This is a genomic window from Nocardia sp. NPDC058519, from assembly GCF_042719755.1.
Taxonomy (GTDB): domain Bacteria; phylum Actinomycetota; class Actinomycetes; order Mycobacteriales; family Mycobacteriaceae; genus Nocardia.
The window spans coordinates 66,598-157,133 of the sequence record NZ_JBHXNK010000016.1; the positions used below are offsets into that span (position 1 = coordinate 66,598).

90 protein-coding genes, 1 rRNA gene, 1 pseudogene and 1 riboswitch (1 of these 93 running past the window's edge) are annotated in these 90,536 nt (G+C 67.5%); of the genes and pseudogenes, 56 read left to right on the plus strand and 36 right to left on the minus strand.

Annotated features, from left to right (window positions below; genetic code table 11):
* Positions 1–333, plus strand: partial view of a TrmH family RNA methyltransferase gene (locus ACFWPK_RS18965; RefSeq protein ID WP_378917431.1) — the end only. It extends 465 nt beyond the left edge of the window; 333 of the gene's 798 nt are visible here — the last part of the coding sequence; its start codon lies beyond the left edge, outside the window; its stop codon occupies positions 331–333.
* A 3-nt stretch (positions 334–336) separates the two neighbouring features.
* On the opposite strand, the gene ACFWPK_RS18970 is transcribed toward ACFWPK_RS18965, so the two are convergent.
* Complete coding sequence (locus tag ACFWPK_RS18970) at positions 337–816, minus strand: MarR family winged helix-turn-helix transcriptional regulator (RefSeq protein ID WP_378917433.1); 480 nt, start codon at positions 814–816, stop codon at positions 337–339.
* A 104-nt stretch (positions 817–920) separates the two neighbouring features.
* Between ACFWPK_RS18970 and ACFWPK_RS18975 the strand changes: the two genes are divergently transcribed.
* Positions 921–1,787 (plus strand): NmrA/HSCARG family protein, encoded by an 867-nt coding sequence (locus ACFWPK_RS18975; protein ID WP_378917435.1) that lies wholly within the window; start codon positions 921–923, stop codon positions 1,785–1,787.
* Between the two features lie 6 nt (positions 1,788–1,793).
* On the opposite strand, the gene ACFWPK_RS18980 is transcribed toward ACFWPK_RS18975, so the two are convergent.
* On the minus strand, positions 1,794–2,351 hold the full coding sequence (locus ACFWPK_RS18980) for a TetR/AcrR family transcriptional regulator (RefSeq protein ID WP_378917437.1): 558 nt from the start codon (positions 2,349–2,351) through the stop codon (positions 1,794–1,796).
* A 117-nt stretch (positions 2,352–2,468) separates the two neighbouring features.
* On the opposite strand from ACFWPK_RS18980, the gene ACFWPK_RS18985 reads away from it, so the two are divergent.
* The gene (locus ACFWPK_RS18985; RefSeq protein WP_378917438.1) at positions 2,469–3,902 is read left to right on the plus strand and encodes a DHA2 family efflux MFS transporter permease subunit; all 1,434 of its coding nucleotides are present in this window, start codon (positions 2,469–2,471) and stop codon (positions 3,900–3,902) included.
* On the opposite strand, the gene ACFWPK_RS18990 is transcribed toward ACFWPK_RS18985, so the two are convergent.
* Positions 3,881–4,213 (minus strand): hypothetical protein, encoded by a 333-nt coding sequence (locus ACFWPK_RS18990; RefSeq protein WP_378917440.1) that lies wholly within the window; start codon positions 4,211–4,213, stop codon positions 3,881–3,883. The two genes, ACFWPK_RS18985 and ACFWPK_RS18990, sit on opposite strands and share 22 nt — an antisense overlap.
* Positions 4,214–4,840: 627 nt before the next feature.
* Here ACFWPK_RS18990 and pheS point away from each other — a divergent pair.
* Positions 4,841–5,902, plus strand: a complete 1,062-nt coding sequence (gene pheS, locus ACFWPK_RS18995) for a phenylalanine--tRNA ligase subunit alpha (protein WP_378917607.1) — start codon at positions 4,841–4,843, stop codon at positions 5,900–5,902.
* A gap of 19 nt (positions 5,903–5,921) precedes the next feature.
* The gene (gene pheT / locus ACFWPK_RS19000; protein WP_378917442.1) at positions 5,922–8,423 is read left to right on the plus strand and encodes a phenylalanine--tRNA ligase subunit beta; all 2,502 of its coding nucleotides are present in this window, start codon (positions 5,922–5,924) and stop codon (positions 8,421–8,423) included.
* A 65-nt stretch (positions 8,424–8,488) separates the two neighbouring features.
* On the opposite strand, the gene ACFWPK_RS19005 is transcribed toward pheT, so the two are convergent.
* The gene (locus tag ACFWPK_RS19005) at positions 8,489–9,070 is read right to left on the minus strand and encodes a hypothetical protein (protein WP_378917443.1); all 582 of its coding nucleotides are present in this window, start codon (positions 9,068–9,070) and stop codon (positions 8,489–8,491) included.
* Positions 9,071–9,150: 80 nt separating this feature from the next.
* Here ACFWPK_RS19005 and ACFWPK_RS19010 point away from each other — a divergent pair, with 80 nt between their 5' ends.
* From ACFWPK_RS19010 to ACFWPK_RS19050, 9 genes are all read left to right on the plus strand, one after another.
* On the plus strand, positions 9,151–9,627 hold the full coding sequence (locus tag ACFWPK_RS19010) for a MarR family winged helix-turn-helix transcriptional regulator (protein WP_378917445.1): 477 nt from the start codon (positions 9,151–9,153) through the stop codon (positions 9,625–9,627).
* Positions 9,628–9,679: 52 nt separating this feature from the next.
* On the plus strand, positions 9,680–11,011 hold the full coding sequence (locus ACFWPK_RS19015) for a TerD family protein (RefSeq protein ID WP_378917447.1): 1,332 nt from the start codon (positions 9,680–9,682) through the stop codon (positions 11,009–11,011).
* Positions 11,008–11,766: an alpha/beta hydrolase gene (locus tag ACFWPK_RS19020; RefSeq protein WP_378917449.1), complete on the plus strand. Its 759-nt coding sequence runs from the start codon at positions 11,008–11,010 to the stop codon at positions 11,764–11,766. The genes ACFWPK_RS19015 and ACFWPK_RS19020 overlap by 4 nt, the downstream gene beginning before the upstream one ends.
* A 40-nt stretch (positions 11,767–11,806) precedes the next feature.
* The gene (locus tag ACFWPK_RS19025; protein WP_378917451.1) at positions 11,807–12,307 is read left to right on the plus strand and encodes a PspA/IM30 family protein; all 501 of its coding nucleotides are present in this window, start codon (positions 11,807–11,809) and stop codon (positions 12,305–12,307) included.
* Positions 12,308–12,356: 49 nt separating this feature from the next.
* On the plus strand, positions 12,357–13,382 hold the full coding sequence (locus ACFWPK_RS19030) for a hypothetical protein (RefSeq protein ID WP_378917453.1): 1,026 nt from the start codon (positions 12,357–12,359) through the stop codon (positions 13,380–13,382).
* Between the two features lie 379 nt (positions 13,383–13,761).
* Complete coding sequence (locus ACFWPK_RS19035; protein WP_378917455.1) at positions 13,762–16,437, plus strand: nitrate- and nitrite sensing domain-containing protein; 2,676 nt, start codon at positions 13,762–13,764, stop codon at positions 16,435–16,437.
* A gap of 28 nt (positions 16,438–16,465) precedes the next feature.
* Positions 16,466–16,894 (plus strand): roadblock/LC7 domain-containing protein, encoded by a 429-nt coding sequence (locus ACFWPK_RS19040; RefSeq protein ID WP_378917457.1) that lies wholly within the window; start codon positions 16,466–16,468, stop codon positions 16,892–16,894.
* Complete coding sequence (locus ACFWPK_RS19045; RefSeq protein WP_378917459.1) at positions 16,891–17,331, plus strand: DUF742 domain-containing protein; 441 nt, start codon at positions 16,891–16,893, stop codon at positions 17,329–17,331. The genes ACFWPK_RS19040 and ACFWPK_RS19045 overlap by 4 nt, the downstream gene beginning before the upstream one ends.
* Positions 17,332–17,389: 58 nt before the next feature.
* A complete protein-coding gene (locus ACFWPK_RS19050) occupies positions 17,390–17,935 on the plus strand; it encodes an ATP/GTP-binding protein (protein ID WP_378917609.1) in 546 nt (181 codons plus the stop codon).
* A gap of 19 nt (positions 17,936–17,954) precedes the next feature.
* Here ACFWPK_RS19050 and ACFWPK_RS19055 read toward each other — a convergent pair whose 3' ends face one another.
* From ACFWPK_RS19055 to ACFWPK_RS19090, 8 genes are all read right to left on the minus strand, one after another.
* Complete coding sequence (locus ACFWPK_RS19055) at positions 17,955–18,359, minus strand: hypothetical protein (protein WP_378917461.1); 405 nt, start codon at positions 18,357–18,359, stop codon at positions 17,955–17,957.
* Positions 18,356–19,495 carry a hypothetical protein gene (locus ACFWPK_RS19060; protein WP_378917463.1) on the minus strand — a complete coding sequence of 380 codons (1,140 nt, stop codon included), beginning with the start codon at positions 19,493–19,495 and terminating at the stop codon, positions 18,356–18,358. Before ACFWPK_RS19060 ends, ACFWPK_RS19055 begins: the two co-directional genes overlap by 4 nt.
* Positions 19,486–20,112, minus strand: coding sequence for a hypothetical protein (locus ACFWPK_RS19065; RefSeq protein WP_378917465.1), 627 nt, complete (start codon positions 20,110–20,112; stop codon positions 19,486–19,488). Before ACFWPK_RS19065 ends, ACFWPK_RS19060 begins: the two co-directional genes overlap by 10 nt.
* 80 nt (positions 20,113–20,192) lie before the next feature.
* Positions 20,193–21,575, minus strand: coding sequence for a lipase family protein (locus ACFWPK_RS19070; protein ID WP_378917467.1), 1,383 nt, complete (start codon positions 21,573–21,575; stop codon positions 20,193–20,195).
* A gap of 79 nt (positions 21,576–21,654) precedes the next feature.
* Positions 21,655–22,296 carry a TetR/AcrR family transcriptional regulator gene (locus ACFWPK_RS19075; RefSeq protein WP_378917469.1) on the minus strand — a complete coding sequence of 214 codons (642 nt, stop codon included), beginning with the start codon at positions 22,294–22,296 and terminating at the stop codon, positions 21,655–21,657.
* A gap of 16 nt (positions 22,297–22,312) precedes the next feature.
* A complete protein-coding gene (locus ACFWPK_RS19080) occupies positions 22,313–23,122 on the minus strand; it encodes an ABC transporter ATP-binding protein (protein ID WP_378917471.1) in 810 nt (269 codons plus the stop codon).
* Positions 23,122–24,204: a FecCD family ABC transporter permease gene (locus ACFWPK_RS19085; RefSeq protein WP_378917473.1), complete on the minus strand. Its 1,083-nt coding sequence runs from the start codon at positions 24,202–24,204 to the stop codon at positions 23,122–23,124. Before ACFWPK_RS19085 ends, ACFWPK_RS19080 begins: the two co-directional genes overlap by 1 nt.
* Complete coding sequence (locus ACFWPK_RS19090; protein ID WP_378917475.1) at positions 24,201–25,232, minus strand: FecCD family ABC transporter permease; 1,032 nt, start codon at positions 25,230–25,232, stop codon at positions 24,201–24,203. The genes ACFWPK_RS19085 and ACFWPK_RS19090 overlap by 4 nt, the downstream gene beginning before the upstream one ends.
* A gap of 83 nt (positions 25,233–25,315) precedes the next feature.
* Between ACFWPK_RS19090 and ACFWPK_RS19095 the strand changes: the two genes are divergently transcribed.
* From ACFWPK_RS19095 to ppc, 3 genes are all read left to right on the plus strand, one after another.
* Positions 25,316–26,383 (plus strand): ABC transporter substrate-binding protein, encoded by a 1,068-nt coding sequence (locus ACFWPK_RS19095; RefSeq protein ID WP_378917477.1) that lies wholly within the window; start codon positions 25,316–25,318, stop codon positions 26,381–26,383.
* A gap of 70 nt (positions 26,384–26,453) precedes the next feature.
* Complete coding sequence (locus tag ACFWPK_RS19100; RefSeq protein ID WP_378917611.1) at positions 26,454–26,990, plus strand: sugar O-acetyltransferase; 537 nt, start codon at positions 26,454–26,456, stop codon at positions 26,988–26,990.
* Between the two features lie 90 nt (positions 26,991–27,080).
* Complete coding sequence (ppc, locus tag ACFWPK_RS19105) at positions 27,081–29,852, plus strand: phosphoenolpyruvate carboxylase (protein WP_378917479.1); 2,772 nt, start codon at positions 27,081–27,083, stop codon at positions 29,850–29,852.
* Between the two features lie 3 nt (positions 29,853–29,855).
* Here the strand turns inward: ppc and ACFWPK_RS19110 are convergent, their stop codons facing one another.
* The 4 genes from ACFWPK_RS19110 to ACFWPK_RS19125 form a co-directional block, all read right to left on the minus strand.
* Positions 29,856–30,023 carry a hypothetical protein gene (locus tag ACFWPK_RS19110; protein ID WP_378869122.1) on the minus strand — a complete coding sequence of 56 codons (168 nt, stop codon included), beginning with the start codon at positions 30,021–30,023 and terminating at the stop codon, positions 29,856–29,858.
* A 102-nt stretch (positions 30,024–30,125) separates the two neighbouring features.
* Complete coding sequence (locus ACFWPK_RS19115) at positions 30,126–30,533, minus strand: RidA family protein (RefSeq protein WP_378917481.1); 408 nt, start codon at positions 30,531–30,533, stop codon at positions 30,126–30,128.
* A 5-nt stretch (positions 30,534–30,538) separates the two neighbouring features.
* Complete coding sequence (locus ACFWPK_RS19120; RefSeq protein WP_378917483.1) at positions 30,539–31,309, minus strand: IclR family transcriptional regulator; 771 nt, start codon at positions 31,307–31,309, stop codon at positions 30,539–30,541.
* Positions 31,306–32,340 carry a sugar kinase gene (locus ACFWPK_RS19125; protein WP_378917485.1) on the minus strand — a complete coding sequence of 345 codons (1,035 nt, stop codon included), beginning with the start codon at positions 32,338–32,340 and terminating at the stop codon, positions 31,306–31,308. The genes ACFWPK_RS19120 and ACFWPK_RS19125 overlap by 4 nt, the downstream gene beginning before the upstream one ends.
* Before the next feature lie 155 nt (positions 32,341–32,495).
* On the opposite strand from ACFWPK_RS19125, the gene ACFWPK_RS19130 reads away from it, so the two are divergent.
* The 5 genes from ACFWPK_RS19130 (at position 32,496) to ACFWPK_RS19150 (ending at position 38,729) form a co-directional block, all read left to right on the plus strand.
* A complete protein-coding gene (locus tag ACFWPK_RS19130) occupies positions 32,496–33,791 on the plus strand; it encodes an amino acid deaminase (protein WP_378917487.1) in 1,296 nt (431 codons plus the stop codon).
* A 9-nt stretch (positions 33,792–33,800) separates the two neighbouring features.
* Positions 33,801–35,414, plus strand: coding sequence for an amidohydrolase family protein (locus tag ACFWPK_RS19135; RefSeq protein ID WP_378917489.1), 1,614 nt, complete (start codon positions 33,801–33,803; stop codon positions 35,412–35,414).
* Positions 35,411–36,052 (plus strand): bifunctional 4-hydroxy-2-oxoglutarate aldolase/2-dehydro-3-deoxy-phosphogluconate aldolase, encoded by a 642-nt coding sequence (locus ACFWPK_RS19140; protein ID WP_378917491.1) that lies wholly within the window; start codon positions 35,411–35,413, stop codon positions 36,050–36,052. Before ACFWPK_RS19135 ends, ACFWPK_RS19140 begins: the two co-directional genes overlap by 4 nt.
* A 10-nt stretch (positions 36,053–36,062) precedes the next feature.
* Positions 36,063–37,493 (plus strand): GntP family permease, encoded by a 1,431-nt coding sequence (locus tag ACFWPK_RS19145; RefSeq protein WP_378917493.1) that lies wholly within the window; start codon positions 36,063–36,065, stop codon positions 37,491–37,493.
* Between the two features lie 132 nt (positions 37,494–37,625).
* The gene (locus ACFWPK_RS19150; RefSeq protein ID WP_378917495.1) at positions 37,626–38,729 is read left to right on the plus strand and encodes an FAD-dependent monooxygenase; all 1,104 of its coding nucleotides are present in this window, start codon (positions 37,626–37,628) and stop codon (positions 38,727–38,729) included.
* Positions 38,730–38,738: 9 nt separating this feature from the next.
* Here the strand turns inward: ACFWPK_RS19150 and ACFWPK_RS19155 are convergent, their stop codons facing one another.
* Complete coding sequence (locus ACFWPK_RS19155) at positions 38,739–39,725, minus strand: MBL fold metallo-hydrolase (protein WP_378917497.1); 987 nt, start codon at positions 39,723–39,725, stop codon at positions 38,739–38,741.
* Between the two features lie 47 nt (positions 39,726–39,772).
* On the opposite strand from ACFWPK_RS19155, the gene ACFWPK_RS19160 reads away from it, so the two are divergent.
* Positions 39,773–40,171: a MerR family transcriptional regulator gene (locus ACFWPK_RS19160; RefSeq protein ID WP_378917499.1), complete on the plus strand. Its 399-nt coding sequence runs from the start codon at positions 39,773–39,775 to the stop codon at positions 40,169–40,171.
* Between the two features lie 42 nt (positions 40,172–40,213).
* On the opposite strand, the gene ACFWPK_RS19165 is transcribed toward ACFWPK_RS19160, so the two are convergent.
* Positions 40,214–41,194: a helix-turn-helix transcriptional regulator gene (locus ACFWPK_RS19165; protein ID WP_378917502.1), complete on the minus strand. Its 981-nt coding sequence runs from the start codon at positions 41,192–41,194 to the stop codon at positions 40,214–40,216.
* Positions 41,195–41,256: 62 nt separating this feature from the next.
* Here ACFWPK_RS19165 and ACFWPK_RS19170 point away from each other — a divergent pair, with 62 nt between their 5' ends.
* The 11 genes from ACFWPK_RS19170 (at position 41,257) to ACFWPK_RS19220 (ending at position 51,460) form a co-directional block, all read left to right on the plus strand.
* The gene (locus tag ACFWPK_RS19170) at positions 41,257–41,748 is read left to right on the plus strand and encodes a pyridoxamine 5'-phosphate oxidase family protein (protein WP_378917504.1); all 492 of its coding nucleotides are present in this window, start codon (positions 41,257–41,259) and stop codon (positions 41,746–41,748) included.
* Between the two features lie 86 nt (positions 41,749–41,834).
* Positions 41,835–42,404, plus strand: coding sequence for a TetR/AcrR family transcriptional regulator (locus ACFWPK_RS19175; RefSeq protein ID WP_378917506.1), 570 nt, complete (start codon positions 41,835–41,837; stop codon positions 42,402–42,404).
* Positions 42,401–42,967 carry a hypothetical protein gene (locus ACFWPK_RS19180; RefSeq protein ID WP_378917508.1) on the plus strand — a complete coding sequence of 189 codons (567 nt, stop codon included), beginning with the start codon at positions 42,401–42,403 and terminating at the stop codon, positions 42,965–42,967. The genes ACFWPK_RS19175 and ACFWPK_RS19180 overlap by 4 nt, the downstream gene beginning before the upstream one ends.
* A gap of 58 nt (positions 42,968–43,025) precedes the next feature.
* Positions 43,026–44,249: a cation:proton antiporter gene (locus ACFWPK_RS19185; RefSeq protein ID WP_378917510.1), complete on the plus strand. Its 1,224-nt coding sequence runs from the start codon at positions 43,026–43,028 to the stop codon at positions 44,247–44,249.
* Between the two features lie 27 nt (positions 44,250–44,276).
* Positions 44,277–45,335: an N-acetyl-gamma-glutamyl-phosphate reductase gene (gene argC / locus ACFWPK_RS19190; protein ID WP_378917513.1), complete on the plus strand. Its 1,059-nt coding sequence runs from the start codon at positions 44,277–44,279 to the stop codon at positions 45,333–45,335.
* Positions 45,332–46,558 (plus strand): bifunctional glutamate N-acetyltransferase/amino-acid acetyltransferase ArgJ, encoded by a 1,227-nt coding sequence (gene argJ / locus ACFWPK_RS19195; RefSeq protein ID WP_378917515.1) that lies wholly within the window; start codon positions 45,332–45,334, stop codon positions 46,556–46,558. The genes argC and argJ overlap by 4 nt, the downstream gene beginning before the upstream one ends.
* The gene (argB, locus tag ACFWPK_RS19200) at positions 46,555–47,469 is read left to right on the plus strand and encodes an acetylglutamate kinase (RefSeq protein WP_378917517.1); all 915 of its coding nucleotides are present in this window, start codon (positions 46,555–46,557) and stop codon (positions 47,467–47,469) included. Before argJ ends, argB begins: the two co-directional genes overlap by 4 nt.
* Positions 47,466–48,668, plus strand: a complete 1,203-nt coding sequence (locus ACFWPK_RS19205; protein WP_378917519.1) for an acetylornithine transaminase — start codon at positions 47,466–47,468, stop codon at positions 48,666–48,668. Before argB ends, ACFWPK_RS19205 begins: the two co-directional genes overlap by 4 nt.
* Entirely contained in the window at positions 48,665–49,597 is a 933-nt protein-coding gene (gene argF, locus ACFWPK_RS19210) for an ornithine carbamoyltransferase (protein WP_378917521.1), read from the plus strand. Before ACFWPK_RS19205 ends, argF begins: the two co-directional genes overlap by 4 nt.
* Before the next feature lie 37 nt (positions 49,598–49,634).
* Complete coding sequence (locus tag ACFWPK_RS19215) at positions 49,635–50,138, plus strand: arginine repressor (protein ID WP_056824335.1); 504 nt, start codon at positions 49,635–49,637, stop codon at positions 50,136–50,138.
* 110 nt (positions 50,139–50,248) lie between these two features.
* Positions 50,249–51,460: a Fic family protein gene (locus ACFWPK_RS19220; protein WP_378917523.1), complete on the plus strand. Its 1,212-nt coding sequence runs from the start codon at positions 50,249–50,251 to the stop codon at positions 51,458–51,460.
* A 95-nt stretch (positions 51,461–51,555) separates the two neighbouring features.
* Here ACFWPK_RS19220 and ACFWPK_RS19225 read toward each other — a convergent pair whose 3' ends face one another.
* The 5 genes from ACFWPK_RS19225 to ACFWPK_RS19245 all read right to left on the minus strand — a co-directional run bounded on the left by ACFWPK_RS19225 (position 51,556) and on the right by ACFWPK_RS19245 (position 53,821).
* Positions 51,556–52,374 carry a DUF4184 family protein gene (locus tag ACFWPK_RS19225; RefSeq protein ID WP_378917525.1) on the minus strand — a complete coding sequence of 273 codons (819 nt, stop codon included), beginning with the start codon at positions 52,372–52,374 and terminating at the stop codon, positions 51,556–51,558.
* Between the two features lie 100 nt (positions 52,375–52,474).
* Positions 52,475–53,275: an aldose 1-epimerase gene (locus ACFWPK_RS19230; RefSeq protein ID WP_378917527.1), complete on the minus strand. Its 801-nt coding sequence runs from the start codon at positions 53,273–53,275 to the stop codon at positions 52,475–52,477.
* A 28-nt stretch (positions 53,276–53,303) separates the two neighbouring features.
* Positions 53,304–53,459, minus strand: a complete 156-nt coding sequence (locus ACFWPK_RS19235) for a hypothetical protein (RefSeq protein WP_378917529.1) — start codon at positions 53,457–53,459, stop codon at positions 53,304–53,306.
* A 60-nt stretch (positions 53,460–53,519) separates the two neighbouring features.
* Positions 53,520–53,651 carry a hypothetical protein gene (locus ACFWPK_RS19240; protein WP_281258043.1) on the minus strand — a complete coding sequence of 44 codons (132 nt, stop codon included), beginning with the start codon at positions 53,649–53,651 and terminating at the stop codon, positions 53,520–53,522.
* 29 nt (positions 53,652–53,680) lie between these two features.
* The gene (locus ACFWPK_RS19245; protein WP_378908816.1) at positions 53,681–53,821 is read right to left on the minus strand and encodes a hypothetical protein; all 141 of its coding nucleotides are present in this window, start codon (positions 53,819–53,821) and stop codon (positions 53,681–53,683) included.
* Between the two features lie 273 nt (positions 53,822–54,094).
* On the opposite strand from ACFWPK_RS19245, the gene ACFWPK_RS19250 reads away from it, so the two are divergent.
* The 5 genes and pseudogenes from ACFWPK_RS19250 (at position 54,095) to ACFWPK_RS19270 (ending at position 58,078) form a co-directional block, all read left to right on the plus strand.
* A complete protein-coding gene (locus ACFWPK_RS19250) occupies positions 54,095–55,297 on the plus strand; it encodes an argininosuccinate synthase (protein WP_378917531.1) in 1,203 nt (400 codons plus the stop codon).
* A 105-nt stretch (positions 55,298–55,402) separates the two neighbouring features.
* Positions 55,403–56,821 (plus strand): argininosuccinate lyase, encoded by a 1,419-nt coding sequence (argH, locus tag ACFWPK_RS19255; RefSeq protein ID WP_378917533.1) that lies wholly within the window; start codon positions 55,403–55,405, stop codon positions 56,819–56,821.
* 109 nt (positions 56,822–56,930) lie between these two features.
* Entirely contained in the window at positions 56,931–57,464 is a 534-nt protein-coding gene (locus ACFWPK_RS19260) for a hypothetical protein (protein WP_378917535.1), read from the plus strand.
* A gap of 9 nt (positions 57,465–57,473) precedes the next feature.
* Positions 57,474–57,599: pseudogene (locus ACFWPK_RS19265) on the plus strand (SMR family transporter); the annotation flags it as partial.
* Positions 57,600–57,688: 89 nt separating this feature from the next.
* A riboswitch (guanidine-III (ykkC-III) riboswitch) is annotated at positions 57,689–57,753 on the plus strand.
* 10 nt (positions 57,754–57,763) lie between these two features.
* Positions 57,764–58,078, plus strand: a complete 315-nt coding sequence (locus tag ACFWPK_RS19270) for a DMT family transporter (protein ID WP_378917537.1) — start codon at positions 57,764–57,766, stop codon at positions 58,076–58,078.
* Between the two features lie 22 nt (positions 58,079–58,100).
* Here ACFWPK_RS19270 and ilvA read toward each other — a convergent pair whose 3' ends face one another.
* Positions 58,101–59,324 carry a threonine ammonia-lyase gene (gene ilvA, locus ACFWPK_RS19275; protein WP_378917538.1) on the minus strand — a complete coding sequence of 408 codons (1,224 nt, stop codon included), beginning with the start codon at positions 59,322–59,324 and terminating at the stop codon, positions 58,101–58,103.
* 81 nt (positions 59,325–59,405) lie between these two features.
* The gene (locus ACFWPK_RS19280; RefSeq protein ID WP_378917540.1) at positions 59,406–60,584 is read right to left on the minus strand and encodes a serine hydrolase domain-containing protein; all 1,179 of its coding nucleotides are present in this window, start codon (positions 60,582–60,584) and stop codon (positions 59,406–59,408) included.
* A 106-nt stretch (positions 60,585–60,690) separates the two neighbouring features.
* Here ACFWPK_RS19280 and ACFWPK_RS19285 point away from each other — a divergent pair, with 106 nt between their 5' ends.
* The 3 genes from ACFWPK_RS19285 to ACFWPK_RS19295 all read left to right on the plus strand — a co-directional run bounded on the left by ACFWPK_RS19285 (position 60,691) and on the right by ACFWPK_RS19295 (position 63,714).
* On the plus strand, positions 60,691–61,413 hold the full coding sequence (locus tag ACFWPK_RS19285) for a GntR family transcriptional regulator (RefSeq protein ID WP_378917542.1): 723 nt from the start codon (positions 60,691–60,693) through the stop codon (positions 61,411–61,413).
* Between the two features lie 85 nt (positions 61,414–61,498).
* Entirely contained in the window at positions 61,499–62,986 is a 1,488-nt protein-coding gene (locus tag ACFWPK_RS19290) for an NCS1 family nucleobase:cation symporter-1 (RefSeq protein WP_378917544.1), read from the plus strand.
* Complete coding sequence (locus ACFWPK_RS19295) at positions 62,986–63,714, plus strand: aspartate/glutamate racemase family protein (RefSeq protein ID WP_378917546.1); 729 nt, start codon at positions 62,986–62,988, stop codon at positions 63,712–63,714. Before ACFWPK_RS19290 ends, ACFWPK_RS19295 begins: the two co-directional genes overlap by 1 nt.
* Before the next feature lie 7 nt (positions 63,715–63,721).
* Here ACFWPK_RS19295 and ACFWPK_RS19300 read toward each other — a convergent pair whose 3' ends face one another.
* The 5 genes from ACFWPK_RS19300 to ACFWPK_RS19320 all read right to left on the minus strand — a co-directional run bounded on the left by ACFWPK_RS19300 (position 63,722) and on the right by ACFWPK_RS19320 (position 68,466).
* Positions 63,722–64,075 carry a hypothetical protein gene (locus ACFWPK_RS19300; RefSeq protein ID WP_378917548.1) on the minus strand — a complete coding sequence of 118 codons (354 nt, stop codon included), beginning with the start codon at positions 64,073–64,075 and terminating at the stop codon, positions 63,722–63,724.
* Positions 64,076–64,265: 190 nt separating this feature from the next.
* Positions 64,266–64,826 (minus strand): isopentenyl-diphosphate Delta-isomerase, encoded by a 561-nt coding sequence (gene idi / locus ACFWPK_RS19305; RefSeq protein WP_378917550.1) that lies wholly within the window; start codon positions 64,824–64,826, stop codon positions 64,266–64,268.
* Positions 64,823–65,695 carry a geranyl diphosphate 2-C-methyltransferase gene (locus ACFWPK_RS19310; protein ID WP_378917552.1) on the minus strand — a complete coding sequence of 291 codons (873 nt, stop codon included), beginning with the start codon at positions 65,693–65,695 and terminating at the stop codon, positions 64,823–64,825. Before ACFWPK_RS19310 ends, idi begins: the two co-directional genes overlap by 4 nt.
* A complete protein-coding gene (locus ACFWPK_RS19315) occupies positions 65,692–67,047 on the minus strand; it encodes a family 2 encapsulin nanocompartment cargo protein terpene cyclase (RefSeq protein ID WP_378917553.1) in 1,356 nt (451 codons plus the stop codon). The genes ACFWPK_RS19310 and ACFWPK_RS19315 overlap by 4 nt, the downstream gene beginning before the upstream one ends.
* 12 nt (positions 67,048–67,059) lie before the next feature.
* The gene (locus ACFWPK_RS19320) at positions 67,060–68,466 is read right to left on the minus strand and encodes a family 2B encapsulin nanocompartment shell protein (RefSeq protein ID WP_378917554.1); all 1,407 of its coding nucleotides are present in this window, start codon (positions 68,464–68,466) and stop codon (positions 67,060–67,062) included.
* A gap of 528 nt (positions 68,467–68,994) precedes the next feature.
* On the opposite strand from ACFWPK_RS19320, the gene ACFWPK_RS19325 reads away from it, so the two are divergent.
* Positions 68,995–71,946 carry an AMP-binding protein gene (locus ACFWPK_RS19325; RefSeq protein WP_378917559.1) on the plus strand — a complete coding sequence of 984 codons (2,952 nt, stop codon included), beginning with the start codon at positions 68,995–68,997 and terminating at the stop codon, positions 71,944–71,946.
* Positions 71,947–72,047: 101 nt separating this feature from the next.
* On the plus strand, positions 72,048–72,647 hold the full coding sequence (locus ACFWPK_RS19330; protein ID WP_378917561.1) for a class I SAM-dependent methyltransferase: 600 nt from the start codon (positions 72,048–72,050) through the stop codon (positions 72,645–72,647).
* A 1-nt stretch (position 72,648) separates the two neighbouring features.
* On the opposite strand, the gene rffA is transcribed toward ACFWPK_RS19330, so the two are convergent.
* Positions 72,649–73,788, minus strand: a complete 1,140-nt coding sequence (gene rffA, locus ACFWPK_RS19335) for a dTDP-4-amino-4,6-dideoxygalactose transaminase (protein ID WP_378917563.1) — start codon at positions 73,786–73,788, stop codon at positions 72,649–72,651.
* The gene (locus tag ACFWPK_RS19340; protein ID WP_378917565.1) at positions 73,778–74,866 is read right to left on the minus strand and encodes a glycosyltransferase; all 1,089 of its coding nucleotides are present in this window, start codon (positions 74,864–74,866) and stop codon (positions 73,778–73,780) included. The genes rffA and ACFWPK_RS19340 overlap by 11 nt, the downstream gene beginning before the upstream one ends.
* A gap of 170 nt (positions 74,867–75,036) precedes the next feature.
* Between ACFWPK_RS19340 and ACFWPK_RS19345 the strand changes: the two genes are divergently transcribed.
* The 4 genes from ACFWPK_RS19345 (at position 75,037) to ACFWPK_RS19360 (ending at position 78,903) form a co-directional block, all read left to right on the plus strand.
* A complete protein-coding gene (locus tag ACFWPK_RS19345) occupies positions 75,037–77,295 on the plus strand; it encodes a hypothetical protein (protein WP_378917567.1) in 2,259 nt (752 codons plus the stop codon).
* Complete coding sequence (locus ACFWPK_RS19350; protein WP_378917569.1) at positions 77,292–77,759, plus strand: GtrA family protein; 468 nt, start codon at positions 77,292–77,294, stop codon at positions 77,757–77,759. The genes ACFWPK_RS19345 and ACFWPK_RS19350 overlap by 4 nt, the downstream gene beginning before the upstream one ends.
* Before the next feature lie 10 nt (positions 77,760–77,769).
* Positions 77,770–77,994: a Trm112 family protein gene (locus ACFWPK_RS19355; protein WP_378917571.1), complete on the plus strand. Its 225-nt coding sequence runs from the start codon at positions 77,770–77,772 to the stop codon at positions 77,992–77,994.
* A gap of 102 nt (positions 77,995–78,096) precedes the next feature.
* The gene (locus ACFWPK_RS19360) at positions 78,097–78,903 is read left to right on the plus strand and encodes a class I SAM-dependent methyltransferase (RefSeq protein ID WP_378917573.1); all 807 of its coding nucleotides are present in this window, start codon (positions 78,097–78,099) and stop codon (positions 78,901–78,903) included.
* Between the two features lies 1 nt (position 78,904).
* On the opposite strand, the gene ACFWPK_RS19365 is transcribed toward ACFWPK_RS19360, so the two are convergent.
* From ACFWPK_RS19365 to ACFWPK_RS19380, 4 genes are all read right to left on the minus strand, one after another.
* Complete coding sequence (locus tag ACFWPK_RS19365) at positions 78,905–79,540, minus strand: TetR family transcriptional regulator (protein ID WP_378917575.1); 636 nt, start codon at positions 79,538–79,540, stop codon at positions 78,905–78,907.
* A gap of 33 nt (positions 79,541–79,573) precedes the next feature.
* On the minus strand, positions 79,574–80,335 hold the full coding sequence (locus ACFWPK_RS19370; RefSeq protein WP_378917577.1) for an ABC transporter permease: 762 nt from the start codon (positions 80,333–80,335) through the stop codon (positions 79,574–79,576).
* Complete coding sequence (locus ACFWPK_RS19375) at positions 80,332–81,066, minus strand: ABC transporter ATP-binding protein (protein WP_378917579.1); 735 nt, start codon at positions 81,064–81,066, stop codon at positions 80,332–80,334. The genes ACFWPK_RS19370 and ACFWPK_RS19375 overlap by 4 nt, the downstream gene beginning before the upstream one ends.
* A gap of 73 nt (positions 81,067–81,139) precedes the next feature.
* On the minus strand, positions 81,140–82,654 hold the full coding sequence (locus ACFWPK_RS19380) for a multicopper oxidase family protein (RefSeq protein ID WP_378917581.1): 1,515 nt from the start codon (positions 82,652–82,654) through the stop codon (positions 81,140–81,142).
* Between the two features lie 187 nt (positions 82,655–82,841).
* Here ACFWPK_RS19380 and ACFWPK_RS19385 point away from each other — a divergent pair, with 187 nt between their 5' ends.
* From ACFWPK_RS19385 to ACFWPK_RS19420, 8 genes are all read left to right on the plus strand, one after another.
* The gene (locus ACFWPK_RS19385) at positions 82,842–84,023 is read left to right on the plus strand and encodes an NAD(P)/FAD-dependent oxidoreductase (RefSeq protein ID WP_378917583.1); all 1,182 of its coding nucleotides are present in this window, start codon (positions 82,842–82,844) and stop codon (positions 84,021–84,023) included.
* 90 nt (positions 84,024–84,113) lie between these two features.
* Positions 84,114–84,992 carry an RNA polymerase sigma-70 factor gene (locus ACFWPK_RS19390; protein ID WP_378917585.1) on the plus strand — a complete coding sequence of 293 codons (879 nt, stop codon included), beginning with the start codon at positions 84,114–84,116 and terminating at the stop codon, positions 84,990–84,992.
* Between the two features lie 72 nt (positions 84,993–85,064).
* Positions 85,065–85,421 (plus strand): DUF4377 domain-containing protein, encoded by a 357-nt coding sequence (locus ACFWPK_RS19395; RefSeq protein ID WP_378917587.1) that lies wholly within the window; start codon positions 85,065–85,067, stop codon positions 85,419–85,421.
* Between the two features lie 65 nt (positions 85,422–85,486).
* On the plus strand, positions 85,487–86,137 hold the full coding sequence (locus tag ACFWPK_RS19400) for a DNA-3-methyladenine glycosylase (protein WP_378917589.1): 651 nt from the start codon (positions 85,487–85,489) through the stop codon (positions 86,135–86,137).
* Between the two features lie 74 nt (positions 86,138–86,211).
* Entirely contained in the window at positions 86,212–86,637 is a 426-nt protein-coding gene (locus ACFWPK_RS19405; protein ID WP_378917591.1) for a DoxX family protein, read from the plus strand.
* Positions 86,638–86,835: 198 nt separating this feature from the next.
* Positions 86,836–87,693, plus strand: coding sequence for an alpha/beta fold hydrolase (locus ACFWPK_RS19410; RefSeq protein ID WP_378917593.1), 858 nt, complete (start codon positions 86,836–86,838; stop codon positions 87,691–87,693).
* Between the two features lie 28 nt (positions 87,694–87,721).
* Positions 87,722–89,008, plus strand: a complete 1,287-nt coding sequence (tyrS, locus tag ACFWPK_RS19415) for a tyrosine--tRNA ligase (protein ID WP_378917595.1) — start codon at positions 87,722–87,724, stop codon at positions 89,006–89,008.
* Between the two features lie 542 nt (positions 89,009–89,550).
* Positions 89,551–90,536: ribosomal RNA gene (locus tag ACFWPK_RS19420) — 16S ribosomal RNA — on the plus strand; the annotation flags it as partial.

A 90,536-nucleotide genomic window follows, 5' to 3' on the forward strand; every position in this document is an offset into this window, starting at 1 on the left:
TGCGTGCGCGCCAGCGCGGGCAGCCTGTTCCATGTTCCGGTAGCCCGCAGTCGCGATATCACCGCGACGCTCGACGCGATCTCCGCCGCGGGCGTGACGATCCTCGCGACCGCCGCCAACGGCGAAGTCGACCTCGACGCCGCCGATGACATCCTCAGCGGACCGGTCGCCTGGCTCTTCGGCAACGAGGCCCACGGCCTCGACCCCGCCGTCGCTGCCCGCGCCGACCACCGCATCCGCATCCCCATCCACGGCCGCGCCGAAAGCCTGAATCTGGCTGCGGCAGCGGCGATCTGCCTCTACGCGAGCGCGCGCGTCCAGCACGCGAAGTAGTTCTCACGACGGCGCGCTACGGCCCCGGAGGTGTTCGATCTGGGTGTGGCTGAGCTGCTCGGCCCTGCGCATGTGCTCGGTGATCACCGCGAGCTCGTCCTCGGTATGGGTGTCGAGTAGCGCCTCCCAGCCTTCCCCGAGGTCGTCCCACACGGCGGTGACGCGGGCGACGCGATCTGGCACGGGAGAGACCAGGACCCGACGACGATCCTCGGCATCGGGCTCGCGCACCACATAGCCGTCGCGTTCGAGCCGGTCGACCAAGCGGGTGGCCGAGCCGGTGGTGAGTCCGGTCATGTCGGCGATCTGTTTGACGGTGAGTGGCCGCGGCTCGGCGGTGAGCAGGCTCAGGCATTGCAGATCGGTGGGGTGCAAGCCCAGATGGTCGGCGACAGCCTGGTTGAACAGGACATACGAGGCCATGTACTGCCGCGAGACGCGCGACAACTCCGCGTAGCGGGCACTTCGACTCCGCTCTGTCATCCGGATCACACTCCTAATCAGCTGCGCGGCGCAGTTAAAACGGTTAAATTGCTGCGTGGTGCAGTTAATGTGCCACACAGCGAAATCATACCGGAGGAAACATCGTGCTCACCATCGCAGTCACCGGCGCCACCGGCGCGCAGGGCGGCGCCACCGCTCGTGCCCTGCTCACCATGGGTCATCGCGTCCGCGCGCTCACCCGATCTCCCCAAAGCCCGGCCGCTGTCGCGCTCGGCGATCTCGGTGCCGAGGTCCGTTATGCGGACTTCGGCGACCGCGATTCTCTCGACGCCGCCCTGGCGGGCGCTGATTCCCTGTTCGCCGTGACCACGCCCTTCGGCACCGACACGACCGTCGAGACCCGCCATGGCATCACCTTGGTCGACGCCGCTGTCGCCGCGCGCATCGGCCACATCGTCTTCACCTCGGCGGCGCACGCCGACCGCTCCACCGGAATCCCGCACTACGACAGCAAATTCGCGATCGAAGAGCACCTACGTGCGAGCGGTGTCCCATGGACCGTCATCGCACCCGCCGCCTTCATGGACAACTACGCCACCGGCTGGACCCTCGACGCCCTCCGGGACGGCACCTTCGCCTGGCCGATGCCCGCCGACCGGCCGCTCACCCTCATCTGCGCCGAGGACATCGGTGCCTTCGCCGCGCTCACCTTCGATCGCCGTGCCGAATTCGCGGACCGCCGCATCGACCTGGCCGCCGACGAACTCACCCCGGCCCGACTCGCTGCCACACTGGCCGTCGCCATCGACCGACCGATCGCGCACCACGAAGTCCCGCTGTTCGTCGTCCGCCGCCACTCCGAAGATCTGGCCGCCATGTTCGAATACTTCGGCACCGTCGGACTCGATGTCGACGTCACCGGCCTGCGCCGCGACTACCCGGACGTCGCCTGGCACTCGTTCGCCGACTGGGCCCGCGGGCAGAACTGGCCCGCGCTGCTCGCGCGCTGACCGGTCTCAGCACTCGGGCGTGGTGGCGCTGTGCAGGTCGTTGAGAATTTCGGTGGCCCAGGGGAGTGGGATCGCGTCGCTGCCCGCGACTTGCATCGCGGTCATGATCGTCAGCAGCATCCCGGTGGCGACGAAGCGGCGTGATTGCAGGGTGTCGGCGCCGGTGAGTTCGCCGATCAGGCGATACATCCGCCCGAAGCGCTCCCGCATGTGGTCGCCGATCGCCGGATCCGCACTGGCGGCGGCGCCGTGCAGCAGGACGAGGGGGAGTTCGCGTTCGGCCAGGAAGACATCGAAGCCGTGGCCGAGGGAGCGCAATGCCTCCGCGGTGTCGGCATCGGGGGCGATCTCGGCATCGCGGAACACCTGCTCGATGCGGGTGCACACCTCGAGCAGGCAGGCGATGAACAGCTGCTGCTTGGTTCCGAACAGGCGGATCACGTAGGGCTGCGACACGCCGGCCAGCCTGGCGATCTCATCGGTTTTCGTTGCGGCATAACCCGTTTCGGCAAACGCTTGGATCGCGGCCTCGAGCACCTGGGCGCTGCGCTCGGTCGCTGTCATCCGGGTTCTCGTCATGGGCGCCACGGCCTCCTCGTTCGTTTGCCTCTTGACATGTTATCAGCCGATGCATAACCATGGACAGGGAAGTTATCAGTCAATAACAACTAAAGGCTTAACATGACGCAGACACTCGAATCCGGCGACGCGCGAGCCGCCGTTGCGCCCGCGAACCCCGGGGTGAAGAACAAGCCGCTCGGTGCGGTCATCGCCGCCGTCGGCATTCCGATGTTCATGGTCACGTTGGACAACCTCGTCGTGACGAACGCGCTGCCGGTGATCAAAACCGAACTGGGAGCGTCGCTTTCGGACCTGCAGTGGTTCATCAACGCCTACACGCTGTCCTTCGCCGCGCTGCTGCTGTCGGCGTCGGCCCTGGGTGACCGGATCGGCCGTCGCCGCGTGTTCCTGGCCGGTATCGGGATCTTCGTCGTCGCCTCGGCGGCGTGCGCGCTGGCCACCGAGCCGTGGATGCTCATCGCCGCCCGCGCGGTGCAGGGCGTCGGTGGTGCGGCCGTCATGCCGCTGTCGCTCACCCTGCTCGCCGCCGCGGTGCCCGCGAAGATGCGCAGCGCCGCGATCGGCATCTGGGGTGGCATCGCGGGCCTTGGTGTCGCGGTCGGGCCGGTCGTCGGTGGTGCGGTGGTCGACGGCCTGAACTGGCAGTGGATCTTCTGGCTCAATGTCCCGATCGGTCTGCTGGCGCTGCCCTTCGCCGCCCGCATGCTCGCCGAATCACGGGGCGTGGCGAGGAAACTCGACTACCTGGGCGTGCTGCTCTCCGCCGGTGGCGTGCTCGCGCTGGTGTGGGGCGTCATCCACGGTGCCGAAGACGGCTGGACCGCACCGCAGGTCCTCACCGCCCTGATCGGTGGCACCGCGCTGCTCGTCGCGTTCGTGGCCTGGGAAACCTACGCCACCGACCCGATGCTCCCGCTGCGCATGTTCAAGTCCCGCGGCCTGAGCCTCAGTTTCATCGTGTCCTTCGGCTTCTCGTCCGGCGTCTTCGGCTCGATCTTCCTGCTCGCCCAGTTCTTCCAGGTGGTGCAGGGTTACTCGCCGCTGGAATCGGGGATCCGCACGATGCCGTGGACGATGGTCCCGATGGTCGTCGCACCACTGGCCGGGCTGATCGTCGACCGCGTGGGCGCCCGCACGCTCATCGCGATCGGCCAGCTCTGTCTGGCCGTCTCCCTCGCCTGGATGGCGATGATCACCACCGCCGACGTCCCCTATCTCGCCTTCGTCGCCCCCTTCGTCCTCGGCGGCATCGGGATGGGCCTCACCTTCGCCCCCTCCTCCACCATCGTCATGGCCAGCGCATCGCCGGCTGACCAGGGCATGGCCTCAGGAATCAGCAGCACCGTCCGTGAAGTCGGCGTAGCCATGGGCATCGCCGTCCTCGCCTCGGTCTTCGCCTCCTACGGCTCCTACACCGACCCTCAGTCCTACGTGGACGGCCTGGTGCCCGCGGTCTGGGTCGGCGCCGCGCTCGTCGCCTTCGCCGCGGTCGTAGCAGCCTTCCTTCCGCGTCATACCGAGCCCGCGCAATAGCCGCTGACCGCGGTCGGCTCCCCGAGCCGGCCGCGGTCCGGCCGAACGACCACCTGCTGAGCGTCGTCATAGATGACGGTCCCCGGCGCATCGGACTCGCACCGCTCCCACTCGATTCCGTGCGCGTCGAGAATCGCGAGATAACCGCCGACCCGTTCGATCATCGCCACCGCACTCGACTTGAACCACGAGGCCGCACCCGGATGCAGCTCGCGGTCGTACACGCCCGGATCCACATCGCTCGGATTTCTCAGATGCTCACCGAACCAGTCATTGCCCCTGCGGCGAAATCGCACCTCCTCGGCACTCAACTGCCCCTCCATCCACAGCCCGTTGACCAGCCCGAACACGCCTGGATATCGACCGTGCCGATTGGGTCGAGCAGCCTGGAATCGAACGTAGGCGCAACTGTCAGCCGATCCGTCCCGACGGTCGCCGGCCGCCGTCACGCGACACCATCCGGTTGCTGCCCCTGCTCCGGGGCTGCGTCGCGCCGTTCCGGAAGGTGCGCGCACAACCCGCCCGCGCGTGGAAACAAACCTCGCCCAGCCGGTCGAATACCGAAGCCGCACAACGCAAGACCGCTACCAGGCGCGGTGAGCCGAGCACGCCGCCCCTGCGGAGGTGTTGGATCGCAAGTCTGTTCAGCCATCGAGTCGTCCTGTTCTCGAGTCGAACACGCTGGTGTGTTTGATCACTTGGACGCGCCGCGGACTCGTTCGGTTCCCTCGAATTTCGAACAGCATCCGATCGAGACGCATCGTCGCTGATCGGGGGACTGGTCGGTCCATATCGTGACCCCGCCGACCAGCGCCGATCGCCCCGCGAGTAATCCGGATGAATCGCGCGAACCCCATCCCATAGGATTTACGCAGCACCGATGCGGGATGGCAATGACGCGCCCGCGAACCGATCCCCAGGGGAGAGTCGAGAAGATCGTGGCCGACGACAACAGTGGAGTCGAGCAGAACGCCTCTTTGACCGAGGAGGCACTCGCGGCAGCGGCGGCGGAGGCCGAGAAGGCGTTTGCCGCGGCGGCTGATCTGGATGCGCTGGCGGTCGCCAAGACCGACTACATCGGCGGCAAGTCGCCGATCGCACTCGCGCAGCGTGGGCTGGGCAGTGTGCCCAAGGAAGAGAAGGCCGAGGCAGGTAAGCGGGTCAACGTCGCGCGCAAGCGGGTCTCCGATGCGTTCGAGGCACGCCGCGCCGCGCTCCTCGAGGAGCGCGACCAGGCTGTGCTCATCTCCGAGAAGATCGACGTCACGCTGCCCGCCCGCCGTCAGCCTGTCGGCGCCCGGCACCCGATCACCGTCATCTCCGAGCAGATCGCCGACTTCTTCGTCGGCATGGGCTGGGAGGTCGCCGAGGGTCCCGAGGTGGAGACCGAACACTTCAACTTCGACGCGCTGAACTTCCTGCCCGACCACCCGGCGCGCACCATGCAGGACACCTTCCACATCGCCCCGGAAGGTTCGCGCCAGGTGCTGCGCACGCACACCTCCCCGGTGCAGGTGAGAACCATGCTGACCCGTGACGTGCCGATCTATATCGCGTGCCCCGGCCGCACCTTCCGCACCGACGAGCTCGACGCGACCCACACCCCGGTCTTCTCCCAGGTGGAGGGTCTGGCGATCGACAAGGGTCTCACCATGGCGCACCTGCGTGGCACCCTGGACGCCTTCGCGCGCGCCATGTTCGGTCCCGAGACCCGCACGCGCATGCGCCCGAACTACTTCCCCTTCACCGAGCCGTCGGCCGAGGTCGACGTGTGGTTCCCGAACAAGAAGGGCGGCGCGGGCTGGATCGAGTGGGGCGGCTGCGGCATGGTCAACCCCAAGGTCCTCATCGCCAGCGGCATCGACCCCGAGGTGTATTCCGGGTTCGCGTTCGGCATGGGCATGGAGCGCACTCTGCAGTTCCAGACCACCATCCCCGACATGCGCGACATCGTCGAGGGTGACGTGCGGTTCACCCTGCCCTTCGGTATCCGGTCTTAGAGAGAGAGCGAAACGTCAAGTGCGAGTAGCACAGTCCTGGCTGACCGAGATCCTGCAGCGCACCACCCCCGAGTGGTCGGTGTCGGCGGAAGAGCTCGACGCGGGCTTCGTCCGGGTGGGTCTGGAAGTCGAAGAGGTCGACAAGCTCGAGCCGATCGGTGGTGAGATCGACAAGCCGCTGGTTGTCGGGCGCGTCGCCGAGATCACCGAGCTCACCGAGTTCAAGAAGCCGATCCGCTTCTGCAAGGTCGACGTCGGCAACCCCGAGTTGCAGGAAATCGTCTGTGGCGCACGCAATTTCGCTGTCGGCGACCTCGTCGTTGTCGTGCTGCCCGGTGGTGAGCTGCCCGGCGGGTTCAAGATCTCCTCGCGCAAGACCTACGGCCACACCTCCAACGGCATGATCTGCTCGGTCGCCGAACTCGGTATCGGCAAGGATCACGACGGCATCCTGGTGCTCGAGCCCGGTTCCGCGCAGCCGGGCGACGACGCGAATGTGCTGCTCGGCACCGATGACACCATCATCGAACTCAACATCACCCCCGACCGCGGCTACTGCTTCTCGGTGCGCGGCCTGGCCCGCGAACTGGCCTGTGGCTTCGACCTCGAATACGCCGACCCGGCCGTGCGCACGCTGCCAGAGGCCGACGCGCTCGCCTGGCCGGTACGTCTGGACGACGACTCGGACTGCACGCGCTTCGGCGCGCGCCGCGTCACCGGGATGAACCCGAACGCGGTGAGCCCGCTGTGGTTGCAGCGCAGGCTGATGCTGTCGGGCATGCGCCCGATCTCCCCGGCTGTCGACGTCACCAACTATGTGATGCTCGAACTCGGCCAGCCGCTGCACGCCTTCGACGCGGCAAAGCTGCACGGCGGCTTGGTCGTTCGCTCGGCGCACAAGGGCGAGACCCTGCGCACCCTCGACGACACCGAGCGCACTCTTGACGCCGAGGACGTGGTGATCGCCGACGATTCCGGCGTGATCTCCCTCGCCGGTGTCATGGGTGGCGCGAGCACCGAGGTCGGCGCCGGGACCACCGATGTGGTCCTCGAAGCCGCCGTCTGGAACCCGCTGCGGGTGTACCGGACATCGCGCCGCCACAAGCTCTCCTCGGAGGCGGGCAAGCGCTACGAACGGGTCGTCGATCCCGAGATCAACATCGCCGCGCTCGACCGCGCCGCGACCCTGCTCGCCGACATCACCGGCGGCACCATCGAATCCGCGCTCACCGACATCAGGGTGCCACTGGCGCCGGTCGCGCCGATCGCGATGGACATCGACCTGCCCGACCGCGTCGCCGGCGTCACCTACCCGGCGGGCACCTCCGTGCGCAGGCTCGCCCAGATCGGCGCAGGCGTCGATATCGAGGTCAACGACGCGGGCAAGACCCAGCTGCTGGTGACCCCGCCGAGCTGGCGCCCCGACCTGTCTCAGCCCGCCGACCTGGTCGAAGAGGTCCTGCGGCTGGAAGGCCTCGAGCAGATCCCGTCCATTCTGCCGACCGCGCCGGGTGGTCGCGGGTTGACCGCGCAGCAGCAGCGTCGCCGCGCGGTGAGCCGGGCACTGGCCTTCGCCGGTGCCGTCGAGGTGCCGCCGCCTGCCTTCCTGCCCGGCGGTGTGTTCGAGGTGTGGGGTCTGGACGCCGACGACCCGCGCCGCAACACCACCCGGGTGCTGAACCCCCTCGACAGCGACCGCCCCGAACTGGCGACCACGTTGCTGCCGGGTCTGCTGGAAGTGGCCGCCCGCAACATCTCTCGTGGTGCGCGCGACCTGACCATCTACGGCATCGCCCAGGTGGTGCGGCCCGGCGCGCAGACCCACGCGGTCGAGGCACTGCCGGTGGATCGTCGTCCCACCGACGAGCAGATCGCCGAACTGAACGCGTCGCTGCCCGCCCAGCCGGTTCACGTGGCCGCGGTGCTCAGCGGTAAGCACGATCCGCGCGGGCCGTGGGGTCCCGGCCGTCCGGCCGAGGCCGCCGACGCGTTCGCGCTGGTCGACGACATCGCCGATGCGGCGGGTGTCGTCATCGAACGGCGGTCCGTCGCTTACCTGCCGTGGCACCCCGGCCGCTGCGCGGAACTGCTCGTCGACGGCGTGGTCGTCGGACACGCGGGCGAACTGCACCCCGCCGTCCTCGAGCGTGCCGGTCTGCCGCCGCGCACCTGCGCGCTGGAAGTCGATCTCGACGCCCTGCCGCTCGACGAATCCCTGCCTGCCCCGACGATCTCGGCGTTCCCCGCCGTCCTGCAGGACGTGTCGATCAGCGTCGAGAAGGCCGTCCCCGCCGCGCAGGTGGAAACCGCGCTCCGCACCGGCGGCGGCGACCTGCTCGAAAGCATCGCCCTGTTCGACGTCTACGAAGGCGCCCAAGCAGGCGAGGGCCGCAAATCCCTCACCTACGCCCTGCGCTTCCGTGCCCCCGACCGCACCCTCACCGAAGACGAGGCCAGCGCCGCCCGCGACGCCGCCGTCGCCTCGGCCACCACCGCGGTCGGCGCCGAACTGCGCGGCTGATCCCCGCTCGACACCCGAAGGCCGTCCGGTTCCACCGGGCGGCCTTCGTCGTGAACCGCATGCCCTCAGGCGATTTCGCGTCTGCCGAATCCGAATCGCCGACTCTGTGACGCGGGTACGGCCGCCGCGCTCACCAGGAGCGCGCCGCCGATCATCACCGGCACGGCGTAGTCGGCCGTCTCGGCGAACCCGACCGAGGTCACCATCGCCACCGCGAACATCGTGAACAGCGCCGCCGCGGCCGCCGCGGTGAGCCGGGGCCGCACCGCGAAGATCAACGCCGTCCCGAGCACGGCCTCCGCGACCGTCGCCACTCCCGCCGCGATCGGCGCCGCGTCAGCGGCGAACGCAGGCAGCAGTGTCCGGGTGTAGTCGACGAACTCCGCGTAGGACCCCCACGACACCCCCGCGCTGCCCGGAGCGCCGAACATCCCGAATCGGTCCGCGACCGAACCCGCGAACAGCACGCCCAGCGCCACCCTGGTCACGACGACCAGCGCCCGCACGCGCCCCAGCGTCACTGCCGTCACCGCGACCAGCGACACAACCCCTATCGTGACCGGCCCGATCGTCGCATCCCCGAACGCGAGCCACGCGACTTCGACCAGAACCGCCACACTCGTGAAAACCGCCGCCGCTGTGCGCATCGCCTCAACCTCTCAACTAGTAAGGTTCTTGACCAACCATAGAAAGGCGGAAGAATTTGGTCAAGCACCTGACTAATCCTTTGCTCGATCGACCGGCACCGCTGGGAAACCTGCTGTCCGCGGCCGCCCGCACCCTGTCCGCCGAACTCGACGCGGGTCTGCTCGCCGCCGGGTTCGACGACATCCGCGCCGCGCACGCGCCGGTGTTCCAGGTGATCGACCCCGAGGGCACCCGCCTCACCGTGCTCGCCGAGCGGGCGGGAATGACCAAGCAGGCGATGGGGGAGTTGATCCGCCACCTGACCGATCGCGGCTACGTCGAGGTCGGGCCGGACCCCGCGGACGGCCGGGCGCGGCTGGTACAGCTCACCGACCGCGGGTGGTCGGCGGTCGAGGCGGGTGTCCGGGTGGTCGAACAGTTCGATCGGCACCTCGATCAGCTGATCGGCGATGCAGAGGTCGACCGGTTGCGCGAAATCCTCACGCGCATCATCGCGGGCGAAGGCTCCACCTATCCGGCGCGACGCGAGAATTCGGCCGTCATGCGGCTCGAGTAGGGGCGACCGGTTGGGTGCGGTCGGGGGTCGGGATAGGTTGGATGATGTGTCGATGATGAAAGGTGCCAATGTCGCGGTGCCTGCCTCCGCGGTCCGCGTCGAATTGGGTTGGCAGTCGGGGCAGGGTGTGCCCGATGCTGATGCCTCCGCGCTGTTGCTCGCCGGGGCCAAGGTGCGCTCCGATGACGACTTCGTGTTCTACAACCAGGCTGTGCATCCTTCGGGGGCGGTTCGGTACGAAGGAAAGCAGCAGGGGCACACCGTTGTCGATGCGCTGTCGGTGGATCTCGGACAGGTCGAGCCGCAGATCGAGACGATCGTGCTCGCCGCGTCTGCCGACGGGGGGACCTTCGGGCAGTTCCACGGTCTCTACATCCGGGTGATCGACACCGCGAACGGCGCCGAGGTCGCGCGTTTCGACAGCAGTGGGGCGACCACCGAAACCGCGTTCGTGCTCGGTGAGCTGTATCGCCGGCAGGGTGCGTGGAAGTTCCGTGCTGTCGGCCAGGGGTACGACAGCGGATTGGCCGGGCTCGCTACCGATTTCGGCATCTCCGTCGACGAGGCTCCCGCGCCTCCCGCGCCCCCGCAACCGTTCGCTTCGGGACAGTCGACTCCGCAACAGTCGTACGCCCCGCCGGCACAGCCCTTCATCCCCGCGCCTCAGCCGAACCAGCCCCACACCCCGCCGACTCCCGCGTTCCCGCCGAATCAGCAGAACCCCCAGTTCACCCCGCCGCCGGCACCGCCGGTCAACCTCGCCAAGGTGTCGCTCACCAAGGAAGCCCCGTCGGTCTCCCTGACGAAACACGGTGCGACCGGCGGTGTCATGCGGGTGAACCTCAACTGGACATCGATGGCCGCCACCGGCCGCCTCTTCGGCAAACTCCGCGGCAAGAACATCGACCTCGACCTGTGCTGCTTCTTCGAACTGGTCAACGGCGCCATCGGTTCCGTGCGAGCCCTCGACCGCCGCTTCGGTGCCCTCTACGAACCGCCGTTCATCCACCTCGACCAGGACGACCGCACCGGCGCCAGCATCACCGGCGAGAACCTGTCGGTCAACCTCGACTGCACGCAGTTCATCCGCCGCATCCTCGTGTTCGCCTCGATCTACGACGGTGCCAGCGATTTCCGCAATGTGCACGCCACCGTCACCCTCAATACCGTGAACTCGGCGCCCATCGAGATGACCCTCGACGGCTGCACCGACAACTCCCGCGACGCTGTGCTGTTCGCGCTGGAGAACGTCAACGGCGAGTTCGTGGTGCGTCGCGAGGGCGCCTTCGTTCGCCCGCCCGCCGGTCAGCCGGGCGGTGGCGTGGTGGAGATCGCCCGCCTCTACAACTGGGACTTCGGCTTCCAGGCGGGGCGCGGCAAATGATGCGACACCCCGCGACGCGCGTGCTCAACGCGCTGGTCTATCACCCGGAGAAACACCTCGCCCAAACCCCGGCGGCGCTGGGCCTGGACTATCGCGACCTGACCATGCGCACCGCCGACGGCCTCGACGTGCACGGCTGGTTCGTGCGCGCCGATCGGCCACGCGGCCACATCCTCTACGCGCACGGCAACGCGGGCACCATCGGCGACCGCGTCTCGATCATCGCGCTGCTGGTCGAAGCCGGTTTCGACGTGCTCGCCTTCGACTACCGCGGCTTCGGCCACAGCACGGGCACCCCGAGCGAACAGGGCACCTACCTCGACGCGAGAGCCGCTCGCCAAGCCCTGCTCGACCAGCCCGAAGTCGACCCCGATCGGGTCTACTACCTGGGTAAATCCCTCGGCGGCGGGGTTCTGCTCGAACTGGCGGGCGAACATCCGCCCGCGGGCATGATCCTCATGTCGACGTTCAGCGGCATGCGCGCCGCCGCCCGCTCGGTCTACCCGTTCCTGCCCGCCCCGCTGATCCCGAACGCGTACCCGAGCCTGCGGCACATCGCGAAGCTGCGCGTCCCGGTGCTGATGATGCACGGCGACCGCGACGAACTCCTCCCGCTGCGCCACGCCGAACGCCTGTACGCGGCGGCGCGTGATCCGAAACAGCTGATCGTGGTCCCCGGTGCGGGCCACAACGATGTGATCGACACCCTCGGCGCGGAATGGGCGAAGATCATCGCCGACTGGGCGGACCGATAACGGGCTCCTGGTGGTAGCCGATTCTGCGTAGCCTGGCGGTATGAGCGAAACGAGCGAACTCCTCGGCCGCCTGGCCGCGTTGCCCGACGACGAGCTGGTTTCGGTGCTGCGCGCCGCGGTCGCTGGACGCCCCGGGCTCGGCGCCGTCGCCGCCGCACTGGCCCAGGCCGAAACCGGTCATGCCGAAACCGGAGACCCTGTGACTCTGGACACGAACGTCATCGACGCGGATGTGGTGCCCGCCGCATCCGACCAGGTCGGAGGCGCGATGCCGGTACCGCCGGTACCGTCCGGGCTACCGGTGACCGGCGCACCCACCGTCACCGGCGGATATTCCACTTCGGGAGTGCCGACATTCGACTCGGTTCGGGATAAGGTCGAGCAGCGTTTCGGCACCGCGCAGGGAATGGACGAGCTCGACCGGCAGACTCCCGCGGGTCGCAGCGTCGACGAACAATGGGAGGCGCGGGAGAAAGCCGCGCGTGAGCGTCTGGATCAGATCCGGAAATCGGTGCAGGGCAACGATTCCGGCGACAAGTAGCCACGCGTCCTCCCGTTCCAGCAACGACCGTGATGGGTGGACACAGAAGATGACGCAGGCGCGCCAGATCGCCGACCGACTACTCGACGCGCAGGTGGAATTCCTGCTCGCCGAGGTGACCGGTGACCGGTTCGCCGAGGTGATCGCCCGCGACGTGGCCGCCGTGCTGGCCGTCGGTGAGACGATCCGGTTCGGTGACGTGGTCTCGCTGGAGCAGGGCGAGCAGACGGTGGCCACGGTGTTCGACCGCATCGGCGGGAGCCCCGTGATCGCCGATACCGTCGGCATCTTCTCCGATGCCATCTACGACCACATCGCCTCGAACACCGAATACACCCTCGGCGATGTCGTCGACCGCGAACCGGTGGAAGCGTTGCTGGAGAAGATCTTCGGCATGCATCAGGCCCAGGAGCGGATCCTGGACCGGCTCACCGAGAGCCCGCTCGTCGCCACCGTGGCCTCGCGATTCGTCGACAAGCTGATCGGCGACTTCATGCAGGCCAATCGTGAACGCGCCGAGAAGATTCCGGGCGTCTCCTCGCTGATGTCGCTGGGTCAGTCCGCGGCCAACCGGGCCAAGAAGGTCGCGGCCGACAGCACCTTCGTCGGCGATCTCGCGGGCAAGGGCGCGCTGTTCGCGCTCAAGCGCACCAACAACGCGATCCGCGACATGCTGCGTGACGCCCCGGTGCACTCGGCGGCGATGGAATTCTGGGACCTGCACGCCGACGAACCGGTCGCGGGCCTGCGCGAATACCTCACCCAGAAGGACCTCAACGAGCTGGTCCAGATCTGCTACGAGATCGCGGTGACCACCAGGGAGAAGGAGTACTTCGGCCTGCTCGTGCGTGAGTGCGTCGCGGTGTTCTACGCCAGGTACGGCAACCACACGCTCTCGGCGATGCTGCCCGAGCTCGGCCTCGACGCCGATGACATCAGTGCCGAGATCCTGCGCTACGGCCCGGCCGTCATCGAGTCGGCCAAGCGCAACGGCGTGCTGGCCGGGCTGATCAGGGAACGCCTCGAGCCGTTCTTCTACTCGGATCAGGTGCTGGGAATTCTCGGCGGCGAGTAATTCCGCGAATAGCGTTCAATGGCGCGAATTGATCGATACACCATTGTTTCCCGGTTTGCGCACCGTCGCCGCGGCTGGTAGTGATGTCGACCATTCGAGTTGCGACTTCTGATCGTTTGCACCACATGTGTTGCGTGTCACGGTCTGTGGTGACCTGTATGTATCCGGCAGTGAACCGGCCGGCCACCTCGCCGCCGGTCCGGCTGTGAGCATTCGGCCACACAAACCCGGCTGCATTTCCGGCATGTTTAGATCAGCGCACGAAATGCTGCTTTACACCGTTCCGAATTGACCGCGCAGTGCGCGGAGTGCAAGTTAGCACCTGACTTTCCGTGGGCCATCGCGAATTACGTTGCGGTGGCATTGCAAAGGAGTAGGTGTGCGTGCACGTTCCCGGCCGAACCCGACCGGAACCCGATCGGACGACGGCGCTCGAGGACAGGTGGCCGGCGCCGGGCTGATCCGGCCGCGCACCATTTCCGGTCAGCTCGCCCGGATCTTGGCGGTGTCGCTGATACTGGTGCTCGCGTTGCTGGGGCTGACCATGTCGACACAGGTCAGCGCCTACCGCCGCAGCGGTGAGACCGTGGACGCCGTGGCCGTCGCGCTGGCCGCGCAGGACCTCGTGCAGCAGGTGCAGCGCGAGCGCGGTCTGAGCAACGGCCTGCTCGGCGGTGATCAACGCCTGCGCCAACCCGTCACCGACCAGCGCGCGGGCACCGACGCGGCCCTGCGCGCCCTGGTGAACACCGTCGCGGGCGACCCACCGGGTGCGGGGGAGGTGCGTTCCGCGCTGGGTCATCTGGCGGGGATGCCCGCGATCCGCTCCCAGGTCGACAATCGCAATGTCACCCGGCAGGCGGCGTTCCAGTTCTATACCGACGGCATCGACGCGCTGAACCGCCTTTCGCTCGGTCTCGACCAGGCGCGCGATCCGGCCGTCCGGCACGGTCTGCAAGCGCTCTACGCCCTCGGTGACGCGAAGGAGTTCGCGGCCCGCGAGCGCGGGTTCCTCAACGGCGTCTTCGCCGCCGGGGAATTCGTGTCGGGGGAGTACGTGCAGTTCCTCGACATCCGCGCCGCCCGCAATGCCGCGCTCACCGCGTTCGGCCACGACGCGACCCCCGCCCAGCAGGCTCTTCTCGATGCGGTGCTGGCGAGTGAGAACGCCAGGCGGGCAACCGAATCGGAGAACATCGCGATCGCCTCGACGCTGGGACCGCTGATCCAGCCCGTCGACCCGGCCGTCTGGTGGGCGCGGATGACCGCGGTCATCGACGAACAGCGCACCGTGCAGCAGGTCATCGGCGATGACGTCGGCGCGCGGGCCGAGAAACTTCGCCGCGACGCCGCGCTGATTCTCGCCGGATTCGTCCTGGCCGCGCTGCTGGCGATCGCCGCCGAAGTCGCGCTGGTCTTCGCCAGCATCAGGGCCATCGTCCGCCCGCTGGCTCGACTGGCCACCGAGGCCGACGACGTCGCCTCCACGCGACTGCCCGAGGTGATCGAGGCCTGGCACAGTGCCGCCGACGCCCAACCCGATCCGCCCGCACCGGTCCGCACGCCCCGCGGTGCGAGCATCGAGATCGCCGCTGTCGCAGGCGCTTTGGATCGTGTGCAGACCACCGCGTTCGATCTCGCCTCCGAACAGGCGCTGGTGCGGCGCAACACCACGGAATCGATGGCGAATCTGGCCCGCCGCAATCAGAACCTGGTGCGGCGTCAGCTGGGATTGATCAGCGAGTTCGAACGCGAGGAACTCGACCCGAAGGCACTGTCGAACCTGTTCGAACTCGACCATCTGGCCACCCGCATGCGGCGCAATGCCGAAAGCCTGCTGGTGCTGGTCGGCGAGGCCAGCCCGCGTCGGTGGGCCGAACCGATCGCGCTCACCGACGTGATCCGGGCCGGGTTGTCCGAGGTCGACGATTACCGGCGGGTGGTGCTACGCCGGATCGACGACATCGCGGTGACCGGCGCCGTTGTCAGCGAACTGGCCCATATTCTGGCCGAACTCATCGAGAACGGGCTGGCCTTCTCACCGCCCGATCTCGAGGTCGAGGTATACGGCCGCAAGGTCGCCGGCGGCTACCTGCTCGCCGTCGTCGACCACGGCGTCGGCATGCCCGCCGAGCAACTCGCCGAAGCCAATGCCAGGCTGCGCGGCGAGCAGGACTTCATCGTCGCCTCCACCCGCTACCTCGGCCACTACGTGGTCGGTCGGCTGGCGGGCCGTCTCGGCATCGACGTGGAATTGAACACCTCACCGGTCAGCGGCATCGTCGCCCGCCTGCTCCTCCCGCCGTCCCTGCTCGCCGACGAAAAGGCCGGGCAGACAGCAGATTCGAGGAACGGTGCCGTCCGGGACGCGGGCCGGGGCTCGGGTGACCTCGCGGCGCTGGAGCGCAACGCCACCTCTGTCGTCGCGGATACTCATTCACCCGGCGTTTTTGAGGCAACGCCACCGCGCACCGGTGCGGTCGCCGCCGGGCGCGGCGAGGCTTCCCACGCCGTCCGTGGCGGCGGCACCGCATGGCCGACCGAAACCAACGGCCGACCCCGGCACAGCCGAAACATGGAATCCGGACCGAGCGCCAACGGCAATGGCCGGGCATCGGCGGACCGTTCACCCGGCGGCTCCGTCTACGCACAGTTCCTCAGCAGCACACCCGATTCCGTGCACCCACCACGCAACGGTGCGGTCGGCAATGGCTCAGAACGCTACGGCGCGACAACCCCGGAGAACACCGAGGCAGTGGCCAGAGTTCACAACGGCTCGTCGGTACCGCAACCGCGTGAGCTACCCGCCGTCGAGTCCATCGGCGCCCCTGCCGTCGAACGCACCCGCAACGGCCTGGTCAAACGCAGCAAGCGCGCCAAGATCACCGGCGCACCGGAGCGAACCCGCCGCGATCCGGCCGACCGGCAGGACCGGCCGCCGGTCGTCGAACGGACCCCCGACCAGACCCGCAGCATGCTCTCGTCGTTCCGCACCGGCCACGAACGCGGCGGCGAGACCGAATTGTCTTCCACCCCACTTGATCCCATCCGCTGACCGATCGGACCAGACCCCAGGAGACCCGGTGACCACCCACCTACCGACCGCCGATCCACACACCTTCAACTGGCTGCTCGGCAACTTCGTCCGCAATACCGATGGCGTGCGCGACACCGTCGCCGTCTCCTCCGACGGGCTGCTGATCGCGATGTCGGACGGCCTCGACCGCACCGGCGCCGACCGGCTCGCCGCGATGGTGTCGGGTCTGTCCAGCCTCGCCCGCAGTGCCTCGCGCAGTTACGATTTCGACGGCCTCGAGCTGATCATGATCGAGATGAAACGCGGCTTCCTCCTGGTGTCGGCACTGGGCGACGGCAGCTGCCTCGGCGTGATCGCCGACGGTGGCTGCGATGTCGGCCTGGTCGGCTACGAGATGGCCATCCTCGCCGAACGCGCCGGATCACTGCTCGACCCGCTGCTGATCAGCGAATTGCGAGAGTCGTTGCGCAGATGAGAGATCCCGATCTCCCGCGGTTGCCCGACCCGCGCATGATCCCGATGAACCAGCCGGCGGGCTGGCGTGGGCCCGTCCCGTCGGTGCCGGTGACCCCCACCGATCACGACGATGCCGGCGACCGCTTCGTTCGCCCGTTCGTGCTCACCGCGGGCCGCACCGTTCCGGTGCTGGACGGGCTGCGCATCGAAACCCTCGTCCAGGCACCGCCGTCCGCGCTGTCGGCTCCGCTGCGGTTCGAGGAGCGCACCGTTGTCCAGCTGTGCCTGACACCGCACTCCATCGCCGAAATCGGTGCCGCCCTGCGGGTTCCGATCGGCATCGCCAAGGTGATCGTCAGCGATCTGGCGGCGGCGGGGCATGTGACCGTCCGTGACGCGCCGGAACTGTCGACCGCCGCCATCGAGAGGATCCGCGACCTTGTCCGCGCACTCTGAACTCCGCAGCTCCGAATTCCGCAGCGCCGCACCGGCTATGCCGTCCTCGGTGAAGATCGTGGTCAGCGGCGGCTTCGGCGTCGGCAAGACCACCTTCATCGGCGCCATCTCCGAAATCGAGCCCCTGGTCACCGAAGCCTCGATGACCGAGGTCTCCATCGGCATCGACGACCCCGGTCGCCGCGCCGAGAAGACCGCGACCACAGTGGCTTTGGACTTCGGCCGCATCACCCTCGACCAATCCCTGATCCTCTACCTCTTCGGCACCCCCGGCCAGGACCGATTCGTATTCCTCTGGGACGACCTGGTCGACGGCGCCCTCGGCGCGGTCATCGTGGTCGATACCGGCCGGGTAGAGGACTGCTACCCGGTCCTGGACTACTTCGAAGAACACCACACGCCCTTCGTCGTGGTGGTCAATCGTTTCGCCGACGCCACCCGCTTCGACCTCGGCGAGGTCCGCGAGGCCCTCGGTCTCGACGACTGGATCCCGGTGCTGGACTGCGATGCCCGCGACCGCGACTCCGTCCGTGATGTCCTCGTCGCACTCCTCGAGCAGGTCCTCCTGCACCGCGTCCAACCCCGCCAACGGGAGGTGAGCTGAGCCCGACCCCCGGTGCTGATCAGTGCCGATTCAGGGTGAGATCCGATAAGGATAGGTGAAACCGTGTGTCGGTGACATCGACCGAGGTGTCGGTGAACCTGTTCCCGCCCAGCGTGTTCCGCACGAAATCACCGACGCTGGTCGGCTGTGTGTCCAGTGCGGCCAGCAGTTCTCTCGGTACTTCGATGGTCCCGTCGAAGAACCGCGGCTGACCGGTGATCCCGGGCTGCCGCGGAGTCTGACGTAAGCCGTCGACGGTGTGCAGTACGAGGTCGAGCCCACTCCCGTCACCGAATTCGATCCGCATCGGTGTGGGGGAGACGGCCGGATCGAAGGACTGTATCCGCGCGGTCCACCCCTGGGGTGAGACGCCCTGATAGTCGTAGGGCGACACGGGACCGAGCGTCTCCTGAGCGCGGTTCACCGGCGAGTTCTCCAGTGCCGCACCGGAAAGCGGTTGATCGTGGCGACGAAGGTCCACGACTCGTCGGTGAGCATCTTGCGCCAGAACCCGGTCCGGCCACCGTCGCGACCTTCGACGCGCAACTCCCGCGCCGCCGAGCCCGGCCCGGTCCGGTGGATGGAGATGCGGTCGGTGATCTCGCCGGGCACCTTCGGCTGCGCGACCCAATCCGGTGCGGGTAGCTGGATGGCGGCGAAGCGAGGGTCGACGCGCTCCGACAGCATGTCCGGGGCTTCGGGCAGGCCGCGCTGGTCTTCGTAGGAGTAGCGGAAGAAGACCTTGTCCGCACCGGAGATGTCGAAATCGTAGAGGCGCGTGTAGAAGTCGCCGTACCGGTTGACCACCAGCGAGGTCGACGCGCTGGTGGACAACGCGACGGCCTGGAAGCGCCCACCGAGCGGAGTGCCCATCTCGTAGCTGTGATCCACCGGCAGCCACGGGTCGACGTACTGAATCCGCGAACCGCCATGGGTCAGCGCGAACACATGCGACACCTTGGCCCCGCCGACCGGATGTTCGTTGCCGGCGGTGTCGGTCCACCGGTGATCTTCGTTGGACGAGAGCACCGACCACGACCAGGTCGACGCACCGGGCGGCAACGTGTTGCCGGGGCCGGTCCACAGCGGGGTGCCGTAGCGACTGCTCCAGTTCCAGTCCCTGGGGGCGCTGAGCGCGTGGTCCATCGTGATGAACCGGCCGTCGCGGTCGATCATCATCACTTCGTCGTCATCGGCCGACACGCCGGTGATCGTGCCCGCCAGGCAGCCCGGCAGTGCGACCATGCGCCAACCGCCCAGGGCGGCGGCCGCTTTCACGTACACCTGACCGTCACGGGTGGCGAAGGCCCAGCGCCGGTTGAACGACTCGGTCATGGTGCGGAAATACACCTGCTCGGGCAGCGCCACCGACGCCGGGGCGAAAGCCGTCAGTCCGGCATCGGATTCGTCGACGGTCACTTCCGGTGTGCCGACGGAACCCACCGGCAGACACCCCGGATCGGCGACAGTCACCGATTGTGTTGTCACCCCGGCGAATACCAGTCCGGCCGCCGCGATCAGCGCCGCACGCCGAAGGGTGTGCCCGTGCCTCACAGCCACCCCGCCGCGCCGAATCCGACGAGTGCGATCGCGTCGATCCCGAAGATAGTGCCGACCACCAGCGCCTTGCTTCGCACGGTCGGCAGATCGTGCACGAAGAAGCAGGCCGTGAAGAACGGCACGTACCCGATGATCCAGATCAGGAACGGGAAGCTCGGCTGCCACCACGACCAATCCCAGGTGAGGACTCCCGCCTTGTTCAGCAGCACCTCGACACCCACCGCCGCGGCCGAGTTGACCGCGATCAGCACCGGCCGGTTCGGCAGCCCGAAGATCCGAGTTTGTTTCGGCGGCAACATCTTCGCCGCCGCGATCCCCATGATGGCGAACATGAAGCAGATCTCGATATTCAGCCCGATCAGGATCTGATATGCCGTCGGTCCGCTCGCGGCCCAGACCGGCGCCCGTTCGGTGAAGTGGAAGACGAGCGCGTTCCAGATCTCGTTGAACCAGTCCATGCCCCAGAGCGCGAGTCCGGCGAACAGCACATTCCAGTTCCGTCGCTCGACCTCGACGGAGTAGATGTACACCACGATCAGTAAGAGCGGAATGACATACCACTTGAACTGACCTGCGTCGCGAAGAATCTCCAGTGCTGCCAGCGCGCTATCGGTCAACGGCTATCTCCTGCTCGGGCTCGACGATCCGGCCGAGTATGATACAAATCGACATCAAACGTCAATATGTATCGCCGATCTCAGCGAGCGCCGAGTGGAGTGCCGAAGAGCGTGGCGAACTTCGCGGCGAGCGATTCGCCCAGGAAGTCGAGCGCGCCGGGAGTGGCGCCCATCGTGCCCGCGTCGCTGATGGTGCAGCCGGGGGCGGCGGGGACGCCGTCGAGCCGGTCGCGCAGCCACAGCAGAGCCGCGGGGCCGCCGACGACTTCGGCGATGATGTGCTCACTGGCGTGATCGCGGGTGTAGGTGAGCGATGTGGCGGGGTCGCGACAGTAGGTGTCGACGAGAGTGTCGGTGGCGGCGAGGGGGAGGATCTCGTCCCACGCGGAATGCCAGACGAACAACGGCATATCGGGGACGGACTTGCCCATGCGGGTGTCGTCGAGCATGGCCGCGACCGGCGGATCATCGAGGGGGTTCCCGTCGGAGCCGATCATGCCGGTCAGATTCAGGAACGGCAGCAGCGCCGACTGATACTGCACGCACAGCGGCGATTTGATCGCGAACAGCGCCTTGCCGAGCGGGTCGAGCCGCTGATCCAGATAGCCCGCGAAATCGGGGTACTCCCGGGTGAGGCCGAGAACGGCCGCGAACACCAGACCCGAAGTCATCTGGTTGTTCGCCATGCTCAACGCGGCACCCAGATCGGCGCCGACACCACCTTCGGCCGCGCCGACGATGTTCAGTTCGGGTGCGTAGGTGCTGTGCAATTCGGCGGCATGGCCGGTCGCGATGGAACCGCCGGAGTAGCCGTAGAGCCCCACCGGCGCGGTCGGTCCCGCCTCGAGCGGGGCGAAGCTGGTCGCCGCGCGAATGCCGTCGAGGGTGATCCGGCCCGCCAATGGTCCGGCCGCGTAGGCCGAATTCGGACCCTGGTGGTCCGGGATGACCACGGCCCAGCCCTGTGACAGCGCCGCTTGCGCGAACAGGAATTCGGCGGGCACGACGATCTGGCCGGCCACCGCGGCCACCGAAAGATGTTGCAGCGCATAGGACGGTGCGCAGTAGCCTGCGGTCGAGTCCTCGGCCAGCTGCACCGACAGCAGCTTGCGCGGCGACGGTGCCTGCCCGCGGGGCTTGACGAGGGTGGCGACCGCGGGGATCGCCTCGTCACGGCTGTTGTTGGAGCGATAGGACACCTGCCAGGCATCGACATCGATCGGCAGGAGTCCGAAATCGGCGATCCGCACCTGCCGGACCGCGATGATCGCACCCGGCGCCGTCGCCGCCACCACGTCGGCGGGCGGCAGATAGAAGCCCGGATCCCATTCGGGCGGCAGCGGAATCACCGGCGGCGGTGTGGCCGACGGCTCGGCCGCGACCGGTCCGGCCGTCAACACCGTTGCCGCCGCGAGCAAGCCGGTGGCCAGGGCAAGCCATCGCTGGACGAAGGGAGATTTCATCGCGCACAGTCCTCACATGAATTGAGACTCCTTCGTCTCAATAGCGGCTACTATGACACGGGTGTGGCGTAGATCGCAATCAGCTGCCGGGGGATACCGCGGAGATCAGGCTGTTCAAGATCGTGGAGAAGACATCGACCAGCTCGTCGACGGGCGGGCGCGGGTCGTCCAGGCTCCACTGGTGCACGGCACCGTTCACCGCCCCGATGAACGCCGCCATCGGCACCCGCCAGCCGCCGGGCGGCATCCGCACCCCGTCGCGCCCGGCCGCGATCGCGGTGACCACCTCACCCCACCGGTCCCTGACCTGCGCCCGGTACTCCTCGATTTCGGGGCTCACCCCGACGATGTCGACGAAAGCGACTTTGGCACAACGGATGTCGTCGGTGATCGCCTTCGTGTACGCCCGCACCGCCGCGTCGATGAGCGCGCGTAAGTCGTCGGATTCCGTCGCCGCCAGCGCCGCGGCCACCGCCGCCCCGGCCTTGTCCTGCACGGAGTCGTACACCGCGACGAGCAATTCCTCGCGCCCGGCGAACTGTTCGTAGAACTGCCGACGCGACAAGCCCGCGACCGCGCACACATCGGTCAGCGAACTGTTGGCGTAGGACTTCTCCGCGAAAACGGTGAGTCCCGCGTCGATGAACAGCGCCCGGCGCTCGACCTGTCGTTCGGCGACCGAGGTGCCGGTGTAGTTGTGTCGGGTCCGCCCAGATGTCACCCCATGACCCTACTGTTCAGGGTTTCGGCGAGCTCTCGGTGTCGACCGGTCCGATCGGGACCACCAGCGGGGTTCCGGTGACCGGGTCGTCGATCACCTTCGCGCGCAGCCCGAACACCTCCGCCACCACTTCCTCGGTGAGGACTTCGGCCGGCGTTCCCGCGGCAACCACGCGGCCCGCGCGCATCGCGACCAGCCGATGGGCGTACCGCGCGGCGAGATTCAAGTCGTGCAGCACCATCACCACCGTCCGTCCCGCGTCGGCGTGGAGGCGCCGGACCAGGTCGAGAACCTCGATCTGGTGGGCGAGGTCGAGGAAGGTGGTCGGCTCGTCGAGCAGGAGCAGGTCGGTGTCCTGGGCCAGCGCCATCGAGATCCACGCGCGCTGACGTTGTCCGCCGGACAGCTCGTCGATCGAGCGATCGGCGAACTCGACCATGTCGGTCCAGGTCAGGGCCTCGTTGATGGCGGATTCGTCGTCGGCCGACCACTGGCGGTACCAGCGCTGGTGCGGGTGTCTGCCGCGGGCGACCAGATCGGCGACGGTGAGACCTTCCGGGGCGAGCGGTGATTGGGGCAGGATGCCGAGAACGCGCGCCACATCCTTGGTCGACATGCGGTCGATCCGTTTGCCGTCCAGATGGACATGACCGCCGGTGGGGCGCATCAGCCGGGCCATCGCGCGCAAGAGCGTGGATTTGCCGCAACCGTTGGGGCCGATCACCGCGGTCACAGTGCCGCCGGTGATGTCCAGATTCAGACCGTCGACGACAGTTGTCGGCCCGTAGCCGAGGGTCAAGTCGCTGGCCTGCAGCCGAACGGTCATTACACGCCCGCTTTCCCGGCACGATTGCGCCGCATCAACAGATAGATCAGATAGGGCGCGCCGAGCACGGCGGTGATCACTCCGACGGGGAGTTCGCCCGCGGGTAGCAGCGTGCGGGCGACCAGATCGGCGGTGACGGTGAAGGCCGCGCCGAGCAGCGCCGAGGTCAGCAGCGGTGGCTGCGCCGACCCGGTGAGCCGCAGCGCCACCTGGGGTACGGCGAGGGCGATGAAGATGATGGCGCCCGCCGAGGCGGTGGCGACCCCGGCCAGCAGCACGGCCAGGACCAGCAGGGTCAGGCGGGCGGCGTTGAGCCGCACGCCGAGCGAGCGGGCGGTGTCGTCGCCGAAATGCAGTGCGCCGAGCAGGTGGGTTCCCGCCAGTACCACCGGCACCAGGAGCGCGAGGGCGATCGCCACCGGTGTCACCTGGATCCAGCTACTGCCGTTGAGGCTGCCGGTCAGCCAGGTCACCGCCCGTGTCGCGATATCGACTTCGCCGACGCTGAGCAGCCAGAAGGTCACACTGGAGAGCAGTGAACCGGCACCGAGGCCGACGAGGACGAGCCGATAACCTTCGATGCCCCCGCGCCAGGCCAGGACGAAAACGCAGAGTGCGACGAGCAATCCACCGAGCATGGACGCGACCGGTACCCCGATCTCGGCGGCGATGCCGCTGATCTGGCCGCGGCTGCCGGACAGGGCGATCACCGCGACCGCCGCGACGCTCGAGCCCGCCGTGACGCCGAGAATGTCGGGACTCGACAGCGGGTTACGCGCGATGCCCTGGGTGATCGCGCCGGACAACGCCAGCGCCGCGCCGACCAGCGCACCGGTGAGAATCCGGGGCAGTCGCAGATCCCACACCACGTAGGCGAGGCCGTCGTCGCCACCGCCGGCGAGCACCGTGAGCACGTCCCACGGTGTGACCGGACCTCCGTCGGGCATCGTGTAGGTGCCCAGCGCGAGCGCGACGCAACTCGCGGCGACGAGAATCCCGAGTCCGGCCAGCAGCACGGCGGTCGTGCGAAGTCGCAGTTGCCATGACACCGGTCCCAGCCGGACCGCCCGGACGGTACTCATATGGTCACCAGCTTGCGGCGGCGGACCAGCACGATGAAGAACGGGACGCCGACGAAGGCGAGCATGATCCCCGCGGGCAGTTCGCCCTTGTCCAGGACCAGCCGTCCCGCGATGTCGGCGACCAGCACCATGACCACGCCGAGCAGCCCGGCGACGGGCACGAGCCAGCGGTAGTCGGGCCCGGTGATGCCGCGCGCCAGGTGCGGAACGACGAGCCCGACGAAGCCGAGCGGCCCGGCGATCGCCACGACCGCGCCGGTCAGCAGCACGATCGAGCCGATGCCGACGGTGCGAGCCAGGAAGACGCGATGGCCGAGTGCGCGGGCGGTGTCCTCGCCGAGGCCGAGTGCGTTGAGCGCGGAGGTGTTGGCCAGGGCGAGGACGATCCCGACGATGACGAACGGTGTGGCCTTGCCGAGCAGATCGAGGTTGGACCCGACCAGCGACCCGGCCTTCCAGAAGCGGTAGATGTCGGTGACGTCGGTGTCGAACAGCACCACCGCCGAGATCAAGCCCTGCAACAGGTAGCTGACGGCGGCGCCCGCCAAGGCGAGGGTCACCGGGGTGGGTCCGCCGCGGCCCGTCGCGCCGATGACGAACACGGTGACGGTGGCGATCAGCGCCCCGGCGAAGCCGAACCACACGTAACCGAACAGGCTCGAGATGCCGCCGATCATCACCGCCAAGACGATGCCGAGCGCCGCGCCCTGGGTGATGCCGAGCAGCGCCGGGTCGGCCAGAGGGTTTCTGGTGTGACCCTGGATCACCGCGCCCGCGATGCCGAGCGCGAGGCCGGCGAGGATCCCCAGCAGGGTGCGTGGCAGGCGAAGGCCGTTGACGATCGCGCCGGTCTCGGTGTCGGTCGTGCCGCCGAGCGCGTCCAGAACATCAAGGGGAGCAATGAATTTGGATCCGACGGCCAAGCTGAGCAGAACGGCCGCGAGTACCGCGGCCAACAATCCGGCGATCAGTAGCAACCGGCGAGACCGCGTGTTGGCGAACACGACTCCGGGCGGCGATGCGGTCACTATCCCTCTTCATAGTTGGTAATTAGGTAAGGCTTCGCTAGGTTAGCAACCCTGAGAAACTCTGAACCAACCGGGAGACGTCGATGAACACCCCACTGAGCCGCCGGCTCGCCGCCGCCGCGGTAGTCGCCGCGGCCGTACTGAGCCTGTCCGCGTGCGGCCAGGACCGGGCAACCACCGGCGCCGCGGGCAGCGATTGCGATACCGCGAGCAACCTCGACGGCGGCGCCTACCCGCGCACCATCGAGGCAGGGGCGGTCAAGGACAAGGCGGGCACGAATGTCGGCACGGTGGTCGACCCCGCCACCATCACCACCCGGCCGGTCCGGGTCGCGGCGCTGGATCAGACGTTCGTCGACGCCGCCCTGGTGCTGAACACCGAAGTGGTCGCGTACACGACGTACCAGGCCATGGGCGAGAAGCTGCCCGCGTTCCTCGGCGCGGCTGCCGAGACCTGCGGTGGGCGAGCGGTGAACATCGGCAACCTGCAGACCCCCGATATCGAGAAGCTGGCCGGTGCCCGACCGGATCTGATCGTGTCGGCGAAGGTGCGGCACGAGAAGCAGTACGAGCAGTTCAAGGGCATCAAGCTCGGTTCGGGCACCGTGCCGGTCGTGTTCAGCCAGACCACCGGCGCCACCTGGAAGGAAAATCTCCTGCTGCTCGCCAAGGCGATCGACAAGGAGAACCTCGCCAAGGCCAAGCTCGCGGCCTACCAGGACCGTGCCGCCAAGATCGGCGCGGCGATCAAGGCGAAGAACGGTGGCAACGCGCCCACCGTGTCGCTGCTGCGCTTCCTGCCCAAGGAAGACCGGCTGATGCAGCGGGTCAGCTTCGTCGGTGACATCTTCGCCGACACCGGCCTGAACCAGCCCGACAAGTCCACCGACCCGAAGAACGACTTCTCGATCACGCTGAGCCCCGAGCGTCTGCTCGACGCCGACGCCGACTACGTCTTCCTCACCAGCAACGGCGAGGACGCCGCCACCCAGCGCAAGGCGGCCGCCGAGGCCAACCCGCTGTGGAATCAGCTGCGGGGCAAGATCACTCCGGTCGACGACCTGGTCTGGCTGACCTCGGTCGGTCTCACCGGCGCGCACCAGGTGCTCGACGACATCGCCAAGACCTTCGAGGTCGACCCGGCGAAGTAGCCGAAAACATCACGCCGTGCACTGTTCGCCCGCCCCTACACTCGGCGGGGTGGGCGAACAGAAGCAGCGGATGCTGGCCGGGGAGCTGTATCGGGACAACGATCCAGAACTGGTGGCCGAACGGCAGCGGGCGCAACGGTTGTGCGACGAGTTCAATCGGACCGGGCCCGATGAGACCGGGCGGCGCACCGAGTTGCTGGGCGATCTCCTCGGCAAGCTGGGCGAGGGCTCGTGGATCATGCCGCGGTTCCAGTGCGACTACGGGTACCTGATCGAGATCGGGGCGAACAGCTTCCTCAACTACGACGCGATTCTGCTCGACTGTGCGCAGATCACCATCGGGGACGACTGTTCGATCGGGCCGCGCTGTCAGCTGCTCACCGCGCTGCATCCGATGGAGGATCACGAAAAGCGCAGGCAGCGCTGGGAATCCGCGGCCCCGATCCGGATCGGGAACAATGCCTGGTTCGGCGGCGGGGTGATCGTGTGCCCCGGCGTGACCATCGGCGACGACGTGGTGGTCGGCGCGGGCAGTGTGGTGACCCGCGACCTGCCGGATCGGGTCTTCGCGGCGGGCAATCCCGCGCGGGTGATCAGGCAACTCTAGGTTTGCCGGCGCCACCACCGCCGAGCGCGACATGCGGGGCGGGTGCGGTGTCGGGTCGCGTCGGCGAGTCCGTGGCAATACTGTCTGACCATGGGCGAATCGCGAATCGAGATGGAACCCGAAGCCACCCGGCCGCTGCGCGAGGACATCCGGTTCCTCGGCGGCATCCTGGGCGACACCATCCGTGACCACGAAGGTCCCGAGGTGTTCGACCTGATCGAGCGCGTCCGGATCGAGGCGTTCCGGGTGCGCCGCGAGGAGGTCGAGCGCAGCGCCGTCGCCGATATGCTCGACGGCACCCCCACCGAGGTCGCGATCCCGCTGATCCGGGCATTCAGCTACTTCGTGCTGCTGGCCAATCTGGCCGAGGACATCCAGCGTGACCGGCGGCGCGCCGCGCACGTGGCGGCGGGTGAGCCGCCGCAGGATTCCTCGCTGGCCGCCACCTACGACAAACTCGACGCGGCAGGGCTCGACGATGCGATGGTGGCCGACCTGCTCACCGACGCGCTGGTCTCGCCGGTGATCACGGCGCACCCGACCGAAACCCGCAGGCGCACCGTCTTCGACGTGCAGTCCAAGATCACCGAGCTCATGCGCCTGCGCCGCAGGCTCGAACCCGGCGAGTCCGGCCTCGACGAATCCGAACTGCGGATCCGGCGCGAAGTGCTCACCCTGTGGCGCACGGCGCTGATCCGGCTGGCGCGCCTGCGGATCCAGGACGAGATCTCCGTCGGCCTGCGCTACTACGACCTGACCCTCTACGACGTGATCCCCGCGATCAACGCGCAAGTGCGGGCCGCGCTGCGGACGCGCTGGCCCGCCGAACATCTGCTGCCACGCCCGATCCTGCGCCCCGGATCGTGGATCGGCGGTGACCGCGACGGAAACCCGTTCGTCACAGCGGAAGTCGTGCACACGGCAGCCGGACAAGCCGCCGCCTATGCCTTCGGCCGGTACCTGGACGAGCTGGTCGAACTCGAGAAGACCCTGTCGCAATCGGCGCGCCTGGTGCAGGTGACGCCCCCGGTCGCGGAGCTCGCGGCCGCCGGTTATCCCGACCCCGGTCTGTTCGCCGACGAACCGTATCGTCGTGCGCTGCACGCGATTCGGGGCCGTCTCAGTGCCACCGCCGAGCTGGCCCTCGGTGAACTGCCCGAGCAGGGCCTCGATGCCGGTGCCGCGCCGTATCCGACACCCCAATCTGTGCTCGACGACCTCGACGCGATCGATGAATCCATGCGCGCCAGCGGCGACGGGCTGCTCGCCGACGACCGCCTCGCCGCCCTGCGCCACGCCATCGAAACCTTCGGCTTCCACCTCCAGGGTCTCGATATGCGCCAGAACTCCGAGGTGCACGAACAGGTCGTCGCCGAACTGCTGGCGTGGTCGGGTGTGCACGCCGACTATCCGAGCCTGTCCGAAGCCGGGCGCGTGGAGTTGCTCGCCACCGAATTGCTCACGCGCCGACCACTTCTCGGGCCGAACGCGCAGCTGAGCGAGCTCGCCACCAAGGAGCTCGGGGTATTGGGCGCCGCCAAGGAGGTCATCGACACCTTCGGTGCCGCCGCCATCCCGAACTACATCATCAGCATGTGTACCTCGGTCAGCGACATGCTCGAAGCGGCATTGCTGTTGAAGGAAACAGGCATCCTCGATCCGGGCACCGCCGATACCGCGCCGAGCTGTCCCGTCGGCATCGTCCCGCTGTTCGAAACCATCGAGGACCTGAGCGCCGGTGCGTCGACTCTGGCGGCGGTGCTGGAGGTTCCGGTCTATCGCGAGCTGGTCGAGGCGGCGGGCATGCGCCAAGAGGTGATGCTCGGCTACTCCGATTCCAACAAGGACGGTGGATACCTCGCCGCGAACTGGGCGCTCTACCGCGCGGAACTCGACCTGGTGGAGGTGGCGAGGAAATCGGGAATCCGGTTGCGGCTGTTCCACGGTCGCGGCGGCACCGTCGGTCGCGGCGGCGGCCGCAGCTACGACGCCATCCTGGCCCAACCCGCGGGCGCGGTGCGGGGTTCGCTGCGACTGACCGAGCAGGGCGAGGTGATCGCCGCGAAGTACTCCGAATCCGGTGCGGCACATCGCAATCTGGAATCGCTGATCGCGGGCACGCTCGAATCGACGCTACTGGATGTGGAGGGCCTAGGCGCCGACGCCGAACCGGCCTACGAACTTCTCGACGACCTCGCCGCCCGCGCTCGTGCCGCCTACGCGAACCTGGTGCACGACACCCCCGGCTTCGTCGAGTACTTCCGCGAATCCACGCCGGTCGCCGAGGTCGGCGACCTCAATATCGGCAGCCGTCCCGCCTCACGCAAACCCACCAATTCGGTCGCGGACCTGCGCGCCATCCCCTGGGTGATGGCCTGGAGCCAGGCCAGGGTCATGCTGCCCGGGTGGTACGGCACCGGCACCGCGCTCGAAGACTGGGTCGGCGACGACCCGGCCCGCCTCGCCCGTCTCACCGACCTCTACGAGCGCTGGCCGTTCTTCAACACCGTGCTGTCGAACCTGGCCCAGGTGATGGCCAAGAGCGACCTCGACATCGCCGCCCGCTACGCCGAGCTCGTCACCGACGAAACCTTGCGCGCCGACATCTTCGCCATGATCGCCGACGAACACGCCCGCACCATCCGCATGTACCTGGCGGTCACCGGCCACACCGAACTCCTCAGCGACAACCCCTCGCTGGCCGAGTCCATCCACAACCGCTTCCCCTACCTGGAGCCACTGAACCAGCTCCAGGTCGACCTGCTGGCCCGGCTGCGCGGCGGCGACGATTCCGAACTGGTGAAGCGAGGCATCCTGCTCACCATGAACGGCCTGGCCACCGCCCTGCGCAACTCGGGTTAGTGCTCAGAGGCAGACGCTGATGGTGAACGGTCCGACCGGGATGCCGGTGCAGATCGACACCGAGCCGACGACCGGCTGCGCGGGAGCGGCCGACGCGGTTCCTGCGCCGATCGCGGTGACGGACAGGGCAAGGGCGGCGACGGCGAGCGGGCGGGCGAACTTGGCGAACATAGGCGATCCTCGGGTCGGGGCGAACACCCCCAGTGTGGGGGCGGACCCATCTCAACACGCAGGTGCGGGCGTTGTCCGCGACATGGTGGGAATCGTGGTGGTTCAGTCGGTTACGACGGCGATCGCGTCGATCTCCACCAGCATCTCCGCGCGCGGCAGGCCGGTGAAGACGGTGGTGCGCGAGGGCAGCACGCCGTTGCTGGTGTGCTTGGTGACGAACTCGCCGTACGCCTCGTTCATGATCGCGAAATCCTCGCGCTTGGTGAGGTAGACGCGCAGCATCAGCACATCGTCGAAGGTGGCACCGGAGGCGTTGATGATCGCCTTGACGTTCATCAGGGTGAGGGTGGTCTGCGCGGCGACATCGTGCGGATGCAGGTACTCGTTGGTCTCGGGATCCACCGGGCCCTGACCGGAGACCTGGACGAACGGGCCCTTACGCACGCCCTGGGAGAAGGTGTGGGCGGGAGCCGGGGCGTCGGAGGTGCGCACGGCGATCTTGTCGGACATGTGGTTCAGCCTTTCCTCGCGGTGACGTCTCGGCGGGGGTCCCAGCCGAGCTCGGTGGAGATGGCGTCGGCCGTCGCCCTGACCTGCGGCAACAACGCCAGCACTTGATCATGGTCGAGGAGCACGTCGGGAACCGAGACCGACACGGCGGCGACTACGGAACCGATCCCGTCGCGCACGCCGACGCCGATGCAGTTGACGAAGCTCTCGTGTTCCTCGTGGTCTTCGGCGAACCCCTGCTCGGCAACGAGATTCAATTCGGCCAGATACTGCTCGGGGGTGCGCAGGGTGCGGGTGGTGAAGGGGTGGTAGTCCAATCGTGCTGCCACCGCAGGCCATTCGGTGCGTGGCAGCGCGGCCACGAGCACCTTGCCGACCGCGGTGCAGTGCAGCGGTGCGGGCCTGCCGATCCGCGAGTACATCCGCACCGCCTGTTCGGCGTCGACCTTGTCGATGTAGACGGCGTCGCCGGATTCGTAGGCGGCCAGGTGCACGGTCTGCCCGGTGGCCGCGCCCAGCGCCCTCAGGTGCGGGCGGGCGACGGTGCGCACATCACGGTTCTCCAGTGCGCGACTGGCCAATTCGAACATCCGGGTACCGAGCGAATAGCGGTGCGCGTTGTCGCGCACGACGAACCGATCGGCCTGCATGGTCTGCAGCAGCCGCAGCACCGTCGACTTGTGGACGCCCAGCCGCAGAGCCAGCTCGTCGAGGGACTGCGAGCTCTCGCCGAGGGCGATGAGAATGGACAGGGCCCGCGACACGCTTTGACTCATGAGCTGATCGTTTCATCCAGCGCCGCTGGGTAGCGCAGTGTGGCCCAGATATCGTCGGGGAGTAGCGCGAGGCGCTGAATATCGTCCAGCGGTGGCAGTTTCGCGGAATCTCCGGTCGCGGTCAGCGCTGCCGCGGCGCACAGGTGGCCGTACCGCAGGCGCGTGCGCAGGTCCGCGCCGTGCAGCAGGGCGGCGAGGTAGCCGCCGGCGAAGGCGTCACCGGCACCGATGCGTTCGGTGATCTCCAGCGTCAGCGCGGGAACCTCGATCGAGGACTCGCCCTCGAACCCGGTGACGGTGTGCTTGTCGTTCTTGACGATCAGCTGGGCGGGTTCGGGGAACAACGCGCGCAATGCGGCCGGGTCGCCGGTGCCGAAGATCTCCTCGGCCTCGTCGGCGCCGAGGAACACCACGTCGGCACCGCGAAGGTGCGCGTCGAGTTCGTCGGCGGCCTCGTCGATGCGCGAACCCCACACTGCCGGACGGTAATTCAGGTCGAAGCTGACCAGCCCGCGCCGGGGCCGGGTGAGCAGCGCGCGGGTGAGTTCGGTCGCCGACTCCGACAGCGCCGGGGTGATACCGGTGAAGTGCACGAGATCGGCACCGTCTAGCAGGGGCGCCCCGGCCGCGAGATCGGCAGGCGACAGCGCGCTGGCGGCCGAACCCGTGCGGTAGTAGTGCATGCGGCTGGCGTCGGCATCCAGGTCGTTGGCCGCGCCGGAGCCCGCACCTCGTTCCTTGACGTACAGGCCGGTGGGTCGCGTGGGATCGATCGCGACCGCCGCGACATCCACCCCCTGCGCGCTGAGCTCGGCGACCAGATACCGCCCGAAGCCGTCGTCGCCGACCCGCGACAGCCAGGCCGCCGACACGTCGAGCTGGGCCAGCACCACGGCCACGTTGGCCTCCGCGCCGCCCGCTCCGCGATCGAACAGCGCGGACTGTTCCAGGGGCCCCGCGCCTGCGATCAGCACGGCCAGTCCCTCGCCGACGGTGACCGCCCTGGGCTGAGCGGTTGTTGCCTGGGTCACCTTGTTCGCCCTTTCGTGCTTGCGGTCACTGCCCTGGAGATGCACAATAACGAGCAGAAACATTCAGCGCAACCACCGTTGCAACATATGCAATGTTTGTTCGATATGACTGATCGAGCCGCCACCCCGGGTTCGGTCGAAGAGAAAGGGATGCTGTGATCATCGACAACGACGTCGTGGACGCCCTCGCCGACGAGTCGCTCGGGCCCCGTGACAAGAGCGCGCCGCCCGCGGCGTGGGGGAGTACCGTGCGCGAATATCTCGCCGGCGCACCGCGTCTGGATCAGTGGCAGACGCCGTTGCTCACGCTCGACCGCGGCAGGCTCGACGCGAACCGCGACCTCATGGCCGAGTGGACCGCCACGGCAGGTGTCGCCCTCGCCCCACACGGCAAGACGACGATGGCGCCGCAACTGTGGCGCGAGCAGCTCGTGGCCGGGTCGTGGGGGATCACCCTGGCCACCGCGTGGCAGGCGCAGCTGGGGCGCGCGTTCGGTCTCGGCCGGATCATGCTCGCCAATACCCTGGTCGACCCGGTCGGATTGGCTTGGGCGGCAGCGGAATCGGCGCGTGATGCCGGCTTCGAGTTCTACTGCTGGGCAGACAGCGTCGCCACCGTCGAACTGATGGACAAGATCCTGCGCGATACCGCCGCTGGTCCGCGCGTGCGGGTGCTGGTCGAACTGGGCGGACCGCACGGCCGGACCGGTGCCCGCACCCGGTCCGAAGCACACGCCGTCGCCGCCGCCATCGGTGCGAGTGAGCGTCTGAGCCTGGCCGGTGTCGCGGGCTACGAGGGCGCCCTGGCTCACGATCGCAGCGCCGAGGGTGTCGCGGCGGTGCGTGGCTATCTCGGCGAACTGGCCACGCTGCACTCCGAACTCGTTGTGGCGGGCGCCTATTCGGGTCCTGCGGTCGTCACCGCCGGCGGCAGCGCCTACCCCGAACTCGTGGTCGACGAACTCGCCGGACTTGCCGATCCCGGGGGTGCGCGCGGCGTGCCGACGACCGTGGTCCTGCGCAGCGGCGCCTACCTCGTCCACGACGACGGCTTCTACGCGGGAATCTCCCCGCTCGCCGCGCCCGCCAAGGAACCGGGCCTTCGCTCGGCCATGCACGGCTGGGCTCGGGTGGTCTCGCGGCCCGAACCGGAACTGGCCCTGCTCGACGGCGGCAAACGTGATTTCCCCTTCGACGAAGGGCTGCCGGTGCCCCAGCAGGTGATCGGCGGCACCCTCCCCCCGAACGCGATGGTCACCGCGCTCAACGATCAGCACACCTTCCTGCGGTTACCCGGTGCCGATGCAGCCGATCTGCCGGTCGGCTCCGTCGTGCGACTCGGTCTCTCGCACCCCTGCACCGCGTTCGACAAGTGGCGCCACATCCCGGTGATCGACAGCGCCGACGCGACCGACCCGCGCGTGGTCGACCTGATCCGCACCTACTTCTGACGGATGACCATGACGCACTTGCTCTTCCGTGACATCGACATCATCGACGGCACCGGCGCCCCACGCACCCGCGGCGACGTAGTGATCCGCGACGGCCGCATCGCCGAGATCGCGCCACTCGGCACCGTCGAATCCGACGCGAGAGTCGTTCCGGTACAACCGGGTTCGGTCCTCGCACCCGGATTCATCGACATGCACGCGCATTCCGACCTGTATCTGCTCACCCATCCCGACCACTTCCCGAAGATCACCCAGGGCGTCACCACCGAGGTGATCGGCCAGGACGGGCTGTCCTACGCGCCCATCGACGACGCGGCACTCGCGGTGGTGCGCAAGCAGATCGCGGGCTGGAACGGCAACCCGGGCGACTTCGACTTCGACTGGCGCACCGTCGCGCAATACCTGGACCGCCTCGACCAGGGCATCACGCCCAATGCCGCCTACCTCGTTCCGCAGGGCACGCTGCGCATGCTCGTCGTCGGCAGCGAACAGCGGGTGGCCACCGCCGCCGAGATCGACCGGATGTGCGCGCTGCTGGCAGAGGGCTTCGAACAGGGCGCGGTCGGGATGTCCAGCGGGCTCACCTACACGCCCGGAATGTACGCCGACACCGGCGAACTCGCCGCGTTGTGCGCGGTGGTCGCGTCCTACGGTGGCTTCTACGCACCGCACACCCGCTCCTACGGCGCGGGCGCACTCGAGGCCTACGCGGAGATGATCGGCCTGGCGAAGGCCACCGGCTGCGCGCTGCATCTGACCCACGCCACCATGAACTTCGGCGTGAACCGCGGCCGCGCACCGGAATTCCTCGCGATGCTCGCGCAGGGCCGCGCCGACGGGTGCGATATCACCCTCGACACCTATCCCTATCTACCCGGCTCGACCACGCTGTCCGCGCTGCTGCCGAGCTGGGCGATGTCGGGCGGCCCCGACGCCGCACTGGCCCGCCTCGACGATCCGGCCGAGCGCGCCAGGATCACCGAGGATGTCGACGTCAACGGCTCCGACGGCTGCCACGGCGTCACCGTCGAATGGGAGACCATCCAGATCAGCGGCGTCGGCGACGACGCACTGTCGGACGTGGTGGGCCGCACGCTCGCCGAGATCGCGGCCGAGCGCGGCATCGCGCCGGTCGCAGTGTTCTTCGACCTGCTGCGCCGCGACCAGCTCGCCACCACGATCCTGCAGCACGTCGGCCACGAGGAGAACGTGCGCGCGATCATGGTCGACCCCGGTCACATGGGCGGCAGCGACGGTCTGCTCGTGGGCGCCCGACCGCACCCGCGCGCCTGGGGCACCTTTCCGCGCTACCTCTCGCGCTACGTCCGGGAACTGGGCGTTCTCGGCCTCGAGGACTGCGTGCACCACCTCACCGGCCGACCCGCCGCACGACTCCGCCTGGCCGAACGTGGGCTGATCCGGGTCGGTTTCGCCGCCGACCTCGTCGTCTTCGATCCGGCGACGATCCACGACACGGCAACGTTCGAACACCCCCAACAGCAGGCTCGCGGTATCGAGCACGTGCTGGTGAACGGCGAATTCGCACTGGAGAACGGCACCGCGACCGGAGTACGCGCCGGTCGCGCCCTGCGCCTGGACACCACGAAGGAGGAGACCCGATGAACCCGTTGCTCAGCTCGTCGTCGGAGGCCATGGATGTGATCCGCGCGGACCGGGCCCTCACGGTGGTCCGCGCCCCCGACATCCCCGACCCGGCCGCGCTCGCCGGGGCGCTCGCGGGTGCCGGGCTGCGGGCCGTCGAACTGACCTTCACCACGCTCGGTGTGCTCGACGCGATCAGCAAGGCCACCGCGGTCACCGACGCCGTGATCGGGGTCGGCACCGTGACCACCCGCGAGCAGGCCGAGGCCGCCATCGAGGTCGGTGCCCGGTTCCTGGTGACACCCGCGTTGCGTCCCGAGGTCGCGGAAGTGGCTGCAGCACACACGATTCCGGTCATCATGGGCGCGTTCACGCCGTCGGAGGTCCTCGCCGCGGCGGAGATGGGAGCGGCGGCGGTGAAGATCTTCCCGGCCCGCGCGCTCGGCCCGCAGTACCTCGAGGATCTGCTCGGGCCGTTCCCGCACATGTTCCTGATCCCCTCCGGCGGCGTCAATTCCCACAACGCCCGCGACTTCCTCCGAGCGGGCGCGATCGCCGTCACCGCGGGCACCGAAGTGGTCGCCCCCTCCGACGTCGAGGCCGCGCGCTGGGCGCACATCGGCTCCAGAGCCGCGCATTTCGTTCATTCGCTTGATTGAGAGGTTTTCCATGGGCGCCACCGTCGACTGGTTGCGCACCACCACCCCCGGGTTGCTGGTGCTGTGCGGTCTCGCGATCGCTGTACTACTCATCGCCATCATCAAGGTCAAGCTGGAGCCGTTCGTCGCGCTGCTGCTGACCGGACTCCTGCTGGCGCTGGCCGCCGGGCTACCGATCTCCCAGATCGTCGGCACACCGCTCAAAGCCGGTGAGTCACTGCTGGAAACAGGCTTCGGTGGCATCCTCGGCCACATCGCGGTGATCATCGGTCTCGGCACTGTGCTCGGGGCGATCCTCGAAAGATCCGGTGGCGCGGACGTTCTCACCGACAAGTTGCTGAAGGTGTTCGGCGAGAAGGGCGCTCCCGTCGCGATGGGCCTGCTCGGGCTCATCTTCGGCATCCCGGTGTTCTTCGACATCGGCATCTTCGTGCTCGCACCACTGATCTATGTCGCCGCCAAGCGTGGTGGGCGTTCGCTGGTGCTCTACGCGATGCCGATGCTGGCAGGTCTGTCGATGACGCACGCGTTCCTGCCGCCGCACCCCGGTCCCGTCGCCCTCGGTGGGCTGCTCGGGGTGAGCCTGGGCTGGTTGATCCTGATGGGATTCGTCTGCGGCATTCCGGGTTTCATCGCCGCGGGCATCATGTGGGGTACCTACATCGGCAAGCGCGTCCAGGTGTCGGTGCCAGAGGAGTTCGTGCCACTGGAGCCGGACGAGGACGACAGCGCGGAGGGGTCCGGTGGCACCGCCGTCGTCACGAAAGCGCCACCTTCGGTCGCGCTGATCGGCGCGATCATCGCGATCCCGCTGGTGCTGATCCTCGGTGCCACCTTCGGTTACCAACTCCTCGACAAGGATTCGGCGCTGCTGCAGGTGCTCACCTTCTTCGGCACTCCCGCCGTCGCGCTGCTCATCACCGTGCTCGTCGCGTTCTATCTGCTCGGGATCCGGCGCGGCTCGACGGTGCAGGAACTGAGCACCATCACCGCCGAATCGCTCAAACCGGTCGGCATGGTGCTGCTGGTGGTCGGCGCGGGCGCCTTCTTCGGCAAGGTCATCTCGGCCACCGGCATCGGCACGGCACTGGCCGACACGATGTCGGCGGCAGGTCTGCCGATCATCGTGCTCGCCTACCTGATCAGCTGCGGACTGCGCATCGCGCAGGGTTCGGCGACGGTCGCCATCGTCACCACCGGCGGCATCGTCGCGCCGCTGGTGGCCGAGCAGGGCTACTCGCAGATGTCGATCGCGTTGATCGCCATGGCGATCGCGGCGGGCTCGATCATCCTCAGCCACGTCAACGACGGCGGTTTCTGGATCATCGCGAAGTACTTCAACATGACCGTCAAGCAGACCCTCCAAACCTGGACGGTCCTGGAAACCATTCTGTCCGTGGTGAGTTTCGCGGTCGCCGCCCTGCTGTTCTCGATCGTCTGAGAACTGTGCACGCAAGCCGGGCTGTCCTCATGGGTCAGCCCGGCTTCGTATGCCGGGATCGCGGCCTGCACACTCAGTCGTAGCGCGACGGCATTGTCTGCTGCCCGGGGTACCTGAAACGAGGAGTGTGCGATGCCTACAGCGATCGTCGTCGGTGGCGGAATCGGCGGAATGGCCGCGGCGCTCGCGCTGGCCGGGCGGGGCTGGTCTGTTCAGGTGCTGGAGCGCGCGCCGGAGGTCACGGAGGTGGGATCCGGGATTTCGTTGTGGTCCAACGCCTTACGCGCACTGGATGCCATCGGCGTCGGGGACACGGTCCGTGCGCAGGGCATGGCGGAGGTGTCGGCCGGAATTCGGGACGACCGTGGGCGATGGCTCTCGCGCACCGATGTGGCGACGCTGCGCGAGCGGTTCGGAGCGCCGGTGGTGATCCACCGTGCCCGGCTGTTGGACATTCTGCGCGCGGCGCTTCCTGATGGGGTTGTGCGCACCGGTGTCTCGGTTCGCGAGGTGATCGCCGACGGGACGGTAGTCCACTCCGCGGGTACCTCATCCGTGGATCTGGTCGTCGGCGCCGACGGGATCCGCAGTGTCGTCCGCCGTGCGGTCTGTGGCGAAGTCGTCCCGCGCTACGCCGGCTACACCGCCTGGCGTGCCGTGGTCGACGTCGACGAACCGCTCACCGAATTCGGCGAAACCTGGGGTCGCGGCGCGCGTTTCGGCATGGCACCCCTCGCGGACGGTCGCGTCTACTGCTACGCCGTCTACAACGCCCCCGAGAACATCACCGGCAGCCTTGCCGAAGTCCGCGATCTCTTCGCGAACTGGCACCACCCGATCCCCGCCCTCCTCGCGGCCGTGGACCCGAACGCGGTGCTACACAACGACATCTACGACCTTCCCACCCTGCCCACCTTCACCGCGGGCCGCGTCGCCCTGCTCGGCGACGCCGCCCACGCGATGACCCCGAACCTAGGCCAAGGCGGTTGCCAAGCCCTCGAAGACGCGGTGGTCCTGGCCCAGTTGGCAGGCGAACCCGACGGCCTCGCTCGCTATGACCGAGAACGCCGCCCGCGCACCCAGATGATCACCGGACGCTCCGCCCGGATCGGCACGATCGGCCAACTATCCGCGCGGCCACTGGTAGCCCTCCGCAACACGGCACTACGCCTCACACCCACATCGGCCCAGCTCCGTTCCATGGCAGAGGTTCTCGACTGGACCTGTGCACCGTGACGAGCCGGCTCAGTTCTGTCTCGACCGCGGCGAGTGCGGGTCCTCGTTCCATGCGCACGCCGCCCGATGGTCGTGACTGGGAATGATGCGGACGGCGTCGCGGATCGCGCGCAGACGGTGGACGGTTCGCCAGGTTTCGGTGCGGTCGTCATCGGCCAGCATGCCCGGATAGCCCGACTTCTGTCGCAATTCCTGGACCTGGAGGTTGTGCCAGATCGCGTCTCCCGCGAGCAAGACCGGGCCGCGCTGGGTGCGTAGGAGCAAGCCGATGCTGCCCGGGGTGTGACCGGACAGGTCGACGAGCACCACCGCGCCGTCGCCGAACAGGTCATGACTGCGGGCGAAGGCGAGAACGGGCGGACCGTCGAGCTCGTAGAAATCGAGAGGTCGTTCACGAACGGCTCGCCGCACGCCGCCGACCGGCGCCACCGGACCCTCCATCGCCCACCCGTATTCGGGTCGGTGGAGTCGCAGCGGCAGCCCGGGCAGATCGAGAAGGCCGGCGACATGGTCCCAGTGCAGGTGTGTCGGTAGGGCGAAGTCGATGGCATGCGCCTCGATTCCACTGCGGTGCAGTGACTCTCGGATGTCGAGGACGTCCTTCGGCGGCGTCACCGCGAGCCGCAGAACCTGGGGGAGTTCGGCCACCGCCTTGCCGTTGACATCGGCACAGATCCCGGGGTCGACGAGAAAAGTCGCCTCGGGATGCCGGACGACGAATGCCGTCATCGCGGACTCGACCCGCCGCGGGGAGAACCGGCCTTCGACGATGGCCGCCGTCGGCACACTCCTGGCATTCTGCGCCAGAACTGTCAGCTCGACTGTCGCCGTGCCGCGGGGCAGGCCGTTGTCGGGCAGCGATGCGAGGAACCGGCGGTCGGGTCGTCGTGGCCGCACGGCACCCGTCACCGCCGACCCCACCGATCGGCAACACCGCCACAAGTCCGGTGCCGCGACCGAGTCGATCATCTGTGTCCGATTGCCGTTGTGTCCCATGCGAACTACCCTAAAACTTCAGGTCGACCTGAAGTAAAGGGGCGAATGTGCCACCTACCACCAAGTCGCGTCGCATCGGTGACGCCGCCGCCGAACTGGGCGTCGCCACCCACGTCCTGCGTCACTGGGAGGACGCGGGCGTGCTCGTTCCACCCCGCGCGTCCGGCGGTCAACGAATCTACGACGGCGAACTCATCGTCCGAGCCCGTCTCGTCCAGCTCTGCCAACGTGCCGGGCTGTCCCTGGCCGAGATCAAGGATCTGTTCGCGACCAGGTCCCGCACCCGGCGGGCGGCACTCTTCGCGGACAAACAAGCCGAATTGCAAGCTCGCGCCGACAATCTCACCCGAACCATCGACTTCCTCGCCCACGTGCTGCGCTGCACCCACCCACTCGTGGACGAATGCCCGGACTGCGTCGAGTTCAGCCGGACAGCTCAGAGATAGGGCGCATCGAGGTCGGCGCCGGTATCGCGTCGCGGGGTGGGCCTACCTGTCCGGCGCCCGGTGGTAGCGCGCGAGCATGGCCGCGGCCGTGGTGGCCATGGTCGCGCGCAGTTCGGGTGGGGCCAGGACCTCGACGTGTTCGCCCAGGGGGAGTAGGGCGTGGGCGAGGACTTCGTGGGACTCGGCGGGGATCGTGATGTCGGCCCAGCCGTCGGCATCGGGAGGGCCGATGGAGGCAAGGGCTTCGCGGACCGCGGCGGGGTCGTTCATCAGCCGGAGCAGGTTCAGGTGGTCGGTGGAGATCCGGCAGTGAGCGCGGACGCGCAGCATCGATCGGGCGAACTGTTCGGCAGCGTCCTGCCAGTGCGTGGCGAGGTCGAAACTGGTTGGGCGGGTGAATGATTCACCGATAGTTTCGGCGGTGGTGATGCGGCTCGCTCGGTAGGAGCGGATGTCGGAGCGGTCGCGGGCGATCAGGTACCAGGTGCCTGCCTTCATGACCAGGCCGAGCGGGTCGAGTGTCCGTTCGACCGTGCGGTCGCGGCGGCGGTAGGTGATCGCGAGGCGGCGGTCGTGCCAGAGGGCATCGGCAACCGTTGCGAGGGTGGGGGTTTCGTCGGGGCGCTGGAACCAGCCGGGCATGTCGATGTGGACGCGCTCGGCGATTCGGGTGGCGCGGCCGCGCAGTTCCGGCGGGAGGGCGGCGAGCATTTTCAGCTGGGCGGTGGCCAGGACGGTGCCGAGGCCCAGGTCGGCGGCCGCGCCGGGGAGGCCGGCGAGCAGGACGGCGTCGGCTTCGTCGGAGGTGAGGCCGGTGAGCCGGGTTCGATAGCCGTCGATCAATCGCACACCACCGCCGCGCCCCGGCTCGCTGTACACCGGAACGCCCGCCGCCGACAGCGCCTCCACGTCCCGATACACCGTGCGCACCGACACCTCCAGCTCCCGTGCCAGCTCGCTCGCGGTCGCACCGCCGCCTGCTTGCAACAGGAGCAGCAGCTGCACCAGCCTGCTCGCTCGCATATCCCGAGACTAGCCGCAAAACCTGACACAAGATGTCAAGGTTGCGTCGTACCGTACGAGGTATGACCACGTGGAGCCAATTCACCGAAGAAGCACCCACCATCGCCGCGCTGTTCCTGCGCCGACACCAGGCCACCGGCAAACTGTGCATGCTCGCCACCCTGCGCGCCGACGGATCGCCACGAATCAGCCCGATCGAACCGATGATCTTCGAAGGCATCCTCGTCCTGGCGGGCATGCCGAACACCCGAAAATTCGACGACCTCGCCCGCGACCCGCGCTTCTGCCTGCACACCGCCACCGTCGACACCAATGTCTCCGACGGCGACGCGAAACTCTTCGGCACGGTCACCGATCTGCGCGACGAGGCCGTCCACGCCCGCTTCGCCCAAAAGCTTTTCGACGACAGCGGTTTCGACATCCGCGGCCAGAAGTTCGACCACTTCTACGTCGCCGACCTCACCGGCGCCTCCACCGTCGAAACCAACGACGACCACCTCGACATCACCGTCTGGAAACCCGGCGCAGGCGAAACGATCGTCCGCAAGCACTGAGTAATCCACCTGGGCAATTGATCACCACTGTGGCCTCGGTCCGACGATTCCTTGATTATGACTGTCCGGTCAGTCATAATCGGACCATGCCGAAGAGAGTTGATGTGGATGCCCGGCGCGCCGAAATCCTGGATGCGGCCGTTCGGGTGTTCGCGCGGAAGGGTTTCGCCTCGTCCCGGATCGAGGATGTCGCGGCCGAGGCCGGTGTCGCGAAAGGCAGTGTCTACCTTGCGGTGAGCAGCAGAGAGGAGCTGCTCACCGCGGCGTTCGACCAATACCGTGCACGCGCGGAGGAACAGCTCGCGATTCCCGGGACCGGGCCTGCGCTGGATCGGCTGGCCGAGCTGATCCGGGCGACGGTCGCGATGCTGGCAGCTCATCCTGACTACGCGCGCGTGCTGCTGGACGTGTGGGCCGCCCGCAGCCCGATAGATATGGCCGCCGTGTACGCCGGCTACCGCGCGGCGATCGCCGAGTTGCTGCGCGAGGCGGGAGCCGAGGGGCAGTTGCGGGCCGGGATCGGGGAGGAGCACGCGGCGGTGATCGTCGGCGCGATCGAAGGGTGCCTGGTGCAGTGGCTCGCCGACGATCAGGTCCGGCTCGTCGACCTGGCCGAACCCATCGTGGCTGTGTGCGTGGAAGGTCTGCGGCGATGACGATCACCGACCGGCTGATCGCCCCGAACGCGACGAGAAGTGAAGCTACCCTGTGCTATTCGGCGGCGGTGACCGGCGGGGCGACAGCCGGTCTGCTCGCCGGGTACGCGGGCGGATCCGCGCTGGTGATCGCCGTGGTCGCGCTCGTCGGCTTCGATCTGTTCGGCGGCGCGGTCGTGAACGCGACGGCCTCGGCGAAGCGCTGGTTCCATCGGCCCGGCCGCGACGCCCGCCACCACCTCGCGTTCGTGGCGATCCACGCCCAGCCGTTCCTGCTCGCACTGGTGGTGCCCGGGTTCGGCTGGTGGACGGCGGCCGCGATCTATGGGCTCGTCCTCGCGGCCGCCGTCGTGGTGACCGCGGTGCCGCACGACCTCCGCACGCCGGTCGCCTTCGCCGCCACCGTCTTCGGTACCGCGATCACCACCGCTGTGCTCGCGGTTCCCACGTTCCTGCTCTGGTTCGGACCGGTCCTGCTGATCAAACTCCTCCTCGCCCACCTGCTGCCGGAACCGGGCACCGCTGACGACCATCTGTCGGTGACACCTCGCCCGGCGGGGTGACGATCGCCCCGCGCGCGGTTTCGGGGATCGGGCGTGCCGCTGTGCCACGATGAGCCGCATGGATCTGCTCGCGTCCGATGGTGTCGGCGATCCCTCGCCGATCGTCTCGCTGTTCTGGATCGCACTCATCGCGGTGGTCGCGCCGCTGCTGTCGCGACTGGTGCGCGGGTATCTGCCGGATGTGGTGATCCTGCTGGTGGCCGGAGCGGTGGTCGGGCCGCATGTGCTCGGGTGGGCGAGCAGCGCGGGTGGTGTCGACCTGGTCAGCGAGCTGGGGCTGGGGATGCTGTTCCTGCTGGCGGGCTACGAGCTCGATCCGCGATTGCTGGGTGGCCGGTCGGGTCGGACGGCGTGGGTCGTGTGGATCGTGTGTCTGCTGTTCGCTTTCGCGATTGTCCTGGTGGCGACGGACAATTCGACCGGCACACGCGTCGCGGTCGCCATCGCGCTCACCTCCACCGCGCTGGGCACCCTGCTGCCGATTCTGAAGCAGGCGGGAATCGTCGACTCACCGCTGGGCCGGGCGGTGATGACGCACGGCGCGGTGGGTGAGCTCGGACCGATCGTGGCGATGTCGGTGCTGCTCACCAGTCGAGATGCGGGCAGCGCGGTGGTGGTCGTGTTGATGTTCGTGGCGGCGGCCGTGGTCGTCGGGTTCGTGCCGGTGCGGATGTTCGACCGCATTCCCGATCTCGGCGCCACACTGGGCAAACTGGGCGGTGGCACCTCACAACTGCCGGTGCGCGGGGTCGTGCTGCTGCTCTTGGTGCTGATGGTGGTCGCCGAGGTCTTCGATCTGGACGTGGTGCTCGGCGCGTTCGCCGCGGGCATGATTCTGCGCCGGCTGATCGCCGCGGGGCACCCGGATGTGGACTCGTCGCTGGAGGCCATCGGATACGGGCTGCTGATCCCGGTGTTCTTCGTGGTGTCGGGGATGGGCATCGATGTCGCGGCGGTCGGGCGGAATCCGGTGCTGTGGCTGTGGTTCGTGGTCACCATCGCGGTCGCGCGTGGCTTGCCCGTCTGGCTGAGCGAGCGGTTCGTGCCGCGTGGCGACAACCTGGCGACCGGACGCGAGCGCGTCGAATTGGCCCTCTATGCCGCGACCGGACTGCCGATCATCGTCGCGGTGACCCAGGTCGCCACCCAGGCCGGCCTGTTGACCGCCGATGTCGCCTCGATCCTGGTTGCGGCGGGCGCGACCACCGTTCTGGTGTTTCCGCTGGTAGCGCGCCTGATCGGGGCGTCGGAGGCGAAGTCGGTCACACCCGCTCATGAATGAGCTTGCATAGTCGTGCATAATCATCACATGGTTGATTCGTCGGGAGGACCCGTGCTGCGGGTGGCGGTTGCCGGTGCGAGTGGATACGCCGGTGGCGAAGTGTTGCGTCTACTGCTCGGGCATCCCGAATACCGAGCGGGGCGCCTCGAGATCGGGGCGCTGACCGCCGGTTCCAACGCGGGTACCGCACTGGGCGCGCTGCAGCCGCATCTGCTGCCGCTGGCCGACCGGATCCTCGACGAGACCACCCCCGAGATCCTGGCCGGTCACGACATCGTGTTCCTCGGCCTCCCGCACGGCCAGTCCGGCGCGATCGCGCAGGCACTGCCCGACGAGACGGTCATCATCGACTGCGGCGCCGACTACCGGCTCACCGACGCCGCCGCCTGGGAGAAGTACTACGGCAGCCCCCACGCGGGCAGCTGGCCGTACGGTCTGCCCGAACTGCCCGGTGCGCGGGCCAAGCTCACCGGCGCGCGGCGGATCGCCGTGCCCGGCTGCTACCCGACCGTGTCGAGTGTGGCGCTGGCCCCCGCGATCGCCGCCGGGATCATCGAGCCCGCGGTGAATGTGGTTGCGGTGAGCGGTACTTCGGGCGCGGGACGCAAGCTCGATGTCGGCCTGCTCGGTTCCGAGGTGATGGGCAGCGTTCGGGCCTACAGCGTCGCGGGCGCGCACCGGCACACCCCCGAGATCGCGCAGAACCTGAAAGCCGCAGGCAGCGTAGATGTCTCGGTGTCGTTCACCCCGGTGCTCGCGCCGATGCCGCGCGGCATCCTCGCCACCTGCACCGCCCCGACGAAGGTCGATGCCGCGCAGGCGCGTGCCGTCTACGAAAAGGCTTATGCCGAAGAACCTTTCGTGCACCTGCTGCCCGAAGGCGTACTGCCGCAGACCGGCTCGGTGCTCGGCTCCAACGCCATCACCCTGCAGGTCACCGTCGATGCCGACGCGGGTCTGCTCGTGGTGATCGGCGCGATCGACAACTTGACCAAGGGCACCGCGGGCGCCGCGGTGCAATCGATGAATCTGGCCGTCGGATTCGACGAGACCGCAGGACTTTCCACCGTAGGAGTGGCACCGTGACGACCCCTGATCCGCAGACCCCGGACCACGGCAAACTGATCCACACCCAGGGCGTCACCGCGCCGCTGGGTTTCCGCGCGGCGGGAATCGCGGCGGGCATCAAGGTCAGCGGCAAACCCGACCTCGCGCTGGTGCTCAACGAGGGCCCCGAGTACTCGGCGGCCGGTGTCTTCACCAGCAATCAGGTCAAAGCCGCGCCGGTGCTGTGGTCACAGCAGGTACTGAAGACCGGCCACCTGCGTGCGGTGATCCTCAACTCCGGCGGCGCGAATGCCTGCACCGGCCACGGCGGTTTCCAGGACACCCACAAGACCGCCGAGGAACTCGCCGCGGCACTGAGCAATTGGGGCACCGAGACGGGCGCGGGTGAGATCGCGGTCTGCTCGACCGGGCTCATCGGTGACCGCCTGCCGATGGACAAGCTGATTCCGGCGATCACCGAGATCGTGCACGAGATGGGCGGCGGCATGTCGGGTGGCTCCGACGCCGCCCACGCCATCATGACCACCGACACCGTCCCGAAGGAGTCGGCGTTCCACAGCGAGGACAAGTGGAACGTCGGCGGCATGGCCAAGGGCGCGGGCATGCTCGCGCCGTCGCTGGCCACCATGCTCGTCGTGCTCACCACCGACGCCGTCGCCACCCCCGACCAGCTCGACTCCGCGCTGCGCAAGGCCACGAAATACACCTTCGACCGGCTCGATGTCGACGGTTCGTGCTCCACCAACGACACCGTGCTGCTCATGGCCAACGGCGCCAGCGGCGTCGCGCCGTCGCAGGAGGATCTCGACGCCGCGGTGTTCACCGTCTGTGACGACCTGGCCGCGCAGCTGATGGCCGACGCCGAGGGTGTCACCAAGCGGGTCCAGGTCACCGTCACCGGTGCGGCCTCCGAGGACGAGGCGCTGACCGCCGCTCGCGCTGTCGCCCGCGACAGTCTGGTCAAGACCGCGCTGTTCGGCTCCGATCCGAACTGGGGTCGCGTGCTCGCCGCGGTCGGCATCGCGCCGGTGACCCTCGATCCGAACCGGATCGCGGTGTCGTTCAACGGCAATCCGGTCTGCGTCGACAGTGTCGGCGCGCCCGGCGCCCGCGAGGTCGATCTGTCCGGCGAAGACGTCGACGTGCTGATCGAGCTCAATGTGGGCGAGGGCACCGCGATGGTGCGCACCACCGACCTCTCCTACGCCTACGTCGAAGAGAACTCGGCGTACAGCTCATGAGTAGCAGTGTGGTGCACACCCTTTCAGCGCTGGACAAGGCGCACGTGCTCGCCGACGCGCTGCCGTGGCTGCAGAAGTTCCGCGACAAGATCGTCGTCGTGAAGTACGGCGGCAACGCCATGATCGACGACGAACTCAAGTCGGCCTTCGCCGCCGACATGGCGTTCCTGCGCACAGTCGGTGTCCACCCTGTGGTCGTGCACGGCGGTGGCCCGCAGATCAACGCCATGCTCAAAAGGCTCGGCATGGAAGGCGAATTCCGCGGCGGCTTCCGCGTCACCACCCCCGAGGTGATGGACGTGGTGCGGATGGTGCTGTTCGGTCAGGTGGGCCGTGAGCTCGTCGGGCTGATCAACGCGCACGGCCCGTACGCGGTCGGCATCTCCGGCGAGGACGCGCACCTGTTCACCGCCACCCGGCGCACCGTGGCGGTCGAGGGCGTCGCCACCGATATCGGCCTGGTCGGCGATGTCACCGAGGTCAACCCCGGCGCCGTGCTCGACCTGATCGACGCGGGCCGCATCCCGGTGGTCTCCACCATCGCCCCCGACGCCGACGGCGTGGTGCACAACATCAATGCCGACACCGCCGCCGCCGCACTCGCCGAGGGCATCGGCGCGGAGAAACTCGTCGTGCTCACCGACGTCGAGGGCCTCTACACCGACTGGCCGGACCGCTCCTCGCTGACCAGCCGGATCGACGCCGACGCGTTGGCGAAGTTGCTGCCGCGCCTGGATGCGGGCATGGTGCCGAAGATGGAAGCGTGTCTGCGCGCCGTACTCGGCGGGGTCCCCAGTGCCCACGTGATCGACGGGCGGGTGCCGCATTCGGTACTACTGGAACTGTTCACCGGAGAAGGAATCGGAACCATGGTGACCCCCGCCGGGTCGCCGGATGGAACGCAATCATGAGCGAAACAGAGATGCTGCAGCAGCGGTGGTCGGCCGCGATGATGGACAACTACGGCACCCCGAAGGTCGCGCTGGTGCGCGGCGCCGGTGCGGTGCTCTACGACGCCGACGGCAAGCGCTACATCGACTTCCTCGGTGGCATCGCGGTCAACAGCCTCGGCCACGCCCACCCCGCCATCCTGGCAGCGGTCACCCAGCAGCTCGGCACCCTCGGCCATGTGTCGAACCTGTACGCCAGCGAACCCGTGATCGAGCTGGCCGAGAAGCTCCTGGCCCATTTCGGCGACGGTGAGGGCAAGGCGTTCTTCTGCAACTCCGGCACCGAGGCCAACGAGGCCGCGTTCAAGATCGCGCGGCTCACCGGGCGGTCCAAGATCGTCGCCGCCGAGGAGGCGTTCCACGGTCGCACCATGGGCGCGCTGGCACTGACCGGCCAGGCCGCCAAGCGGACGCCGTTCGAGCCGATGCCGCCCGGTGTCGTGCACGTGCCCTACGGTGACGCCGCGGCACTCGAAGCGGTGGTCGATTCCGACACCGCCGCGGTATTCCTCGAACCGATGATGGGGGAGAGCGGTGTGGTTGTCCCACCGCACGACTACCTGGCTCGGGCGCGCGAGATCACTTCGCGGGCCGGGGCCTTGCTGATCCTCGACGAGGTGCAGACCGGAATCGGCCGCACCGGAACGTTTTTCGCGCACCAGGCGGCGGGCATCGTGCCCGACGCGATCACCCTGGCCAAGGGCCTCGGCGGTGGTCTGCCGATCGGCGCCGTGCTGGCTCAGGGCCGGGCCGCCGAACTGCTCACCCCCGGCCTGCACGGCACCACCTTCGGCGGCAATCCCGTCTGTGCCGCAGCGGCATTGGCGGTACTGCGGACCATCGACTCCGAGGACCTGCTGACCCACGTGGAGTGGATCGGGAAGCGGCTCAGCGACGGGATCGCCCTGCTCGAGCACCCCGAAATCGACCACGTGCGTGGCGCGGGCCTGCTCATCGGCATCGTGCTGAAAAACGACATCTCCGCGTATGTCGACGAACGGGCGCGCGAGGCCGGCTACCTGCTGAACCCCGCCAAGCCCAACGTGATCCGGTTGGCGCCACCCCTGGTGCTCACCGAAACCCAGGCCGACAATTTCGTCGCCGACCTGCCCGAGATCCTCGACAAGGCCGCCGCCGATGCTAAGGGAGCGACCGAATGACCCTGCGTCATTTCTTGCGCGACGACGATGTGACCCAGGCCGAGCAGGCCGAAATCCTCGCCATCGCGGCCGAATTGAAGAAAGACCCCTTCGCGTACCGGCCGCTGGACGGCCCGCGCGGGGTCGGGGTGATCTTCGAGAAGAACTCCACCCGCACCCGCTTCTCGTTCGAGCTCGGCATCGCTCAGCTCGGCGGCCACGCCGTGGTCGTCGACGGCCGCGACACCCAGCTGGGTCGTGAGGAAACCCTCGGCGACACCGGCAGCGTGCTCTCGCGCTATGTCGACGCCATCGTGTGGCGGACCTTCGAACAGTCGCGCCTCGACGAGATGGCGGTCACCGCAACGGTTCCCGTGGTGAACGCGCTGTCCAACGAGTTCCACCCCTGCCAGGTGCTCGCCGATCTGCAGACGATCAGCGAGCACAAGGGTTCGCTCGCCGGGCGCAACCTCACCTACTTCGGTGACGGCGCCAACAATATGGCGCACTCGCTGCTGCTCGGTGGTGTGACCGCCGGAATGAACGTGACCGTGGCCGCGCCCGCGGGCTTCGAGCCGCTGCCGTGGATCCTGGACGCCGCTGCCGAGCGGGCCGCGGAAACCGGTGCGACAGTGTCGGTCACGGGTGACCCGGTGGTCGGCGCGACCGGCGCCGACGTGCTCGTCACCGACACCTGGACCTCCATGGGTCAGGAGAACGACGGTCTCGACCGCGTCGGCCCGTTCCGCCCGTTCCAGCTCAACACCGAGCTGCTCGCCCACGCCGACCCGGCAGCGATTGTGCTGCACTGTCTTCCGGCCCACCGTGGCGAGGAGATCACCGACGAGGTGCTCGACGGCGGGCACAGCGTGGTCTGGGACGAAGCCGAGAACCGCCTGCACGCGCAGAAGGCGCTGCTGGTGTGGCTGCTCGCGAAAGCCGCCGCGTGAGACCGCGAACCGGGGCCGGCGTGGAGGCCGGGCGATCATGAGTGCACCCGAGAAGGGGTCGCCCGCGATCGCCCGCACCCGCGCCGGCCGCCAGTCGCGCATCATCGAACTGCTGACCTCCCACTCGGTCCGCAGCCAGACCGAACTCGCCGCCTTGCTGTCGGCCGAGGGCATCGAAACCACCCAGGCCACCCTGTCGCGTGACCTCGACGAACTCGGCGCGGTGAAGCTGCGGGCAGCCGACGGCGGCGCGGGCGTCTACATCGTCCCCGAGGACGGCAGCCCCGTCCGCGGTGTCACCGGTGGCACCGGCCGCCTGTCCAAACTCCTCGGTGACCTGCTCGTTTCCACCGACGCCAGCGGCAATCTCGCCGTCCTGCGCACCCCACCCGGCGCCGCCCACTTCCTGGCCAGCGCCCTGGACCGCGCGGCCCTGCCCTACATCGTCGGCACCATCGCCGGCGACGACACCATCGCCGTCATCGCCCGCGAGCCACTCACCGGCGCCGAACTGGCCGCGAAAATCGAAGACCTGGCCTGAGCCGACCACGGTTGGGTTGCCGTGGTCGTTGCTCAACCATGCAGGCTTAAGGTTAAGTAACCTACATTTTTACCTAACCTTAAGTGCATATCGTTAGGTAAGATGTGCAGATGGGCAACACTCCTGGCGGCAGCTGGCCTGCCGTCGAGTACGAGGCGCATTCATGGGTGGTGCGCGATCCTTACGTGTCACGTTCCCAGCTTCGTCGGCACGCGGGGGACTACTCGGCCGCAGTGCTCACCGATATCGCCGATCGACCGGTGGATTTGCCGGTCGCCTTGCTCACCGAAGCCGAAGAGGCCGCGCAGGAACTGGCGCGATTCGACGCGCACCTTTCCGCCGAACTCGGCGTCGACTGTGAACTCGGCCCCATGAGTTCGGTTCTGCTGCGGACCGAGAGTTCCGCGTCATCGCAGATCGAGAATCTCACGGTGGGAGCCAGGCAGCTCGCCCTCGCCGAACTCGGTGAGTACACCAATCGGAACGCGCGCATCGTTACTGCCAATGTGCGCGCTATGGAAGCGGCGATCGACCTCGGCAGGGAAGTCGATGCCGACTCGATCCTGGCCATGCACCAAGCGCTGCTCGGTGAGTCCGACCCTGCGCACGCTGGGCGCTGGCGCGATGAGCAGGTATGGATCGGCGGTAGCAATATCGGTCCGCATGCCGCGGATTTCGTTCCTCCACATCATGATCGGGTGCCGACGGCAATTGCTGATCTGATTCGCTTCACGCGCCGCGACGATCTGCCCGCGCTGGTCCATCTCGCGCTCGCCCACGCGCAGTTCGAGACGATCCACCCGTTCACCGACGGCAACGGGCGAACGGGCCGCGCGCTGGTGCACGCGATGTTGAGCGCGCGGCAGCTGACCGGGCACATCACCGTCCCGATCTCGGCGGGGTTGCTGGTGAACACTGGTAGCTACTTCGATGCGCTGACCCGATACCGCACAGGGGATCCGGATCCGATTGTGCGCCGATTCATCGACGCGACGTTCTATGCCGTCGGCACGGGGCGCCGACTCGTCGACGAACTTCGCGCTGTGCGTGCCACCTACCGCGAACAGACCACCGCTCGCGCCGATTCGGTGGTCTGGAAAGTGATCGACAGTCTCGTCGCACAGCCGGTCGTGAACAGCTCTTATGTTGCCCAGACTTTCGGTACCAGTGGAGTTGCGGCACAGCGGGCAATTGATCGGCTCGTCGAGGCCGGTGTGCTGCGTGAGGTTTCGCAGCGCGCCAGAAACCGGGTCTGGCAGGCCGACGGAATTCTCACGGCCCTTGACGATTTCGCGGCGGGGATCCGACGAGTTCGTGGGTGACGCGACCGCTACTGTGCTCGGGTAGTGTCGCGCTGGGCGCGCAGGCCGGTGAGTTCGTCCCGATCTTCGGCACCGCCGCCCGCGACGCAGGCGACTCACCCACCCACGCCCTGGTCGGCGGAATGACCGCCGCCTTCGCCGCCGCAGTGATCGCCACCCTGACATTCTTCGTCGCCCTCACCTTCCGCAGCATCCGCTCGCCCTGATGTCCGTGCTCGACTCGCACCGATATGCCACAGCAGGGCGTAGATCACCCAGGCGCACGCAGTCGCCTGGGCGGCACCGACGATCGTGTGGCGGACCAGGTCGTAGGTACTGACTCGAGTGACCGGATCATCGACAGCGAGCCCCGCGCCGATCGTGGCCGCCGCGAGGAGAACGGCGATGACGGCCCACCGCCACCGCATCGAAGCGGCGGCGGTGCGGCGGGTGCGGCGCACCAAGAGATAGGCGAGAGTCGCCGTTCCGGCGAGAGAGCAGACATAACCGAGGACGTTGTAGGTCTTGTGTGGCTCGATGACCGTCGTCCGCAACATATCCCAGTGCTGGACAGCGAAACCTGTTGTCTGAGTGAAGGAATCCCAGAGTGCGTGTGTCGCGGCGCCCACGAGAACGGCAATGACGGTCAGAACCGCGCGGCGCCACGCCGGTCCGGAATCGGCCGGGACGGATAGCGATAAGGGCAGCAGCGCAGCGGCGGGGCCTTGGGAGAAGCGGAGTGCCGACAGCATCACGAGACCGATCAGCAGGTCCCACGACAAGATCCCGATGACCGAGTGGGTCGCGGAGCCGGACAGCGGTACCGGCAGGTAGTAGACGACATCCGGGGCGACAGACCCGGCGACGAGGGCGGCAAGGGGAAGGTGCCGGGCAAAGGGCAGCACTGCGATCGGGTGGGCGAACGTGATCGGCACGCAGCCACCGTAATCGGTTGCGGTGCTGCGCTACTCAGCCCTCGAGCGCGGTGGCTGCTGGTCGTTGGCGCGATGGCGCGGAACTCGGCCGGTCGAGCCGTCAGTTCTGTGACAGGCGCTGCCAGGTCCAGTCGACCTGGATGTCGAGTGGTGCGTCGGGGGTGACCAGCTGGGGTTCGGTGTTGAGGCCGTTGGGTGGGCCGGACTGGGCCTCTACGGACAGTGATTGCTCCGGCAGGGTCCAGATGACGACGTCGTGGACCGGGCTGGTGATGGTGAATTCGAGGAAATCGGGCCAGGTGAGGCGGGCGAGGACGCCGTTTGGCATGCCGAAGCAGTCGTCCCACGGTGGCGGTGCCGGCGCGATCTTGCGGCCGGTGGGCAGGTAGTCGTCGCCGCGTTCGCGCTGCCATGCCGGGTCGAAATCGAGCCGCACCGGCCCGGTGGCGGGCGGGACCTCGCGCAGGAACCACGGATGCCAGCCGCCCTGGGCGGGGAAGGAGTCGTGGTCGGTGGCGATGCGCATGGCCAGGGTGAGGCCGGTGTCGGTGAGGGTGAACATCTGGGTGACGGTGCCCGCGAACGGCCACGGCGCACCGAGACGGTGACTGATCGTTGCGGCGTTCGGCGAAGCCTCGACCACGTCCCACACTCCGTCGCGCGCGGTGCCGTGGATGCTGTGCGGGGGATTGTTGATCGGCAACTGATACGTCCGGTCGCCGACGGTCAGTTCGCCGTTGCCGAGCCGACCGGCCCACGGCGCCATGACGAAACACCCGGTTCCCGGGTCCTGCCGGAGCAATTCGGTGCCGTCGACGGTGAGGCTGTGGATCGCGCCGCCGTCGCCCGGGGCGATCGTGAGACCCGCGGAGCCTGCGTCGAGCCGCACATCGTCGGTCATGATTCGCACACCAGCCGCGCGGCAACTCTCAGTTGAACGGGTACTGCCCGCCGCCCGCGCCGCCACCCTGGTTGTTCGGCGTGGCGATGTCGATGATGTTCTGGACCAGTTCGACGACGGCCCTGCCGACATCGAGAACACCGTTGCCGAGGGTCGAGAATTCCTGCGCGATGTAATGGAGCATTGTTCGTCCTCCCATGTGGCGAGCCGAATAGTGCGCTCCCAGCGTGCCACACGCGAGGTGTCAGGAGTTGAGGAAGTTCAGGATCAGCAGCGTCAGCGGAGCGGTGATCTCGAATCCTGTTTGCAAGACATACAGCCCGAGACCAGCGATGGCGTTGTAATTGTCGGAGAGGAACTGCAGGACTTCGTCCATGGTGTGCTCCTTGGATTCGAGGTCGGTGGTCAGGCGAAGAATCCCTGGAGCAGGGGAGTGCCGAGATCTATGACGGTCTTGGCGACCGTCAGGCCGAGGTTTCCGAGTCCGATGACGACCGTGCCGATCAGGTCGTAGTTGGCCTCGGCGAAATCACGTAGCGACTGCATGATGGCTCCTTCGGTCCCGACCCATGGCTATCGACTGTTTGCTGTGACCAGCGTCTCACAGCCGAGAGTACTCGCCAAGGGGTGTGGCAGTGTCTTCGCAGGTAATCGGCTATTTCGGCGTTGTGGGCACGAGGCTGTACCCCCCAGTTATGAATGAGATTGCATCATCATGCATAATCATTTGTAGCAACGGCGTGAGCCGAACCGGCGGCCGGAGCATCCATACTGCTCAGGGCAGCCCGTACGTACCAGACTTCGAGGAGCACAACAGACATGTCCGATCGCGTCGTACTCGCCTACTCCGGTGGGCTTGACACCTCCGTCGCCATCAGCTGGATCGCGAAGGAGACCGGTTCCGAGGTGGTGGCCGTGGCCATCGACCTGGGCCAGGGCGGCGAGGACATGAGCGCGATCCGACAGCGCGCACTGGACTGCGGCGCCGTGGAGGCCATCGTGGTCGACGCGCGCGACGAGTTCGCCGACGAGTACTGCCTGCCCACCATCCAGGCCAACGCCATGTACATGGGCCAGTACCCGCTCGTCTCGGCCATCAGCCGTCCGCTGATCGTCAAGCACCTGGTCGAGGCCGCCAAGTTCCACAACGCCACCACCGTCTCGCACGGCTGCACCGGCAAGGGCAACGACCAGGTCCGCTTCGAGGTCGGCATCGGCGCGCTCGCGCCCGACCTCGAGGTGATCGCCCCGGTTCGCGACTACGCCTGGACCCGCGAGAAGGCCATCGCCTTCGCCGAGCAGAACAGCCTGCCGATCAACGTCACCAAGAAGTCGCCGTTCTCCATCGACCAGAACGTGTGGGGCCGTGCGGTCGAGACCGGGTTCCTCGAGGACCTGTGGAACGCGCCGACCAAGGACGTCTACGACTACACCGCCGACCCGACGGTGAACTTCGAGGCGCCCGACGAGGTCATCATCACCTTCGAGAAGGGTGTGCCGGTCGCCATCGACGGCCGCCCGGTCTCCGTGCTGCAGGCCATCGAGGAGATGAACCAGCGCGCGGGTCGTCAGGGTGTCGGCCGTCTCGACATGGTCGAGGACCGGCTCGTCGGCATCAAGAGCCGCGAGATCTACGAAGCACCGGGCGCCATCGCGCTGATCACCGCGCACCAGGCCCTCGAAGCCGTCACCGTCGAGCGTGAACTGGCCCGCTACAAGCGCCAGGTCGAGCAGCGCTGGGGCGAGCTGGCCTACGACGGCCTGTGGTTCTCCCCGCTCAAGCGCGCGCTCGACGCCTTCGTTCAGGACACCCAGCAGACCGTCACCGGTGAGATCCGGATGGTGCTGCACGGTGGGTCCGCGGTCGTCAACGGCCGTCGTTCCGAGCAGTCGCTCTACGACTTCAACCTGGCCACCTACGACGAGGGTGACACCTTCGACCAGTCGCTGGCCAAGGGCTTCGTCCAGATCCACGGCCTCTCCTCGAAGGTCGCCGCCCGCCGCGACCTGAACCAGAAGTAAAACGCGGAGAATCACCCTCGTAGTCTCGATACCGGCCGGTCCCCACGGATCGGCCGGTGTCGTCATCATCCATGCCCGCCACCCCGACCGGAGGAGACATCGACTATGACCCACAGTGGAACCAACGAAGGTGCGCTCTGGGGTGGGCGATTCGCTTCCGGTCCGGCCGAGGCGATGGCGGCGCTGAGCAAGTCGACGCACTTCGACTGGGTGCTCGCGCCCTATGACATTCGCGCGTCCAAGGCGCATGCTCGCGTGCTGCACAAGGCCGGGCTGCTCGCCGACGATGATCTGCCCGCCATGCTGGCCGGTCTGGACGCGCTCGCCGCCGACGTCGCCTCTGGCGCCTACGGCCCGGCCGATTCCGACGAGGATGTGCACGGTGCGCTCGAGCGTGGGCTGATCGAGCGGGTCGGCACCGAGCTCGGTGGTCGGCTGCGGGCCGGTCGCTCGCGCAACGACCAGGTGGCGACCCTGTTCCGGATGTGGCTGCGCGACGGTGTGCGTCGCGTCGCCGCCGGTGTGCTCGACGTGGTCGACGCCCTGGTCACGCAGGCCGCCGCGCACCCGGACGCCGTGATGCCGGGCAAGACCCACCTGCAGGCCGCGCAGCCGGTACTCCTCTCGCACCACCTGCTCGCCCACGCGCATCCGCTGCTGCGCGACCTGGAACGCCTGCGCGACTTCGACAAGCGCGCCGCCGTCTCGCCGTACGGTTCGGGCGCGCTGGCCGGTTCCTCGCTGGGTCTGGACCCCGAGCAGATCGCCGCGGAGCTGAATTTCACTGCCTCCGCGGCCAATTCGATCGACGCTACCTCCTCGCGTGACTTCGCCGCCGAGGCGGCGTTCGTGCTGGCCATGATCGGTGTCGACCTGAGCCGGATGGCCGAAGAGGTCATCATCTGGAGCACACCGGAATTCGGCTACGTGACCCTGGCCGACGCCTGGTCCACCGGTTCCTCGATCATGCCGCAGAAGAAGAACCCCGACGTCTCGGAGCTCACCCGCGGCAAGGCGGGCCGCTTGATCGGTAACCTCACCGGCCTGCTCGCCACGCTGAAAGCCCAACCGCTGGCCTACAACCGGGATCTCCAGGAAGACAAAGAGCCCGTCTTCGACTCGGTCGCCCAGCTCGAACTGCTGCTGCCCGCCATCGCGGGTCTGGTCGCCACCCTGACCTTCCACACCGACCGCATGGCCGAACTCGCGCCCGCCGGTTTCACTCTCGCCACCGACATCGCGGAATGGATGGTGCGCCAAGGTGTTCCGTTCCGAGTCGCCCACGAGGCGGCCGGTGCCTGCGTGCGGGTCGCCGAGGCGCGCGGTGTCGGGCTCGACGAGCTGACCGACGAGGAGTTCGCCGCCGTCGACCCCGCGCTCACGGCCGGTGTGCGCGAGGTGCTCACGGTCCAGGGGTCGATCGCCTCGCGCAATGCGCGCGGTGGCACCGCCGGTGTGCGCGTGGCCGAGCAACTCGACGAGGTTCGCAAGACCGCCGACGACGCCCGCGCCTGGCTGCGCTGACCGCCCCGTAGCACCCGAGGGGGAGAGGCACCACTACCTCGGGTTGATGCGGACACGCGTGCGCTGCGACCAGCCTTGTCCCCGAATGGTTTCCGCCTCGGAGGACACGATGAGTCAACGCCTCGCACTGCCCGTACTCGCTCTGCTGACCGCGACTACCGCCTTCGGGGCGGGATTGGCGTGGATGACGCACATGCATCACCGCGCATTGCAATACCTCGACCCCACCCGGATGACCGCGTTCGACGACGGTTATGAACTGCTCTCCGATTTCACGGTGATCCCGGTCGGGGTGCTCGGTGTGGTCCTGTCGGCCGTGGTGTTGTGGCTGCGTCCCCGTGGCGTGCCGATCTGGCTGATCCTGACCACGCTCGGACTGCAACTGTCGATCTTCATCACCCGCATCTGGCTGTGGGGTGCCTGGGCGGAGGAGGTCAGGGCCTCGGGCGCGGTGCGGGTCGCGGGCGGCGCGCTGCACCCGGCGTACGAGCGCTACCTGGCCACCAACGGCATCCGCATCGCGATCATCGCCTGCTACGCGCTGCTCGCCCTGGTCATGACGATACTGGCGGCGCGTGCGGCAACCGGTCCGCGTTCGGAATCACCTGTCGCAGTCCGCGATTCCGCGCCGTCGCCGGGCTAGTCTGCGGCCATGACCCTGCTCTTCCTGGTATTGGCCATCGCCACCGAGGTGACCGCGACCGTGTCGCTGAAACTGTCCGAAGGCTTCACGAAGCTGGTTCCGTCGATCGTCGTAGTAGTCGGCTACGGTGCGGCGTGCTCGCGCAACGCACGTGGTGGTGACCGGCAGGTGGTGACTTCACCCACCACCTGCTTGCCAAGTGGTTGCCGGTGTGACAGCTTGGCAGTGAGCCCGGACGGGGCTCCCGGACGAGGGTAGCCGTACCCGGAGTGCGACAAGACGGCCACAGGAGGCTCGTCATGTCATGGATTCTGCTCGTCATCTCCGGTGTGCTGGAAGCGGTGTGGGCCACCGCGCTCGGCCGGACCGAAGGGTTCACCCGACTCGTTCCGACCGTCGTGTTCGGCGTAGCCCTGGCAGCCAGCATGACCGGACTCGCGCTGGCCATGCGCGATCTCCCCATCGGCACCGCGTATGCGGTCTGGGTGGGCATCGGCGCCGTTCTGACCGTCGTCTATGCCATGGTCACCGGCGCGGAAGCTTTCTCGGTGGTGAAGGCCGTGTTCCTGGTGATGATCGTTGCCGGTGTGGTCGGGCTGAAAATCGCGCACTGAACTCGATGGGGCGCACGGGGTTCTAGAGCTCGGCGTGTACGCGGAAACCCGAGTCACGCAGTGCGTCCAGGACGTCGTCGCGGTGCGCGGAGCCGCGGGTTTCCACGGTGAGCGACACCTCGACCTCGTCGACGGCCAACCACGGACCCGTCCGCGAGTGCACGACGTCCACCACGCTCGCGCCCGCGCGCCCGACCACGGCGAGCAATGCGGACAGGGCGCCCGGCCGGTCATCGATCGTGACATGGATGGCCAGGTAGCGGCCCGCGGCGCTCAGACCGTGGCCGATCACGCGAGTGAGCAACAGCGGGTCGATATTTCCGCCCGACAAGATGGTCACCACCGGGCCGGGCAGATCCGCGAGAGCGGAGGTGAGCAAGGCGGCGACGCCCGCCGCACCGGCGGGTTCGACGACGAGTTTGGCCCGTTCGAGGCAGAGCAACAGCGCTCTCGACAGAGCGTCCTCGTCGACGGTGATGATCTCGGACACCAGCTCGGCGACGTGGGCGAAAGGCACCGCGCCGGGTAGCCCGACCGCGATACCGTCGGCCATTGTCGACATCCGCGGCACCCGGACCGGCCTGCCCGCCACCAGCGAATCCGGCCACGCCGCCGCCTCGGCCGCCTGCACGCCGATCACCCGGACATTCGGCGCCAACGCGTGCAACGCCACCGCGACACCCGCGAGCAGCCCGCCACCACCGGTCGGCACGACAACCGTGCCCACCTCGGGAACCTGCTCGAGGATTTCCAGCGCGACCGTCGCCTGACCGGCGACGATATCGGGATGGTCGAAGGGATGGATCAGGGTCGCGCCGGTCCGATCGGCGAATTCCTGTGCGGCGACCAAGGATTCGTCGATCGTGTCACCCACCAGATGCACGTCGGCGCCGTAGGCGCGGGTAGCGACCAGCTTCGGTAGCGAGGCCCCGACCGGCATGAACACCGTCGAAGCGATCCCGAGTTCGCTCGCCGCCCACGCCACTCCTTGCGCATGATTGCCCGCGCTGGCCGCCACCACACCCCGCGCCCGATCCGCCGCGGGCAGATTCGCGATCCGGTTATAGGCCCCGCGCGGCTTGAACGACCCGGTCCGCTGCAAGTTCTCGCATTTGAGCAGCACCTGCGTGCCCGCCCGGTCCGACAACACCCGCGACCCCACGATCGGCGTCCGTCGGATCACCGGCGCCAGCAGCCGCGCAGCTTCCTCGATCCGCTCCAGTCCCACGGTCTCCATCGGCCACATAGTGCCAGGTTCGGCATCGCGCGTCGGGTATCCAGGTGTTGCGTCCATATTGTGCAGCGATCGACCGCCCCAGCCAGTGGCTCAGGGGAGTTGCGTCGACTTCGCGATGTTGTGGGCGATGGTGCCGAGGCGGGTGAGGCGGGCATCGCCGAGCGGGGTGAGTTTGCCGCCGAGGCGATTGGTGACGAAGGCGAGCGAGAGGCCGGTTTCAGGATCGGCGAAGGCGCCGGAGCCGCCGAGCCCGAAATGGCCGAAGGCGGAGATCGGGTCGGCCTTGGAGGGTTTCATCGGGACGCCGTGGAAGCCCATGGCCCAGGGGATGCGGAAGGCCAGGACGTAGTCGGGGGTGAAGACCTGGCGGGTGGCGAACCGGGGGATCGAGTCGGGGGAGAGGATGCGGGTGCCGTCGAGTTCACCGCCGTTGGCCAGGGCGGCGTACACGCGGGCGAGCGCGCGGGCAGAGAAGACGCCGTTCACGCCGGGCATTACCGAATCGTGAACGCGCTCATCGACGATGAGGTCGGCGAAACCGCGCGGGGTGGTCTCCGCGGCGGCGGCGAAGCGGGTCCGGGTGAGCAGATCGGAGCCGGTATCCCAATCCATGCCCGCGGCGCGCAGCCGCGGGAAGGTGGTGGCGATGCGGTGGCGCTGATCGTGCGGCACCCGAAACCAGAGTTCTTCGGCGTCGAGAGGTTCGGCGAGTTCGGTGCGCACCACATCGACGAACTCGCGGCCGGTGACCCGCGCGACGATCTCGGCGGCCAAGTGCCCGTAACTGATTCCGTGATAGCCGCTGGTGATTCGATGTCGCGGGTCGGGAGTGGCGGCGGCCAGAGCTGCGGTGACGGCATCGTCATCGAGGAAACTCTCGACCGGGCCGGGCAGCAGACCGCGCAGCCGGTGCAGGCCCGCGCGGTGGGTGAGTACATCGCGCACGGTGATACCGGCCTTGCCCGCCGCGGCGAACTCCGGCCAGTACTCGGCGACGGGGCTGTCGTAGTCGAGCTGTCCACGGTCGGCCAGTTGGTGAATCACCGTGGAGGCCACGCCTTTTCCGGTGGAGAAACCCAAGGCCACCGAATCGGCCGTCCACGGCACACCCGGACTCGCGTAGCCCGCCCACACGTCCACCACCGGCTCGCCGTGCAGATACACGCACAGCGCGCCACCGCCGTGCGACGGCTTGCGGAACAGCTGGTCGAAGACGGTGACCAAGCGGACGAAACGGCGATCCACCGACTGCGCTGTCGAAACTCCCATCCTCCGAGCATGCCATCACGCACTAGGGACCGGTCGGTACGGTGATCGTTTCCCAACTGTCACATCGAACAGTCCGCGCGCAATACACGGTCCATAGCATGTTCACATGCCCCCGAGACGACGATCGGCGCTGCTCGCAAGGCTTGTGGTCGATGAGCCAGGCCGACCGCAGGTGATTCTCGGCGAACTGCGCCGGGTGATCCTCGACGGTGCCGTACCGCCGTGCACCGTGATCCCGCTGCGTGAAGTCGCCGAACTGTTCGGGGTGAGTCACATCCCGGTCCGCGAGGCCCTCAAGACGCTGATCGGGGAGGGGCTGGTCACCCACCGCCCGCAGCGCGGCTATCAGGTGGCTCAGCTCACCGCCCGTGAACTGCGCGAAATGTACATCGTGCGTGACACTTTGGAGACGGCGTCGCTCGCCGCGGCCGCGATGCACGCCGATGAGCCCGAACGCGCGCACCTGCTCGCGGTGAACGAGCTACTCGAACGCGCCATCCTCGACGACGATCCCGAGGCATACCAGCGACAGTCGCGCAGCTTCCATGTGGCGCTCACGCGGCCGTCGCGGATGTTCCGGCTGCTGCACATGCTCGAAGCCGCGTGGAATGTCACCGAGCCGGTGCAGTCGATGGTCCACATCGACCGGCTCGACCGCGAGCGCCTGCACATCGATCACATCGCCATGCTCGACGCGTTCCTCGCACGCGATATCGACCGCCTGCTCGTGGTCGCCGAGGAACACCACCGCAGGCTGGAAACGGTGGTCGCCACCCTGCCGACCGATACCGGACTGCTCGCGCCGGAAGATATATCTTCGGTGCAATAGGCGTGAAATTCCCGGGAAACCGCAGGGCAACCGCTGATACTTACCGTCAGTTCAGCAGATGTACCCTTTTCGGACGGGAACGATCATGACCGACACCATTACGTCCTCGGCGATTCCCGCCGGTGAACCACCCACCTATGATCCACGGCTGACGAACGAGGACCTGGCACCGCTGCGCAAGCAGAGCTGGGGCACCTACAATATCTTCGCGTTCTGGATGTCGGACGTGCACAGCGTCGGCGGATATGTCACGGCGGGAAGCCTTTTCGCGCTCGGTCTGGCGAGTTGGCAGGTGCTCGCCGCGCTGCTCATCGGCATTACCATCGTGTACTTCTTCTGCAATCTGGTGGCAAAACCGAGTCAGATGACCGGTGTGCCCTATCCGGTGATCTGCCGCAGTGCGTTCGGCGTGCTCGGGGCGAATATCCCCGCGATCATCCGCGGGTTGATCGCGGTGGCCTGGTACGGAATTCAGACGTTCCTCGCGTCAGCGGCGCTGGATGTCGTTCTGGTGAAACTGTTTCCGGGATTGGCGCCTTACGCGGTCACCGCTGACTACGGGTTCCTCGGACTGTCGGCGCTCGGTTGGGGCAGCTTCCTGCTGCTGTGGGTGCTGCAGGCATGCGTGTTCTGGCGCGGCATGGAATCGATCCGCAAGTTCATCGACTTCTGTGGTCCCGCTGTGTATGTCGTGATGTTCCTGCTCTGCGGTTACCTCATCGCGAAGGCCGGCTGGAGTGCCATCGACCTGAACCTCGGCGATGTGAAATACACCGGCTGGGCGTCGGTGCCGGTCATGCTCGGCGCGATCGCGCTCGTCGTGTCGTATTTCTCGGGGCCGATGCTCAACTTCGGCGACTTCTCCCGATACGGCAAGAGTTTCGCCGCGGTGAGACGCGGAAACCTCCTCGGGCTCCCGGTGAATTTTTTGGTCTTCTCGGTGCTGGTCGTGGTCACCGCCTCGCTGACATTGCCGGTGTACGGCGAGCTGATCACCGATCCGGTCGCCACCGTCGCCAAGATCGACTCCACGTTCGCGATCGTGCTCGGTGCGCTCACCTTCACCATCGCCACCATCGGAATCAATATCGTCGCCAATTTCATCTCACCGGCTTTCGATTTCTCGAATGTGAGTCCGCAGCGGATCAGCTGGCGGGCGGGCGGCATGATCGCGGCGGTCGGCTCGGTGCTGATCACGCCCTGGAATCTGTACAACAATCCCGACGTGATCCATTACACCCTCGAGGTGCTCGGCGCCTTCATCGGACCGCTGTTCGGGGTGCTGATCTGTGATTACTACCTGGTGCGCAAGCAGAAGGTGGTCGTCGACGATCTGTTCACGATGTCGGAGCAGGGGACCTACTACTACACGAAGGGCTACCACCCGGCCGCGGTCATCGCGACCGCCGTCGCCGCCGTGGTCGCGGTGTTCCCGGTGCTGGCCAACAGCCTGCCCGGCATGCACACCGCCGCCCAGTACAGCTGGTTCATCGGCTGCGGCATCGGCTTCGCTGTCTACTATCTGCTGACCGGTGCCGAGCGCAGGGCCGCTGCCGAGGAGGTCGGTGTCTGATGCGCATCCGGGTCGTCAACCCGAACACCACGCGGGCGATGACCGACACGATCGAGCAGTGTGCGCTGGCCGTCGCGGGCCGGGGCACACTGCTCGACGCGGTCACCTCCGAGATCGGGCCCGCCTCGATCGAGAGCCACTACGACGAGGCGATGAGCGTGCCCGGCCTGCTCGCCGCGATCCGGCAGGGCGAGGCAGACGGCGTGGACGGGTATGTCATCGCCTGCTTCGGTGATCCGGGATTGGACGCGGCACGGGAACTGGCGGCGGGGCCGGTGATCGGGATCGCCGAGGCGGCCATGCACACCGCGAGTCATCTCGGTCGCGGATTCAGTGTCGTCACGACGCTCGGACGCACCATCGGGCGGGCGGCGGATCTGGCGGAACGCTATGGGATGCAACGGTTCTGCCGGGGGATCCACGCGTGTGAGATACCGGTACTCGAGCTCGAGACCGACCCGGACGCGCGCAAGATCGTCACCGAGGCATGCCGGGCGGCCGTCGCGCAGGACGAGTCCGACGCCGTTGTGCTCGGGTGCGCGGGAATGGCGGATCTGTGCGCGCACATTCGGGCCGAGATCGGGGTGCCGGTGATCGACGGTGTCGCGGCGGCGACGTTGACCGTGCAGTCGCTGCTGACGATGGGGCTGCGCAAGTCGGGTAGGGGAGAGTTCGCGACACCGCCGCCGAAGACCTATACGGGTCTGCTGGAACCCTTCGGCTCGTGAATGCTGGTCAGACGCCGGCGGTCTGGGCGCTCAGCGCGTTCAGCACCGCCTCGAGATCGTCGACGTCGACGACCAGGCGGGTGAAGTCGGGACCGTCCAGGTCGATCCGGACCGCGCTGCCGCCGAAAGTGGTGTCCCAGAACTCTTTGCGGCCCTTGCCGCGGTAGACGCCCGCCGCGATCACGCCGGGGATGAAGGTGCCGGGAGCGCGGACCCACGGGGGCCGCAGGTCCACTTCCGCGGTGGCGATCTCGGTGATCGCGGCGCGGTCGAACACGACCTGCTGGCGCAGGGCGAGTAGGCGATGCCCACCGAGCACATTGACCGTCACCGTGTCGTCGTTGATCTCGACCTCGACCATCACATACCTCACTCGCCGTCGTGCGGACCGTTCGAAGTCCAGCTTCGCCGGGTGGCCTGTTCGCGGACTGTGGTGAGCCTGTGATTTCGCCAAGGAACTAAGAAACATCGACAGATATAGATATGCGCATCTATCTGATTAATCGCCATGGGAAGGACCGAATGACAAGAGATCGCAGGGACGGTCCCGGTCAGAGCCGGTGGGCCTGTTCGGCGATCTCGAGCACCTGGGCCAGCCATGGTGTGAACTTGCCGGGGTTCTCCGCCATATCGGCACGCACGGCCTGCGGAGGGAGCCACGCCCAGTGGGCGATCTCCGCCGGGTCCGGTCGTGGGGGCAGGTCGCCTACGACACCGATCAGGACGTGGTCGTATTCGTGTTCGATGCGCCCGGTCGTCTCGTCGCCGGCACGGTAGGTGAACACACCGACCTCGGTGAGCTCGGCCGCCATCCCGAACTCCTCGCGCAACCGGATCGCGGCGGCCTCGGTAACCGCCTGACCGGGCGCCGGATGCCCACAGCAGGTGTTGGCCCACTGCAGCGGGAACCTGGTTTTCACCGCGGCGCGCTGCTGGAGCAGGACGTGCCCGTGCCGGTCGAACAGCAGCACGGAGAAGGCGCGGTGGAGCGTGCCCGGTGGCCGATGAGCATCGGCCACCGAGCACGCTCCGATCGCTACACCTGATTCGTCGACCAACTCGACAGGCATGGCTTCACGGTCGGTCGACGGGTCGGCGAGCTGTTCGGTCACCTGGCCACCTTATCGGCGACGATCATCAGGTACTGGAAGCTCCCCTCGCGGTAGGCGGTGAGAAAGGGCTGCTCGACGCCGGTGGCGAGCTCGGAATGGGTGCGCAGTTCCCAGTACGGGATGGTGTCGGGGGTGAGGTCGACGACCGTGGTGGGGACAAGGCCGCTGTCGGACATGGCACGGAAGTACTCGCTGCGCGGGTGGATCATGCAGCCGTAGTGCGCGTCGATCCAGCTGACCGAGGCGGACCGGCCGCCGGTGACATCGTTGGAGCAGCCGGTGATGCACACGTACCGGCCGCCCGGTTCGAGTACGCGGGCGAATTCGTCGAAGAGATCGAAAAGGTCGACGTACATGGTGGTTTCGTTGGTCCAGATGGCGCGGGCCGACTCGTCGGCGAAGCCGGTGTCGAGCATATTGCGGAAGTGGAACCCGACCCGCTCGGTCACCCCGCGAGTTTTGGCCTGATCGTTGGCGAAGCCGACCTGGTACTCGGAGATGCTCACGCCGTCGACGTGGCAGCCGAACCGGTCGGCGGCCATGAAGCTGGTGCCGCCGCGCCCGGATCCTCCGTCGATCAGGCGGTCGTCGGGGGTGATGCCGCCGAGGTTGTCGAGCAGGTAGTCGGCCTGGGCGGTCTCGAGGCGGTGCAGTTCGCGCACGATCCGTTCCTGGCGGGTCTGTTCGGGGCCCTCGATCACCGACCAGTCGGGTTCGCCGATGCCGTAGTGGTGGTGGTAGAGGCCGTCGACTTTGCCCAGTTCGGTGTTGACCCGGTCGTCGTTGGGATTGTTGTTCCAGTACGCCGCGACCGAACGCTGGTAGGTGGTGCGCAGGACCGTGCGGTCTGGGGTGTTGACGATGGTCATCTGTCGTCCTCTCCTGGTGCGGTGTCGTGGTAGCGGCGGCTGCCCGCGTGCCAGGCGCGGTTGCCACCCATCCAGGCCCATAGGCCGGCCAGGAAGCGGCGCAGCTGGGGTGAGCCCGAGGCGGCGAGCGGGGCCGCCTCCCGTTCGAAGCGGTGCATCAATTCGTCATGGATCTGGGCTGTTCGCTGTACGGCCTCGGCCCGGCTGCAGCCCTCCTCGGCGGCCAGGACCGTCGGCAGGTTGAATTCCCTGCCACCCGAAAGGTCCTCGCGCGCCATCGAATACAGGTCGTTCACCATCTGGGCGGCCAGCGCGGCGGTGGTGACCACCCGCCGGACCGCGGGGTCGGCGTAGTCGGCGGCGCTGAGTTCGTAGCCGCCGACCGCGTCGATGGGTGCCATGCACGGCAGGAAACTGTGTGGCTGCCGATTGGTCAGGTACTCCCAGACCGGTGGCATCCGGTTCGCCGTGCGCCAGCCCGCCTCGGCTCCGAGTGCGATGAACCATCCCGCGATCTCGGTGCGTAGCCGGGCGAGCTGCGCCGGGCTCGCGTACCCCGCGAGGTGCGCGAACGAGGTGCGGAACGCGCGCAGGATCGGGTCGGCCTGCATGGCCTGTTCGAGCCTGGGTGCGTAGCGGGCGGGTAGATGGGCTGGATCCATCGCGGCGGCGGCCAATTCGAGCCGTGGCCCGAGTTCGGCGGCGGCGCTGGACGGCGTGCCGTCGGGTGCGGTGTCACCAGGGGCGTCCTCCTCGCAGTAGTAGTCGTCGACCGACCATTCCGCCACCGCGCAGCGCGCGGCGCCGAGCAGCAGGTCGGGATCGTCGCAATCGGGATGGGCGAGCATGATCAGCCGTCCGAAATCGGCCTTGCCGAGCTCGTCGAGGCGCCCTTCGTAGAGGCCGATCTCGGCAGCCCAGGCGAGCAGACCCGCGTTGACGGCCTCGGCCAATGCCGGGTCGTCACGCTCGGGAGGTGGGCAGTAGAGCGTCGGAATAGCCTGTGGGCCAACGGAATTCGCCGATCCGGCAGGAGAGTGCTGTGTCGGGAACAATCGCAGGCCGGAAGTCCCGAGCCCGGTCGGGCCGAGTAAACGACGTGGCGTGACGGTGCCGACCCGGTTCGGCGTGTGGGTGGCCGCTTCGGGCGCCGAGAGTGAAGCCCGTTGTGTGAGCGGTGATTTCGGGACGCTGGGTCGGGGTATTGACAGCAGTGACGAAGGTCGCTGCGGGAGTGGCGCGGCGCCGGCGAACAGGTCCGCCGGGGCGGTGGCGCCGTGTAACAGGGCCGCCACCGCGACCGCCAGATCGCCGGCTGCGATCGGGGCACCGGCCCTGGTGAGGATGGACACGGTCCGCGCCGATCAGTCGGCTCGGCGCGCGACGAGCACGTCGTCCAGTACGCCGAGCGCGTCGGGAACGAGGACCGCGGCGGAGTAGTAGCAGCTCACCAGGTACGACATGATCGACTGGTCGTCGATCTGCTTGAACCGGACGTTGAGGCTCGGCTCGTATTCGTCGGGAATGCCCGTCTGATGCAGGCCGACGACACCCTGATCCTTCTCACCGATACGCATCGCCATGATCGATGTGGTCTGGGTCTTGCTGACCGGGATCTTGCCGCACGGCAGCAAGGGCACGCCGCGCCAGGCAGGCACCCGGTGACCCTGGTACTCCACGGGATCGGGATACAGGCCGCGGCGCGTACATTCGCGACCGAACGCGGCGATCGCTTTCGGGTGTGCGAGAAGGAATTTGGTGCCGCGCCGCATGCTGAGCAGCTCGTCCATGTCGTCGGGGGTCGGCGCTCCGGATTCGGTGGTGATGCGCTGTTTGAGATCGCAGTTGTGCAGCAGACCGAACTCGGGGTTGTTCACCAGGTCGTATTCGCGTCGTTCGTAGAGTGCTTCGACGGTGAGTCGCAGCTGCTGGTCGACCTGGTTCATCGGATCGTTGAACAGGTCGGCGACGCGGGTGTGGATCCGCAGCACGCTCTGGGCCAGGCTCAGTTCGTATTCGCGGGGGCTGGCGTCGTAGTCGACGAAGGTGCCCTCGAGCAGGGGTTCGCCGGAGTGGCCGGAGGAGATCTCGATATCGGCTTCGCCCTTGGAGTTCTTGATCCGGCTCGACCGCTGGGCCGCTTCGGTACGGATCTGATCCAGCTCCGGATTGAGCTCGACGAACTGCTCGAATTGTTGTCTCGGCAGGCAGAGAATGGTGGTTTTGGTCACCGTCTTCACCGTGTCCGGCCAGATCGCCGAGGGATCGGTGAGCATTTCCTCGCCGTAGTAGTCGCCGCCGGAAAGCATGCCGAGTTTGGTCGACTCGCCGTATTCACCGGAGCCGATCCGGGCGAGTTTCCCGTGCACGACCAGGATCACCTGATCCATCGGGTTGCCGAATTCGGCGACGACTGTTCCCGGATCGAGGTCGTACTGCACGAAGTTCTCCGCGAGCGGCCGCAGGAGCTCGTCGTCGTCGATATCGCGCAGCGGCGGAAGCTCACGCAGTTCCTGGGGAATCACCCTGGCCCGGGATCCGTCGACGACGAATTCGACTTCCCCGTTGCCGACGGTATGGGTAAGCCTGCGGTTGACCCGGTAGATACCGCCCGCGACCTGCACCCATGGCAGTGCTCGTGACAACCAGCGCGAGCTGATGCCCTGCATCTGCGGTTCGGACTTGGTGGTATGTGTCAGCTTTTGCGCGGCGGTGGTACTGAGGCTCTTGCGCACGGAATTGTCTGTGGGCAACGGCATTTCGATGGTCATGGCATTTGTCCTCACCTCGGGACGGAAATCGGCACGGCCGATCGGCCTGTGCGGCGCGACAGTGCGCGACAGGCTTGGGGGGTGGGTAACAGTGCGAAGCGAATGGTCCTGCGCGAAATAGATGGTCCAGCGCGGAGAAGGTCTTGCATGTGAAACGGTGTTGCACGAAACCTGATGTGTGTCAGTACGTTCCGGACGTCAACGATGTTAGGTGGTCGATGTGGCCGCGCGGAGGGAATTCGGAAAAACATGGTGATGACCGGGAGATCCGTTGTGCGGGAGGCGATTGCGGACACGGGGATGTCCGGGGATGGCCCACCGATCGGCATCGCGACCCGACAGCGGTCGTTATCGTCGAATGATGCTCACGGGCTGTTCGCTTCTTCCCGGCGCGATGTGACCCGAATCGCCGCAACATGCGGCCTGTCACAGGCGACACATAATGGAGGTCCGGTGTGGTTAGCTCATATGAGCACATCGGGGTGTGTGAGGTGTGTCACTTTAAGCAGGTAGGACCAGGTGGGAACGGTGGATATCAGTCCAAAAGGTGTGGTCGGTTCGGTGCAGCGGTTGCTGGCTACCGCGCAGAACGGGCTGGAGGTGATCCGCTTCGGCGGGTTGTCACACGATGTCGAGTCCTCGCCCTTCGAGGTCGTCGAGCGCAGGCGCATGTATCGGCTGCGGCACTACTTCCCCGACGATACGACGCCCGGCCGTCCGGTGGCGCTGCTCGTGCCGCCGTTGATGGTGAACGCCGACATCTGGGACGTCAACGCGGCGGGCGGCGCGGTCGGCATCCTGCACGCCAGCGGAATCGACTGCTGGGTCATCGATTTCGGCTCGCCCGCGACGGAGGAGGGCGGCTGGGAACGCGACCTGGCCGACCACGTGCTGGCGGTGAACTCCGCCATCGACACCGTCTGTGAGGCCACGGGCGCGCAGCTGCACTTGATGGGGTACTCCCAGGGCGGCATGTTCGCCTATCAGACCACCGCCTACCGCTACGGCAAGGGTGTGGCCTCCATCGTCACCTTCGGCAGCCCCGTCGACATCGTCGCCGGTATGCCGTTCGGGCTGCCCTACGGTGTCGTCTCCGAGGTCGCCGACTTCCTGGCCGACCATGTGATGCACCGGCTGCCGATCACCGAGTCGATGGTGCGTATCGGCTTCCAGATGCTCGACCCGGTGAAGACCGCCAAGTCGCGAATCGACTTCCTGCTGCAACTGCACGACCGGGAAGCGTTGCTGCCCAAGGAACGTCAGCGCCGCTTCCTCAACAGCGATGGCTGGGTGGGGTATTCGGGCCCGGCGGTGGCGGATCTGCTCAAGCAGTTCGTCGCTCACAACCGGATGATGCTCGGCGGCTTCGTGATTCGCGACCACCCGGTGTCGCTCGCCGAGCTGAAGTGCCCGATCCTGGCGTTCGTCGGCGAGGTCGACGATATCGGTCAGCCCGCCGCGGTGCGTGGCATCGTGCGCGCCGCGCCCAATGCCGAGGTGTACGAAGCCAGTTTGGTGGCAGGCCATTTCGGGCTCGTCGCCGGTTCGACCGCCACCAACCACACCTGGCCGATGGTGTGCGACTGGATCGCGTGGATGGACGGCAACGGCACCCTGCCCGAGCAGATCGTGCCCATGCAGGAACACGTCGCGAGCAACGCGCCGCGCACCGCCGCCACCCGGATGGTGCACACCGCCGCCGGTCTGGCCGAGGCGGGCGCCGGCGTCGGCAAGGCGCTGGAAGGTATCGCGGGCAACACGATTCGCGGCTCGCTCGAAATGGCGGGGGAGGCCGCGCGGGCGCTGCCCCGGCTGACCCGGCTCGGGATGATCCAGCCGCACACCCGCATCTCGCTCGGCAAGTTGCTCACCGAGCACGCGGGCCGTGCGCCGCAGAAGGACCTGGTTCTCTTCGACGACCGGGTGCACACCAACGCCGCCGTCGAGGAGCGCGTCGACAATGTGGTGCGCGGCCTGATCTCCGTCGGTATCCGGCCCGCCATGCGCGTCGGCATCATGATGGAGACGCGTCCGAGCGCGCTGGCCTCGGTCGCCGCGCTCTCGCGCATCGGTGCCGTCGCGGTGCTGCTCGCACCGGGCGCCGAACTCGACCGGGCCATCGAGCTGACCGGCGTGCAGACGCTGATCACCGACCCGGAGAACCTGCGCACCGCCGCCGCGACCGCCGCCAGGGTGCTCGTGCTCGGCGGTGGCGACAGTCGTTCGCTCGCGGTGGCCACCAGCGACCGGGTGATCGACCTCGAGCAGATCGACCCGGCGAGGGTCAGGGTGCCCGCCTGGTACCGGCCGAACCCCGGTCTGGCGCGTGAACTCGCGTTCGTGCTCGTACTCGGCTCCGGCGACCGCCTCGAGGCGAAGTACATCACCAACCATCGCTGGGCGCTGTCGGCGTTCGGCACCGCGAGCGCGGCCGACCTCGACCGGCGCGACACCGTGTACTGCCTTGCGCCACTGCATCATTCGTCGGGGCTGCTGGTGAGCCTCGGTGGGGCGATCGCCGGTGGCAGCCGGATCGCGCTGGCCAGGCCGATGGACATGGACCCGGGCCGCTTCGCCGAAGAGGTGCACCGCTACGGCGTCACCGTCGTCACCTACACCTGGACCATGCTGCGCGATCTGCTCGACGCCCAGGTCTTCCCCGCCGGCCACAACCATCCGATCCGGCTGTTCATCGGCTCCGGTATGCCCGCTGGACTCTGGCGGCGCACGGTCGAACAGTTCGAGCCGGCCAGGGTACTAGAGTTCTACGCCTCGATCGACGGTGATGTGGTGCTGGCGAATGTCCCCGGCGCCAAGATCGGGTCCAAGGGCAGGCCCGTGCCCGGCACCGCGCGGGTGGAACTGGTCGCCTACGACCCGGTCAGCGAGCAGATCCTCGTCGGTGACGACGGATTCGCGCGCCGCTGCGCCGACAACGAACCCGGCCTGCTGCTCGGCAAGGCCGTGGACGGCGGCGACATCTCCGACGGCGGGCTGCGCGGGGTGTTCCAGGCCGGTGACGCCTGGTGGCCGACGGAGAACCTGTTCCGGCGCGACAGCGATGGTGACTACTGGCTGGTCGACCGCCGCGACACGGTGATCCACACCGCGCGTGGGTCGGTGTTCACCCAGCCGATCGTGGACGTGCTCAACGACATCACGCCGGTCGACATGGAGGTCGCGTTCGGGCTGAAGACCCCGGCGGGCACGATCGCGGCAGCGGCGCTGAGCGTGCGCCACGGTTTCCGGATCGAACCGGGCGATGTCACCGAGGCGATGCGCGGGCTGGAGCGCAGCCAGCGTCCCGACCTGGTCTACGTCGTCGACGAGATCCCACGCAGTTCCAGCTTCCGTCCCTCGGCGTCGGCCGTCATGGCCGCCGGTCTTCCGCAGCCGGGACCGAACACCTGGTTCTACAACTGGGACACCGACGCGTACGAAGTACTCACCGCGTCCGATGTGGAGCGGTTGCTGGGCTGAAAACGGTCCCCGCCGACCATCTCTCGGTCGGCGGGGAAGCCGAATACTCCGTAGCATCGCGTGGGCTAGTTGTTTCACCGATGTTCCAGAGGATCTTTTTCGTGAGCACCAGCCTGATCTATCGCAGCGGAACCGTGTACGAAGTACTGATGCGGGGGTTGTACGGCCGTCACTACGACGGGCGTTTTCAGCCGATTGCCGCCCTGATACCACCGGGGGCCAGCGTCGTCGACGTCTGTTGCGGCCCGGCGACCCTGTTCACCAAACATTTGCAGGAAAAATCCGTCGACTATCGCGGGCTCGATCTCAACGAGGGATTCGTGGCCGAACTGACCCGAGCGGGTGGACACGGCGAGGTGTGGAACGTACACGCCGATGATCCGCTGCCGCCCGCCGACTACCTGATCATGCAGGCCAGCCTCTACCACTTCCTGCCGGACCCGGAAGCTGTCATCGATCGCATGATCGCGGCGGCCCGCGTCCAGGTGATCATCGCTGAGCCCGTCCGCAACCTCGCGACAAGTGACAATCGGGTGCTCGCCACCATCGGCAGACGGTTCACCAACGCGGGTGACGGCGCCCAGGAAGCCCGGTTCACCGAGCCGAGCCTGGATGCCTTCTTCCGACGGTACGGGGCGCGCGTGTCCTACCGGGCGTTGATCGCGGGCGGGCGGGAAAAGCTCTACGTCCTCGACGTCTGAGTCAGACGGTGAACGCGGTGACCGCCTCGACGACCCGAGCGACCTGCTCGTCGCTCAGGTCCGGCCACAGCGGGAGCCGAACGACAGTGCCCGAGAACTCGGCACTGCGCACGCACGGATTCGGGGTCCGGCCGAGTTTGAATCCGGCCGGGCTCGAATCCAGCGGTACATAGTGGAACGGCGCGGAGATCCCGAGCGAGCCGAGGTGGCTGATCAGGTCGTCACGGCGGGCCTCGGTCGGGGTGCGCAGGTAGTACAGGTGCGCGGTGTGCTCGCGGTCGTCGGGGACGGTCATCAGGCGGATATCGTTGCGCGCGGCCCAGTCCGGCAGCGCGCTCGCGTAGCCGTCCCACACCCGATGGCGACCGGCCTGGATGACATCGAACTCCGCGAGCTGCGCGTCGAGCACCGCCGCGTTGAGTTCACTCGGCAGGTAGCTGGAACCGATGTCCTGCCAGGAATACTTGTCGACCGCGCCGCGCAGGAAACGGGCCCGGTCGGTGCCCTTCTCCCGGATGATCTCGGCGCGCGCCATCAGGATCTCGTCGGTGAGCAGCAGGGCGCCGCCCTCACCGCAGTGCACGTTCTTGGTGTCGTGGAAGCTCAGCGTGCCGAGCGTGCCGATGGTGCCGAGGGACTGGCCACGCCAGCGACCGCCGAGGCCGTGCGCGTTGTCCTCGATGATCGCGAAGCCGTGCGCGTCGGCGAGCGCGAGCAGTTCGGCCATGTCCGCGGCGACACCGCCGTAGTGGATGACGACGACGGCTTTGGTGCGCGGCGTGAGCGCGGCGGCGACCGAGGCCGGATCGAGATTGCCGGTGGCGAGGTCGATATCGGCGAAGACGCAAGTCACGCCGCGCAACGCCATCGACGTCGCGGTCGAGGTGAAAGCGAAGCTGGGCACGATCACTTCGTCGTCGGGGCCCAATTCGAGCAGTAGGCCCGCCATTTCGAGCGCGGAGGTGCACGAGGTGGTCAGCAGTGCGTGCGGGGCCTCGGTGATGGCCTTGATCTTCGCTGTGGCCGACGCGGTGAACGCGCCGTCGCCGTGACTGTGATCAGAGTTCAGCACCGCCTCGAGGTTGGCCAATTCCTGGCGCGCCCGAAACGGTCGGCTGAAGATGATGCGGTCACTGCTCAACCCGGTCGGTCTCTCTCTTCGCGGTGGTCGCTTCCCGATGGCCGGGACGCGGAGTCGGTGAGTCTACGGTGAGGTACAGCGGTTTACCCACCAGGACGTGCAGTGCGACGCCGAGGTATTCGGCGATCAGCCCGAGCGAGAACAACGTCGCACCCGAACACAGCAGCAGCACGACGATGATCGATGCCCACCCTTCGGGCGCACCGTCCCCGGTGAGATGCTGGCCGATGATCACCGCGGCGAATACGAGCCCGCCGAGCGCGAGGGTCACGCCGAGCATGCTCACCAGGCGCAGCCCGCGGGTGCCGCTGCACAACACCATCTTCCAGAACAGCGAGAACAGTCGGCGGTAGTTGTACCCGGACTCGTCGCGACCCTCGGCCCGCAGCTCGACCGGCACCTGCGCGACCGAGCCGACCACCCAGGTGAGTGCGACGTCGAGGTAGACGCCGTTGGACGCGACCCCGGCGAGCTGGCGACCGATATCGCCGCGGATGAGCCGGTAGCTCTCGAAACGACTCGAGTCGGGGAAGGCGAACAGCGTCGCCAACACGATCTTCGCGCCGCGCGAGGTGATGTTGCGCAGGAAACCGTGCGGGCGGGTGTTCACCGGCTTCGAGTACACGAGGTCGGCCCGCTCGGTGAGCGCCGCGTCGAGGAACTTGCCGATGAACGCCGGATCGTGCTGACCGTCTTCGTCCATGGTGATGATCCAGTCGCCGCCCGCGGCAGACATGCCCGCGATGGTCGCCGCGTCCTGGCCGAAGTTGCGGCTCAACCAGACGGTGCGGACCTCCTCGAAGATGTGTTCCAGTTCCTGGAGCACAACATCGGAGTGATCGGGGCCGTGATCGTGGACCAGGACTATCTCGTCGACGACGAACGTGACGCCACCCGGTGTTTCGGTGGGTCGGCTCAGCTTGTGCAGTTCGCCGACCAGGCCGCTGATGGTCTCCTCGCCGCGGTAGATCGGCACCACGACCGAAACCCGATGTGGGCGAGGGCCGCCGGACGCGTCGGTATGACCGTTCGGCGTCGGAGGAACGGGGCGGTAGGTCGGCGAGGTGGGAATCGGCATCAGCTGGATCGACTTTCGAAGACGGTGCGTGCCGGTACTCCCTGCGTGACAGCAGAGTCCGAGCCGGTGAACTCTAACACGGTACAGCCTGGCCTTCTCGGAGCTGCGCCGAGGGAATCTGCCTGACCCACTGCACCATGAACGGCCGGTCGATGTAGGGTCTGGGACTCGTGACCGACAGTGCTGTACTCGATGCGCGTAGAGACCCTGATTCGCGACGCGATGTCGTGCGATGGGGGCTCGTCACCACTATCGGGGTGATCCTCGGGTACGTCGCTGTGCTGTTGGCCAACGCACGTCATTTCTTCACCGACGACACCGAGTCGCAGTACACCTCGCTGTGGGTGACGCTGGGCCGCGAGCTGCGCGAGGGCCGGTTCCCCGCGATGGTTCCCGAGCAGTGGATGTCGGGCAACAACACGATGGACGATGCCGGGCTGTTCAACCCGCCGCAGCTGCTGATCGACCTGATCGCGCCGTCGGTGGACAACATCGCGCTCTACGCGACCGTGGTGAAGCTGATCTTCTCGATCATCGCGGGTCTGGGTGTGTACCGGATCTGCCTGGCCTACGGTGGTCGGCTGTCGTGGTCGGCGGTCGCGGGCGTCGCGTTCCCACTGTCGGGCTTCTTCCTGTTCTTCGACACCGCGAGCTGGATGACCGCGCTCACCGGCACCGCGTGGATGGTGCACGCGTGGGCGTCGTCGGTGCGCTACGCGCGGGGAACCGGCGGGCCGATCCCGGTTTTCATCTTCTTGTATCTGACGATTTCGGTGCAGTACATCTTCCCTGCGGTCGAAGCGGTGTTGATGCTGTTCGCCGTCGCCGTCGGCGAGATCATCTACCAGCGCGCATGGCGGCCGGTGCTGCGGTTGGCGGTGGTGTCGCTGTGTGCCGGGCTCGCCGGTCTGCTGACCTACCTGCCGAGCATGCTCTCGGCCAAGGTGACCTGGCGCGGGACCGCGCAGATCATCAACGACCAGTTCCTCACCGTGCCGTGGTCTGAGTCGCTGAACGCGAGCCTGCCGAGCACCTTGCCCGCGTTCACCTCGTGGTGGGGCTACATCCAGCCGATGCCGGTCACCTATATCGCCTGGTTCCTGGTGCCCGCGCTCGCCTTCATCGATTGGCGCAGGGCGAAGGACTGCTGGCATGAACTCAGCGCGGTCGGGATCTTCGCGATCATGATGCTGATGTGGACGGCCGGTCCCGGCACGGTCGGGCCGCTGAGGTGGCCGGTGCGGGTGCTGCCGATGCTCGCGATCGGTCTGCTCGTGCTGGTCTGCGTGTTGCTCGGTCGCTACGGCACCACCAAGGACCTGAAGAATCGCGGTATCGCCGCCGGTGTGCTGATCCTGCTGCTGTGGGTCCGGTCGTTCTCGGCCGCGCCCGATGACTGGTACTGGCACCTGCTGTCGGCGGTCGCGATCGGCGCGCTCGGCGCCGGGCTGATCTGGCTGGACAAGACCCGTGGCGTCGCCGCCGCGTGCCTGCTCGCCATCACCGCGATGTTCCCGATCGTGTACCTGCAGGTCCGTGACGCGCAGCCGACGCCGATGTCGTGGAACCTGCCCGCCTCGCGGTCCGAGGCCGCGGCGAAGTTCCCCGATTTCACCGGCAACACCATCCAGCTCGGCGACCGCGGGCTGCTCCAGCCCAAGGACAAGAGCGTGGACGGGGCCTACGGGTCGCTCGTCTTCGGCAACTCCGCCAAGGGCCTGGGCCTGAACTACGTGAACGGCTACACGCCGACCGGGCACTTCTACTTCGGCGAACTGCTGTGCATGCGGTGGGACAGCAGCGTGTGCCCCGATGCCTACCGGCGGATGTTCGCGCCGGAGGCCACCACCGGGCGGCCGTTGGCCGATCTGATGAACCTGGACCGGGTCGTCGTGCAGAAGGCGCTGTTCCCCGACGTGGTCAACCAGGAACCGCCCGCCGGGTGGAAGTGGGTCGACTACCCGGGCCACGAGAACTACATCGGCGTGCTCGAGCGGGTCGACGGACCGATCTCGAGCAAGAACGGCCGGATCACCGATGCCGCAGGCGTCACCGCGACGTCGCTGTCGGAGAGCTACTCGAGCACCCGGGCACAGGTCAGTTCGGCCAACGGTGGCCGGATCGTGCTCTCGCGCCTGGCGTGGCCCGGCTACCGGGCGTCGCTGAACGGCGAACCGATCCCGGTGACGCAGATCGCCAAGTCGATCCTGGCGGTGGACATCCCGGCGGGCACGGACAAGGCCGAACTCGATGTCACCTGGCGTCCGCCGGGCTGGAAGATCGGCATCGCGGCCGTGCTCACCGGGCTGGCCGGACTCGGTGTCGCGCAGTGGTTCTACGTGCGTGGACGTCGTCGCGGTGCCGAGAGCGAGGCCACCGAACCGGCTGCCGAGACCGCCGAACGTGAGATGGTGAACGTGCCGTCATGACAGCCGACTCACCGCATGTCGCCGACGCGCCGACCGGCCTGCTGCTGCGGGTCGTGCGGCGCCAGGAACTTGCGTTCGCGCTGATCGGCGGCTTCAACACCGTCCTCGGTATCGTGCTCACCGTGGCCTGGATGGCCGTTCTCGGCGATTCCGTGCCGCCCGCGGTCGCGGTGGCGCTGGCCTACAGCATCGGCCTGGTCAGCGCGTTCGTGCTGCACCGGACGCTGGTGTTCCGGGTGCGTGGGCATGTGCTGCGCGACTTCCTCGGGTTCGTGGTCGTGAACTCGGGCGGACTCGTGCTGAACATGGCACTGCTCTCGCTCGCGGTGTCGGTGTTCGGGCTGCCGCGGATGCCCTCGGCGGTGGTCGTTCTCGGCCTGGTCGCGGTCGGCAGCTACTTCGGTCACCGCCACATCTCGTTCCGCCGTGGCACGGATTCTCCGGCGTCGGCGACGGCGGGGTAGGTTGTCGGTTATGGCGCAAGAATCCACGATCGACGCGACTCTGCTCGGCCTGCTCGCCTGCCCCCAGGACAAGGGCCCGCTGCAGTTGGTGCGCACCGAAGCCGATGCGAGCGTGCTCTACAACCCCCGCCTGCGCCGCGCCTATCCGATCGACAACGGCATCCCGGTGCTGCTGATCGACGAGGCCCGCGACGTCACCGACGCCGAACACGAATTCTTCGTCGCCGAATCCTGACCGGCGCACCCGGTAGCTTCCCCACTCCTCCGAAATCGGAGTTAGGCTCACCTTAGTCAGCTTGCCGAGGTGCCGACCCCGATCAGGAAAAGAGTGTGTCCGATGGCCGATGACGTCGCACTGAGCGGCATTCCCCTGACCATGCTGTGGACCCTCCACAACCGCGGTTCGGAGGTGAAGCGCGCCGACGCGGTCCTGACCGACCCGGACTGCGAACGCCTCTACGACACCATCGATTTCGACTACGCGCGGACCTTCGGGAAGCCCGATGGCACCCACGCCGTCCGCTCGGCCCGGTTCGACGACGCGCTGCGGCCGTGGCTGGCCGCACATCCCGGCGGGACCGTGGTGGAACTGGCGGCCGGCCTCGAGACCCAGTTCCAGCGATGCGACGACGGCGCGGTGCGCTGGCTGTGCGTCGATGTGCCGGAGGCGATCGAGATCCGCACCCGGTTCCTGCCGCCGGTGTCGCGGTGCGAGTATCTGCCGATCAGCGCGCTGGATCTGTCCTGGCTCGACCACGTCGACGCCGAGCGCGGTGTCTTCGTCACGGCCCAGGGGCTTTTGATGTACTTCGAGCCCGACGACGTGCGCCGCCTGGTGACCGCGATTCTCGAACGATTCGCCGGCGTCGAGCTGATGTTCGACACCATCCCGCCGTGGTTTTCCCGCAAGACCGTGCGCGGCTTCCGCAAGACACCGGACTACACGGCGCCGCCGATGCCGTGGGGGATCGAGCGCAGCAAGATCGCGGCGTTGCTGCGGTCGTGGAGTCCGGCGGTCGGCGAGGTGACGGTGAGCTCCTACGGACCCTCGCACGGTCCGCTGGCCGCGACCCTGCCGATCTTCGGTGCGCTGCCCGTCCTGCGTGATGTGCCACCGGCTGTCGTGCGGGTGAGCTCGCGCTGAATCACCAACTGCCGGTGGTGATATCGCCCGTCAGGTAGCGCTGGACGACCGGGCCGACGGCATCGACAACAGCATCGATCGGCATCGAGGCCAGCGGTTCCAGCGCGATGATCTTGCGGGCGGTCAATACCCCTACCATCTGGGACGCGGCCAGCGAGACCCTGGCCCGTCCGTCGTCATCCGGGGTCGCGATGCGCACGCGGACCCGTTCCAGCACCACCTGGAGCAGGAACGAGCGTGCGAGATTCTGATCGCCGCCCGCGAAAATACTGCGCACCATGGCCACGATGCCGGGTCCGGCGGGGGAGTCCCACACCGTGACCACCGCGCGCACGATGGTCTGCCCGAGCTCGTCGACCGGGGCGGCGTCGACCGCGCGCAACGTCGTGTCCGGGTCGACCGGGAAGTCCACCACGGCGGCGAACAGTTGCTGCTTGTTGCCGAAATAGTGGTGCACCAACGCCGGGTCGACATCGGCATCGGCCGCGATCGCGCGGATCGAAGTCTTGTCGAACCCGGCGCCCGCGAACCGCACCCGCGCCGCGTCGAGAATCGCCAGCTTGGTGTCGGCATTGCCCGGCCTGCGCCCGGTGCGCCCGGATCTCGCTGTGCTGGAACCGGATTCGCCGTCACTCATGGTGGTCCTCTCGTCGTGGCCGGGCCTTGTTCGCTACGGGGTGCGTCGACGCAGAGTAGCCGCGGCGAGGCCGAGCGCCACCACCGCGAACCCGGCGACCACGGCGATATCGCGCCACATCGCGCCCGTCGGCTCCGCGTGGACCGACACCTGCTGCAGCGCGTCCACCGCGTAACTCAACGGCATCACATTGCTGATCGCCTCCAGCCAGCCGGGTAGCCGGTCGCGCGGAACCAGCAGCCCGCACAGGAAGATCTGCGGTGCGACGATCACCGGCATGAACTGCACGGCCTGGAACTCGGTGCGCGCGAAGGCGCTCGCCAGCAGGCCGAGCCCGACGCCGCACACCGCGTCGACCATCGCGATCAGCAGGACCCAGCCGGGACTGCCCGCGGCGGTCAACCCGAGCAGCCAGAACGCGACCACGCTGGCGACGGCGGCCTGGGCGGCGGCGGCGAGGGAGAACGCGCTGCCGTACCCGGCGAGCAGGTCGAGCTTGCTCAGCGGAGTGGTGAGCAGTCGTTCGAGGGTTCCGGATGTGCGTTCGCGTTGCATCGCGATCGCGGTGATCAGGAACATCACGATGAACGGCAGGATCCCGAGCATCGTGATGCCGACCCGGTCGAACATCGTCAGCGGTGCGTGTGGGGCGCGCGGTGCGTCCTGGTAGATGAAGTACAGCAGGGTCATCAGCAGAGCGGGAACCACCAGGATCATCGCCACGGTGCGGTGATCGTTGCGCAGTTGCCGCAGGATCCGGCCGGTGGTGGCGGTGTAGGGGCGCAGGGTGGTCATGGGTGCTCTCCCATCGTGATCAAGGTCAGGAAGGCGGCCTCGAGGTTCTGTTCGTCGGTACGCTCGCGCAGTTCGTCGGGGCTGAGCTGGGCGAGCAGTACGCCCTCGCGCATCAGCAGCAGCTTGTCGCAGTGTTCGGCTTCGTCCATCACATGACTCGAGACCAGCAAAGTCGTTCCCGCCGCGGCCAATTCGCGGAACTGCTTCCACAGCTCCACGCGCAACACCGGATCGAGGCCGACCGTCGGTTCGTCGAGCACCAACAGCTCGGGCTTGCCGACCAGAGCGCACGCCAGCGACGCCCTGGTCTTCTGCCCACCCGAGAGCTGATCGCCGAGCTGATCGGCGTGGTCGGCCAAACCGACCGCGACGAGCGCGGATTCGGTGTCGTCCCGGTCGCGCCCGTAGAGCGCGGCGTAGTAGGCCACATTGTCGCGGACGCTGATGTCGGCGTAGATGCTCGGCGCCTGGGTGACGTAGCCGACCCGGCGGCGCAACCCGGCGCTACCCGCGGGCTCCCCGAGCACGGTGACGGTCCCCGACTCCACCAGCTGCGTTCCCACGATGCTGCGCAGCAGGGTGGTCTTCCCACAACCCGACGGGCCGAGCAGGCCGGTGATCGAGCCGCGCGGGATGTCCATGGTCAGGCCGTGCAGGACGGACCGTTTTCCGCGCTTGACGGTCAGGTCCGCGACCTGGATGGCGGTCGGTGGCGGTGCGGTGTGCGACATGGTCGCCTCAATTCATCGAGTGTTGAATTCACTACGTGATGAATTTAGCGCGACGGTGTCGATGTGGCAAGAGTCAGTGGGCGTGTCCAGGGGGTGTCGCAGCCTGCTGACCTGGTTCGACGACGGTGAACTGGCCCATCATCCCGACATCCTCGTGCCACAGCAGGTGGCAGTGGTACATGTACGGCGTCGTCGGATCGGCAGGCCCGTCGAAGCGCAGGACCAGGGTGGCCGCCGTATTCGGCGGCAGGAAAATGGTGTCCTTGGCGCCGGCCAGCTCGGGTGGGGGCGGGGCCCCGTCGTAGTCGAGCACCCGGAACTGCACATCGTGGACGTGAAAGTTGTGCGGCATGCCGTCGATGTTGTGCACGACCCAGGTCTCGGTGGTGCCCCGGGTGACGGTCGTGTCGATGCGGCTCATGTCCATGCGCTCGCCGTTGATACCGGCCAGGGTCAGATCGAAGCGGCGTTGCACGACCGAGTCCGTACCGTCGGGAATCGACGGCGGCACAAGGGTTTCCGGCAGCACTGGGGAGGGTCGCAGGGTGGACGCGGCGCGCAGTTCGAGGACATCGAACCTGTCGTCACCGCCCGAGAACCGGTTCGACCAGAAGTCCAGGCCCGCCTCGAGCTTCTCGCTGCGGAGAACGGTGCGCTCACCGGGCCGCATTCGCACCACGATCTCGGCGCGCTCGCCGGGTGAGAGCTGGATGCGATCCAAGGTGGCGGGGCGTTCGAGCAGGCCGCCGTCGGAACCGAGCATCGCGAACGGTCGGGCATCGTCGAAGGCGAAGGTGTAGATCCGCGCGGTCGAGGCATTGAGCAGGCGCAGCCGCACCAGTTCGTCGCCGACCTCCTGGTAGGGCGCGAGCGTGCCGTTGACCATGGTGCGATCGCCGAGGAAGCCGATATCGCGGAAGATCGCGTGCGCGCCGTCGAGGCGTTTTCCGCGCAGTCGCATGTCCTGCACGATCACCGGGATGTCGTCGACACCGTAGGTGTTCGGCAGCGGCAGTTCGGCGCTCGGCGCGTCATCGATCAGGAACATGCCCGCCAGGCCGCGGCGCACGTGGTCCTCGGTCGCGCCGTGTGGGTGCGGGTGATACCAGAGGGTCGAAGCCGGTTGGGCCACGGTCCATTCCGGTGTCCATGACGCGCCGGGCTCGACCATCTGGTGTGGCCCGCCGTCCATGGCGGCGGGCAGATGCATGCCGTGCCAGTGCACCGTCGAAGCTTCGGGTAACTGGTTGCGCACCTGGACGCGCACTCGCTCGCCGCGGGCCGCGCGCAAGGTCGGACCGAGATGGCTACCGTTGAAACCCCAGGTCTCGGTCTCGCGTCCGGGTTCGAACGCGGTTGTCCCGGTGCGCATATCGAGCGAGAACACCCGTGTTCCGGCGGAATCGACCGTCGAATCGGCCAGTGGCGGAATGCGTAGCGGCTGGGTGAATTCCGTTGTGCCGACCGTGGATACGTCAGCATCGGTCCACGTCCACGCCACCCCGGTGCCGATCGCGGTGGGCAGGATGACGACGAGGGCGCACGCGCCGAGCAGGATTCGGCGCAGCCGACGTGGGGGAGAAGCCATGCATCGACGGTAGGGACGTAAGCCTCGTGCCACATCGGGGTGCGTCCCCGGTTCGACCCTGATTCCCTACCGACGTGGTCAGGGTTTTCCGCAGGTCAGGATATGTGATGTGGATCACAATGACGGGTTGTCACGTTCCGGCGGGCTGCTTTGTCCCATGAACATCCCACCGACAAGGAGCAGCGCAATGACCACCACCACCACGCACCGCATCGTCGTCCTCGGCGCCGGCTACACCGGCATGCTGGCCGCGATCCGCCTGGCCCGGCACACCCGGAAATTGGATGTGGCGATCACCCTGGTCAACCCGTCGGCCCGCTTCACCGAGCGGCTGCGGATGCACCAGGTCGCCGCGGGCCAGGAACTCGCCCACCACGACATCCCGGAAATCCTCGACGGCACCGGTATCGAGTTCGTCCAGGGCTGGGTCACCGCCATCGACCCCACCACCCAGCGCGTCCACGTGAACGGTGCGGGCGAGCTCGCCTACGACGAACTGATCTACGCCCTCGGCAGCACCGCCGAGACGACCCTCGTACCCGGCGTCGCCGAACACGCCTTCACCCTCGACAACCCGCGCCGCGCCCACGAATTCGCAGGCAAGCTGGCCACTCTCGCGACCGAGGGCGCCTCGGTTGCCGTCTGCGGCGGCGGCCTCACCGGCATCGAAGCCGCCACCGAGATCGCGGAAAGCCACCCGGGCCTGCGCGTCACCCTGATCAGCTCGGGCGAGCCGGGCGCGATGATGGGCGACAAGGCACGCGCGCACCTGAACAAGGCGCTGGACCGGCTCGGCATCGTCCGGGCGATCGGCGTGCGTGTCGCGAAAGTGCAGCCCGACGCGGTCGAGCTCGCCGACGGCACGGTGATCGGCGCCGATCTCACCCTGTGGACCACCGGTGTCCGGGTCTCGCCGCTGGCCGCCGAGGCAGGGATCGAGACCGACGCGCGTGGCCTCATCGTCGTCGACCCGACACTGAAGTCGGTGTCGCACCCCACGATTCACGCGATCGGTGACGCGGCCGCCGTTCGTCAGCCATGGGGGCAGGTACACGGCACCTGCCAGAGCGGCATGCCCACCGCCGCCTACACCGCCGACGTGATCGCCGCCGAACTGCGCGGCAAGAAGGCGCGGCCGTTCCGTTTCGGCTACTTCCACCAGCCTGTCAGCCTCGGCCGCCGCGACGCGGTCATCCAGTTCACCAAGGCCGACGACACCCCGCGCCGTCTCTACCTCACCGGCTGGGCCGCGCGCACCTACAAGGAAATGGTCAGCAGCAGCCCGGTTCCGGCGTTCAAAGCCAGCAAGAAGATGACCATGAACGTGCAATTGTCCAAGGGCGGCAAGGTCACTCGCGCCATCGCGTGAGTGACCTGCCGCCGTCGCCGATCGGGCGCCGGTCAGCATCGGCGCCCGCTGATTCGCCACAGTGACGGAGCGTGCGAGATGGTAGGACCTATGTCCGATCAGGATCCGTTCCTCGAACACCGCCGCCTGCTGTTCGCGACCGCGTACCGCATGCTCGGTACGGTCACCGACGCCGAGGACGTCCTGCAGGACACCTGGCTCAAGTGGAACGACGCCGACCACACCACGGTCACCCACCCCAAGGCCTATCTGGTCCGCACGGTCACCAATCTCTCCCTCAACCGGCTCACCTCCGCCCGCGCAACCCGCGAAAGCTATGTCGGCCCTTGGCTTCCCGAGCCGGTCCTGACATCGCCCGATATCGCCGAGGACACCGAATTGGCCGATACCGTCTCCACCGCCATGCTCGTCGTGCTGGAAACCCTCACCCCCGTCGAACGCGCCGTGTTCCTACTGCGCGAAGTGTTCGGCTACTCGCACGCCGAAATCGCCGAAGCCCTCGACCGTCCCGAGGCGAGCGTGCGCCAGATCGCGCACCGCGCGAAGAACCACGTCCAATCCCGGCGCCCGCGATTCGATACCGACAAGGCCGCTCGCGCCCAGGTCACCGCCCAATTCATGGCCGCCTGCGCGGGCGGAGACCTCAACGCCCTGATGGACCTGCTGGCCCCCGATGTCACGTGCTGGTCCGATGGTGGCGGCGTGGTCACCGCCGCGCGCCGCCCCCTGTACGGCCCCGACCACGTCGCTCGCTGGATTCTCGGCGTCCTCGCCAAACCGTCGTCCGCGGGCCTCGAACTCACCGCGGCCGATATCAACGGCGAGCTCGGCGCCCTGGCGTCCCTCGCCGGAAACCCCGGCGCCGCCTTCACTTTCGACCTCGTCGACGGACACATCCAGAACCTGCGATTCCAGGTCAACCCCGGCAAGCTGGCCGGTCTGTACCGCGGCACCGACCTGCTCGGCTGACAAATCCTCCGCCCTGCCCGGTTACGGATCAGCTACCCTTCCTTGACACCCCGACGGCCGGAGGACGACACCATGGCTCGACGACCGACCCTGCTCGCCACCATGGTGCTCGCGACCGGCTTCGGCATCCTGGGCTGCGCTGACACCAGCGATGATGCCGCGGCCACCGAGCAGGAGGACACCGTCCGGATGTTCGTCGCCGCCGAGCAGGTCGACTGCCAGGGCGTCGCACCCATGCGGTGCATGCAGGTCCGCTATTCCCCCGATGAGCCGTGGCAATTGTTCTACGACGGCATCACCGGATTCACCTACGAACCCGGCTACACCTACGAGCTGCTGGTCCGGGTCGATCCGGTCGAGAATCCACCCGCCGACCACTCGTCGCTCCGCTACGACCTGATCCAGGTCGAGGCCAAAATCCCCGCCTGAAACACGAGGCAGGCTCAGCGCCTACGCCTGACCCGGCAGCCAAGGGCCATCCTGCTCGGACGACAATGATGGTTGTGTCCGCCCAGGAACTGGCCGTCGATCCGCCCACCGCCGCGCACCGGCTGCTCGGCGCCGTCCTGACGTCGGGCCCGGTGGCCCTGCGGATCGTGGAGGTCGAGGCCTACGGCAGCGATCCCGCCGGACCGTGGCCCGACCCCGCCGCGCACTCCTGGCCGGGGCCGACCGCCCGCAACGCGGTGATGTTCGGCCCGGCGGGGCGGCTCTACGTCTATCGCTCGTACGGAATTCACCTGTGTGTGAATGTGACCGGCGGCTACGACGGCGAGGCCGGTGCGGTGCTCGTGCGTGCGGCCGAAGTGGTCGCGGGCATCGATATCGCACGCGAACGCAGACCCGCCGCCCGTAAGGACGCCGATCTCGCGCGGGGACCCGGCAATGTCGGCAGCGCGCTCGGCATCAGTATGTCCGACTATGGAACCGAGCTGTTCGATCCGTTCTCCGCGCTGCACCTGGAACTGAAACCACCTGTGCCGCAATCCGATATCGCCTCCGGTCCGCGGGTGGGCGTCAGCGTTGCCGCCGAGATTCCCTGGCGGTTCTGGCTACCGGCGTCGAACGCCGTCTCGGTCTACCGGCGTAGCTCACGGGCGTCCGAGCCGAGCGGCGATTCCGAAAGACTTCGCCCACAGCGATGAGTTTGTGGGCGACGGTCCGTCCTATCTGTTGAACGCGCTACCAACCCGGCGCGACCGACTCGAAGGACGAGACAATGACCACTGCGACCCCCTCCGCGAACTTCTCCGACGCCGCCACCTACCGCCCCGGCAAGATCCGCAACCGCGTTCTGTGGACCCTGCAGATTGTGCTCGGCCTCTTCTTCGTGATCGCTTCGGGCGGACCGAAACTCGTCATCCCGAACACCCTGATGGACAACGCTCCTGAGAACCTGACCATCCCCATCGGGCTGCTCATCTTCATCGGAGTTGTCGAGGTGGCGGGCGGTATCGGCCTGATGGTGCCGCGGCTCAGTGGCCTCGCGGCCGCGGGCCTTTCCGTGCTCACCGTGCTCGCCGCCGCGACGCAGGCATTCATCGCCGACAAGCCCGCGATGGCGATCTTCCCGCTGGTACTGGCCGCGATCTTCGCCTGGATCGCCTACGAACGCCGCGCCACCATCACCGCGCTGGTGCGATGAGCCGCGACTCGACACGCTGACGATCGCCGGAGCCCGGGGGGTTCCGGCGATCATCGGCGTGCCGAGACATCTGTGCGGGGTTCGGCCGCGGAGCCAAGATCGCCGCCCTGATCTCGTCTGTGGATCCAATATGGCGAACTCCCCCGGGGTGCGACGATCGAGGACCACGTCGAAAGACCGTACGAGCAGGAGCGCCCCGTGTTCACTTTTCCCAGCAGCGACGGCACCGTGATCCACGTGCGGAGCTGGCTCCCCACGGAGACCGAGCCGCGCGGCGTCGTGCAGATCGCGCACGGCATGGGCGAACATTCCGACCGCTACGGCCATCTCGCCGAACGGCTTTCGGGCCACGGGTTCGCCGTCTATGCCGACGACCACCGCGGCCACGGCCTCACCATGGGTGAGGTGCCGGGTGACCTGGGCGCCGACGGCTGGAACCTGCTCGTCGCCGACGAGGTCGCGCTCACCGAGATCCTGCGCGAACGCCATCCCGGCCTGCCCGTCACCCTGATCGGCCACAGCCTCGGCTCCTTCGCCATGCAGCAGTACCTGCTCGACCACTCCGACCTGGTCGACGAGGTGGTCCTGAGCGGTACCACCGCGGTCGACGGCCTGTTCGGCGAGATCGCGGCCGCAGGCGGTGATCTGACCGCCTTCTTCAACGCCGAGTTCCAGCCCACCCGCACCGACGCCGACTGGATCAGCCGAGACGAAGCCCAGGTCGACGCCTACAACGCCGACCCGTGGTGCGGTTTCGCCATCGATGAGGCCAATATGGGCCAGCTCGCGGTCAACGCCCAGACCAGGCTGTCCGATCCGAGCACAGTGCGCACCGACCTGCCGGTCTACGTGCTGGTCGGCGACAAGGACCCGCTCAACGACAAGTTGCGCCTGTCCGACCTGCTGGTGCAGCGCTACCGCGACGCGGGCCTGAACGACATCACCTACCAGGTCTACGCGGACGCCCGCCACGAGGTCCTCAACGAAACCAACCGCGACGAGGTCGAAGCCGATCTGCTCGCCTGGATCACCCGCGCCCGGCCCGCACGCGACTGACGAACCGCATGCGGAAAGATAGGTCAGCGTGACCGGCGACATCTTCGACGAACTGACCTGGCGCGGCCTGATCGCGCAGTCCACCGACCTGGACGAGCTGCGCACTGCCGCGGCCGCCGCGCCCCTGACGCTCTATGCCGGCTTCGACCCGACCGCCGCCAGCCTGCACGCCGGCCACCTCGTCCCGCTGCTCGCGCTCAAGCGCTTCCAGCTGGCCGGGCATCGGCCGATCGTGCTCGCCGGCGGCGCGACCGGAATGATCGGCGACCCGCGTGACGTGGGCGAACGCACCATGAACTCGACCGACACCGTCGCCGAATGGGCACAGCGCATTCGAGGCCAGCTCGAGCGTTTCGTCGACCTCGACGATTCGGCGACCGGTGCGGTCATCGTCAACAACATGGACTGGACCGGTCCGCTGTCGACCGTCGACTTCCTGCGCGACGTCGGTAAGCACTTCTCGGTGAACGTCATGCTCGCCCGCGACACCGTCAAACGGCGGCTCGAAGGCGACGGCATCTCCTACACCGAGTTCAGCTACATGCTGCTGCAGGCCAACGACTACCTGCAGCTGCGGCGCGAGCACGGCTGCACGCTGCAGGTCGGTGGCTCCGATCAGTGGGGCAACATCATCGCCGGCGTCGAACTGAACCGGCGTGTGGACGGCGCGCATGTGCACGCGCTCACCGTGCCGCTGGTGACCTCGGCCGACGGCAAGAAGTTCGGCAAGTCCACCGGTGGCGGCAGCCTGTGGCTCGACCCCGAACTGACCAGCCCCTACGCCTGGTACCAGTACTTCGTGAACACCGCCGACGCCGATGTCGTGCGCTACCTGCGCTGGTTCACCTTCCTGAGCCGCGAAGAACTCGACGAACTCGAGCAGGCGACGGCGGAACGTCCGTTCGCGCGCGAGGCCCAGAAGCGTCTGGCGGCGGAGATGACCACGCTGGTGCACGGCGAGGCCGAGACCCGCGCGGCGGAACTGGCCAGCCATGCCCTCTTCGGTCGCGGTGAGCTCGGCGAACTTCCGCTGTCCACGCTCGGCGCCGCACTGCGCGAAGCCGCGGTCGACGGCAAGGTCGCCGAGGTGGTGCCGGGCGAACCGAACACGATCGTCGACCTGCTCGTCGCGTCGGGCCTGTGCGAAAGCAAGGGCGCGGCCCGTCGGGTGGTCAACGAAGGCGGCGCGTCGGTGAACAACCAGCGGGTCAGCGACGTCGAATGGACTCCGTCCGACGCCGACTACCTGCACGGTGAGTGGCTGGTGCTCCGGCGCGGAAAGAAGAACATGGCGGGCGTACATCGGATAGCCTGACGTCGTTGCGGAGGCTTGAATCACATCTGTGTGATTCAGGCAGCCGCATCGGCTGAGCGCACCGCCCGTGACCTGCGGAGATCCGGTGTTGTCCAGGCGATTTGACGCGGCGTTATCCGGCGCGTAACTTATTGGAAGTCAGAGCGACACGGACACCAACCCGGAGCCGAGACGCTAGCCCGAGTGGCTGGCGGGCCAGGGAAACGCGGTAGTACGGGGAAGCGCCTGACGGAGCTGAAGATCTTGTGACCAGGCTTACGATTGACATCGTCTGGACGTGAGGTTAGGCTGGAACAGTTGCCCTTCGGAAGATCTGGAAGATCCAGCTATTCCGTTTGTGCGTGTGTTCTTTGAGAACTCAATAGTGTGTCGATGAATGTCAGTGCCAATAATTATTATTGGTTCCAACCTTCGCGTACCCCCCGGTCGTGGGAGGTTGGACATAAACAACAGCGAATTTTTTTGCTGGTGTTTGGCTTTGCTAGGTTTTCGGACTCTAGTTAGATAATTTTGATTGCACCCTCGGGTGTTTTCGAGAGTCTTCAACGGAGAGTTTGATCCTGGCTCAGGACGAACGCTGGCGGCGTGCTTAACACATGCAAGTCGAGCGGTAAGGCCCTTCGGGGTACACGAGCGGCGAACGGGTGAGTAACACGTGGGTGATCTGCCCTGTACTTCGGGATAAGCCTGGGAAACTGGGTCTAATACCGGATATGACCCCAGACTGCATGGTTTGGGGTGGAAAGATTTATCGGTACAGGATGGGCCCGCGGCCTATCAGCTTGTTGGTGGGGTAACGGCCTACCAAGGCGACGACGGGTAGCCGACCTGAGAGGGTGACCGGCCACACTGGGACTGAGACACGGCCCAGACTCCTACGGGAGGCAGCAGTGGGGAATATTGCACAATGGGCGAAAGCCTGATGCAGCGACGCCGCGTGGGGGATGACGGCCTTCGGGTTGTAAACCCCTTTCGACAGGGACGAAGCGCAAGTGACGGTACCTGTAGAAGAAGCACCGGCCAACTACGTGCCAGCAGCCGCGGTAATACGTAGGGTGCGAGCGTTGTCCGGAATTACTGGGCGTAAAGAGCTTGTAGGCGGTCTGTCGCGTCTTCTGTGAAAACTTGGGGCTCAACCTTAAGCTTGCAGGGGATACGGGCAGACTAGAGTACTTCAGGGGAGACTGGAATTCCTGGTGTAGCGGTGAAATGCGCAGATATCAGGAGGAACACCGGTGGCGAAGGCGGGTCTCTGGGAAGTAACTGACGCTGAGAAGCGAAAGCATGGGTAGCAAACAGGATTAGATACCCTGGTAGTCCATGCCGTAAACGGTGGGTACTAGGTGTGGGTTTCCTTCCACGGGATCCGTGCCGTAGCTAACGCATTAAGTACCCCGCCTGGGGAGTACGGCCGCAAGGCTAAAACTCAAAGGAATTGACGGGGGCCCGCACAAGCGGCGGAGCATGTGGATTAATTCGATGCAACGCGAAGAACCTTACCTGGGTTTGACATACACCGGAAACCTGC

Bases quoted from the DNA above. Each gene is read 5' to 3' on its own strand.
- ACFWPK_RS19380 (WP_378917581.1), bottom strand. From the start codon at position 82,654: ATGGCTTCTCCCCCACGTCGGCTGCGCCGAATCCTGCTCGGCGCGTGC.
- ACFWPK_RS19185 (WP_378917510.1), top strand. From the start codon at position 43,026: ATGGATCTGCTCGCGTCCGATGGTGTCGGCGATCCCTCGCCGATCGTC.
- ACFWPK_RS19295 (WP_378917546.1), top strand. From the start codon at position 62,986: ATGCGCATCCGGGTCGTCAACCCGAACACCACGCGGGCGATGACCGAC.
- ACFWPK_RS19030 (WP_378917453.1), top strand. From the start codon at position 12,357: ATGACGCAGGCGCGCCAGATCGCCGACCGACTACTCGACGCGCAGGTG.
- ACFWPK_RS19205 (WP_378917519.1), top strand. From the start codon at position 47,466: ATGAGCGAAACAGAGATGCTGCAGCAGCGGTGGTCGGCCGCGATGATG.
- ACFWPK_RS19070 (WP_378917467.1), bottom strand. From the start codon at position 21,575: ATGAAATCTCCCTTCGTCCAGCGATGGCTTGCCCTGGCCACCGGCTTG.
- ACFWPK_RS19355 (WP_378917571.1), top strand. From the start codon at position 77,770: ATGGCGCAAGAATCCACGATCGACGCGACTCTGCTCGGCCTGCTCGCC.
- ACFWPK_RS19175 (WP_378917506.1), top strand. From the start codon at position 41,835: ATGCCGAAGAGAGTTGATGTGGATGCCCGGCGCGCCGAAATCCTGGAT.
- ACFWPK_RS19385 (WP_378917583.1), top strand. From the start codon at position 82,842: ATGACCACCACCACCACGCACCGCATCGTCGTCCTCGGCGCCGGCTAC.
- ACFWPK_RS19170 (WP_378917504.1), top strand. From the start codon at position 41,257: ATGACCACGTGGAGCCAATTCACCGAAGAAGCACCCACCATCGCCGCG.
- ACFWPK_RS18970 (WP_378917433.1), bottom strand. From the start codon at position 816: ATGACAGAGCGGAGTCGAAGTGCCCGCTACGCGGAGTTGTCGCGCGTC.
- ACFWPK_RS19115 (WP_378917481.1), bottom strand. From the start codon at position 30,533: ATGTCCGACAAGATCGCCGTGCGCACCTCCGACGCCCCGGCTCCCGCC.
- ACFWPK_RS19155 (WP_378917497.1), bottom strand. From the start codon at position 39,725: ATGGGACACAACGGCAATCGGACACAGATGATCGACTCGGTCGCGGCA.
- ACFWPK_RS19045 (WP_378917459.1), top strand. From the start codon at position 16,891: ATGAGAGATCCCGATCTCCCGCGGTTGCCCGACCCGCGCATGATCCCG.
- ACFWPK_RS19390 (WP_378917585.1), top strand. From the start codon at position 84,114: ATGTCCGATCAGGATCCGTTCCTCGAACACCGCCGCCTGCTGTTCGCG.
- argF (WP_378917521.1), top strand. From the start codon at position 48,665: ATGACCCTGCGTCATTTCTTGCGCGACGACGATGTGACCCAGGCCGAG.
- ACFWPK_RS19140 (WP_378917491.1), top strand. From the start codon at position 35,411: ATGAACCCGTTGCTCAGCTCGTCGTCGGAGGCCATGGATGTGATCCGC.
- ACFWPK_RS19370 (WP_378917577.1), bottom strand. From the start codon at position 80,335: ATGACCACCCTGCGCCCCTACACCGCCACCACCGGCCGGATCCTGCGG.
- ACFWPK_RS19245 (WP_378908816.1), bottom strand. From the start codon at position 53,821: ATGCAGTCGCTACGTGATTTCGCCGAGGCCAACTACGACCTGATCGGC.
- ACFWPK_RS18980 (WP_378917437.1), bottom strand. From the start codon at position 2,351: ATGACAGCGACCGAGCGCAGCGCCCAGGTGCTCGAGGCCGCGATCCAA.
- ACFWPK_RS19150 (WP_378917495.1), top strand. From the start codon at position 37,626: ATGCCTACAGCGATCGTCGTCGGTGGCGGAATCGGCGGAATGGCCGCG.
- ACFWPK_RS19240 (WP_281258043.1), bottom strand. From the start codon at position 53,651: ATGGACGAAGTCCTGCAGTTCCTCTCCGACAATTACAACGCCATCGCT.
- ACFWPK_RS19145 (WP_378917493.1), top strand. From the start codon at position 36,063: ATGGGCGCCACCGTCGACTGGTTGCGCACCACCACCCCCGGGTTGCTG.
- ACFWPK_RS19340 (WP_378917565.1), bottom strand. From the start codon at position 74,866: ATGCCGATTCCCACCTCGCCGACCTACCGCCCCGTTCCTCCGACGCCG.
- ACFWPK_RS19375 (WP_378917579.1), bottom strand. From the start codon at position 81,066: ATGTCGCACACCGCACCGCCACCGACCGCCATCCAGGTCGCGGACCTG.
- ACFWPK_RS19180 (WP_378917508.1), top strand. From the start codon at position 42,401: ATGACGATCACCGACCGGCTGATCGCCCCGAACGCGACGAGAAGTGAA.
- ACFWPK_RS19235 (WP_378917529.1), bottom strand. From the start codon at position 53,459: ATGCTCCATTACATCGCGCAGGAATTCTCGACCCTCGGCAACGGTGTT.
- ACFWPK_RS19350 (WP_378917569.1), top strand. From the start codon at position 77,292: ATGACAGCCGACTCACCGCATGTCGCCGACGCGCCGACCGGCCTGCTG.
- ACFWPK_RS19270 (WP_378917537.1), top strand. From the start codon at position 57,764: ATGTCATGGATTCTGCTCGTCATCTCCGGTGTGCTGGAAGCGGTGTGG.
- ACFWPK_RS19285 (WP_378917542.1), top strand. From the start codon at position 60,691: ATGCCCCCGAGACGACGATCGGCGCTGCTCGCAAGGCTTGTGGTCGAT.
- ACFWPK_RS19100 (WP_378917611.1), top strand. From the start codon at position 26,454: ATGCTGGCCGGGGAGCTGTATCGGGACAACGATCCAGAACTGGTGGCC.
- ACFWPK_RS19360 (WP_378917573.1), top strand. From the start codon at position 78,097: ATGGCCGATGACGTCGCACTGAGCGGCATTCCCCTGACCATGCTGTGG.
- ACFWPK_RS19020 (WP_378917449.1), top strand. From the start codon at position 11,008: ATGATGCGACACCCCGCGACGCGCGTGCTCAACGCGCTGGTCTATCAC.
- ACFWPK_RS19025 (WP_378917451.1), top strand. From the start codon at position 11,807: ATGAGCGAAACGAGCGAACTCCTCGGCCGCCTGGCCGCGTTGCCCGAC.
- argH (WP_378917533.1), top strand. From the start codon at position 55,403: ATGACCCACAGTGGAACCAACGAAGGTGCGCTCTGGGGTGGGCGATTC.
- argB (WP_378917517.1), top strand. From the start codon at position 46,555: ATGAGTAGCAGTGTGGTGCACACCCTTTCAGCGCTGGACAAGGCGCAC.
- ACFWPK_RS19395 (WP_378917587.1), top strand. From the start codon at position 85,065: ATGGCTCGACGACCGACCCTGCTCGCCACCATGGTGCTCGCGACCGGC.
- ACFWPK_RS19280 (WP_378917540.1), bottom strand. From the start codon at position 60,584: ATGGGAGTTTCGACAGCGCAGTCGGTGGATCGCCGTTTCGTCCGCTTG.
- ACFWPK_RS19165 (WP_378917502.1), bottom strand. From the start codon at position 41,194: ATGCGAGCGAGCAGGCTGGTGCAGCTGCTGCTCCTGTTGCAAGCAGGC.
- ACFWPK_RS19365 (WP_378917575.1), bottom strand. From the start codon at position 79,540: ATGAGTGACGGCGAATCCGGTTCCAGCACAGCGAGATCCGGGCGCACC.
- ACFWPK_RS19400 (WP_378917589.1), top strand. From the start codon at position 85,487: ATGATGGTTGTGTCCGCCCAGGAACTGGCCGTCGATCCGCCCACCGCC.
- ACFWPK_RS18985 (WP_378917438.1), top strand. From the start codon at position 2,469: ATGACGCAGACACTCGAATCCGGCGACGCGCGAGCCGCCGTTGCGCCC.
- ACFWPK_RS19120 (WP_378917483.1), bottom strand. From the start codon at position 31,309: ATGAGTCAAAGCGTGTCGCGGGCCCTGTCCATTCTCATCGCCCTCGGC.
- ACFWPK_RS19215 (WP_056824335.1), top strand. From the start codon at position 49,635: ATGAGTGCACCCGAGAAGGGGTCGCCCGCGATCGCCCGCACCCGCGCC.
- ACFWPK_RS19220 (WP_378917523.1), top strand. From the start codon at position 50,249: ATGGGCAACACTCCTGGCGGCAGCTGGCCTGCCGTCGAGTACGAGGCG.
- ACFWPK_RS19300 (WP_378917548.1), bottom strand. From the start codon at position 64,075: ATGGTCGAGGTCGAGATCAACGACGACACGGTGACGGTCAATGTGCTC.
- ACFWPK_RS19095 (WP_378917477.1), top strand. From the start codon at position 25,316: ATGAACACCCCACTGAGCCGCCGGCTCGCCGCCGCCGCGGTAGTCGCC.
- ACFWPK_RS19230 (WP_378917527.1), bottom strand. From the start codon at position 53,275: ATGACCGACGATGTGCGGCTCGACGCAGGCTCCGCGGGTCTCACGATC.
- ACFWPK_RS19015 (WP_378917447.1), top strand. From the start codon at position 9,680: ATGATGAAAGGTGCCAATGTCGCGGTGCCTGCCTCCGCGGTCCGCGTC.
- ACFWPK_RS19320 (WP_378917554.1), bottom strand. From the start codon at position 68,466: ATGACCATCGAAATGCCGTTGCCCACAGACAATTCCGTGCGCAAGAGC.
- ACFWPK_RS19080 (WP_378917471.1), bottom strand. From the start codon at position 23,122: ATGACCGTTCGGCTGCAGGCCAGCGACTTGACCCTCGGCTACGGGCCG.
- ACFWPK_RS19290 (WP_378917544.1), top strand. From the start codon at position 61,499: ATGACCGACACCATTACGTCCTCGGCGATTCCCGCCGGTGAACCACCC.
- ACFWPK_RS19135 (WP_378917489.1), top strand. From the start codon at position 33,801: ATGACGCACTTGCTCTTCCGTGACATCGACATCATCGACGGCACCGGC.
- ACFWPK_RS19110 (WP_378869122.1), bottom strand. From the start codon at position 30,023: ATGTTCGCCAAGTTCGCCCGCCCGCTCGCCGTCGCCGCCCTTGCCCTG.
- ACFWPK_RS19250 (WP_378917531.1), top strand. From the start codon at position 54,095: ATGTCCGATCGCGTCGTACTCGCCTACTCCGGTGGGCTTGACACCTCC.
- ACFWPK_RS19405 (WP_378917591.1), top strand. From the start codon at position 86,212: ATGACCACTGCGACCCCCTCCGCGAACTTCTCCGACGCCGCCACCTAC.
- ilvA (WP_378917538.1), bottom strand. From the start codon at position 59,324: ATGTGGCCGATGGAGACCGTGGGACTGGAGCGGATCGAGGAAGCTGCG.
- ACFWPK_RS19260 (WP_378917535.1), top strand. From the start codon at position 56,931: ATGAGTCAACGCCTCGCACTGCCCGTACTCGCTCTGCTGACCGCGACT.
- argC (WP_378917513.1), top strand. From the start codon at position 44,277: ATGGTTGATTCGTCGGGAGGACCCGTGCTGCGGGTGGCGGTTGCCGGT.
- ACFWPK_RS19310 (WP_378917552.1), bottom strand. From the start codon at position 65,695: ATGACCATCGTCAACACCCCAGACCGCACGGTCCTGCGCACCACCTAC.
- ACFWPK_RS19005 (WP_378917443.1), bottom strand. From the start codon at position 9,070: ATGCGCACAGCGGCGGCGGTTTTCACGAGTGTGGCGGTTCTGGTCGAA.
- ppc (WP_378917479.1), top strand. From the start codon at position 27,081: ATGGGCGAATCGCGAATCGAGATGGAACCCGAAGCCACCCGGCCGCTG.
- ACFWPK_RS19085 (WP_378917473.1), bottom strand. From the start codon at position 24,204: ATGAGTACCGTCCGGGCGGTCCGGCTGGGACCGGTGTCATGGCAACTG.